Here is a 104,720-nt window from a genome sequence, read left to right as displayed (position 1 = left end):
GCTGCGACACCCTCTACGCCATGCTCCGCGACGGCACCCTCTACCAACCCCCAACACCCGCAACCGCTTGACGAAAAACATAGGGGCACTCTCACCTGCCCTAGAGTCGAGGGAAGTACATGCAACCCGGAGGCGGAACGATGAGGCTCGAGGCCTGGCACGTAGTGGTTTTACTCATACTGCTGGTAGCGGCCGCCGTGGTGATCGTGGCGGTGACCCTGCTCGTCCGCTGGGTCACCCGAGCGGCAGATCACCGCGATCGGGGCAATCGACCCGAGCGGGACTGAGAGAGCGCTGGGCTCAAACCCGAGGGACCTGAGCGAGCGCTGGGCTCAAACCCGAGGGACCTGAGCGAGCGTCGGGCTCAAACCCGAGGGACCTGAGCGAGCGCTGGGCTCAAACCCGAGGGACCTGAGCGAGCGCTGGGCTCAAACCCGAGGGACCTGAGCGAGCGCTGGGCTCAAACCCGAGGGATGTGAGAGAAGGATCGGCGTTCAAGGCGCCCGCAACGCAAAACGCCCGCCCACGAAAGTGAGCGGGCGTTTCTGGTGTGAAGACTAGACGGTGCGGACAACGTCGTCATAAGCGAACTTCGGCTTGGCTTCGCCCCAGGCGTCCGGGCCGGGCTGGCCGATGTTGACGACGAGGAAGCTCTTCTGGTCGCCGGCCGGGAAGAATTCGGCGTCGATGGCGGAGAAGTCGGCACCGGTCATGGGACCGGCGGCGAAACCGAGGGAGCGCACAGCCAGGATGAAGTAGCCGGCCTGCAAATGAGCGTTGTTGTTGCCCGTAGCAGCGGCGAAAGCGGGATCGGCGTCGTACATTGCCTTGGGTGCGCCGTAGGCGGGCAGGAACTTGTCCCACTGGCCCTGCCAGTCGGTGTCGTAAGAGAGGATGGCGACCAGCGGGGCGGAGGCGGTCTTGGCCTTGTTGCCGTTGGAAAGGGTGTCCACCAGCTTGGCGCGGGCCTCGTCCGAGCGGACATAAGTCACGCGAAGTGGCTGGGAGTTGAAGGCGGTGGGGCCGAACTTGGTGAGCTCGTAGATGGCACGGGCCTGCTCGTCGGTGACCTCACCGGCGAAGCTGTTGGCGGTACGGGCTTCGGCAAAAATGGCGTCGACTGCTGCGGCGTCAATGACTGCTTCTTCGTGGGCGATCGTCATTTGGTGAACCTTTCGCTGGGCCTGACCCTGAGCCGGCCGGGCACTTCTGCTTTCCATGGTTGCAACTTCAAGTTCCGTTGTCCTCTTCCCATGACGGTCCGTGACGTTGGGCACACAGCGTGACTCCGCGTGTCGTTTCCTTGCGTTGTGAGGCCCGCTTTGCGCCTCATTCGGCGCGCGAGGCGCGTAGAGCGGGCCCCGCAATGGCGGTAATGTTGCACCGAATCCCAACACTCTTCTGAGGAAGGCCCGCCATGAGCATGCTCGGCATCAAATGGAAGCTCCACGGCAACGGCAAGTCCATCCGTCCCGGCCACGTGGTGGCGCCCGACGAGCGACTGGCCTGGCCCCTGACCATCGGCATCGGCATGCAGCACGTGGTGGCCATGTTCGGTGCAACGTTCCTGGTGCCCATCATCACCGGCATGCCGCCTGCCACCACCCTGCTCTTCTCGGGCATCGGCACCCTGTTGTTCCTGGTGATCACCAAGGGCCGTGTGCCCAGCTACCTGGGCTCGAGCTTCGCGTTCATCGCCCCGATCATGGCGTCCCAGCAGCAGTACGGAGTCAGTGGCGCCTTGGGCGGCGTGGTGCTGGCCGGCGTCGTACTGGCGCTTATTGGTGCGGTGGTCCAGAAGTTTGGCGCCGAATGGATCAACCGGCTGATGCCGCCGATCGTCACCGGTGCCATTGTGGCGCTGATCGGCCTCAACCTGGCGCCGGCTGCAAAGGCGAACTTCGACCTCGCGCCGGTTACCGCCCTCATCACGCTTGTCACGATCATCCTGGTTTCCGTTCTATTCCGCGGAATTCTGGGGCGGCTGAGCATCCTGGTGGGCGTCGTGGTGGGGTATCTCGTGGCGATGATGCGCGGCGAGGTCAACTACGAAAAGATGGACGCCGCTGCGTGGATTGGCCTTCCTCTGTTCCAGACGCCCGAGTTCCACATCGGTGTGGTGGGTCTGTTCGTGCCGGTGGTGCTGGTGCTCGTGGCTGAGAACGTGGGGCACGTGAAGTCGGTGGCCGCGATGACCGGCCAGAACCTCGACGGCGTCTCCGGCCGCGCGCTGATGGCCGACGGCGCCGCGACGGTACTTGCCGGGTTCGGCGGCGGTTCCGGTACCACGACGTATGCGGAGAACATCGGCGTCATGGCCGCCACGAAGGTCTATTCGACGGCGGCGTACTGGGTGGCCGGTGTCTTCGCCATCCTGCTGAGCTTCTCCCCGAAATTCGGCGAACTGATCGCGACCGTGCCGGCTGGTGTGCTGGGCGGTGCTGCGACCATGCTGTACGGCATGATCGGCGTGCTCGGCGTGAAGATCTGGGTGCAAAACAAGGTCAACTTCTCCAACCCGATCAACCTGACGACCGCAGCTGTGGCTTTGATTATTGGCATCGCCGACTACACATGGACGATTGGCGAACTGAAGTTCACGGGCATTGCCCTGGGCTCGGCTGCTGCACTGGTGATCTACCACGGCATGAAGGGTCTGGCTCGTTGGCGCGGGACTGTGGCCGAGCCGGAGACCGAGACGGCGGGGCTGCCGCCTGCGGTGAAGTCTGCGATGAATGCGGCGGCTAAGCGGACGGGGAAGAAGGGGAAGTAGGGGTTAGCTATAAATCGCGCATGAGTTGCCGCTTCGAACGGACCGGCCGGGATTCGTGCGAGGCTGAGGCATGCGACATGGGAGCAAGACACAAGGCGCTGACAGTCATCGCTTTCGCAGTCCCACTTTCCGCCAGACAATCGCTCCTCTGCTGCTGAACGGTCTGGTCGGCCTCATAGTGGTGGCCGGGCTTTGGATCACCGTGCCTCCGCCGGAATCACCAGGACGGCTGTTCCAGCTGGCGCTCGGAGCGCTGGTTGTTATGGGCCTCTGCCTTCGGTCCCGGTTTCCGTGGCTAGCTGCCGCGTGGACCGGCGTTGTGACGGCCGCGGGCTGGAGCTTGGGACTGACGGAGGACCCCTTCCTGGCGACAGGGCTCTGTCTCTACGTCGCCGCTGAGCGATTCGGTACCCGGCTGTTTCCTGCATGGTTGATCGCGATGGAAGCCCTTTTGTTCGCGTCGTTGCTTCTGGTGTCCGCCGAGGGCGCTGAGGCGCGCGTTCGGGGAATTATCCTGGGCGCCGTCATCATCGGGGCAGCATGGGTCCTGGGAATCCGCACCCAGCGCATGCGGTACGAAACCGAGCGCAATGCCCGGGCGCAGGAACGGCTTCGCCTGGCCCGGGACGTTCACGATGTCCTCTCACATACGTTGGGAGGGATCGGAGTGCGGGCAGGCGTCGTCGCCCATGTAAAGTCGTCCACCGCCGACGATCTACGATCTGCGCTGCAGGGCATCGAGTCCGATGCCCGTGATGCGTTGGGCCAACTCCAAGTCTTGATGCGCCAGGAACGCAGTGAAGTGGATGATGACGCTCCTCCGGGAACTCTTCCGGAACTGGTGCAGGAGCTGTCGCAGCCGGCCATACGAGCCGGGATATCTGTTGTGATCGACGCCGATGAAAGCCCCAACCACCTTCCGGCCGCGCAGCGAACCACCGCGTATCGAATCATTCAGGAGGCCCTGACAAACGTGATCCGTCATTCCGGAGCAAAAACCTGCCGGATCACCATCAGGACCGAAGGCGACGACCTGCGAATCAGCGTCCTCGACGACGGTCCGGGGGCAGCATTGGCTTCCAAGAACGGTCACGGACTCACAGGAATGCGTGAACGGGCCCAACTAATGGGCGGAACCTTTGAAGCAGGACGGGATGCCAGTGGATACCGCGTGGCTGTTTCATTACCGGGAACTGCAGCGAGGGTGGAAACCCGATGAATGAGATCAGCGTCCTCATCGCAGACGACGATGCTCACATCAGGACGTCACTGCGTCTTTTGATCGAGGATGAGCCGGGCATGAGAGTGGCTGCCGTGGTTGTGGACGGAGCAGAGGCCGTGGAAGCCACCATGAAGCATCAACCGGACGTGGCCCTGATGGATGTTCGAATGCCCCGGATGACCGGCCTTGAAGCTGCGGGGATTCTGGCATCACGAAAGTCCCGCACCCGGCTGGTCATGCTGACCACGTTCGATATGGACGACTACGTCTACCAGGCACTCCGCCAGGGCGCCTCCGGCTTTCTCCTTAAGAACGCGCCGCTGCCTGACATCCTCAAGGCAATCCGTACCGCATATGAAGGTAACGCCCTCCTGGCTCCGGAAATCACCCGTCGACTCATTGACCGCTTCACCCTGCATCCGGCCGCACACGACCGCATCAGCGAGCTGACAGTCCGCGAACGCGAAACCTTGACCCTCATCGGACAAGGTGCCTCCAATAACGAGATAGCAGCCGCCCTGTTTCTCACGCGAACCACTGTGCGGACTTACGTGAGCCGAATCCTGACCAAACTGGGCGCACGGGACAGAGCCCAACTCGTTGTCATCGCCTACGAAGCCGGCCTGGTGGGCCCTTCGACCGTCTAAGTGGGTGCCACGACTGTCGACACCTGCAGACAGACAAGAGGTGCCGGGCCGGATTGACTTGAGTCATGCCACCATCTTCCAGCGCGATCTTCGACGTGCGGACGGGATCGCGAACCACCATGATCCGCGCTGTCAGGGCCGAAACCACCAAACTTCTGACACTGCGTCTTTGCCTTAACACCATGGCAGGAACGGTGCTGCTCACAGCACTTCTCTCCTGGATACTGACCAGTCTGATCGACGCTGCCCACCAAGCAGGGAGACCGGAGGAGGCAGCTGGCCTTGAGGGCGGCACAGCCTTTTTGATCATCCTCCACTATGGACAAATAGGGGTCATCCTTCTTGCGGCATGGTCGATGCACCAGGAATCGGACAATGGCTCTCTTCGGAGCACCTTGATCAGCCTCCCGCAGCGCAGTTTTGTGTTGGCGGCCAAAGCGATCGTGATTGTCGTTGCCGTTTTCATCACGGCTGTTCTGAGCGTGTTTGGGTCGGCAGGGATTCGTTGCGTGGTCATCGACTGCACCGCCGGAAGCAGCCAGATAGCAGCGACTCCACAAGCGGCATCAGGCATCCTCTGGGGCGTGGTCCTTTACTGGATACTCATCGCCCTGTTCACCTACGCCTTGTCGGTGGTCCTGCGCAGTGGGCTGGCGGCCATGGGCACGGTCTTGGCGATGGCCCTCATTGTCTCCACCTACCTGGTGAACATCACACCCCTTGCCAAGTTTCTGCCGGATCAGGCGGGAGCCCAGCTCTACCAGCTTCCGCCTCCTACGCCGGGCGACTTAGGGCCTGCGACGGGTGGGGTGGTCCTCGCGGTTTGGGTGGCCGCAGCGCTGATCACCGCGCATCTTCTGTTTCGCCGCCAGCCGGTCCGCCGCTAAGTGACATCGACTACCCAAGGAGACCAGACAATGATCGAGATCAAGAATTTGAGCAAGAAATACGGGCAGTCGGACGGAATCATCGACGTCTCGCTGACGGCCGAGCCCGGGAAAGTCACCGCCTTCCTCGGTCCGAACGGCGCCGGCAAGTCCACAACTTTTCGGCTGCTTCTAGGGCTCGATCGGGCGGACAGCGGGTCCGCTCTCATTGAAGGAAAGCCTTACCAGGACCTCACCGCTCCCATGTGGACTGTGGGAGCCCAATTCGATGGCTCAGGAGCCCACAAGGGCCGCACGGCAAAGGCTCATCTCACCTGGCTGGCGCAATCCAACGGCATTCCGCGATCCAGGATCGGTGAAGTTCTGGAAGTCGTTGGGCTTTCAGACGCCGCTCGGAAGCGCGTGGGAGCGTACTCACTGGGTATGGGTCAGCGACTAGGGATCGCTGCGGCCCTCCTCGGCGATCCACGCATTGTTGTTCTCGATGAGCCGACCAACGGCTTGGATCCCGAAGGCATTCGCTGGATCCGGGGACTCCTGGGGACCCTCGCATCCAACGGCAAGACTGTTCTTATTTCCAGTCATCTCATTAATGAGGTCCAGCACGTCGCTGACCACATCGTGGTCATTTCCGGTGGCCGCATTGTTCAGTCCGGAAACGTCGATGATCTGGTATCCGGTCACCATGACCTGGAAGCCGCCTACTTCGATTGGACCGGCAGTGCGGCTAAAGGAAACGCCGTATGACTCCGCTGGTGGACACTACCCGGAAGTCCAGCCTAGTCCGCGCCGAACTCACCAAACTCATCACGTTGAGGTCCGTATGGATCACTGCAGCCCTGACGTGGCTCATCGTTGTTCTCATCGGGTGGTCCCAGGCGGCTCCAGTGGGAGACGCACTCCGAACCAACGACCCCGGGCTTGCACCAGGAGCGAGCCCGGAGACGGTGGGTTTTGACTGGGTTGCGCTGGGACTGATCGGAATCATTGTTATCGGCGTCATAGCCGCATCGAGTGAATACGTGTCGGGCCAACTGCGGAGCAGCCTGGTGGCCGCACCGAACCGCGAGCGCCTGTATTTGGCGAAATGTGCTGCGTTGACAGTGTTCGTCACACTGCTGGGGCTCGTGACCATTCCGCTGTTGAGCTTGCTATCCCAGTCTGGTCTCGGCGAACTTTCCGTCATCAACGGGACCGTTCCGGCAGGCCTCCTTCTCCGCTGGGTTGGTGCGATAGCTTTCTGGGATGCCATAGCCCTCATTGGGTTCGCACTGGGCATCCTGCTCAAACAGACGCTGATACCGCTGTTTACGCTCATTGTGGTGTCGCAATTGTCGTTGATGTTGCTGCTGCTGACTCCAGCTTTTGCCTATCTACCCACTGTGGCCGGGGTCCTGCTGTTCGACCCAGGCCTGGTTACAGGGTCCTATCCGGATGCAGATCTGGGTTCTCTCACCGCCGCGATAGTAACTTTCACCTGGACAGCCGGCCTCGTGGCCTTTGCAGGGTTCAGGTTCAGCACGCGTGACGTCCGGGGCTAGCTGAACCACGACGGCGGTCCTCACCGAAGGCTCGGGCGGGGACCGCCGTCGTGCTACTCGATAGAACGTGCGGCGACGCCGCGATCTTTCCAGTCCCTGACCCGCTCCAACCACTCCCCAAGGAGGGCAGCCGTTAGCTCCGGCTGGTCCAGATGCGCGTTATGCCCGGCCCGATCCAAGACGGCGGTGGTGGACTGTGCGTAGCTGCGCGCCAGCGCAGTCTGATCCTCAAACCCCACCACATGGTCCTGGCGCCCGGCGAGAATCAGCGTGGGTCCCTGAAAGTTGGCGAAGCGATTTTCCGGCTCGGTACGGAGTGCGTAGCTGCTGGAAATCCGCTGGACTGCTGCCTGATCAAAGACTCGAAACCCCGGCAGAGCCGCGTCTCGGAAACGAAGCCAATTCTCGGGGGATTGGACCACGGCCATGGCCTCATAGTCGGCCGCATCCGCGGGTTCCAAGGCCGCTAATAGGGTCGGGTCTGTTTGGAGCACTGTCTTGGCAGGCAGGGTTCGGGACCCGTGATCCGCAACGACCACTGGGCAAAGGAGCGCCAGGCCAAGAACCTGCTCCCCGAATTCGGCGACCATGTGACGGGCGATCATGCCGCCGAAGGAGTTTCCGAGGACTGCGAACTTTTCGGCACCGAAGGCCTGCCGGGCAAAGGAGACCACTGTTTCGGCTACGGCATCCGCGCTATCGATCTCAGGTCCTGCCGCGGATTGACCCATGCCCGGCAAGTCCACGTAGACCCGCCGCCACTGACCGTGAGCTTCGAACAAGGGGTCGAGCCCTAGCAGTAGGCGATGATCGACACAGAATCCGTGGATGATCAGGATTGGGGTCCCCGCCCCGCAGTCAACAGAATGCACCCTCGAACGCTAACACCGGCGGCATGTGATCGCGGGTCGAACGTGACGAGTCGAGGACTCTGGGCAGTAACAACGGCAGGTGAGTGAGAGGCCCACCGAGGGGCGGGTTCTCGGCAGAATGAGCCCTCCATACCCCCGAAAACTAACCCCTCACCAACTTGAGAGCTAACCCCTCATCAACATGAGAGCCAACCCCTCACCGGCGGAGAGGAACGTACTCACCGAGGGGTGAGCTTTCGGTAATAAGAACCCTCCATAACCCCGAGAGCTCACCCCTCGGCAGCATGAGAGCTCACCCCTCGGCGGAACCGACGCACGAAGACACAGAACCGACTCCAGAGAGCGCTCTCTTGACGTACGTGACTTGCAGCACATACATTGGTCCCACATCCCAGAGAGCGCTCTCTCGCCATAGGCGTACGGTCGCTCGAACACACAAAGGAGTGATCGTGGAGTTTTCGCGACTAAGGAAATTCACTGCCCTGGCGGGCGTAGCCTCTCTTGCCCTCGTGGCGGCCGGCTGCAGCGGCGGAGGCGACAAAGCGGCGAGCGCAGACAACCCCGTCACGCTGACCGTGACCACCTTCGGCACTTTCGGATACGACGACCTGTATGCCGAATATGAGAAGCAGAACCCCGGCGTCACCATCGAGGCCACCAACATTGACCGTGGTTCCAATGCCAGGACTGACGCGTTCACCAAACTGGCCGCCGGTTCCGGACTCAGCGACGTGACGGCTATCGAGGAAGGCTGGCTCGGCTCCATCATGGAGGTCTCGGACCAGTTCGTGGACCTCAAGGAGCACGGCGCCGAGGACATCAAGGGCAACTGGGTGGACTGGAAGTTCAAGCAGGGTACCGATCCCAATGGCCGCGTGATCGGTTACGGCACGGACATCGGACCGCAGGCCCTGTGCTTTAACGGCAAGCTCTTCGAGGCAGCCGGCCTGCCGAGCGATCGTGAGAAAGTCGCGGAATTGTTCGGCGGTAAAGACGCAAGCTGGGACACGTACTTCAAGCTCGGGCGCCAGTACAAAGAGGCTACGGGCAAGGCCTGGTATGACCAGTCCGGCTTCGTATGGAACTCCATGGTCAACCAAATGGACGAGGGTTACTACACCAAGGACGGCAAGCTGAACGTCGAGGGCAATAAGGAAATGCGGGCAAAATTCGACATGCTCGCTGCCGGCACTGCCGATGGCCTGTCCTCCAACCAGACCCAGTTCGACTGGGGTAACGGCAAGGCATTCGTGGACGGCTCCTTCGCCACGCACGTTTGCCCGGCGTGGATGCTCGGCACCATCAAGGGCCAGCTCGAGTCAGCAGGCGGCGGAGCAGCAAGTGGCTGGGACGTAGCCGACGTCTTCCCCGGCGGTGCTTCCAATTGGGGCGGCGCATTCCTCTCGGTTCCCAAGAGCTCCAAGCACCCCGCTGAAGCAGCAAAGCTGGCAGCATGGCTGACTGCACCTGAGCAGCAGATCAAGCAGTCCGCTGCTGCCAACAACTTCCCGAGCACCCTCGAAGCACAGGCAAAGATCGTGGAAGCAGCAAAGCCGAACGAACTGTTCAACAACGCTCCCTACGGCGCCATCTTTGAATCCCGCGCCGAGGGTGTCATCGCCCAGTTCAAGGGTCCGGATGACTCTGTGATTCAGGAGAACGTCTTCGGGCCGGCCCTCAAGATGCTCGACTCGGGCAAGGGCACCGCCGATGAAGCCTGGAATGAAGCCGTCAAGCTCCTCAACGACCTCGTGGTCAACAACTAGCAGCACCCGGCCGTGGGGCCTCCGGGAAACCGGAGGCCCCCTCACAGAGTCTGAGACCCGACCATGACCACCACATTGAACCGCCCAGCGGCCGGTAGAACGGCTGCCACCAAACCGAAACCGACGTTCCGCCAACGCCTCAACGTCTTCGACATGAAGGCGTCCCCGTACTTCTACATCGCCCCGTTCTTCATCCTGTTCGCCTTGGTGGGCCTCTTTCCCCTGGGCTACACCTTCTTCGTCTCCCTCTTCGACTGGCACCTGCTCAAAGGCCAGGGAGAGTTTGTTGGATTCCAGAACTTCGCTGAGGTTCTTCAGGACAGGTTCTTCTGGAATTCCCTGTTCAACACCGTCAGCATCTTCCTGATTTCCACCATCCCGCAGCTGATCATGGCCACCATCATCGCCGCGGTGCTGGACCAGAACCTCCGCGCCAAGACCTTCTGGCGCATGAGCATCCTGCTCCCCTACGTCGTGACTCCCGTGGCTGTCGCCATGATCTTCACCAACATGTTCGGGGAGCAGTACGGGCTCATCAACAACATCCTGTCCAGCTTCGGCATCGATCCCATCATGTGGAAGAACGACACCCTTCCCAGCCACATCGCCATCGCCACCATGGTGAACTGGCGCTGGACCGGCTACAACGCGCTCATCCTCCTGGCCGCCATGCAGTCGGTGCCGCGCGATATCTACGAGTCCGCAGCAATCGACGGCGCCGGCTCCGTCCGCCGCTTCTTCAGCATCACGCTGCCGAGCATCCGGCCCACCATGGTGTTCGTTATTGTCACGGCCACCATCGGCGGGCTGCAGATCTTCACCGAGCCAAGGCTCTTCGATCCCGTGGCAGCCGGCGGAACGGCACGCCAGTTCCAGACCACCGTGTTGTACCTGTGGGAGATGGCGTTCCAGCGCCAGAACTTCGGCAAGGCCTCTACAATCGCCTGGCTCCTGTTCCTGATCATCCTGCTTTTCGGCATCGTGAACTGGCTGATCTCACGCCGTATCGCCACTAACGGCGACGATCGCGGTGCAGCCAGCCGCCGCCGTCGTCAGCGTTCTTCCGCTGCGAAAACAAAAGCGGACGACGCCGGCCTCGCCGCCCAGGCGGTAACCGCACCGGCAGCGGCACCAGACTCGACCCCGAGGAGCGGGAAATGACCCTCACGCAAAACCGGCCACAAGCACCGGCCCCTCAGCGAACGTCCCGAGCCCTGGCCACCCGGAAAGCACTCTTTGGCAACGGCCGGCGGCCCGGCTTCCTCACCTATGGGTTGCTGCTGGCGTTCTTCCTGGCCTCGGCCTACCCGCTGTGGTGGTCCGTGATCATCGGCAGCCGCTCCAACGAAGCCCTCGGGGAGACCTGGCCGCCGCTGTTCCCTGGTGGCAACTTCTGGACCAACGTTGGGGAGGTCTTCGACACCGTCCCATTCTGGCTCGCGCTCGGCAACAGCGTCCTGATCTCGGGCATCATCACCGTCTCGGTGGTGGGCTTCTCAACCCTTGCCGGATACGCGTTCGCCAAGCTGCGCTTCCGCGGCCGGAACTGGCTGATGGTTGCGGTGATCGCCACCATGGCCATCCCTACGCAGCTCGGCATCATCCCGCTGTTCATGCTGATGCGCACGCTGGGCTGGACAGGTGAGATCGGCGCCGTCGTGATCCCTACCCTGGTCACAGCGTTCGGTGTCTTCTTCATGCGGCAGTACTTGGTGGACGTGATCCCGGACGAGCTCATCGAGTCGGCACGTATGGATGGTGCGTCCATGATCTCCACCTTTTGGCATGTTGCACTGCCGGCCGCGCGTCCGGCCATGGCAATCCTGGGCCTCTTCACGTTCATGACGGCATGGACTGATTTCCTCTGGCCCCTGCTGGTGCTCGACGCCGGCAACCCCACCTTGCAGACGGCGCTCAGCCAACTGCAGTCGGCCCGGTACGTGGACTATTCGATCGTCCTGGCCGGCGCCGTCATGGCAACACTTCCGCTGCTGGCACTCTTCGTCCTGGCGGGCCGTCAACTTATTTCCGGAATCATGCAAGGAGCAGTGAAGGGCTAATGCCATTCGAAGCAACAAACCACCCAGCGGTCACCCCCTTTAACAGGGAGTGGCCCAAGGGCTTCCTCTGGGGCTCGGCCACCGCCGCAGCTCAAGTGGAAGGCGCCAGCCACGAGGGCGGCAAGGAAGATTCCGTGTGGGATGCTTTCGCCCGTATTCCGGGTGCCATTGCCAACGGCGAGACGCTGAAGGACGCGGTGCAGCACTACCACCGCATGCCCCAAGACGTCAGGATCATGAAGGAGCTGGGCCTGGATTCCTACCGGTTCTCCACCAGCTGGTCCCGTGTCCGGCCTGGCGGCCGTACCGCGAACGCCGTCGGCCTGGACTTTTACTCCCGCTTGGTGGATGAGCTGCTCGACGCCGGCATCCTCCCTTGGTTGACCCTTTACCACTGGGACCTCCCGCAGGCGCTGGAGGAGAAGGGCGGCTGGGCCAACCGCGACACCGCCTACCGCTTCGTCGACTATGCGAACGATGTCTATTCAGCACTGGGTGACCGTGTTCAGCACTGGACTACGTTCAACGAACCGTTCTGCTCCTCACTCCTGGGCTATGCGGCCGGCGTGCACGCTCCCGGCCGTCAAGAGCCGGAAGCAGCCGTCGCAGCGATCCACCACCAGCACCTCGCCCACGGCCTGGCGGTCAACGAGCTGCGGAGCCGCGGCGCCCAGCAGCTGGGGATCACGCTCAACCTCAGCAACTCCATCCCACGGGATCCTTCCGATCCCGTAGACCTCGATGCCGCGCGCCGGTTCGATTCGCTGCAGAACAGGATCTTCCTCGATCCGATCCTCCGTGGCGTTTACCCGGAGGACACGCTCAACGACCTTGAGCAGTTCGGCATCCGGGACGTCATCAAGCCCGGCGACCTGGAGATCATCGGCGCTCCCATCGATTTCCTGGGCGTCAACCACTACCACGATGACCTCATCAGTGGTCACCCCACTGATGAACACGGCGACGGCCACTCGGGCGGCGCAACCCGCCCCACGTCGTCGTGCTGGATCGGTTCGGAGGACATCGCATTCCCCAGCCGCGGCCTGCCGCGCACTGCCATGAACTGGGAGGTCAACCCGGACGGGCTTCGGAAGCTCCTGGTGCGTCTTGGCGAGGAATACCCCACGCTGCCCCCGCTGTACATCACCGAAAACGGTGCCGCTTACGACGACGTCGTCAGTCCTGACGGGGCGGTCCATGATGCCGAGCGGACCCAGTTCGTGCTGGATCACATCACGGCCGTGGGCGAGGCACTGGACCAGGGCGCCGATGTGCGCGGCTACTTTGTGTGGTCACTCCTGGACAACTTTGAGTGGTCCTGGGGTTACGGCAAGCGCTTCGGTGTGGTTCGCGTGGATTACGACACCTTTGAGCGCACGGTGAAGGACAGCGGACTGGCTTATTCCCGGGTCATCGCCTCAGCCAAGGCTTCTGCCACGGCCACAGTGAACGCCTAAAGTAGCCTTCAGAGGCATACTTTTTCTTACGTTCCGGAGATGACCATGACGCAGGACACCAGCGGCCCCCGGCCGGTACCCACCCTTGAAATGGTGGCTGCCTTGGCCGGGGTGTCGCGGGCCACCGTGTCCCGCGTGGTCAACGACAGCCCCAGTGTGGACCCGGAAATGGCGCAGTCCGTGAGGAAAGCCATCCTCGCACTCGACTACACGCCCAACCGTGCTGCCCGTTCCTTGGCCAAACGGAGGGCAAACGCGGTCACGCTCATCGTTCCGGAGTCGACATCCAAGGTCTTCGCGGATCCGTTCTTCGCCTCGGTGGTGCAGGGCATCGCCTTGTATCTCACCGACACGGAGTACACCCTGAACATGGTGATCTCCTCGGAGTCGAAGCCGGAGAAGACCCGCAGCTTCCTGCTCGGAGGCAACGTGGACGGCGTCCTGGTGGTGTCGCACCACAGCGGCGACAACTCCTGGACACACCTCTCGGGGTCCCTTCCCATGGTGTTCGCAGGACGCCCCTTGGTAGGTGGCAAGGAGAGCTACTACGTGGATGTGGCCAATGAACAAGCGGCCTACGAGGTCACCAGGCTATTGACCCAGAGCGGCCGAAAGAACGTGGCAACCATTGCCGGTCCGCAAGATATGCCCCCGGGCCTGGATCGCCTGGCCGGGTGGAGGACCGCCGTGCGGGAGGCCGGTCTTGGGGACGGCTTGATGGAGGAGGGTGACTTCACCTTGGCCTCCGGAGCCAAAGCGATGCACCGTTTGCTGGATCGCGGTGTTCCCGTTGACGCCGTTTTTGCAGCGAATGACCAGATGGCTGCCGGCGCCTACACCGCTATTCAAGGGCGGGGTTTGCGCATTCCGGAGGACATCGCCGTCGTGGGTTTTGATGACGATTCCTTTGCCACCTCCGTCACCCCCGCCCTCACCACCGTGCATCACCCGATTGTTGAACTCGGCAAGAAAATGGCCGAGACCTTGGTGAACCTGATCGAGGGTAAGCCGGCGGAACGCGTCAACAGAATGCCTACCTCGATCGTGATCCGCGATTCCGTTTAGCCCCATGCCTTGAAAGGCCCGTCCATGCTTCCTGCCCCTGTCAGCACTGTCGCGCCTTCCATCGCAACCGGCCGCCCGATCCGTTGGGGAGTAGTGGCCACTGGCTCCATTGCCTTGCGCGTGGTGGCGGACCTTGCGCTCCTTGAGGATTGCGTCCTGCAGGCCGTCAGCTCCCGCACGGAAGCATCGGCGCGGGCTTTTGCCGGAAAGTTCGGCTTTGCTGCGTCCTATTCGGATGTTGGAGCGACGCCGGGCTACGAGCGGCTGCTGGCCGACCCCGCCGTCGACGTCGTCTACATCGCCACGCCGCACGCGCAGCATCACGCCGTCGCACTGGCCGCGCTGACTGCGGGAAAGCATGTCCTCTGCGAAAAGCCCATCGCCATGGATGCCGCACAAGCACGGGAGTTGGCGGGTCTCGCCCGGGAGAAGGGGCTTTTCCTGATGGAAGCCGTGTGGACCCGATTCCTGCCCAGCTTCTGCCGCGCCGTTGAGATTTTGCGGTCAGGGGAGATCGGGGAGCCGCGCTGGCTTCAGGCCGACCTGGGTTTCGTGCCCGCCTATGACCCCTCAGCTCGTATCTGGGACCCGGCCGCTGGCGGAGGGGCATTGCTGGACCTCGCCGTGTATCCGCTGACATGGGCGGATGGAGTCTTCGGCGAGCCAGGCAGCATGCTTGCCAGTGGGGTCCTGACTCCCGAGGGCGTGGACCTGCAGAATTCGCTGGCCCTGAGCTACCCCAGCGGGGCATATGCCCAGCTCATCACCTCAATCGGCGCGGAGTGCCCCAGCGTAGTGACGGTCGGTGGCTCCGAGGGTTGGCTGCGTTCCTCTGCTCCCCTTTTCAACCCGACCGAGCTCATCATCCAGCCACGCAGCGGCACGCCTCGGACGGAGAAATTTGAGGTGCTCGGGCATGGGTTCAGCTACGAGCTGCGCGAGGTGACGCGTTGCCTGCAGGCCGGGCTGACCGAGAGCCCGTTCATGACCCCTGAGGAGTCGGTTGGGATGATGGAGCTGCTGGATGAGGCTCGTCGGCAGATGGGTCTGCGGTATGCGAGCGATGATCAGACTCCCACCGCAGCAAATCCCCCGGCTGACACTCCAGCACCTCGCACAGCGCTTCGAGCGTACTAAACCGCACGGCTTTCGCACGACCGTTCTTGAGCACGGCCAGGTTGGCCGGCGTAATTCCCACGCGTTCGGCGAGCACCCCCACGGGCATTTTGCGCTTGGCAAGCATGACGTCGATATCCACGATGATCGCCATCAGATCACCTCATCCAGCTCAGCCCGCAGGCCGGCGGCTTCGACGTCCCGGGCTACGGCTTGGGCAAGCAGGGTCCGCAGCACCAGCACCAACAGCGCCACTCCCCCGATCATCAACGCTGCGCCACAGATCAGCATGACGACTCCCGGCGCGATATCGCCGGGCGCCAGGATCACTGCAATGCCGAACATCAGTACTGCCGCGGCAGCGATGGCACCGAAAATCACGTCCACAAAACGGAACGCTCCATGGGAAAAGACAGTCCCCCGCCGCACCATCGTCAGCAGCCGCCACACACAGACAGCAACAACCTGCACACAGAGGATCCCCAGGACCACGATCACCAGCAACGCAATGCGGGGACCGTCGGGCGCCCCGGCTTCAACCAGGTCAGTTGAGAGCAGCGGCACCATCCACAACTGCACGAACAGTGAACCCGCCAGCACCATCGCGATCACTATCCGCAGTGCGAGGATCGTCAGCTTTCCCATGGAATCTCCTTTATCGAACAACAACCTGATTCTATCGATATTCGATACTTAAGCAAGCAGCGGACTCAGTGGCAGAATTAGTCAGCTTGCTTAGTAAAGCGGCATTCCCTAGGCTTGAGCAGGTCAGACAAACAACTCTCACAGTGGCGGCTTACGCTCAAAAAAGCACTCCGCCGCGCAATGGAGGAGGAACAATGTCAGAACACAACATTGCAGGCAAGAAGGTCGCATTCCTGCTGACGGACGGCGTGGAGCAGGTGGAACTCACCAGCCCGTGGCAGGCGGTTAGGGATGCCGGTGGAGAGCCAACTCTTGTGGCTCCCTCCAAGGGAAAGCTCCAGGGTTTCAACGGCGTGGAGAAGGGTGACACCTTCGACGTCGACCTCGCAGTGGCGGATGCCAACGCATCCGATTTCGACGCGCTGGTTCTCCCCGGCGGCGTCGTGAACGCCGATCATCTCCGCGTCGACAAAGATGCGCAGAACTTCACTCGAGCCTTCTTTGAGCAGCACAAGCCGGTTGCCTCCATCTGCCACGGACCGTGGATCCTCATCGACTCCGGCGTGATCAACGGCCGCAACGTCACGTCGTACCACACCCTCCAGACGGACCTGAAGAACGCGGGTGCCAACTGGACCGACGAGGAAGTGGTGGTGGACCAGGGCCTGGTCACCAGCCGCACCCCGGATGACCTCCCCGCCTTCAACGCCAAGGTGGTCGAGGAGATCTCCGAGGGCCAGCACGCCGGGCAGACCGCTTAGCGGTCACCGACCCGCATACGGCAAGTGCCGCCGTCGTACTTTCACAAGAAGTACGACGGCGGCACTTGGCGTTTCACGAAAACTGGCTTCTTGAGAGTTTGCAAAATATGTAGACCAGTCTATTATTTTTTCATGGCCTTAAAAGGAAACCTGACAAAAGCACGGCTGGCAGAGTCCATGCTCCAGCTCATCCAGACCAGCGGTTACAGCGGCACGGGGCTGAATGCTGTGATCGAACACGCCGCAGCTCCCAAGGGATCGATCTATTTCCACTTCCCCGACGGGAAGGAGGGCCTGGGCATTGCAGCCGTCGAGCTCGCCGCGAAGCAGTTCGAAACGCTCATTGCGGAGGCGGCAACTTCCGCGGGCAGTGCGGCTGAGGCTGCCCGGGTTGCGATTGAGGCCTTGGCCACCATCGTCAGCGAGAGCAACTTCCGGCTGGGTTGTCCGGTTTCCGTAGTCACCCTGGAGATGGGCGCAGAGAGTGAGCGGCTCAGACAGGCGTGTGCCGCTGCCTTCGAGGCGTGGATCGCCCCGACGTCCGCGCTCCTCGAGGCCAGCGGCGTTGAAGCCAAGGAAGCCCGGTCCCTGGCAACCGTTGTTGTATCGACGATTGAGGGGGCGGTGATCGTCTCCCGCGCCATGCAGAGCACCCAACCCCTGCAATCGGCCGCTGACGTCGTGGCTGAGCTCATCAACCAGCGCTGCAAGACCGTTGGGGGGACGCGATGACGCCGCACGAAGACTCCCGTCACGCCCTTGTCTTCGGGGCTTCAGGAATGGTCGGCCGACACCTCATTCTGTCCCTTGCCAAAGCTGGCGCGAACGTCACAGCGGCAGTTCGGACCGCCGAGTCGGGAGCGAGCGTAGAGCAATGGGTCAGGGAGCATGGACTAAAACGGAGCATCAGAACGACCATCGTCGACTTCGATGCACCCGGGATCATCGCGGGCGGGCCCTCGGCATTCCCGTCCATCACCGAGATCCACAACTGCGCCGGGTCCTACCGATTCGGAATGACCGCCCAAGAGGCACGCAGCGCGAATGTCGGCATCGTCGAGAAGCTGATCGACTTCGCCGAGGACCTCCCCAACCTGCAGCGCGTCGTCCATGTGTCGGGCTACCGCGTCGGCGGACAGGACCCCAAAACCGTTCCATGGCCAGAGGACCACCGCGCCGCGGTCTACAAGGAACTTGGTGCCTACGAAGCCTCAAAGGTGGAATCCGACGCCATCTTCCAGTCCCGGGCCCTGAAGCGAGGAGTCCCCTGGACCATCGTCAATCCCTCCAGCCTGATCGGCGACAGCGCGACCGGGGAGTCCGACCAGCTCATCGGGCTGGCCACCACCATCGAGCAGATTTGGAACGGCACCGTAGCCGCACTGCCCGGAAACGGCTCGACGTTCCTCCCGGTGGTCACGGTCGACTATCTGGCAGCCTTCATGACGGCAGCAGCGGTCGATCCTGCTGCTGCCGGCAAGGCGTATTGGATTCTCGACGACGCCACCCCGCCGCTGGCAGACCTCCTGACCCATGTCGGCCGGCACCTCGGCGTCAACGTCCCACGGCTAAGGATGCCGATCGGGATCATCAAGCGGCTCCCGCAGCGGATCACCAAAGCGGATCCCGAGACGCTCACCTTCATGTCAGCCGACCGCTATCCGACAGAGTCCGCCGTCGAGTTCGCCCACAAACACGGGATTCAGATGCCGGATGTTCTGGTGTCCGTGGAGCGGTGGGCCGACCATCTGGCCGCACATCGGTTTGGCGCCGACATGTCTGACGGTCGTCGATTCGTCGACGTCGGCGGTCTGCGCACATTCGAGCTCGGCGTACCCGGATCCGGCCATATTGTCCTTCCCGGTTTGCCGGTCAACGCAGACACGTGGGCCGACGTGGCGTCGGGCATCGGAGCGCGCGTCGTCGACCTTCCCGGACTCGGCCTCAGCAGTGGAACAGGCGTTCAGGACTGGGAACAGTGGCTGCCAGCCCTACTGGACGGCGAACCCGCTGACCTCATCGGCCACTCCATTGGTGCGGCTGCAGCAGTAATGGCGGCTGACCAACGCCCGGCGCAGGTCAAGTCGCTCACGCTGATCGCACCGTTCTTCCTCCAAGCCCCGATGGGTGTTTCGGCCAAACTATGGCCGGTGGCATCCACCTACTTGCGACACATTAACGCCGCACGGCTGTCACGCCAGCTGACCGGATCAGAAGCCAGCGCCGCTGCTCTCACATCCAGCCTCAGTGACCTCAAGCGAAGCAGCGCCAAGAGAGTGGCCAAGCATCTCGCCCTTGCGGGCTCCCAGCAATGGCGTGCTGAACTGCGGGAAGCGCTGGGGCGTTTCAGCGGCCCGATCCGCATCATCGTGGGAAGCGAGGACCCCATCACCCCAGAAGCGGTTGAGCAGCTCGAGTCACTTCCAAATGTTGAGCTGATCATGGTGACGGGTGCCGGGCACCATCCTCAACTGACGCATGGCGACGCCCTGATGGGCCTGATCAAGGGGATGTCCCACGCGAACACGGCTCCCGGGGCCGTATGAGATCCACAACTGGGGCGTGCACCTAAAGGTAGCCAGTGGTCCAAACTGGCTACATATTTCAGAGCCAGTTTGCGGGAGGCTGATGTGATGTTGGTACGCAGAATCATTCAATTGCTCGCAGGCCTTTCGCTCTTCGGCTTTTCCATCGCCGTCCTCATCAAGGCTGGGCTTGGAATCTCACCTTGGGATATCTTTCATCAAGGCCTGGGCCGGCTGACGGGAATCAGCACCGGAATGGTCATCATCGCGATCAGCTTTCTCGTGCTCCTCCTATGGATCCCCCTGAGGATGCGCCCGGGTTGGGGCACTCTGGCGAACGCCGTGCTGATCGGCGCCTTCGTCGACTTGTCGATACCTTTGATTCCTCAAGCCAACGGACTACTCTGGCAAGTCGCCTACCTTGCCGGGGGGCTGGTGCTCCTGGCCGTCGCCAGCGCCTGCTACCTTGGGGCCTCCTTCGGCCCAGGTGCACGGGACGGGCTGATGACCGGCCTGGCGCAGCGGACCGGCTGGTCAATCCGCACTTGCCGCACATTGATCGAGGTAACAGTTGCCGCAGCCGGCTGGTTGCTGGGCGGGACCCTGGGGATCGGTACCGTGGCCGAAGCGTTTCTGATCGGACCGTTGATCCAGTGGCTCATGCCCTTGTTCCGTGTTCCTTCAGGCCCTCGAGAACCCTCGCCCGAAAACCCACTGAGCAAGTCGCCCGCCGCCTGAGCAGCAGCGACCCGGCGCAGCCTGAGCAACCGCAGATGCCGGTGCCGGCGCTTCGGTTATTGAGGCAGGCGCAGTCCACGCACTTTCAACCGTCTGAGCAGGCGTTCCACTTCCTTGGAAGTGGAACCGTGGCTGGGACGATCCTGGGGAAGCCGGCACATTCACGGGTTACCGGAGTTCTTCAGAGTGGTGGCGGGCTGGCTTCACGGCCTTGCTGCACCCCGGCGGTCTGGACTGGCCGCGCGGCGTCTGGCCGTGTCGCTTGTTAGGCCCCGATGGCGGTGATGGCGTAGTGGGCGATGCGGAGGAGGTCCTCTTTGCTTGCGCCGTCGCGGGCCTGCTGGCTCATACCTTGTAGCGTCGCTCCGACGAAGGCTGCCATTGCATGGGTGTCGGTGGATTTGGAGATCCGGCCTGCTTCGCGATCCCGAGTCAGTGCTTCTGCCATGGCCAGGATGTTGTCGTTGCGCATTTTGGACAGCCGTTCTGCGACGTGGCGGTTCGCGGAGGTGACCGCGACGGCGGAGCTGATCACCAGACAGCCTCCCGGGAACGTTGTTGACGGGTAGTGGTCGGCGGCTTCTATCAGCAGCCGACGCATGAGTTTCAGTCCGGATTCTTCTTCTGTGAAGGCGACGGACATGAAGCTTCCGTGGGTTGCGTTGTAGTGGTCCACAACGGAGAAGAAGAGGTCCTCCTTGGAACCGAAGGCCTTATACAGGCTGGGCGGATTGATGCCCATGGCTTTTGTGAGCTCCGCCAAGGAGGTGCCCTCGTATCCGCTGTCCCAAAAGACCAAAGTGGCTGCTTCCAGGGCGTCGTCGATATTAAATTTCCGGCCTTGGCCTGCTTTTCCTGACATCGTCGTCCTCTCGTCGTTCCTCTCAAGAAGAGCCCCCAGCAGCCGGCATCTATTCCGGCTGCCTCCACGAGAGTGGTTTTTCATGCTGTGGCCAGCGCCACATTTAAGTTTCGACATCTTTCTTGTAGTGATCGCTAAACGTATGTAAGTATCTCATTCATGAGCGAAACACACAAAGACCACATCGCCGTTGTGACTGGAGCCAGCCGAGGGATCGGCGCGGCAATCTCCTCCCAACTTGCCACCGCAGGCTTGACTGTTGCTGTCCACTACGGACACGACGGGAAGGCGGCCGCCGAGGTGGTGGCCTCAATCGAAGCTGCGGGAGGAAAGGCTTTCCCTTTCCAGGCAGACCTTGGAGCCGATACCGCAGCACAGGATTTTTGGGCCGCCTACGACAAAGCCGCTGCCGAAGCCGGAGTCTTGAACCAGCCAATTCACGTCCTCGTGAACAATGCCGGGGTCACCCTGCGGGGGGCCATTGAAGACTTCAGCCGGGAAGATTTCCTAACCCAGCAGGCTATCAACGTCAACGCACCCTACTTCATCGTCAAGGAAGGGCTGACCCGAATCGCTAACGGGGGCCGCATCATCAACATCTCCTCCGGCGTCACCCGCATAGCATTCCCGGAAATCATCGGCTACGCCCTCACCAAGGGCGCGATTGAGGCCTTTACCCTGACTCTCGCCAAACACCTTGGGCCCAGGGAAATCACCGTAAACTCGGTCGCCCCAGGCGTCGTGGACACCGACATCAACGCTGGCTGGCTCCGCGGAAACGAAGAAGCCCAAGCCGGGGTAGCTGCCAGCAGCGCCCTGGGTCGCGTTGGCCAGCCCGACGATATCGCAAGCATCGTAGGTTTCCTTGCCTCCGACGAAGCGCGCTGGATCACCGGGCAGAAGATCGACGCCACCGGCGGCACCAACCTCTAACCCACCAGCACCATCTGGACGCGTACCGCGTCCGCGTTCTAACGCGTCCGCGTTCTAACGCGTCACATCCGCACAGGGCCCAACCTAGGCCTGACTCGCATCACATCCAGGGGGAATCATGAACCGTGCCCGAATTCGTGGCATTGACCATTTCGGTCTCACTATCAGATCACTTCGCCAAGCGACCCACGACCTTAAGAACGCCCTTGGCGCTGAGGTCTGCTACGTAGAAGGACCGATCACTGATCGGGAACCCGGATGGATGGCGGCGAAACTGGGGGCTCGGGGAACCTGCTCATTGACGGTGACCGCAATGAACGTTCGCGGTATCAACCTCGAACTTTTCGAATACGACGGCGCCGAACGCCGCTCCTGGGACACTCCCCCGGGAGCGGCGGGCAGTTTCTTCCTCATCTTCCAGACCCCGGACCCTGACCGCGTGATCGCCAGGCTTTACAACGAAAACGCGACAGTCCGCCCCATCGAACACCCGATCAACGGGTATGAGGTAGCACTGCCTTCCGGGATCAATCTGGCAATCCAGCACAGACCAGTGCAGCGTCTCCTCGGAGCAGTTGCGCTGAGCAGATACGACTTCGCAACCGCCCAACAGCAACTGACATCCACGCTCGGCTTCAGCCAACAAGAGGCCATCACAGCATTCGGGGCCACTGGCTACCTCTTCAGCAGTGACCAAGGACTTCCGGTAGCAGTACTCCATGGGAGCTCCCCCTCACCCCGGCCAGCCAACAGCGACCTGGGCGGCCATCACGTCGCGTTCCACGCCGACGACGTGGACCAGACGGTCGGCTCCTTCCGGACCATCAACGGCTACACCACCTTGGGTGAACCCGAGACCATCACAGATGGACCCATCGCCGGGGACAGGTGGGTGTACGTCAACTCACCATTCGGGCTCCAGCTCGAGATCATCAACATGCCCGACGGTACCCTGCCCTACGAAAAGGACGCCGCTGCGCTCCGAACCCCCATCGCGATCGGAGCGTTCTCTTGAGCCTCACCGCCTCGCGCCGGTCAATGCTCAGCGCCAGTGGTGCACTGCTGGGCGCCATCGCCCTGACCAGTGCGCCCGCCCGCGCCCAAGCGACCGAGAAGACCCCAGCCCGAACCGGAGGCTATCAAGTCATCACCTCACTCTCCGAACAGTTCGATGACCTGCAACAAGGCACGAACCTGCGGTGGAAAGGTGAGGCCAAGCGCATCGCATTCCCCCGCACAGCAGCCGAGGTCGCCGAGGAACTTCGCACCGTCCTGCGATTGGGACTGAAACCATCTGCCCGCAGCGGAGGGCACTGCTACGAAGGATTCGTCGCCAACCCCGCCGTAAAATCCATCATCGACCTCTCCGCCATTGACCAAGTCCGCTGGGACCCCGAGATGAATGCCTTTGAGGTAGGCGCCGGCGCGCAGCTCGGGCTGGTCTACCAACTGCTCTACAAGCAATGGGGCGTCTATGTCCCCGCCGGGAACTGCCCCACCGTAGCTGCCGGCGGCCACATCGCCGGCGGCGGCTACGGATCAATGAACCGCCGCGACGGCCTCGTCGTCGACCACCTCCTCGCCGTCGAAGCCGTCCACGTCCGCCAGGACGGTTCGGTCACCACCAGCCGCGGCACCCGTGACCCGCAGGACCGGCACCACGATCTGTGGTGGGCCTACACCGGCGGCGGGGGCGGAAATTTTGGCATCGCGACCCGCTACTGGCTCCGCAGCCCCTCAGCCACGGAAAACCGGCCAGAAAAGGCCTTGCCCTCACCGCCACGTCACGTCTGGCTCAGCACCGTCTCCTGGTCCTGGGATGACATCGATGAAGCATCATTTACTCGCCTGTTGAACAACCACGGTCAGTGGCACGAAACCCACGCCGCCCCCGGGACCCCGGAAGCGAACCTTTTTGCCCAGCTCAAAACCTGGCACCGCTCCAACGGTTTCATCACCATGGACACCATCGTTGACGCAGCGACCCCTGATGCTGAAGGCGTCCTGGACCGCTACCTGGCGGCCATCTCGGAGGGAGTTCCTGCGGGCAAGGTAACCCAGCGCCGGACCGTGCCGTGGATGCAGGCCACGCAATGGACCGGGTTCACCGGGCCCGATTCCACCCGCCGGTTCAAAGGCAAGTCAGCGTACCTGCGTCGTACGTACACACCCGAGGCGGTCGCCGCTGCGTACCGCGGCCTGAACGATCCAACGATCACCAACCCCGGAGCACTGCTGATGATCGCCTCCTACGGAGGTGCTGTGAACTCCGTCGCCCCGGACGCGACAGCCGTCCCCCAACGGGACTCCATCATCAAATTCCAAGTGGTCTCCATCTGGGACAACTCCGAAGATGACCAAACCAACGTCGCCTGGACCCGCAGCACCTACCAGGGCATGTTCGCCTCCACCGGCGGCGTCCCTCCGCTGAACTCAACGGCAGATGGCGCTTTCGTCAACTACGCAGACACGGACCTTGACGACGGCACCTGGAACACCTCCGGACTCACATCGTTCGACCTCTACTACAAGGGCAACCTGCCCCGCCTCAAACGCGCACGTGCCACCTACGACCCGAAGGGAGTGTTCTCCCATGCCCAAAGCATCCCTCTTGCCTGAACCGACCGGCACACTTCCGGTAACTGCCCGCCGCCTTGACGCCCTGACGGGGCTCCGCTTCTACGCTGCGCTGCTTGTTTTCGCTTTCCACATCAGCCTGAGCCGTTTCTACCTCGGCGATTCGGGCCTAGTTGAACCCCTGCAGTTCATCCTCAAAAATGGCGGATGGTTCGGCGTCACGTTCTTCTTCATCCTCTCCGGATTCGTCCTCATGTGGTCAGCCCGCGCCGGTGACACCCCCGGAAGATTCATCTGGCGACGAATCGCCAAAATCGTCCCCAACCATGCCGTGACCTTTTTCATCGCCCTGGCCATCGGCGGGATCGGGGCCTCCACAATCGGTGAAGCGGTCGCCAACCTGTTACTGATCCACGCCTGGATACCGGCCGACACCGCTTTCTTCAGCATCAACCACCCCAGCTGGTCGCTCTCAGCCGAACTCTTCTTCTACCTCGCGTTCCCGTTCGTGCTGCCACTGGTGAACCGCATCCCACGCCACCGGCTACTTCTCATCGGCGCTGCACTGATCGGACTGATCACTCTGGCACCGTTGGCCGCCGGGTTGCTCCCCGCCGGGGAACTCTTCGGCCCCAACCACGCCCAATCACCGCTGTTCGGCGCCTCCATCCCGCAAATCTGGGCAGTCTACGCACTCCCCCCGGTCAGGCTCCTCGAGTTCGCCCTGGGCATGCTCGCAGCCCGGGCGGTGCGTGAGAGAACCCTGCCGACCATCCCGCTCGGCCCGGCCCTCCTGCTCGCGGCCCTCGGCTACGGAGGGTCCCTCTTTCTCCCCATCACCTGGCAAATGGACGCCGCCTACGTCATCCCCGTGCTGCTGCTTGTCATCGCCGCAGCGCAAGATACTTCCCCGCCGGGAATCTTCGCCTCCCACACAGCGGTCCGCCTGGGCGAACTGTCCTTCGCGTTCTACATGGTCCACGACATCATCCTGACCCTGACCCGCACCATCGTCGGACAGGCCACGCTGCAGCCCTTGCCCGCAGCCATCACCATTCTGGCCGCCTTCGTGCTCAGCCTCGGCTGCGCCTACCTGCTCTGGCGGCTGGTCGAAGTCCCCTCCAACAACGCACTGCGTTCCCGCAACCCCTTCCCCGCACGACCCACCATCTCCCGAGAGGCCTGAAATGACTACCATCAACCGCGCATGGACCGTCTCCGCCCAGCAGGATGTGCAATACAGCGTCGAAACCACCTTTGACATCCTTGACCCAGCCAACCCGACATTGGTCGATGGAGAACACGGCGCACGACGACTCATCGTCACCGACACCACCGTCAACGACCTCTACGGCGAGAAAATCCGCGCCTACGCCGCAGCGAACCTCTCCGAATACAAGATCCTGGTATTGCCCCACGGCGAAACGAATAAACGCTGGACGGCCGTGGAAACTGTCCTCGAAGCCATCGAAACCTTCAAACTCGACCGTCGGCGTGAACCCGTGATCGCCATCGGCGGCGGAGTCCTCACAGACATCGTTGGTTTCGCCTGCAGCATCTACCGCCGCAACACACCCTTCGTCAGAGTTCCCACCACCCTGATCGGAATCGTTGACGCGAGCGTCGGAGTCAAGACCGGAGTGAACTTCCAGACCGGCAAAAACAAAATCGGCACCTACTTCGCCGCATCCCGCAACCTCCTCGACACCTCCTTCCTCAGCTCCCTGGACCCACGCCATGTCTCCAACGGACTCGCGGAGATTCTCAAAATCGCTCTAGTCAAGGACGAAGAACTGTTCGCCCTGCTCGAAGAGCACGGCGCGGCTGCACTGTCCGGACGTTTCCAACAGCACACCGAGGCCGAACAACAGATCATCGACAAAGCCATCACCGGGATGCTCGAAGAGCTGGAACCCAACCTCTGGGAACAGACCCTGGAACGTTTGGTCGACTACGGCCACACCTTCTCCCCCACCGTGGAAATGACCGCCTTACCTGAACTGCTCCACGGCGAAGCCGTCTGCCTGGACATGGCGCTCACCACCGCCATCAGCGTCCACCGGGGCCTGGTAACCGTAGACGAAGCCTCCCGGATCTTTAGCGTCATGCGTGCACTGGGTTTGCCTGTCACCCACCCCTCCATGAACGTCGATGTCCTGGTTACGGCACTCATCGACACCACCCGCCACCGCAATGGACTCCAGCGCCTGCCTCTGCCCACCGGAATCGGCGCGGCAACCTTCATCAACGACCTCACACCCGGTGACATCGAAGCAGCACTGAACATCCTCACCGGCGCCGTGAACCGGGAACTGGAAAGGTCTGCCGCATGAACATCCTCACCAAAGTGCCACCCCGGCCCCGCACCCCCACCGGACACGCCACCGTCCTGGGCGTCCACGGAGCAGCAGGCACCACCGGCTGGAAGGCGTTCTACACTCGGCGGGAGCTCGAATCCGCGACAGAAGCCGTGGAATGGGCGACCCTCCCGCCAGGGGGTGTCAGCGGTGAACACCGCCACACCCGCACCGAGGAAATCTACCTGATCCTGGATGGAGCGGGGGAGTTCTTCCTCAACGGAACAGCGCACCAGGTCAGCCCAGGGACCCTCGCTTTGACGACACCAGGGAACACTCACGGCCTGCGTAACACCGGCTCGACGACGCTGAACTGGTGGGTCATTGAGACCCTCACACCACACACCCAGAGCCACCTCGAAGGCACCGTTCACACAGAAAGGCCGCCCATGCCTGCCCGGATCCATGATCTCCACGCAACCCCCCGAGTCGAGACACAAGGGACCTTTGACGGGCCACTGGCCGCCATCGAACGGCACACCCTCGCCGCAGGAAATAGCCTGAACCTCGGGAAGCCCGGCGCGGAAATCGCAGGTTTCCTCAACACCGGCAGCGCTACCCTTTCATTTGCCGACACCACCGCCACCATCGATGCGCCCACTTCATTCCTGGTGCCCAACGGGTCTCCTGCCGCGCTGGCAGCAACCTCCGATGTGGAATTGTTTGCCGTAGAGCTCAGGACCCCCGGCTCATGATCATCAACACACCGGACCCGGCAGATTACTGGAGCTGCCTGATCCGCCGCGGAATGCTGCACAGCGAAACAGAAGCCATCGAGCACTGGAGGCTGGCACCTCAGCAAAGTATGGCCCTCGGCGACCAAGGCGTGCACGAAGCGTTCATCATTCTTTCCGGTGAGGTCTACATCGAAGGCCGGAAGCTGTCAGCGGGCTCCGTGCTGTTGGCACCAGCCCAAGACCAGGGAACCCTGCGGGCCGAGACGGAAACCATCCTGCTAAGCGTCAGGACGTACCCTGAGACGGTCACCAGCAACCTCCCGCCCAGGGTCCCCGAGCTGCCCGAAAGTGAACGTGCCATCTGAAACGCGAAGGGCAGGGCAGCTCACAGCCTGGGCCCTGCCCTTCGCCCTCTTTTTCGCCGTCACAGTCGAGATGGCCCCCACCGGTGCGCTGGAACACATCGCCAAGGCCTTCGGTTCAGACATTGGAACCGCCGCCGCCGGTTCCAGCCTCTACGCACTCAGCACAGCGGTACTTGCGCTTCCGCTTTCAGCCCTGGCCCAACGATTCAATCTCCGAAAAACAGCCATCCTCACCGCCGGCATCTTCACAGTTCTCGGCCTCGCCACCAGCGCTGCCCCGGACATGTCGACCTATCTGATCCTTCGAACAATCCAAGGAGCCGCCCACGGCGCGTTCTTCCCCCTGGTCCTGGCTCTGGCGGCCGCGGCCGCGCCCAACAACACCGGCAAAGCAACAGCCAGGGTTCTCCTGGGGAACGGCTGCGCCCTCGCCCTCGGCGTACCCGCGGCCGAAGCGCTAAGCTCCCTCGACTGGCGGATCCCCCTTGCCCTGGCATCCTGCGGCGTCCTCGCAGCCATGATCTGCGCACCGCAACCGCAAGCACGGACCACACTCACTGAGATGACAACCACGGCCGGTTCCAGCGGAAGTTTCGTGCCCATAGCCCTCATCCTTGCCGTGAGCCTGGCCGGACACTTTTCCTACTACACGTTCCTCGCACCCCTGGCCACCCACGCAGGAACCCAGCCGTCCATTGTCTTGGCGGTTTACGGAGGAGCCGTCATCATCGCCACAGCACTCTCCGGACGTCTGGCCGGCAAAAGACGCCTGCAACGTGCGCTTATCGTCTTAATTGCCGAAGCTGTCATCCTCGCTGGCGCCGCCCTGCTCGCAGGACCCTTAGTAGTGTTCGCAACTGCAGCGCTGGCAGGAACCTGCTTCGGCCTGCTACCTACCCTCATGCAAACAGAAATCCTCGACCGATCCCTCGGAAACCAGACCATAGCCTCCGGGGCGGCAGTAGTCGCGTTCAACGCAGGAATCGCAGCAGGATCCGCAGGCGGAGCAACACTCGTGGGAGTCTCGATCCAGACACCCGCACTCATCGGCGCATGCCTCCTCGGCTTCGCCGCCATCATGCTGGCCTTCGCGGGAAGAAACACAAACGCACAAGAGCCAGCAATGACAAGCAGCGCTGCAAGTCACTGATCCGATCGCTTATCCAACTTCCTTGGAACTGGGATGGCCCGAGATGTGGGCGGAGCTGCGGATTATGGCGTCACTGTTTGCTTCTTCCACCGCGGAGGGATCCACATGTGCGTTGCGAAGAATGAGAGCATGAACCAGCCGGGCAGAGAGTAGGCCCACGCGGGTTGGTACAGAGTGATGGGAATGGAAAGCTCTGGATCCAAAACGGTTACATCGTGCCCGGTGGCATGGCCGTAGGCGGTCAGTCCGAGACTGAGGACTACACCGACCATGGCGATCTCGCCATGACGTATCCACCAACGCCGGATCCTAGGGATGCGGCGCACGGGCAGCCCAGCCAAGGACGTGAGCATCATTGTCAGCGCGGGGACGAAACCCAAAGCAAGCAGGAACCCCACGGGTGAACCTCCGCCGCCGGAAAGCAGCATGACCAAAACGGGGGTAAGTACGGCGTAACCGATAGCAGCCCGCCGGCTCCCCACCATCCAGCCGACTTTGGCCTCGTTCGGCTTTCTGAAAGTAAGCCGGTCCGATCCCGCCGACATACCAGGCACAGTTGTCCGTTCTCGGAAGAGTCCCATCACCATAGAGAAGCACACTGGTTGCTTCGTCAGTGCATGAGCCAATCGAAAATGTTCCAACGACCTGCGCGTCCCACTTCCTTGGAAGGGGGACATCCGGCTGGGACAACCCGGTGCGGATGACGGACGGGCGGGGCCGCCGTCGGTAGCTGCTGAGGGCCTAACTCAGTGGGCTGGGCTGCCCGAGCTCGCGGGGGGGAACGAATCTAGATTGCTCAGGAACAGCCACTATTGATTCAATCTGCCTTTGGCGCCCAGCGGCAGTGACGCCACCTGAACGGTAGTGCGGGCCGGATACGGTTCATACAGGCGCTCCGCGAATACGTCATTGATGGCTGCGAAGTCCCGGTAGTCAGTCAGGTAAACAGTGGTACGCAGCAAGTCCCTCAAGGTCAGGCCCTGTTCGTGAAGCAGGATCTGCAAATTGCTCAGCATTGCATCGCACTGCTGGGAGACATCGTCGGAAACCAGCTCCCCTGTACTGGGGCGTTGGCCAATGATGCCGGCGGTGTACCCGATGTTTCCGTGTTCAACGTAATGGGAAAATGGCGCTGCAGACTGGTAGAGCTGGCGGCTGAAGTAGTGACGGGACATAGGTTCCTTCCGGCGACCTCGCTTTAGATTTGAGGACGTAGATGTTCGTCAGGTGGTCGCGGCAGCGACTGCGACTTCTCGTGGTGGGTTTCGATGTGATCGGCGATAAGTCTCGGCTTTCCACGGCGCCATTTTGGCGCCTGTGCAGCCCTCAAGGGGATCCTTTAGCGGCCTCGATGGGCGTCGGTGGTGAAGCCCTTCCTCCTGGTGCGTTCTTGCAAAGTTTCGAGTTCTTGGAAGAAGGTCAATTGCCAGCCGTCAGGACCTTGGACTCTTCCGTTGATGGTCTCGAATGGGGTTCTGATTGGTGGCGCGAGCACCGTCAGCCCAGCCTCTTCAGCGCAGGTCATCGCAGCTTCGGTGTTGTCCACCTCTAGGGCGATGCGAAGCGTGGGACCTTCGGCAGATGGTGCATTTTCGATCGCGTCGATGTTGCGAACGTGTGTGTGCGTGGCAAGTTCAATTGTCGCCGTCCCAATGTTCAGTATTGACACTCGATCCTCACCCTCAGTTGCGAAAGCGGGCTGTTCTTCAAGACCCAGGACATCACGGTAGAAACGCAGGGCGCTATCGAAGTCGTCTGTTTCGATGATCAAACGCAATTGCTTGGGCTGTTGTGGAGGAGTCATGTCCATCATTTTGGAGGGTGACATGGGTGTCAGGTACAAGCCCGTACTGATCGCCAAGCCGTTTCAGTTTCCTAAGTTCAGCTGCGATGGATTCCTTCTCGCTCTCGAGCCGCGCCTGTGCAGCAGTCAAGGCCGCCTGGAGCATTTCGCGATTTTCTACGGGATTGCTTAGAGCAGGAAGCAATGTTCGTATTACGGAGCTGCAAAAGCCAGCTTCAAGCAGGTCCTGGATTTGACGTACTAGAAGTTCATCCTGGGGCGAGTAGAAACGATGACCTGCCGACGTGCGCTGCGGCTGAAGCAGGTCCTGCTGCTCGTAGTAGCGTAACGACCTGACGCTAACGCCAGTGTTAGTGGATAGTTCTCCAATCCTCATGCCCCCATCTTCGTTGATTCGTGCTGCCCTTGGGCGAATCGGACTGTTGATACATCGAAGGAACTCCCTGGACTGGGTGTTGCTTCGATCAACAGAATCCGGGGTGCCCTAAACGCTACACGCCTAGCCGTCTCATTTCTTTGGAAGTGGGACGGTGGCAGTTTCGGTATCTCCCCCGCTGCCCGGGGCTCCGCGTAGAGTCTGAGAATGAGTCCTCTGGAGCAGCCTGTACTCGTTGCGCCCCCTTACAGGCTCCGCCCATTTACGGCAGCTGATGTTCCTGTGGTCCAGGAAGCCTCGAGCGATCCACTAATTCCTGCCATCACGACGGTTCCCGCCAGCGGTTCGCGCCAGGCAGCTCTGGCCTTCATCGAAAGACAGCACCAACGCTTAGTTATTGGCACCGGGTACTCCTTCGCTATTGCTGATTCCTCCTCTGATCAGGCGGTGGGCCAAATCGGACTGTGGCTAAAGAACCTCAGCCAAGGCCGAGCGAGCATTGGCTACTGGGTGGCACCAGCCCATCGAGGGAAGGGAGCTGCCTCCTCTGCTTTAGGTGCCCTCGCCGCCTGGGGTCTTGCGCAACCCGGGATTCATCGATTGGAACTCTACGTCGAGCCTTGGAATGAGGGCTCCTGGCGCGCAGCCGAGCGCAGCGGGTTCGTACGGGAAGGGACATTGAGGAGCTGGCTAGAGATTGGCGGCCAGCGCAAGGACATGTACATGTACTCGCGCCTTCCTGCTCGCTAGGAATCATGCTACGCAGACCTCGCTGCTCTGCCGCGGTTTCGGTGTTCCACTTCCTTGGAAATGGGACCTCATTGGCAGGCACACTCCCCCACCTCGGATTTGATTGTCAACCAAGAATTCTCTGCTACCGTTCGATGCCGCGCGGGTGCCCGTAAGGGGATCCCCTTACGTGGCTGAGTCGTGCACCAAATAGCGCTGCGAAAGACCGCTATTTACGGCCGAAACACACATCTCTAAAGGATCTGCTGGACGACACCGTGCCCGATGTGCCTTCCATACCAAAGCTCAAAGGATTGCCCCTCACTGGCGCATATGCGTGCTTCATCTGCCCAGAAGTCGACTCTTGCTCCCAGGATTTCTTCCCCTGGGCAGCGGAGACCGCGGGCGGGATCGCCTATCGGATCAGCTGGTCACTTGAAGGACCTGAACACGATCGAGTCGAAAACGGCGCGCGCCTCTCTCATCAGCTCCGGATTGATCGATTCGTCGATATAGCCCACCGCAACGACAGCCCGCCGGCCCTCCACGTCGACCACCCGGTAGGTCTCGTGTTCATTCTGAGTCGAGTACCAGTGTGTGCAGTGGTACATCATTTCTGAGTGGATGCAGAACTTGCCGCTGTCGCAGGCCGGGATGTCCACGTCGCCCTCGACGGAGTGGTCGAACTCGAAGCCGGGGTAATCGCCCACCATGATCTTGACAGGAGGAGTGCTTGCCGTTGTTGACTGCGCCGCCATCGCCCTAGTGAAGGCCCAGTCCGCAGGACCGACATCGGCAAGGGCACCCCTCCAGTTGCATGGGTCCATCGACACATAGAACGCGGACCCAAGGGTCAGGTGGACGGCCCATTCAGCCGGGTGATCCGGGTCATCCTTGCCCAGGCTATTGCCGTCGAGAGCAGACCAGCCGCCTGGAACGGTGATCTCGAAAGGCTCCTTGTAGCCGTCGACGGGGACTAGATATGTGCCGGCGTCGATATCGCCACTCTTCGGCAGCGGCGGGACCGTGCGAGGGTCGCGACTCTCAGGCAGCGGTGGGACCGTGCGAGCCTCCGTCATCGGAGAACTGGCAGACGGCAGGGATGCGTCGTCGGACTCATACTCGCACCCGCCGAGACTTCCAATCAGTGCGATAGTCAGCAAGGGCAAGAGATGGCGTGACCGCTGAGCGGCCTTTTCGATGGGTGTCATGGAACTCATTGATCCACCAGGCCACTACAAGCTACTGTGAGGCCCCGCAGCCGGGTGGCCTCGCAGGCGGTCCGAGATGGGATGCCGTCGCCCCAGTCTCCTCCGGTAGAGAACCCGTGACAATGAGAGTTGGATGGAAATGAGTTTCGACTCATGCAACCCCCGCAATGACAGGAGCGCCCAGAAGCAGCGGCGAGGAAACGCCAAAATTGCGGCAGCTTTCACCGCCCGAGTCTAACCAGCCAATGAGACCTGGCGGTAGCTCACGTCTCGTAACCCTTGGGATGCAACTATGCCTCGCAACTAGGTGTTTCGAGATCGGTGATCATCGTTAGTTACAAGACAGGCACGTCACCCGATATTGGCGGTGCGGTCGGATGTTCCACTTCCTTGGAATTGGGATCCTCAGTGGCGGGACACACTCCCCCATCGTGGATTTGATTGTTGGCTGGCGGCTTTCTTGCTGTCCTTCGATGCCGCGCAGGTGCCCGTAAGGGGATACCCAGCCGGGCACCTGCCCGACAGGGTATTGCACCGCCCGCCATGCCCGGTGTGAATCTTTCAACGACGTGAGTATAGGACCCTCCCCGTCGAGGCATCCCGGACCTGGATGACGCGGTCCGTGAAGAAGAAATCGATCGGTAGACCAGCCACGAACGGGCTCGCATTAGTTGTCATATGCGCGTATTCATCGCCGAGGTCGTATCCCCAGGCAATGTTGAAAACTGTGAAAGTAGGCCCGTCCCGTACATCCACCAGGGTTGCGATGCCGTCACGAGCATTCAAGAGATCGACTAAATCCGCATCTCGAGGCTCAGGCTGTGACACTTCCATGAAAACAGACTATCGGCACCAGTTCCCCGTCTTTTCAGTGGTGCCGTGACTCCAGGCCGAGCTGTCCAAGCTCCTTGCTCAAACAGAAACATATTCAGGTGGCCAACCACGTCCGAATGAGGATCCCTATCCGGGCGCCATACCGTTCCATACCGGCTGTCTTGTACGGCTTTTGTTCGAAGCGCAGAGGTTGCGCAAGTAAGTCAATCGAAGTTGTGGAGGTACCTGTCTACGTCCGCCCAGATTTCAGCTTCGGTCCTTGGAGGGATGTAGTTGCTGGTGAGCTCGTCCCAAAGCTGCCATAGGGCATACGCTTCCTCGGCGTCTCGGTCGGCATAGTCGACTGCTCGAAGGTATTGAACGGCGTCTCGGAGGACTTGCCCCCTGGTTCGCTGCCAGCTTTCCATGTGGCTAATTCGTATGTCCAGATCAGTGGCCACCGGTTTTCGAGTGGAATGGCCTGGATCTCTAGGTCCTTCAGGGTTGCCGTCCATAGGTCGCGGATGTCGTTTGGATCCTCGTTGTCGGCGCCGGCAAGCATGCGAAGGTTCGCCGAATCCATGCCATCTGCCAGCCACTGGGCAGCAATGTCAGGGAATTCACTGACGTCCAACAGCCCGGAGGTCAACAGGGCCATGGCCTGGGTAGGGGTCGGCTGAAGCTCCATTTGACCAGCCTTGCATACGTACCGGATGATTCGAGCGCATCACGCGATAGGGTCGCCCGGTTGAGGATCCTCCACCGGACAACCGTGTGGTCCGGCTCCTCTAGAGCCGAAGCTGACCAGAACTTGGCTAGGGCAGTCGCTAATGGGTCACTAGGAGTTTGCGGATGCAGTTTCGTAGATCTGTGAGAGGTTTGGTCTCGGGATTACTGCGGGCGAGAGCTGCCAGGCCGCGGCAGGCAAGGCCAGCGTCGGTGAGTTCACCGCTGACCAGAAAATCCATGAGTTCCGAGATGGGAAGAAATCGGACCTCGCCGGATTCAGACTCGTCCCAGGCCGCGTCAAATCTTTCCGATGCGTTGGCCGCAATGACAAGATGCTTGCGTCGGGACGAGTTCGCGGCCCACCACTCCGAGCCAGCGTAGAAAGTTGATTCTGAGTGGTAGCCGGTTTCTTCTCGTAGCTCTCGAAGGGCTGCATCCGAGGGTTGCTCGTCAGCATTGAGGTATCCGCCGGGGAGTTCCAGTAATGCCTTCTCGGGCCCCACGCGGAACTGTTCAAATAGGACGACGTGACTTGCTGCAGGCGTGAAGGCAAGGGTTGCCGCAGAGTCACGGCCGGCAATGACATCCCAGTCGGTCACCACTCCATTTGGTTCTTCGTAGCTTTCACGGTTGATCGTCACGAAGCCCTTGTAGGCGGTGGTCGTTCGGACCTTTTTCCAAGTGTCGGTGACAGGCACAGTTCTCCTTCTCTGCGGGGCGATCAATCCAATTACCACCCCACGATAAGCGGTCTCAACGCGTCGCTGCCTTTCCGGGACAGCGCCCGTTAGCCGGTCCCCCGACGGCCACATCTAAACGTATATCGCCGACCCCGCGGTTTCAGGGACACGGCGTTCCCGTAAGACCCGCCCGCAAAACTGCCCGGTGAAGGTGCCCTAAACGCTACACACAGTTAGCTGTCCCACTTCCTTGGGATTGGGACACCTAGGAGACCCTATGTAGTGCGTTCCAAGAGTCGGTCGATGGACCTTTCCTGTTGTTCCGCGGAATAGCTTTGGGTGTCGAGCAGCGACACTGCGTTGAGTCCCTCACTCAACGCCGAGACGTCCACTGCAAAAGATGTGACGTCCTCGTGAGTCCAGTCCGGTCGTGCTGCCGCGGCCAGCCGTTCAATGCGGCGCAGCAGCATTCGGTTACCTTGACGGTGATGTTCCGCGATGTCTTCATCAGCAACGGCTGCAGCGAGGAAACTGACCCAGACCCGCGCTTCGTCGGTTGCCCCGCGACGATATACCGGCAGCGCACGAACGACATCCTGGAGCGCACTGAGCGGGTCCGATGCTTTGGCCTCCACCTCTTCGAGACGGGCAACAGCGCGTTCGGTCAACGTCCTGCGCGCGTGCACCAGGAGGTCACGCTTCGTAGGGAATGTATGGAACACAAGTCCGGTGGTGCATCCGGCTTCCTTCGCTACGGCGCTGGCCGTCAGCCCCGTCAGTCCGGCGCGAGTGAGCACAGCCCATGTGGCCTCTGTCAGGGCGCGTTTTTGTTTCTCTACGTCACGTGTTCTCGGCATGCCACTTCCCATTCGATAAGCAATAAGATATCGTAGCGCACAATACGGTAGTGGTGACTACGGAATAAATGCGAAAATGGAGAGTTGTGAGCATGACTGATCGTGAGGCGGCAGCGGATGTGCTGCGAGCTTGGGCGCTGGATGAAATCCTCAAAGAAAAGGTGATGTCCTCCCCCTCGTTGGCACCCGTGGCAAGGAGGATCGCCCGGCAGTATTCGGCAGGTGACACGGTCGATGATGCTTTGACGGCAGCCCAGCGCACCATGGCGCGCGGGCACCTGGTGAGCATTGAATACGCAGGAGAAAGCGTCCGCGATGCTGAGCTGGCGCGTAAGGAAGCGAATGTCTTTTTGGAGCTGATCACCGCACTCCGGGCGGCAAGGATTGCCAGCACCGTTTCCTTCGACCTCTCTCACGTTGGACTCCTCGTAGACCCCGGACTCGCAGCAGAGAACGTCCGCGCGATGGCCAAAGCCCTAGCGCCGCTGGGTACTTCGCTCATGATCTCCGCGGAAGGTTCAGACCGCACGGACCTGGTCCTGGACACCTACGACAAGCTGAGCGCTGAGGGACTACCCGTGGGGATCACCGTCCAGGCACGCCTACACCGCAGCGCAGCCGACCTGGAACGGGTGCTGGAACGCCCGGGCGTAATCCGTTTGGTCAAGGGAGCGTTCCTCGAACCGGCCGACACGGCCTTCCCTCGCGGCAGCGGCGAACTTCGGGAGACATACCTCCGTCTAGCGGGACGCATCCTGGAGACCGGACACCCGCTGTCCATCGCCACGCACGACGCAACACTGATCGAGGACCTCATCTCAGAACACCCGGATCTAGTCAGCCGGCCTGAAGTGGAATTCGAAATGCTGCTCGGGCTGGGCACCTCCACCTTGGACCGATTGCACAAGGACGGCTATACCACCCGTGAATACTCGATCTTCGGGGACCAATGGTGGTTATACGTCTTGAACCGCATTGCAGAAGCACCCGAACGGGTCTTCACCGCACTCGTAGCCGCCGCCAAATAGACTGAGCATCCCCCCGGGTCGCCCCGCCCGGGCCCGATAAGTGAGACCGCCGCGAAGCCCCTGTTCAAGCGTGAAGAAGGGTGCCCCACTTCCTTAGTACTGGAACACTCTCGTTGGGACGGTCCCATTGGGCCGATTTAGGCCGCGACGGCACCCCGACACCGCGCCGTGCCGCAAAACGGACTAAAGGGCATACATCCCGGGGCATCTTGCAAACGGCTTTAGGCCATTCATCAAGGCACTTTTGAGCACTGGTGGAATGCCGAATCAGCCTCGACGTAACATTTCAGTCCCGTATGTTGTCCCAAGACATCCCCTGCAACCAGCTGTTACAAAGACAACTTCCGGGACAGTTGGGTTTGTGACTCGGGAGCCCATATCCATGCGTGGGTACACAGCGGCCTGCCTGACGCCGACGATCTTCAGCCGCAACTGAAATGCCGGCCACCGCCGTCGTAATGTTGCGCAGGTCACACATGGCACATACGCTGGGGGCGCTGCAGCGTGGCAGCAAGGATGAAAGGCAGTGCATTGGCCAGCGACAAGCTCTCCGTTGTTGTTCGCGTCGACGTAGACGGCGAACAGATCCAGATCGAAGCGACCGGTCGCGTGACCGCTCTGAGCCTTCAGGGTCTCTACCCAGTGGTCCAACGCACCAAGGGCCTTGGCGGCGGTCTCGGAGTGGAGATGGACCTGTCCCAAGCGACCATTGATGAGGATGCACTGAAACAGCTGCAGGTCTACGCCGAACTCCACGAAGTGCCCGTGCGCCTCAACCCGGACCACAACAATGTGACCGCCCTTCCGTCCCGCAGCCCCCAAACCACCAGCCGCGCCGCCTAGCAGCGTCGCTCCAAACCACCGCCTACCAGGAGAAACAATTGCGCAAAGTCACCGCCGGCCTGTTCCACTCCGTTGATGGCGTGGTTCAGGACCCATTCAAGTTCCAATTCGACAGCTTCGACGACGAACTCGGCAAAGGACTGACCAAGATGATCACCACGGTGGACACCGTGGTCCTGGGGCGGGTCAGTTACCAGGAGTGGGCCGGATATTGGCCCAACGCTTCGCAGGATGATGATTTTGCCGCCTTCATCAATCCCGTGGAGAAGTTCGTCGCGTCGCGCACCCTTACAGAACCGTTGGAGTGGGAAAACTCGCACCTGATCGAAGGCGACGTGCAGCAGTTTGTCACCGACCTGAAGAGCCGCGACGGAGGCGAAATTGCCGTCTGCGGCAGCATTTCACTGGTTCGCCAACTCTTTTTCGCGGGCATCCTGGACGAACTGACCCTCATGACGCATCCCGTGGTGGCCGGCAGCGGGCGGCGGCTCTTTGAGGACGGCGACCCGTTGCACCGGCTCGTGTTGGAGGACCAGTACGCCACCAGCAGGGGCAACGTGGTCAGCACGTACAGCCTCCGCAAAGACTAAAACGTACGACGACGACACTCACCTGTCGCCGTCAGCCCGCCTGTGAAGTCACCCCAGCAGCAACGCCGCGCCCAGTTCGCTCCGGAAGTAGAGCACACTGCGGCCGTAGCGGGTTGACGTCACGAGTCCTGCGTCCCGGAGTGCCCTGAGGTGCTGGTTCACGGCCGACGTCGTGACGCCAAAGCGCAGGCCCAACTCTGTGGACGAGGCCGGGGCTGCCAAGGCGGTGAGCAGGCTGGTCCGGACCTCACCCAACACGGCCACAATCGCGGCCGGGTTGGTGATCCGTTCCGTTTCCCACATGGCGCCCTGGCCCCTGGCCGGGTACATCAGCATCGGCGGATCGCCGTGGTTCACGGGAGCAGAAGCCCTGCGGGTGAACATGGTGGGAACAAGCGTCAGCCCCAGACCGTCCGTCTTCTCGGTCCGCGACGCCGGATTCTTCAGCCGCACGGAGATGACGCGGCCATCGAATTCCACAGCACCGGACAAATCGTTCAGCATCGTGAACAGGCCGCCCTGCGCAATCTGCCGGCCTCGATAGACAATGTCCGCTTCCAGGATGGTTCGCATGCGCAGCCAGTGCGGCTCGAAGCAGGTTTCCCAGAAGTCCCGGAGGATACGAACCATGCGCCGGATCGCCGGCCCAACCGGACCGGAAAAAACATTCGGGACAGCGCCGTGCACCCTGACCAGGTCTCCGTGAAACCGCTCGGCCGAAAGCTGCTCCAATGCTGCGAACTCGTCATCGATCCTGGTGAGTGGCGACTGGGGCCGGGGGTTCAGGAAGTCCGGTGTCCACAGCCGGTCATCCACCAAGGACAGCAATCCATCGAGGTCCAAGCGTGAGCGGGCTTCTTCTGTTCGCCGCAACCAAGGCAGCTGGAGTGGATACTGGCTGGGATCGCGAACAGCCCTGAGGGAGAGTCCCAGTTCGCAGAGGGGCGAGATGCCAAAGCGCACGCCGCCCAGATCTGCCTCTGACAACTCGTACTTCAACATGAAGCACTACGCTACATCAATACCGCCCGCCGCCAGTGGGTGACAGAACTAGGGGTGTGACTAAATCCCTGGCCAATACCGCCCCCGCTCCGCAGCACACCCTCCGCGTCGCGCTCTCTGATCCCGCCCTCAAGATCCTCGCCTCCGCCATCCTGGTGTCCACAGTGGGCCGCGGAATCTTCCTCACCCTGACGGTCCTGTACTTCAGCCGCTTCGTCGGGCTGAGCGCCCTCGAAATCGCCGTGATACTCACGGTTTCGAGCGGGGTCGGCGTCGCCACCTCCTATATCGGCGGCCGACTCGCCGACCGCTTTTCCGCACGTCGACTCCTTGTGGGCATGGTCGCCGTCCAGGGGCTCGCGATCGCAAGCTACACGTTCGCCGGGAACTTCAGCACCGCCGTCGTGATCGCCTGCATAGCAGTAGGCGTGGACCGGGGCGCGAATGCCACGCGATCCGCCATCATTGCCCGGGCCTTCGACGGTCCGAACCGCGTGAATGCGCGCGCAGTCCTCCGCACCATCACCAACCTGGGCATCGCCGTGGGAGGCATGATCGCCGGGCTCGCGTTGCTGGCCGGTACCGCGGGCGCGTTCAGGGGGATGATGATCGGCGCCGGCGTGGCCTACATCCTGAGCGCGATGGCCCTCCGCCGCCTCCCCGCCAGGGTAGACGCACCCCGCCACGATCCCGTCAAACCTGCCCCGACGCGGGGTATCTCCCCCTTCAAGGACCGCCGCTACGTACTGCTGACCGTGCTGTCCGGCATCTTCGGCATGCAGTTCGGGCTCGCCGAGATGGGCGTCCCGTTGTGGATTTCGCAGGACACCAGTGCCCCGGATGTCTTGATATCGGCAATCCTTGTCATCAACACTCTGTGTGTCGTTCTGCTGCAAGTGCCGCTCTCCCGCGGCACCGAGCACCCCCGGCGCGCAGGGAAGATAGTGCTGATTGGTGGTGTGCTCATGGCGATGGCTTGCGCGCTCTACGCCGCGGCGGGCGGGGTGCCGGTCATCGCCGCCATCACGCTCCTCTGCGGCGCAGCACTTCTTCACTCGTTCGCGGAAATCCTCTCGCAAGCGGGAGCCTGGGGACTCAGCTTCGAACTCGCCAACCCCCTCCAAGCAGGCGCTTACCAAGGGATGTTCGGCATGGGATCTGCCCTGGGGGCCATGCTCGCACCGCTCGTGGTGACCGCCACCGTCGTCGAACATGGCACGCTGGGTTGGGCCATCCTGGGTGCCATTTTCCTTGCCTCGGCCGTGGGAATCGCGCTGATAGCGCGGAAGGCGTCGACGACGGCGGCACTCACCTGAGGGGGTGGCCTGAGAACAGCCGCCTCCCGCCGAATTTGGCCTGTGGGAGGCAGCTGTCGCTTATCGGGCGGAAAGTCAGTGACTTCCGGTAACTTCCTGCCAGGGAAGCCGGTGTCCGTTGCAGAGAAGGCTGGGCGATTCGCCCTGCTCAGCCAATTCGGCCTTGAGCCCCTGCCTCACGGCCTGACCGTAGGACTGAACCCGGCCACCTTCTGGGTATGCCGCATCAGGGTGGTCATTCAGGCCCGAGTACGAGCAGATGGAGTTGGAATTCTCCGGGCCCTTTTCCACTTGCCCTGCGGCGAAAGCCGGCGTCGCCGACAACGCCGTCAGCGCACCTACACAGAGGGCAGCGGAGAGAATTTTGATTCGCATTGTTTTACCTCGCTTTGTTGTGACGTGGCGCGCGCTCCCCAGCCAGCCCGACGCAGGTGGGAATAAGATAGCGCAAGTCCATGCCGAGGGTAAGGGCCCTTCGGTAGCGTCCTCGAACCGGGCTACTGACGGCTACCCAGCTCCAGCAGATTCACGTCGACGTTTCCCGTGCCAGGCTTCGGAGATCCCCGTTCTTTGCGCAATTGTGTAGCCCGATATTCGTCCTTGGACAAGCCGAATCCATACCAGGCCAAGAAGCCCGCTATGCCCATGGGCCACAGGGCACCCCAAGAGGGCCCGCCTCCTTGGAACACAGGCATGATGAACAGCACCACCGTGGCAACGAATCCCACCACCCCGAAAGCAGCCAATATTGCCATGCCCCACCACGTACTGACCTGCGCCTGCCCCCGCCCCGGCGTAAACCCGATCTCCTCTTTGGGATAGCTGTGCAACTCGCCTGTACTGGTCCGTCGAAGGACACGCTTTTCGCCCCGTGCGACAGCTTCCTTATGTTCCGCATACGCAGCGTCGTCGCGCCGCTCACGTTCCCGGTCGTAGACCACAGTCAGTCCCCCTCCAAGGTCGAAAAAGCCAGCCTACGGTCAACCGACCTACTTCTTTCCCGCCTTCAAATCCGAGACCACCTTCGCGATCCGCCGCGCACGGGTTTCCTCGGTCTTGGCATCGCCGATCGGCTCAACATAGCGTCGCTGGCTGCTGTAGTTCAGGGTCCCGTAGAAGGCCTTTGCCTCAGGCTCGGCATCCAGCGCCGCGGCCAAGTCCTCGGGCACCTCGACAACCCTCGGTTTGGTGTCCACTTCAAGGCCCACCTCAACCGTATCTCCAGCCGACGCGCCCGTCAGTTCACGGTTCGCCGAGCTGACCCCCACCATGAACTTCCCGCCCATCACCGCGATGCTGCTGCGGTAGCTCTGCCCGTTGATGGTCACCACCACCGGGGGCCGTTTGCCGGCGCCAAGCCCGTCAACGATCTCGTCGGGAACTTCGATGCCGGCCTTGTTGCCATCGCCAACGATGGTGGTTGTGAATTTCATGTCCCAAGTATGCCGTGGGCCATTGGTAGACGCACCGCACCTACAGGACTAGTTTCTAGGTAACCGCGCGAACCACATCGAGGAGTCTTAGACATGGACAACCAGGACCTGCTGGAACGCATCCAGTCGCTGGTCGAAGAGGAGCACCGCTTGCGTGACTCCGAAGGATCGGAAAACGACACCGCCCGCTTGGCCCAACTGGAGGCCCAGTTGGACCAATGTTGGGACCTGCTGCGCCAACGCCGCGCCAAGAAGGACGCAGGCGCGAACCCCGACGACGCCGAACCGCGGCCCGTCAGCGAAGTCGAAGGCTACCGGCAGTAATCAGGCTCCCTCGAGCACCTGGCTGGTAGCCCACGCGAGGTATTTGGCTGCATTGGCCACGGCGTCGGCGACGTCGGGAACGCCATCTTTGCGCTGCGCTACGTCCAGCAACTGGGCTGCGGCCACAATGCCGTGCTTCGCCAGGTCCTCGGGCGTGACCGTAATGCGCCCCGCGACGGCGATGACGGGAATTCCGTGCACGCTCGCGGCATCAGCCAGGGCGATCGGCGCCTTGCCTGTGAGCGACTGCTCATCCATGGAACCCTCGCCGGTGATCACCAGATCGGCCTCGCCCAAATGCTGCGCGAGGCCTGTGAGACCGGCGACCAGCGCGAAGCCGCCTTCCAGCGCAGCATCGGTGAAAGCCAGGAACGACGCCGGGAACCCGCCAGCCGCTCCAGCTCCCGGAACGTTCACGTCGCGGCCCGTAGCTTCCCGAAGGAGCGACGCCCAGTTGCGGAGGCCGGCGTCGAGCCTTTCAACGGCGTCCTCATCGGCACCCTTCTGCGGACCGAAAACGTGAGCGGCACCTTCCGGCCCGTACAGCGGGTTTTGGACGTCGACGGCGATGCGGAACTTCACGGTGGACAGCCGCGGATCCAGCTCGGAGACATCGACGGCGACGACGTCGGCCAGGGAACCTCCACCGAGCGGCACTACATTCCCGGCCGTATCGAGCGGCTTGAGCCCCAAGGCACGCAGGGCGCCGCTGCCGGCGTCGGACATTGCCGAACCACCCAGGCCGAGCACGATCTCGGTGGCACCGGCGTCGAGGGCAGCGGCGATCAACTGGCCGCAGCCGTAGCTGTGGGCTCGCAGCGAATTCTCCGGCGTCGGCTCCATGTGGGCCAGGCCGGAAGCCATCGCGGTTTCGATAACAACACTGGCCCCGCCGAAAGCGTCTTTCCGGATCGCCCAAGAGGCTCCCACGGGCTTGAGGATGGGGCCGACTACGGCGTTGTTTCGCTCTTCGTAGCCGGCGGCGATGGCGGCATCCAGTGTGCCTTCGCCGCCATCGGCCACAGGGAACTGGGTGGTCACGGCATCCGGGTAAACACGGAGGGCGCCTTCGGCCATGGCTGACGCGGCTTCTGCGGCGGTCAGTGATCCCTTGAACTTGTCCGGGGCGATGAGGATACGCATGGGTCCATCTTGCCAGCTCCACTCGGAAAGCGCTTGCCCGAGCGTAACCTAGCGGTGAGTTACGCGTTGATCACCCGAACAGGAGTCCCGCTGAGCCACCCCTTGACGTCCTCGAAAGCCCCGCCATAGAACTGCCGGTAGCTCTCGTGGGTCACGTAGCCGATATGCGGTGAGAGCACTGTCCGCGAAGAGTGGAGCAGTGCGTGCCCGGACGGAAGGGGTTCCTCGTCGAACACGTCCAATGCGGCGCCGCGGATCCACCCCTCCTCCAGTGCCTGGATCAGTGCAGCCTCATCCACCAAGGGCCCCCGCGCGGTGTTGACCAGCACACCTTCCGGACCGAGAAGGCGCAGTTCCCTGGAACCGACAATCCCTTCTGTCCGCTCTGACAGCCGAAGGTGCAGCGTCACGACGTCGGACTCACGGAACAGCTCCTCTTTGCTGACCTTCCGGGCACCGGCAGCCTCTGCGGCGTCGGCCGTCAGATTTTGGCTCCACGCCAGGACGTCCATACCAAACGCTTTGGCGTAGCCAGCCATTCGCTTGCCGATCTTGCCCAGGCCAACGATTCCCAGCGTCTTGCCTTCAAGTTCAAACCCGACGCCGGTCTGCCAGTCGCCCGCGCGCAAGGAGTTCTCCTCCACGGTCAGATTCCGGGCAAAGGCCATGAGCAAAGCCCACGTCAGCTCGGGCGCCGCGGCAGGTGAGCCACCCGTTCCGCACACCACAATGCCCCGCTCTGCCGCTGCTCCCAGATCAATGGCTGCGTTCGCCATGCCAGTGGTCACCAACAGCTTCAGGTTGGGCAGGGATTCAAGGACATCCTGGGGAAAACGGGTGCGTTCGCGCATCGCCACAATGATGTCGAACGGCGCCAAGGCGGCCACGGCCTGCTCTTCCGACACAAAAGGTGCGCTGAAAACGCTCACTTTAACGCCGTCGTCGAGCAGTGAGTCCCACGGGGCGTAATCGCCGGAGACCTGCTGGTAATCGTCAAGGATGGCTAAACGGAATCGGGTCACGTTCCTTATCCTCGCGTGGTGGCCGGTGGTACTCAACCCCATCTCGCGTTAGGTTTTTGAGTGTGAGCCAAAATGTGACCTCCGCCATGCCCAAGCCCGAGCACCCCCGCCCACAACTGGTCCGCCGGAAGTGGATGAACCTCAACGGACCCTGGGGTTTTGAGATCGACGCCGGTGACTCCGGTTTGGAACGCGGACTCACCACCCGCGAACTCAACAGCCGGATCGTGGTGCCGTTCGCACCGGAATCTGCACTATCCGGGATTGAACACGTGGACTTCATGGAAGCCGTGTGGTACCGGCGAACCGTGACCATTCCCAGTGGGTGGGCTGGCCAGACCGTCCTGCTTCATTTTGGCGCCGTGGATCACGATGCCACCGTGTGGGTGAACGGTGTGGAAGTTGCCCGGCACCGGGGCGGTTTCACACCCTTCACGGCAAATCTCGGGGGTGTCGCGGAGCCCGGCACGGATGCAGTGATTGTGGTGCGGGCCAGGGATTCGCGGCACGAAATGCAGGCCCGCGGAAAGCAGGCCACTTGGTACAACAACACCCACTGCCAGTACACGCGAACCACTGGCATTTGGCAGACAGTGTGGATGGAAGCTGTCCCCGAAGTGCACATCAAACGGCTCCGGATGACCCCCAACCTGGCCGACTCCAGCATCACACTTGAGGTGCCTGTCAGCCAGAACCGGAGCGGGCACACCATCACCGCGGTCCTCAGCGACAAGGGTGACATGCGGGTTGAAGCTACGGTCAAAGCCGATCTGGACCTTACTCCCTCCCTTAGGCTGGAAATCCCCAGCGAGTCCCTGCACCCATGGTCCATTGAAGATCCCTTCTTGTATGACCTTGAGGTCAGCGTGATGGACTCCGCCGGCAATACCGTTGACCACATCAGCAGCTACGCGGCCGTCCGCTCAGTTGCCCTGGACGGAAAGGTGGTCCGCCTCAACGGCAAGCCCGTTTTCCAGCGGCTGGTCCTGGACCAGGGCTATTGGCCGGACTCCCTCATGACGTCGCCGGACGAGGCAGCGCTGATCATGGACATCGAACTGTCCATGGCCGCAGGCTTCAATGGCGCCCGCCTGCACCAAAAGGTCTTCGAGGAGCGTTTCCTCTACCATGCCGACCGGCTCGGGTACCTGGTGTGGGGCGAGTTCGGCGATTGGGGCGTCTCGGGCGGCGGCACCATAGGACACAACCAGCAGCCCACCGCGAGTTTCGTCGCCCAGTGGCTGGAAGTTTTGAAGAGGGACTACAACCACCCGTCCATCATCGGCTGGTGCCCGCTCAACGAGACGCACCAGGTTCTCCACGATCGGCTGACAGTTTTGGACGACGTCACAGAGGCCATGTTCCAAGCCACCAAACTGGCTGATCCAACACGTCCGGTCATCGACGCCTCCGGCTACGCGCACCGGATCCGCGATACGGACATCTACGATTCCCACTCCTACGAGCAGGACCCGGACCGCTTCCGCATAGAGCAGCAGGGTCTGGCAGAGGGGAAGCCATACATCAACCGCAAGGGCGACGGCGAGGAATACTCGGTGCCGTATGCCGGCCAGCCCTACTTCGTTTCCGAGTTCGGTGGAATCTGGTGGAACGAGGTGGAGGCCCGCCAAGCTGTGGACGGAAGCGACGTCGCCTCGTCATGGGGCTATGGCCAGCGCGTCAGGAGCGAGGAAGAGTTCTACGCCCGGTTCGACGGACTCTGCTCGGTCCTGCTGGAGAACCCGGACATGTTCGGGTACTGCTACACCCAACTGACGGACGTCTTCCAGGAGAAAAACGGCATCTTCACCTTCGACCGCAGCAACAAGTTTGACCTGGCAAGGATCCGCGCAAGCCAAATCCGGCCTGCAGCGATCGAAACCCAGGAGTAGGCGACGGTTTTAGACCCACTCGCCCCTGCGCACCAGAACTTCCTTGAGGAGGTCGAGCCGGTCGGACACGATCCCGTCCACGCCAAGGTCCAGCAGCCGCTCCATCTCGACGGGATCGTTGATGGTCCACACATGCACCTGCCTGCCAAGCCGATGCGCGCGGCGGATGAATCCCGGCGTCACCACCGGCAAGCGCCCATAGCGGACAGGAACCTGGAAGACGTCGACGCCGGAGAGCAGCTTGCGTGCCAAAGGAGCCGGCAGCACGGGGCCAAGAAGAACGAAGAGCGCGGTCAGGGAGCTGCCTGCCGAGGACGCCGCCCGGCGGGAGAGCTTGGAAAGGACTGCGCGGCGCCGCCTGTCAGAGAAGCTGGTGACCAGGACGCGGTCATGGATGCGGTGCTTCTCAATGGCAGCAGCCATCGGACCCACGGAGTTCCAGTCCTTGACGTCCAGGTTCAGCCGGGCGCAGGGCAACGACGAGACGAGTTCATCAAAGGTTGGCACCGGTTCCACGCCCCCGATCCTCGCCAGAGCTACTTCCGCCGCCGTCAGCTCGGACACTTTGCCCACGGAATCCGTCACGCGATCCAAGGAAGAGTCGTGGAAAACCAGCAGTACGCCGTCGGACGTCGTGTGGACGTCCGTCTCGAGGTGCACCGTACCCAGATCCACCGCGGCCCTGAAGGCTGCCATGGAATTCTCCAGGCCGTCCAAGGAGAATCCCCGGTGGGCGAGGGCAAGAGGGCCTGCTGAACCATCCTTGCGGAGGAAATAGGGCAGCGTCACACCCGTAGCGTAGCCCATCGCCAAGGTGCGGCTAGGACTCCTGCGGGAGTGCCGCCGCCGTCCTTTGCGGAACGATCGCCACGCCGTCGCTGACGTGCACCAGCGTCCGGCCGCGACCGCCGTCGAGCTCCACCCACACCGCGGTGGCATCGCCGGTGACGGCGTCCACAATCCCGGACGATTCGTAACCCGGCGTCAAGGTGACGCTGACCCGATCGCCCTGGCGCAGCGACCGCCAGTGATGGTCCGGTTCGATCCGCCGCAAAGGCGCAGTGTTGACGTTGTTGATCCGACGCTTGGCCATAATTCCCCCTACACATTCAACGAGACGATTTCACCGTGCGAATTTCACCGTGCGAACGGGTCCTTGGCTGGAAGCCTACGGAGCCAAGTTGAACGCCGGTTGTATGGAAGCTGGGAACTGGGTGACACCGCGGGACTGGCAAACTGGGGGCATGACTGTGTTGATTGCCGGATGCGGCGACCTTGGGACCGAAGCCGGACTCCGCTTCGCCGCTGCGGGCCATGACGTGGTGGGCTTGCGCCGGTCCCCCGGGAAGTTGCCTGCCGAAATCCGCGGCGTGTACGCGGACCTCTCCACTGAGCTGCCTGACCTGCCGCCGGACGTGGACATTGTGGTGGTGGCCATCGCTGCCGACGCGTCCACCGAGGAGGCTTATCGCGCGGCCTACCTGGATGGTGTCAGGAACGTCCTTGACGCGTTGGAACGGCAGTCCCTTCAACCGCGGCGCGTTCTGTTCGTCTCTTCCACGGCCGTGTACAAAGATTCCGGCGGGGCTGTGGTGGACGAGTCCACCCCGACGGAGCCCACGCGGTTCAGCGGCAAAGTCCTGGTGGAGGCAGAAAAACTGCTGTTCGCCCGGACACACGGGACCACCACTCAGCCCGTTTCGCTGCGGCTCGGCGGCATTTACGGGCCGGGTCGCACCCGGTTGATCGATCAAGTCCGCAGCGGCAAGGCCGTCATTCCTGCCCAACCGCGGCACACCAACCGTGTCCACAGGGACGACGCCGCCGCGATGATCGTCCACCTCACCACCATGGAAGCCGCTCCCGATTCCGTCTACGTTGGCGTCGATGACGTCGCTGCGGAGATGGGCGACGTCCTGCGGTTCCTCGCCGCAGAACTTGGGTGCCCGGAACCCACGACGGCGGCACCCGGGGACGCGTCCGGCGCCGGCCCCGGCGACAAGCGCTGCAGCAACGCACGGCTCCGGGCCACAGGTTTTGAATTCACCTTCCCCACGTACAAAGAGGGCTACCGCGCACTGCTGGCCGGCGAGGGCGTACGGCACCCGTGAGCTCGGAGGGCCCTGCCCCTTCGCGGGCACACGGGTGGGGCCGGATCTACTTCGCTGTCCAAGCTGTGGCTGGGCTCGCGTGGTGGGTTGGAGTTTTCCTGTCACCGGCCATACGCGCAGCCACTCTTGGCCGCCTGGATCCCGTCTCTGTAGCCGCCTTCGACATTCCCTTGTTCGTCATCGCCTCGGGTGTCGCGGCCTTCGGCGTCAGGGCAGCAGCAGTGGTGGCCACTGGTTGGACTGGAATCGTTGCAGTTGCCTTGGCTGTCTACGCAACCATCACTACCGAGGCGGGGTGGGGCGTCCTGATCATGTTCGCCGCCGTCGCATGCTCAGTGGTTGCGCTGTTCTTTGTGGCGCAGGGACGGGTGCCCACGGAGTTGATCGTGCGGGGACCGTTCGCGTTCCGTCCGGCATCCACGCTGCGCGGCAATGCAACCAACGTGGGGTCAACCATGGGTCAGTTGATTCTCTTCTGGGGTTTCTTCCTGGTGGTGCTGCCGTCCGTCATGTGGTGGTTAGAGCAGCGGTGGGGCGTCTCCCTGCTGTTCCCCTCGGCGGCCGCACCCGTCGGCTTCGTGGTGCTGTTATTGGCCAGTTCCCTAGGTATCGCTTCCGCGGTGACTATGTCCTCAACCGGAGGTGGCACTCCTCTGCCTTCTTCCATGCCCAACCGCCTGGTCATCGCCGGTCCATATAGGTGGGTTCGGAATCCCATGGCCGTGGCAGGAATTTCCCAAGGCGCTGCTGTGGGCCTTTTGCTGGGTTCGTGGCTGGTGATCGCCTACGCCGTCATCGGCTCGCTCCTGTGGAATTACGCTGTTCGACCACATGAAGAAGCTGATCTGGAACGCCGGTTTGGAGCCGAGTTCCAGCAATACCGTGGCTCAGTGCGCTGCTGGATTCCGCACTGGTGAAAGGACCTCCCTCGAAGCAACGGGAGGCCCCTCCACCCTCAGTTCCTTTTCGACGAGTCCAACAGCCCATTGAGGAATCCGTAGTCCACGGCCTCCGCTACCGCCGTGTAGGTGCCCGTCGTGTTTAACTCTTCGGCTGCCCGCTGAGCGACGGCGTAGGCGGCTTGGGCGGTGCTGGACCCGAGGCTGACACGGGAGACGCCAAGCCTTCCGAGCTCACCAACGCTCAGCGATCCCGCGCCCACCATGACGTTAACGGGAACAGATATCCCGGCGGTCAGTGCGGCAACAGTTTCCGCGTCCGCTGCTCCAGGCACAAAGATGCCGTCGGCCCCTGCTTCCACGTACGTCTGTGCCCTTGCGAGTACTTCGGCAACCTGCTGCTCCAGTGTTCCGACGCCCGCCAGAAATACGTCGGTCCGGGCGTTGATGAACAATTCCCGGTCCGCCTCGTGGGCTGCTTTGCGCGCGGCGGAAAGCCTCTCTGCGAATTCCGCCGGGTCCCGGGCCCCATCTTCCATGTTGATGCCCACCGCTCCGGCCTCAAGTATGTCGTGGACAGTTCTCCCGACGCCTTCCAGCGTGGTGGAGAAACCGCCCTCAATATCCGCTGTTACGGGAACCTTGACGGCTTTCACGATGTTGGCAACTACCGCTATAGCGCGATCCCGGTCCAATTGGTCTCCGTCGGGAATGCCCAGCGACCAAGCGACTCCCGCGCTGGTTGTTGCCACCGCAGGCGCACCCGCTGCTTCAGTAATGACGGCACTGGCGACGTCCCAGGCGTTGCTGAGCGCAAGTGGTTTCGTGCTGGTGTGGAGAGATTTGAAATGAGCAGCAGTCTGGTGGTGTTCGATGTTCATGACTACATTCCACCAGCCGGCGCGAACTCTGGCTGGCAGGAATCGGACATCACCAGCGCAGGACCAAACTAGACCCGCAGCTCCGTGAGCTTTGCCTCGAGAACTTGGGCCACGCCGTCGTCGTCGAAGTGCGGCGCCTGCTGACCGGCCGCCAGGATGGCTTCCGGGTGACCACTGGCCATCGCGTAGCCGTGGCCGGCCCAGCGAAGCATCTCGATGTCATTGGGCATGTCCCCGAACGCCACCACATCAGCGGCTTCGATTCCCAAGGACTCGGCGTACTTGGCCAGCGTGACGGCCTTGTTGATGCCCGGAACGGACATTTCCAACATCGCCGTCCGGGGTGCTGAGTGCGTGGTGCTCACCAGATGCGCGACGGCCGGCTGAACTTCGGCGAGGAATTCGTCCGGCGTACCTTTGCGGGTGATCGCCAGGAACTTCACGACGGCGTCATCCGCCGTGAGCGTCTCAGCCAGCGGTTTTGGGGTGAATTCGGCGAGAAGCTCGCTGGTTTCGTTCTCGATGAAGCCCGGCTCAAGCTGGAAACCCGTGAGGGTCTCAACGGCGAAGAGGGCGTCGGGCCGGAGTGACTTGATGATGCGGCGTGCCTCGAACACAGATTCCGCGTCCAGGGCAGTCGAGGATAGTGCTTTCTCGGTTTCGAGATCCCACACCACGGCGCCGTTGGAACAAATCACGATCCCGCTGTGTCCCAACTGCTCCTGCAGCGGGTACAACCAGCGCGGCGGGCGACCCGTGACGAAGACGAGTTCCACTCCTGCGTCGCGGCACGCCTGGAATGCCTGGATGGTCCGGCCACTGATTTTGCCGTCGTGACCGAGGATGGTGCCGTCAATATCGCTTGCTACGAGCCGCATCATGCCAGTCTACGTGGGTACGAACAGGCCTCGGCGCCTCGCTACAGCTGCTCTGGTTCATAGTCAAAGAAGGCTGCTCTTGGAAGCACCTGCTTTCCGTAGAGCTTGTGTTTGTCCGCTTGGCTCAGGCGCGCCACCTCGGCAGCTGTATCCCAGTTCTCGCGGATACTCGATACAAGGTGGTCGATGATGTCCCGCCCTTCTGCAGCGCGAAGCCCGTATATTTCGGACTCATCTACCAATGCCTTGAAGTTGGAGACCTTCGCACCGCTATCACCACGCCCGTATCGCATTGCCTGCTCAAAGGTGTCGCCGGACCTTTGCCCCGGAGCAAGATCGTAAACCGGCGTCAGTTCCAAATGCTCACCGTCCCAAAAAGCTGCGTGGTTCCGGGCATGGTCGTCGTTGTTGCTGATGGCAATGTTCAGGGCGATGCGCCGGAAGAGTTCCGGCCCGGGCTGTGTCGCGTCAACTGCGTACTCACGCAGCACATCTAGGATCTGGGGGTAGGACACATACCTGGCATACATTTCGTCGGTCTGAGCCATGGTAAGTCCGGACACCGCATGACGCCGCCCTCCGGCCCCATCGCGGTCGAAGCGCCTGACAAGGAGAACTTCCTTGCCCAGAGAAGAGACAACCTTGCTCTCCGGCACGTTCATGCCAGCCAAGCGAGCAAGCTCGAGCATGGCGCCCTCGGCGTTCACCACGGAGAAGATCCGGTCATCGGAGGACGAGAACTTTGCCAGCCACTCACCCCCGTCTTCGTCAGTCAGCGTCGCTTTGGGGCGGGCACCTCCCAGGCTGGTGCCATGCATAATGGCCGCATCCAGACTTGGTGAAAGCTCCCCGCCAACATCGAGGATCATTGCCGCCCGTTGTAACTCCTCAAGTGTCGCGGACTCATCCCGAGGCACGTATCTTTCACGGTCAGGTTGAAAATCCAAGGCACCGAATCGGTTTGAGCTGGAGGTCAGCATGTATTCGACTTCACTGAGGGAATTGGGTGGAACGTTCTGCCGTCTTTCGATGACACCACGACCCCACCTGTCGGGACTTCCGTCCCTGAGGACGCCAGCGATGTTCAGTCCAGCTGCAGGCTCCTGGACGCCAGGCAGCAGTGGCAGTTCCGGAGCGAACAGACTTATGGCGTCCGGCCTGGACCTGTAATTCTGTCCGTAGATGAAAGTGACGAGCGGGCCGATCTGCTCCACTCTGCCGGCTACCACTGGCTCAGTTTCACCCGGCAGCCACGTCCAGACGTAGAGCTCGTTAGAAATTGTCATCGGAATTGCCGCTCCTTGGTCGTCTCACGCGGCTTGGTAGAAGAGCCAGCATCTCCTCTCCTCGATGCCGACGAATCGCAAGTTCGGCTCGGTCCTCAATACCAAAGAGGGGAACTCCCACGAGGTCTGCAAGGTCCACCATAGTGCCGACCGCCGCCCCACGACTGCCGGCCTCGGCCGCAAGAACGGTCTGCTCCGAGACATTCGCGCGCGCAGCCAACTCCTTCGCCGTCCATTTCCGGTCAATTCGCCCTTGCCTGATGAGCTGCCCCCACACAGTAAGAGCATCCTGAATGTGCGGCCGTAAAGGAACACTGCGTTTTGCCAACTTAACCTTCTTAAAACATGCTCTAAATGGTCTTAGACATATTTTATCATTGCTGACTGCCACCAGAGAAGCTTGGTGTGGCACCGCGGTGGCACAAGGTCGAGCCTGGAGCTTAGGGTGAAGTCATGAGTGAGAAGACCAGCGAAGTCGAAGAACACAGCACCCGCGGTGCGTACGTCACTGGCAGTGAGTTCACCCGGGACACGAACTACATCGAGGACCGCATCACGCGCGAGGGCACTCCTGGGCCGGACGGCGAGCCCGGCTGGCCCGTGGAGCCGGGACGCTACCGGTTGATTGCGGCACGGGCCTGTCCGTGGGCCAACCGCGCCGTCATTGTGCGCCGGCTCTTGGGACTTGAGGACGTCATCAGCCTTGGCCAGCCCGGTCCCACGCACGACGCCCGGTCCTGGACCTTCGATCTGGATCCCGACGGCAAGGACCCGGTACTCGGCATCGAACGCCTGCAGCAAGCCTTCTTCCGACGCTTCCCGGACTACCCCCGCGGCATCACAGTTCCGGCTTTGGTGGACGTCCCCAGCGGCCAGGTGGTGACCAACAACTTCCCCCAGATCACGCTGGACTTCTCCACGGAATGGACGGAGTTCCATCGCCCAGGTGCGCCCCAACTGTATCCGGAGCACCTGCGCGAAGAAATCGACACCGTCAACAAGAGAGTTTTCACCGAGGTCAACAATGGCGTCTACAGGTGCGGCTTCGCCGGGTCCCAGGAAGCCTACGATTCCGCCTACACGCGGCTCTGGAACGCGTTGGACTGGCTTGAGGAACGGCTGACCGGTCAGCGGTACCTCGTGGGCGATTCCATCACCGAGGCCGACGTCAGGCTCTTCACCACCCTGGCCCGCTTCGACGCCGTCTATCACGGACACTTCAAGTGCAACCGCAACAAACTCAGCGAAATGCCGGCGCTGTGGGGCTACGCCCGGGACTTGTTCCAGACTCCGGGCTTCGGAGACACCACCGACTTCGTGCAGATCAAACAGCACTACTACATAGTGCACGAGGACATTAATCCCACGCAGATCGTTCCTGCCGGACCGGACCTATCCGGCTGGTTGACTCCCCATGGACGGGAATCCCTGGGCGGAAGTCCGTTCGGCGAGGGCACCCCGCCAGGACCAGTAAAGGCCGGAGAGGAAGTGGCCGCCGGGCACGGGGCTGGCTAGGCCCTTGGGCTTTCGGCCCGTGGTTACGCCACTCCGTGGTTGAGCTCAGCCCGCGTGGGCGGATTCGCGCCCGCCCGCGACACCGTCACGGCAGCCGCGCGTGTTGCGTGATCCATGATGGCTGCCAGGGTCTCAGCGGGCATTGCCCTTAACGCCCCACGGTTCTGCGCACCATCCAGTCCATGGTCCACAATGGCGGACAACAACCCCGCCATGAACGAATCGCCTGCGCCTACGGTGTCCACCACGTTGACGGATGGCGCCGGAATCTGGGTCTCGCCTGCCTTGTTGATGCCCCAGGGACCACGTGAACCACGCGTCACCACTACCAGCGCCGGGCCTTCGTCGCCGCCCAGCGTCAGCCAACGGCGCGCGGATTCCACCGGATCAATGCCGGGATACAGCCACTCAAGGTCCTCGTCGGAGGCCTTGACGACGTCGGACAACGCCACGAAACGTTCGGCTTGCGTCCGCGCATAGTCAACGTCCGCAATGATGCTCGGACGGCAGTTGGGATCGAAGCTGATGGTGCTGCTTGGGTGGGCATGTTCGACGGCGGCAAGCACCTCTGCGGCGCCGGGCTCCAGTGCGGTGGCTATGGAACCTGTGTGCAGCAAGGTGGCTCCCTGCAGCATCAGCGGCAACCTCGCGGCGAGTCCGGGCAATTCCCAGGCGAGGTCAAAGACGTAGGTGGCGGCGCCGTCGTCGTCGATTGTGGCCGTGGCCACGCTGGTGGGTTTCTCATCCGGCGGAAGCGGCACCATCACTGAGCTTGAGCGGAGGTGTGCCGCCACGGAGTCGCCATAGGCGTCGCGGCCGTAGCGCCCGATGAACTGCACCGGGTGGTCAAGGCGCGCCAGACCGACGGCAACGTTGAGCGGACTGCCGCCAACGTGCGCCTCGATTCCGGACGGGCGTTGGACCACATCAACAAGAGCTTCACCAATGACTGTCAGCATGGGACAACTCTGCCAGAGGCAAGCCCCCGCGAGGTACTGTTTACGAGAGCAGTCGCTGGACCAGTTCGCGGCACTTCTTATAAGCGACGGCTTTGGGGTCGATCAGGTCGAAGTGGTCCCCGGGGACGCGGAGCAATTGGGCGGCGCTTCCGGCCGCCGTGGCTGCAGCAACGTAGGCCTCGGACTGGCTGGCGGGAACGTCCTCGTCGTCCGTGGCGTGGACGGCATATACGGGGACGTCCAGCGGCAGCGAGCTCATGGGGTCAGCGTACTTATGCCGTTTGGGGAATCTATGGGAATCCCCGCCCATGAGGTTGCAGACGGCGCCGTTGCTGAGGTTCAGCTTCTCCGCCGCGGCCAGGTTCAGGAGGCCCGACTGACTGACGACGCCGGTCAGGTGCACGGCGTTGTCCTCCGGGCTGCGCTGGAGTTGGCGATCGGCGTCGGGCGTTCCGATGTCCGAGAGCCGCTGACGTCCAGCAGCCCAAACCGCCAAATGGCCGCCGGCTGAGTGGCCCAAGGCCACTACTTTGCCGAGTTGGAGATTGTGATCACCGGCGATGGTGGACAGGTGGTCGATGCCGGCCAGGATGTCCTCGAAAGTATGGGGCCAACCACCGCCGTTGCCGGCCCGCCGATACTCGAGGTTCCAGGCGGTGATGCCGTGCGCTGCGAGGTCCCGCGCAAGAGGCTCGCCAAGCTCCGCGCCGTACTGGGACCGCCAGTAACCGCCATGGATCACAACGGCGATTCCACCGGCCAGCGCAGACGCGCCGCGATGGTTTCCGTTGGACGGTTCAGGTATGAAGAGTTCGCCCCATTGGCTGGGGTGTTCGCCGTAGCTGTACTTGTGCCGCAACATTGCGCCCTCCTTTGTACTGAGCCTATCGTGACGGTTCACTAGTTTGGCTAGAGGCACCCCGACGGCGAGTGGCTCGGTTCAGTGTCGGACCCGCCCCGTAAGCTGGGGGCATGGCAAGCAATTGGGACAGCCTGGACCAGGACCAGCGCGACGCAGTAGAAGCGAACGTGGCGCTCTATGAGCGTGTCCGCCCTGCACTGAAGCGGGTCACGCGTGATGTCCTCCTCACCTTGAGGGACATGCTGAACGACGCCGAGGTCACTCCTTTGTTTGTCACCGGACGGACCAAAACAGTGGAGTCCTTCCGCGAAAAGATTTCCCGCACCGATGATCCCTTGGAGCCGGGTGGTCCGCGTGTCCTGAAGTTCCCTGACCCATTCCGCACGTTGAACGACATGGTGGGCATCCGTGTCATCACCAAGCTGCCCGCCGAGAACGCTGCGGTGGCCAACATCATTAAGCGCCAGCGGCAGCTCTTTGACTGCCGCGGCGACCGCGAGAAGGACATCGGCTCCATCGAGTCCGGAACCTACGGCTACTCCAGCCGGCACCTCATCCTGCGCACCATCCAGAACGAGGCCGTCAAGGAGTACCAGCACGTCTTCAACCCGGACATGCCAGCCAACGGCAGTTATTTCTTCGAGTGCCAGATCCGTACCGTCTTCGCCCACGCCTGGAGCGAAATCGAGCACGACATCCGGTTCAAGGCCGAAGACCCCCGGGCATGGACGCCCCACTTCGACCGTCAGTTCACTGCAACAGCAGCCATGCTGGAGACCGTTGAAAGTGCCTTCGCTGACCTTCACGAGCGGTACGAGGAAGTCCGCAGTTACTGGGACCTTGAGGGCGAGGGCGGCTCACCCCTGACCCCCAACCGGGTCCGGGATGTCTGGCGTACGCTCTTGCCGCACGTTGACCGTAAAGTGGATGACGACTGGGGATGGGCTGCCGAATTGCTCGCCGCCCACGGACTCACCAAGACCGTGGAGCTCGCGGGCCTGCTCAGCGCCAACCGGATCACCGAGGTCCGGAAAGCCTTGGACCACCGCTACTCCCCCGGCCCCGACCGCCTCCTGGATGACCTCCTGCTGTGGCAGTACGGAACCGAACACATCGATCTCACCGCTGAGGCGCCCGACGTCGTTCCGCATCCGCGGCGCGACAGCCTCCTGCGGCGTCTGAAGCAGATTGAGCGCTACCGCCAGACTGCGCTCTAGGACAACTGCACTGTAAGGACCCATGACTCCCGAGCAACTCATGTCACTGCGGGCGACCTTCCGCTCGCCCCGCCGCCTGCTGACGGAATCCCTCGCGGGGCTCGTGGTGGCGCTGGCTTTGATCCCCGAGGCCATCGCGTTCTCGGTGATTGCGGGGGTTGATCCGCGGATCGGGCTGTTCGCTTCCTTCACCATGGGCGTAGTGACGGCTTTGGTGGGTGGCCGGCCTGCCATGATTTCCGCAGCCACTGGTGCTGTTGCGTTGGTGATCGCCCCGGTAATGAAGGAGCACGGACTCGACTACCTGATCGCGACGATCATCCTGGCGGGTGTTTTCCAAATCATCCTGGCGGTACTCGGCGTCACCAAACTCATGCGTTTCATCCCACGGTCAGTGATGATCGGCTTCGTGAACGCACTGGCCATCCTGGTGTTTATGTCCCAGATGCCTGAGCTCTTCAACGTGCCGTGGATGGTTTACCCGATTGTCATTGTGGGTCTGGTCATTGTGTTCGGGCTGCCCCGCCTGACCACTGCCATTCCAGCCCCCCTGGTGGCTATTGGTGCCATCACCTTAGTCACCGTACTGGGCAACATCGATGTTCCGACAGTCAGCGACAAAGGCGAACTCCCGGACAGCCTGCCCGGATTCTTCCTCCCCAACGTTCCCCTGAACCTGGAAACGTTCCAGATCATTGCACCCTTCGCACTGTCCATGGCATTGGTGGGCCTGCTGGAATCCCTGATGACCGCCAAGCTGGTGGACGACATCACGGACACCCGGTCCAACAAGACCCGCGTCTCCTGGGGCCAAGGTGCGGCGAACATCGTCACCGGGTTCCTCGGGGGTCTGGGTGGTTGCGCCGTCATTGGGCAGACCATGATCAACGTCAAGGGCTCCGGCGCCCGGAGCCGGCTCTCGACGTTCCTGGCCGGTGTGTTCCTGCTGGTGCTGGTAGTGGTCCTCGGCGACGTCGTGGGCATGATCCCCATGGCTGCGTTGGTTGCCGTGATGATCTTCGTTTCGCTGATCACCTTCGACTGGCACTCGATCCAGCCCTCTACACTCAAGCGGCTGCCCAAGTCCGAGACCGCCGTCATGCTGATTACTGTGGCCGCTGTAGTGGCGACGCACAACCTCGCGGTGGGTGTCGGCGTCGGCGTTTTGACTGCCATGGTGCTGTTCGCACGGCGGGTGGCCCACTTTGCGACGGTGGAGCGGAGGGAGCTCGAGCTCAACGGCGAGAATGTGGCCACGTACACCGTGGACGGCGAGCTGTTCTTTGCTTCGTCCAACGATCTGTACACGCAGTTCGATTATGCGAAAGATGCCTCAGAAGGAATAGATCGGGTGATCATCGATCTGCACGGCTCCCACATCTGGGATGCCTCCACGGTGGCGGTGCTGGATTCAGTGACCGAAAAATATCGGAATCACGGGCGCGAGGTGGAGTTTATCGGGCTCAACGAGGCCAGCATCCGCATGCGCGAGCGGCTGGCCGGGAACCTCAATTCCTGACCCAACAGCGGTTGTCTGACATATACGATCCGGTGAATGTCACGAACTCGCGGGGCGGCCGGGGTGGGTGTGAGCATGGATGAATGCTTGAGGCAACCAATACCCCGTCGAAAACCGAAGAACCCGCTGCGCCCGTCAACGCCGCCCTTGCCGCCGAAACAAGGATTGCGCGCATCGCCGTTACCGTGTTCCCACTTCTGGTGGTTTTAGCGGGGGTCCTCGGCTTCCTGATTCCGGATCTCTTCAAACCGATGGGCGTCGCGGTTCCCTACCTGCTGGGCGTCATCATGTTCTGCATGGGCCTCACGCTCACCCCGCCGGACTTTGCCTCGGTGGCGCGCCGCCCCTGGGCCGTTGCCCTTGGCATTGTGGCGCACTACGTGATTATGCCCGGCGCCGGGTGGCTCATCGCTGTCCTCCTGCAGTTGCCGCCGGAGCTGGCCGTCGGACTGATTCTGGTGGGTTGCGCACCTTCGGGCACCGCCTCGAACGTCATGGCATTCCTGGCCAAGGGCGATGTGGCCCTGTCCGTGGCCGTCGCCTCGGTTTCCACGCTGATCGCACCCCTCGTGACCCCTGCCCTGACACTCTTCCTGGCCGGCTCTTTCCTGCACATCGAAGCCGGCGCCATGGTGATGGACATCGTGAAGACAGTGCTGCTGCCGGTGATCGCAGGACTGTTGGCCCGCCTCTTCCTCTCGAAGCTCGTCGCAAAGGTTCTTCCCGCACTGCCGTGGGCATCTGCCGTCGTGATTTCGCTGATCGTAGCTATCGTCGTTGCGGGAAGTGCCGGCAAGATCGTCGCGGCAGGCGCCATCGTTTTCCTGGCCGTCGTTCTCCACAACGGTTTCGGTCTGGGCTTGGGTTACCTCGCGGGCAAGCTCGGCCGACTGGACGACAAGGCACGCCGCGCCCTCGCGTTTGAGGTTGGCATGCAGAACTCCGGCCTGGCCGCCACGTTGGCTACAGCGCACTTCAGCCCCTTGGCCGCACTGCCGTCAGCCGTTTTCTCGGTGTGGCACAACATCTCGGGCGCGGTGGTGGCTGCCTGGCTGGCGCGCCGCCCGCTGAAGGACTAGCTCCTAGGGCTGCGTGGTGCCTCGGTGGTGCAACTTCCACGGCGAGGCAATCCGGATGCCCTCGGCCGGCGTGATTCCCGCCAAGCGATCGAGCAGCATCCTGACCACCTGCTCAAAAATTGGGTCCGGCCCAACAGTGGTCAGGGCCGGGTCATACTCCTGGCCCTCGGTGGAGTTTCCTACGCCGACAATCTGGATATCCTCAGGGACCCGCAGGCCCAGGCGGTACGCGGCACGGATGGCTTGCAACGCCTCCATGTCGTCCGTGCAGAAGATGGCCGTGGGCCGGTCCGGCAGTTGGAGCAACTCCAACGCCGACTGGTACGCGGTGGCAGGGTGGTGCTGCGACGTCCTGACCAAGGACTCATCCAGGGGTATGCCCGCCTTCTCCAACCCGGCAGCATAAGCGGCAAAGCGGCTCTTGGGCCGGCCGGCCGGGTCTGCCCTGCGGACGCACGCGATTCTGCGGTGGGACGTCGCCAGGAATTCCATGCACTCCGCGAGCCCTTCATCGGTTTCGGGAGCCAGGACATCAAATCCGGCGGGCACCATGGTCCCGGAGATCACCACTTGGGCGACGCCGCGGCGGGCCAGCTCGGTGACGGTTTCGTCGTCTGACTTGGCCTCGGGAAAGTAGCCGATGATGACGCCATCGGCACCCCCGGACATCATGAACTTCCGCCAGTCGTCGCCCAGCAGGATCACCGGCTGGTATCCGTGCTCCGGGAGGATCCGGGTCGCCGCCGTGGCGAGGGCGCGGTCCCAAGGCCAATCGAGGTTTCCGATAGCCACGGCAACCACGTCCGTCTTACCCCGACGCATGCCACGGGCCGCTTGGTTGGGCACGTAGCCGAGCTCCTTAACGGCCGCCAACACCCGGTCCTGCGTGGGTTGGCTGATCCGCGTGGTCCCGCCGTGGCGGCCGGACAGCACGTAGGACACAGTGGTCAGCGATACGTCAGCCGCCTTCGCAACGTCCCGGATGGTGGGCTTGGATCCCTGGCTCACGTGCAGCTCCTGGTAGACAGCGGGTTTCTTGAACTCTATCGGCAAGGATTGGACACCTCTTGACCCGGCTCTTTGTGAACGCTCACAATTTGTTGGGAGTCCGTAAAACGCCAGATGGGAAGATCATTCAATGAAGAACTGGGCAGGAAACCTCGAATACTCCTCCGCAGAAGTGCACCGCCCCGCCTCGGTGGCCGAACTGCAGGAGCTCGTGGCAAACGCAACCAAGATCAAGGCCCTCGGCTCCAGGCACTCCTTCAACACAGTGGCCGACACGGACGGGACCCACATCCTCCTCGACGCCCTTCCCCAGGAAGTTCTGTTGGACACCGCCAAGGGCACAGTCAAAGTCAGCGGCGGCATCAGCTACGGTGCCTTGGGACGCGCGCTCGAGGATCAGGGCTACGCCGTCCACAATCTTGCGTCGCTCCCCCACATCTCGGTTGCCGGCGCCATCCAAACCGGCACGCACGGCAGTGGGGTCAACAACCCCTCCCTCGCTGCCGCCGTCGTGGGTGTTGACCTGGTGCGCGCCTCCGGCGAGCTGGTGACACTGACCGCGGACGACGACGAATTCCTCGCCAGTGTGGTGGGCGTGGGAGCCCTTGGCATCGTCACGGGACTTGAGCTGGCAGTCCGTCCGAGCTACGAGGTGCGGCAGCGGGTGCTCACCGGGCTTTCATGGGAGGGCGCCTTGGCGAACTTCCACTCCATCGCCTCCAGCGCCTACAGCGTCAGCTTCTTCACGAATTACACCGGAGACACCATCCCGCAGGTCTGGTTCAAAGCACTCGACTCCGAGGCTCCCCTGCCGGACCTCTTTGGAGCAACCGCAGCGACCACGGCCATGCACCCGCTGCCGGACATGTCGGCCGAGAACTGCACCGAGCAGCTGGACGTCGCCGGGAAATGGCTGGACCGCCTGCCACACTTCCGCCACGAATTCACACCGAGCAACGGCGAGGAGCTGCAGAGCGAGTTCCTTCTGCCGCTGGACCAGGCGCCCGCTGCCTTGCAGGCAGTCCGCGCGCTTGCAGGCAAGCTGGCCCCGCTGTTGTTCATCTCGGAAATCCGCACCATTGCCGCTGACGAGTTCTGGCTCAGCCCGTTCCATCAGCGGCAAAGTGTGGCGCTGCACTTCACGTGGAAGCCCCTTCAGTCCGATGTGGAAGCAGTGCTCCCGGAGCTTGAGGAAGCTCTGCGTCCGTTCGGGGCACGCCCGCACTGGGGCAAACTCTTCACGCCCGGGCAGTACGACTTCGCCGCGCTCTACCCGCGGTTCGAGGATTTCCGCGCCTTGGTTCAGGCAAACGACCCCACAGGCAAGTTCCGCAACAGCTTGCTGGACAGCGTGCTGGGTATTTCAGCGGCGGCACACGCCTAGCGGAGCTAGTGGATGTGGGCGAGCACGGCGCCTGCGGTGACCACTCCGCCCGGTGCGGACAGGACTTCGGAAAGCGTGCCTGCCCGGTGGGCGGGAACCTGGGTTTCCATCTTCATGGCTTCAAGGACCACCAAGGGGTCACCCGCGGCGACTTCTTCACCGGGTTCCACCAGCCACTTCACTACTGTGCCGGCCATGCTGGAGACGAGCGCGGATTCGGCTGGGGAGCCGCTGCCTGAGACAGAACCCGGCAAACCCTTCACGTCTGACGCCGCAGGAAGGCCTTGCCCTGATCGGGCCCAGCCGTCCAGCAGGTCAGCGGGAAGTCCCACGGCGAGGCGTTTTCCGTCCACATCCACTGTGATGGTTCTGCGCTCACCTCCCGGGGCGGCCACGTTGTACTCGGGATCCACCGGGATCTGGTCCGCGAAGTCGGTTTCGATCCATCGGGTGTGGACCCGCATTCCGGCAATGGACGTGAAGTCTTCGGATTCCAGAACCGCGCGGTGGAACGGCAGAACGGTGGGGAGGCCGGTGATGTTGATTTCGGCAAGGGCCCGGCGCGCGCGGCGGAGTGCCTGCTGGCGGTCAGCTCCGCTCACGATCAACTTGGCCAGCAGGGAGTCGAACTGGGGCGCCACCAAGGAACCGGAACGGACGCCGGTATCCAATCGGATGCCGGGTCCCGTCGGTGCTTCGAACAACGCAACGGTGCCGGGCGAGGGAAGGAATCCACGGCCGACATCCTCTGCGTTGATGCGGAACTCGAAGGAGTGCCCACGTGCAGCGGGGTCCTCGGTGATGCTCAACGGCAGACCGGCAGCAATGCGGAATTGCTCCTGGACAAGGTCAATCCCCGCGGTTTCCTCCGTGATGGGGTGCTCAACCTGAAGCCGGGTGTTGACCTCCAGGAAAGCCACGGCACCGTCGGCTGACACCAGGAATTCCACTGTCCCGGCACCGTAATAGCCTGCTTCGCGGACAATGGCCTTGGAACCCTCGTAGATTTGCTGCCGCTGTTCGTCGCTCAAGAAAGGCGCCGGAGCCTCTTCCACGAGCTTTTGGTGGCGGCGCTGCAGGGAGCAGTCGCGGGTTCCCACCACCACCACGTTGCCGTGGATGTCCGCGATGACCTGCGCCTCCACATGCCGCGGCCGGTCGAGGTACTGCTCCACGAAGCACTCGCCGCGGCCGAACGCAGCCACAGCTTCACGCACTGCGGAGTCGAAGGCTTCCTCTACTTCGGCGAGCTCACGAACCACTTTCAAGCCGCGGCCACCGCCACCAAAGGCCGCCTTGATCGCAATGGGGAGGCCGTGTTCCTCGGCGAAAGCGCGGGCCTCCGCCGCAGAGGACACGGGACCGTCGCTGCCGGCCACCAAAGGTGCGCCGGCGCGGACGGCGATATCGCGCGCCGTGATCTTGTTGCCCAACTGGCGAATCGACTCCGGTGAGGGGCCGATCCACTTGAGTCCGGCGTCGAGCACTGCTTGTGCAAAGTCAGCGTTCTCGGACAGGAAACCGTAACCGGGATGGACGGCGTCAGCGCCGGATTCCTCGGCAACATGCAGTAGCTTCCCAATGTTCAGGTAGGTATCAGCCGGCGAGTTGCCGCGCAGGCTGTAGGCTTCGTCGGCAGCACCAACGTGCATGGCATCGGCGTCGATGTCTGCATAGACGGCGACTGACTGGATGCCGGCGTCGTCGCAGGCTCGGGCGACGCGGACTGCGATTTCGCCGCGGTTCGCGATCAGGACCTTGCGCATCACATACTCAATTCTCTGGGGTCTTGGTAAACGTCGTGGTGAAGTCCGGCGCATCCGGAACGAGGCGGAAACGGATCCGTCCGCCGATGGGAACCTGGGCAGCGAGGTCGAGGTGTTCGTCACGCACCACGCCAATCACCGGATAGCCGCCTGTGATGGGGTGGTCCGCCAGGAAGAGGACGGGCAGCCCCGCGGGTGGAATCTGCAGGGCGCCGGCCATGGTGCCCTCGCTGGGGAGCTCGCCCTCACGGGTGCGCCGCAACGGGGTTCCGTCCAGGCGCATGCCCACGCGGTTGGACTGCGGCGTGACCAGCCAGTCCTGGCCGCAGAGGGAATCAAGCGCTTCCTGGTCGAACCAGTCGGCACGTGGTCCGGGAACGACGTCAAGTACCGTGACGCCATGGCCGGGGAGTCCGGGGAAATCCGGTTGGAGTTCGGGGCTTTCCACTGCAGTGGATGCGGTGGCTTCACCGGCCGGGAGCTCCTGGCCAACTGCCAAAGGCGCGGGACCAATCCCGGACATCGTATCGGCGGACCGGCTTCCCAGAACTTCCGGGGCATCAACGCCGCCACGGATCGCTACATAGTTCCGGAATCCCGATTCGGGAGCCCCGATGGTGAGCACTTCGCCGTCGAGCAGCGCGAAGGGCGCGGCCATGGGGACCGTCCGCTGAGCGCCGGGTTGGACGTAGCCGTCGTCGTCGGATCCTTCAGAATCAACCCACGACGGCGACTCGACGGTCAGCGTCGTCGGCGCACCCGCCACAGCAATCACTTGGTCACCGATTGCTTCCACCGTGAGTCCGCCGTTGACGCTCTCGATGGCTGCAGCCGAAGAAGCGTTCCCCACCAGCCGGTTGGCCCGGCGCAGCGATGCCCGGTCCAACGCACCGGCAGCAGACACTCCCAGCGGACCGTAGCCCCGGCGGCCGAGGTCCTGGATGAGGCTTTGCGCCCCCGGATTCAGGACCCGAAGCCCGGACCCGGTGTGACGCTCCTTGTCGGAGTCCCCGGCCGGGGAGTCTCCGGCTGAGGTTTCCCCTGCCGAGTGGGCGCCGGCCGACACAACCTCGCGGACGGCCTTGTAATGCACACGGTCGCCGGGCCGAACCAAGGCAGGCTGGGCACGGTCAAGGTCCCACATCCGCGCCCCGGTCCGGCCAATCAGCTGCCAACCGCCTGGTGAACTGCGGGGATAAACGGCCGAGTACTGGCCGCCGAGGGCAACAGATCCAGCGGGAACAGCTGTCCGCGGGGAAGAGCGGCGCGGAACCGTGAGGACCTCATTTTCGCCCACCATGTAGCCGAAGCCGGGTGCGAAGCCCGCGAAGGCAACGGTCCAGATCTGGCTGGTATGGGCGGCTATGACGCCGTCCACGCTCAGGCCGGTGAGCTCCGCGACGTCGGCGAGGTCGTCGCTGTCGTATACGGTCTCGATGACCACCAGCCCGGAGTCGGTGATTTCGGGAGCGATGAGTTCCAGCTCGAGCAACCGGGCGCCGATGGCGCGGGTGGCGGCTGCGGACTCGCCCACCACCATGACAGTTTCGGCGGCGGCAAGAACGTCCACTTGTCCCGGCAGCGGGGACTTGTTGAGCATGTCCTGCAGGGCCAGGACGTCCTGCAACCCGTCCAGCTCAGCCAGCACGGCACGGGTGCCGACGGGCCTGACAGAGCGAACCCTTTTTGCGGTGGCTGCGTGCATCACGGTTTCCATTTTTCGCTACGCCGCCGGCTGAGCGTGCGTCCCCTGCATCAAACGGACGTCTTCTTCCGGTTTGGGGTCGCGACCGAGGAGCATTCCCACGATCGTCACAACAGAAGCGACGAGGATGTACACAGCGATCAGGTACCAGCCGCCACCTGCCGCGCCGTAGAGAGCGGTGAAGATGATGGGTGCCACTGCTCCACCGATCACACCTGCCAAGGTGTAGGCCAGCGAGCTGCCGGCGTAGCGGAGGCGTGCCGGGAACTGTTCGGTAATGAAGGCCGCCTGGGGTCCGTACATAAAGGCGTGCAGGGCCAGGCCGATGACGGTACCGACGGTCAGCATGGCGACGGACTTGCCCTGGATCATCAGGAAGAACAGCGGGATATAGGCGGCCGTAGCAGCTGCAGCAATGCCGTAGACCCAGCGACGGTTGAAGCGGTCCGTCAACGCACCGGCCAACGGGATCAGGAAGAGCTGGAAGGCGGAGCCGATCAGGATGGCGGACAGGACGTTGCCCGTTGTCATGCCCAGTTCCTTGGTGGCGTAAACGGCGACGAACACCGTGAACAGCGCGTAAAGGATGTCAGGGCAAACCCGGGACAGCGCTGCGGCGACCAGTGCCTTGGGCTGAGTGGTGAAGACTTCCTTGATGGGAGCCTTGGGACGATCACCGTGGGCTTGGATGGCCTTGAACACCGGGGTTTCTTCCAACTTGAGGCGGATGACCAGGCCGAACACCACCAGCAACGCGGAGGCCAGGAAGGCTACACGCCAGCCCCAGGAGAGGAAGGCCTCTTCGCTCAGCGAGGCGGCCAGGATGGCAAGGACACCATTGGCCATGAGGTTACCGGCGGGCGGGCCGATCTGTGCTGCGGAGGACCAGAAACCCCGCTTGTTGGGATCGCCGAATTCGCTGGACAGCAGTACTGCACCGCCCCATTCGCCGCCAACGCCGATGCCCTGCGCCAGGCGCAGCAAGACGAGGATGGTGGGAGCCGCAACGCCGATCACCGAGTAGTCGGGCAAAGCGCCGATCAGGACGGTGGCGACACCGATCAGGACAAGCGTGAAGACCAGGACGTACTTGCGGCCGATCTTGTCGCCCAATCGGCCGAAGATGACGCCGCCAATGGGACGGGCCAAGTAGCCAACCGCGAAGGCCGAGAAGGAGAGCAGCAACGCGACAAATTCGTCATTGCCGGGGAAGAAGATCTTGGGGAACACGAGGGCCGAAGCCACCGAGTAGATGGCGAAGTCGTAGTACTCAAGCGAGGTGCCGGTGAGGCTGGCGACGTACGCCTTGATGGCGCCGGCCGGTGGCTTCCTTGTCACGGCCTTGGCTGCCTTGTTGGTGCTGGTCATGGTTTCCTCCGGGGGTGAGGGATGTAGTGCTGGGCCTGAATGGAACGGGTTAGAGGAACGAGCCGACGGTGACGCCGGCCTCGCCCAAAGCGGACTTCACTGCGGTGGCCATTGCAACGGCCCCCGGTGAGTCACCATGCACGCAAATGCTCTCTGCGCGGATTTTCAGGATGGAACCATCAATGGTCTTGACGGATTGTTCGGTGGCCATGCGCAGGACGTGCTCTGCCACTTCAGCCGGATCATGGAGAACGGCGCCCGCCTGTGAGCGGGAAACCAGCGTTCCATCCGGGTTGTAGGCACGGTCCGCAAAAGCCTCGGCAATGCCTCGAAGACCTGCTGCTTCAGCGAGACGCAGTACTTCGGAGCCCGGGAGGCCGAGAATCGGGAGGTTGGGGTCCACCGACTTCACAGCTTCGACGACGGCACGGGCCTGCGCAGTGTGCTTCACGATCGCGTTGTAGAGGCCACCATGGGGCTTCACGTACTGGACGCGTGCACCGGCGGTGGCCGCCAGAGCCTGCAGGGCACCAATCTGGTAGACCACATCATCCGCCAGCTCCCTGGGGTCGATGTCCATGAAGCGGCGACCGAATCCAGCGAGGTCGCGGTAGCCAACATGGGCGCCAATAACGACGCCGGCCTTCGCCGCCTTTTCGCAGGTGTTGCGGATGACGCTGGGGTCGCCAGCATGGAATCCGCAGGCAACGTTTGCGCTGGAGACCGACTCGAACATGGCTGCATCATTGCCGAGTGTCCAGCGCCCGAAAGACTCTCCGACGTCGCTGTTCAGATCGATGATTGCCATGATGTGATCCCTGCCTCGTGATGTGCGTTACATCTAGGATGCCTCAATCTGCTGGATTGTTCAACAATCCAGCGATCCAAGTTTTCGGCAATCGTGTAATTTTGGTGTCATGGCCAGTGCAGATCAGGAAATAAACGAACCCGCTGGCCTCAATAGCGCGCGGGCCCGGGTCCGGATGAGAGTCCCGTCCGTTGCCGAGAGGGTCGCCGAAGAACTGCGCTACCAACTGGCCGAAGGTTTCCTGGTCCCGGGAGCCAAGTTGACCGAAGCCACCATTGCTGAGGATCTGGGCGTCTCCCGGAACACGGTCCGCGAAGCATTTGCTGAGCTGGCCGGTGAACGGCTGCTCCTCCGCCAGCCCAATAAGGGCGTTTTTGTTGCCACCCTTGAAGCAGGCGACATTCACGACGTTTACACGGTTCGCCGCGCGATCGAGGTCAGCTCCATCCGGGCGGGCGGTTCACCGGAACGCATTGCTGCCGTCAGGGCCGCCGTCGACGAGGGGAAGCGGGCCGCGGCAGCCAAGGACAACGAAGGTTTGGGAAGCGCCAACCAGCACTTCCACGGCGCGATTGTTGCCCTCGCCGAGAGCAATCGACTGAACACGATCATGGCCCAGATTCTGGCCGAGATGCGCCTCTACTTCCACAAGGCCACTTTGAATGCGCACTTCTACAGCGACTGGCTCACGGAAAACGAGCACATCTGTTCAGCGCTGGAGGCGGGTGAGCTGGAACGGGCCGGCGACCTTCTTTTGGCCTACCTCAACCGTTCAGAGCAGCAACAGACCGCAATTCACGGCGCGTAGCTAGCGCTTGCCCTTCTTGCGCGAACCTTTACCCCGGCCCTTGTCGGGATTCGGGGCGTATCGCTGCGCGACCGCAGGCTTCTTGGGGCCTCCCCCACGGCGATCAGGCTTGGGCTCCTTCTTGGGCTTCTCCTGCTGGGCCGAGGGTTGCCGAGAACTCTGCGCGGTCCGCCCACGCACAATTCCAATGAACTCCTCGATCACGGGGCTGTCGGTTCCAACCAGCCACGCCAGGCCGATCTGCGTCCCGGGAGCGCCGGTCAAGCGGCGCATGACGGTGTCTTTGGCGTTCAAGTGCCGTGCAACTGACATCGGCAGGATCGCCAGCCCAGCACCGGACGCGACAACTTGGAGGGCCATGTCCGGCCCGCCCATTTCCTCGATGTCGAGGAAGTTCTCCTCGGAAAGATCATCGAGGGCCACCTCTTCGAACACGGAGATCTCGTGCCCCTTTGGAGCAACCACCACGGGCTGCTCTTCATACAGGGGGATGACGTTCAGGCCCTCCCGGTCCACGGGCAACCGAACGAAGCTCAGGTCGGCGGAACCGTCATGCAACACCGAAACCTGGGCGTCGTCGTCGGACATGAACGAGTGCAACGGAAAGTTGGGCATGCGCTCTTCCCACCGCCGTATCCATTTCCCAGGGGTCACACCCGCAACATAGGCGAAGCGGAGGCCGGCAAGGGGCCCGGTTGTTTCGGCGGATTCTTCAGCGTCTGGCACACACTCACAGTACCGGCCAGATACCCTTGAAGCATGACGTCCTCGAACTCCCAGTCCATGAAGCCGGCAACAGTTGCCAAGAAACTCGGCATCTACCTGCCCGCTACACCCCAAGAGTTCCAGGATTCGTCCATTACCCGTGACGAATTCGCCGAACTCCAAGCCAATCCCCCGGAATGGCTCGCCGAACTTCGCCGCAACGGCCCGCACCCCCGCCCGGTTGTCGCGCAGAAGCTGAACGTCTCCATCAGCGGCCTCGCCCGCGGCGGCATTGAAGATGCACTCACGACGGCGGAAATCACCGAGCTGCTGCAGGCTCCGCCGCAGTGGCTGGTCACCGAGCGCGCCACCCACGCTGCTGTGCGCACCGAAGCCCAGCGGGTCAAGGATGAAGCCACCAAGAAGGCCGCCACCAAGGAAGCGCGGGACAACGCTGCCGCAAAGCGCGACGCCCCGAAGACCTCCAAGCGCGACCACGCTTAAGTCTGTGTAAGTTGTGGCCGGGACCAGTGGTCCCGGCCACAACTGTTTTAAGTTCAGTCCTGGTGAAGCTGAATGAAGTTGCCGCACCCGTCGTCGAAGACTGCGCTGACGCCTGAAGGATCCTCCGACGGTTCACCCTGGAACGTCACACCGGCGGCAAGCAAACGCTCATACTCAGCCTGCACATCGGGCACGCCGAAGGTGATCGCGGCCAGGCCGGACTCGTGGAGAGCGTTCATGTAATTCGAGGCGATGGGGTTGTCGCTGGGTTCCAGCAGCAGGCCGGGCGAAGTGCCGTTGTCCGCGCCGGGATCCTTGATGATGAAGAGGTTGTACTCGGGCATGGCCATCAAGGTCTCGAAACCCAGCGTCTCGGTATAGAAAACATGGGCCGCTGCAGGGTCTTTGACGTGGATGCTGCACATTTTCAGTCTCATGCTGCCTAGGCTACGCCCGGGGGCAACATGACCCCTCGCGCCCACGCAGCCACTGCCGCATACTGAATTCAAAGCAGCGAATTCGCCTGGAGGTGGTCCGATGCCCGCCATGATGCTCCTGTGGGGTGTTGCTCTGGTTCTTGCAACCGCAGCAACCACATATGTCCTGCACAGGAAACTGACCCAAGGCCGCGGCCCGGAGCCGGACGGCATCTTCTGGGACGTGTTCGGAGGGCTGGTGGTCATAGCGCCCGCCATCCTCGTCCCTGCCGTGCATTGGTCGCCGGCCGGGATGATCATGATTTTCGTCGGCATCGCTACTGCGGCCGGAACCCTGCTGAGCATCCGCAGAGTGAAGCGCCTCCACGCAGCTGAGCCCCGCCGTCGTGCTGGTTTCCCGGACGACGCAGCCCGCCACGAAAGCATTCTGGAGCAGTGGCGCCAATACGAGCTGGATCCTGCGCGGACCATCGACTTCCCGGCCATGACAGACGTGAGGGCTGCCGAAACAGCGGCGCTGACGCGGGCCATGCGGGAGGCCGAGTACTGCAAGGTGACAGCCGGGACTGACTACCGTGCCGCCGTCGAGCGTCTGGCCCAGGCCCTGGCAACAGCCGAACGGGCAGCGGGTGTCCCCGCCTTAACCTCCCCGAGATGGCGCAGCCCTACAGAACCTTGCCCTTGAAGAACCCGGGCCGCACCCTGTACATCACCAGCATGATCACTACGCCCAGCAGGATCACGCCCATTCCCAGGACGAACACCAGCCCAACGCCGCCCACGGATGAGCCCGAGCCGTACTCCGGATCCATCGAGTCCATGGCCGTCTTGACGAACATGACCAGCAGGATCACTCCGCCAACAAGAGGTGCCAGGAACTTGAAGAAGAACGAACGCGCACCGCGGAATGCCTCGGCCCGGAAGAACCAGACACAGGCCAGCGCTGTGATGCCGTAGTAGAAGCAGATCATCATGCCCAGAGCTGTGATGGTGTCCCACAGCGCATTCTCGGACACGGTCCGGGTGATCACGTAGAAACCGGCGGCGGCGATCGCAGCGGCGATGGTCGCGAAGCTGGGCGACTTGTACGTGGGGCTGATCTTGCCGAACTTCGGCGAGATGGCGCGGTAGTGGCCCATCGCCAGCATGGTGCGGGCCGGGGAAACGAACGTCGACTGCAAAGATGCCGCGGAGCTGCTCAGAATGGCCAGTGACATCAGGATCGCGAAGGGACCCATCACCGGACCGGCAAGCACGGCGAAGATGCTGGACTGGTTTTCCGGGTTTCCGGCACCCAATCCGGTCTCGCCGACGCCGGCGAAGGAGAGGGTAGCCAGGGCAACGGTCATGTAGATGATTACGATGACCAGCACCGTGATGGTCGCGGCGCGGCCTGGGGTTTTCTCCGGGTTTTTCGTTTCCTCGTTCATGGTGAGGGTGACGTCCCAGCCCCAGTAAATGAAGATCGAGAGCGACACACCTGCGGCGAATTGTGAGAACGAGTCCACGGCGAATGGGTTGAACCAGTCAGGTGAAATAGCGGTGGCGTCGAAGGCCGTGCCGTTTGCTACGTGGGCGAATGCGGAGACTGCGAACCAGCCCAAGACCAGCAGCTGGAAGGCCACCAGCACGTACTGAACGCCCTTGGTGGTCTCCATGCCGCGGTACGAAATCCAACAGGCCAAGGCGATGAACACCAGCGTGGTGGCGATGTTCAGCGGAAGGATCTTGCTGAGCTCACCCAGTTCCGGATTGCTGAAGATCTGGGCGAGCATCAGGTAGAAGAAGTCCACCGCGACGGCCGCCAGGTTCGACAACACGATGATTGTGGCTGCGATCAGCCCCCAGCCGCCCATCCAACCGATCCACGGACCAAAGGCGCGTGTCGCCCACGTGAAGGAGGTACCGGCGTCGGGCATTGCGTTGTTCAATTCCCGGTAGCCCAGCGCCACCAGCAACATGGGGATAAAGCCCACCAGGAAGATGGCGGGCAGGTGCACACCCACTTCAGACACGGTGGGGCCCAGGGCCGCAGTCAGCGTATAGGCGGGCGCGATGCAGGAAACACCGATCACGACGGCGCCGATGAGGCCCACCGATCCGGCCTTCAGCCCCTTTTCACTCAGGGCTGGCGATTCTTTCGACTGGACCGTCTTTGGTGCAGTTGACATGGGTTTTGCCTCTCAGGCGATGTCTAGGCGCTTCTTCGCGAGTAGTCGCGGGGAACCACGATCATGGGTACAGGGAGGGCACGCAGTATCCGGTTTGCGGTGGTGCCAAGGAAAGTTGCCCGCTGCTGGGCCAGGCGGCTGGAACCGATCAACAGGATTTCGCCGTCTTCCCAGTCGAGTCGGTCCACGGCTTCTTCGATGGTGCGGCCTTGGGCGACGACGATCTCGGGCTCCGGCAGCTGCGAACCTGCCGGGGAACCGTCGACGGCGGCAATCCGGTCGGCGGCATGCATCCACGCCGCGTCGAGCAGCTGAGGCGAGTCACCGCCGTCGAGCGCCAACAGGGAGACGAGCCGCAATGGAAGGCCACGGTCCCGCGCGGACTCCACTGCGACGTCGAGCAGTTCATCGGCGCCCGGGCGCGTTCCGAAACCGCAGCTCAGGCGCGTGATGGGCTCCGTGCGCCGGTATCCGTGAGGCGCCAGAGCCACCGGAACCGGCGACGAATGGAGCAGCGAACTGGCTACCGAGCCGATGGTGAACCGCTTGAGCAGGCCACCGTTGGTAGCGCCGATGACCAAGGCGGCCGCGTCCATCTCTACGGCAGCATCGATCAGCGTTTGCGCTTCGGAGTCGCCGCGGCGGATGTGCGCGCGGGCGGTGACGTCGGCTGGAACCAGCGCAAGGCCTTCGTCCAACCAGCGCTGCGCTTGCTCGTTGAGGATGTCGTTGTAGCCGGCCTCAGGCGGGTAGACGGCGTTGAACGGGGAATCTTCCGGGATCACCAGGACCAGATCCAGGCTGACATCGTGGTTCCGGGCCAGCGCAACGGCAAGGTGAACGGCGTCGTGCCCCCTCGCGTTGGCGGTGTAGCCCACTACGTAGCGCATGGTGGTCCTTTCAGTGCTTAAACAGTGGAGCCGGCAGGCCGGGGAATGGTGCTCCCCCGGCCTGCCGGTGCGGTTTCACAGCGGTTAGACAGCGACCGAAGCCAGCTTGTTGGCTTCCACAATGCGGGCGGCGGTTGCCTGGCCCATGCGGACTGCGCCATCAACGTGCTGGTAGCCTTCGGCTGCAAGGTCGGACGAGGACCAGTAGATCGGTCCAACGTTAGCGTGCTGGTCCTTGCCGTAGCGGTGCAGGCCACCGAGGTCGTAGCTGGAGGCGTACGCGCCGCGGGTCCACTCTTCGGAGCCCCAATCGGACTCGTAGTAGACCTCAGGGGTCAGTGCCTTGTCGCCCAGGAAGCCGGCGATTGATTCCAGGATCGCTTTCTTGCGGTCTTCAGCGCTGAGCTCGAACACGGCGTCGGCCTTTTCGTCGGACACGAAGCCCACCAGGGTGCCGCGGGTGTCGCCGTGGTTGGTGTTGTCGTAAACCTCCTGGACCAACGCGCCGGCGCTGAACCCCGTGCCGGAGAGTCCTTCTTCGCGCCAGAACGGGGTGTCGTACACGGCGTGGACCTTGATGACCAGGCCCAGGGACTGGTGCTGGTGCATCTGGTGCTGGCGGCGCGGCAGCGGGGGCTCGAACGAGACGCGGGAGTACAGGTTCGGCGGCACAGCCATGATCACGTACCGCGCATTGACGGTTGCCTGCTCGGAGACGACAGTCACGTTGTTGTCGTCCCACTTGATGGTGCGGACCGGGCTGTTGAGGACGACGTCGTTACCCAACTCGCCTGCCTGCAGCAAGGAAACCTGCTGCATACCGCCGATGACGCGCTTGTCCAGGATGAAATCTTCATCGGTCAGGTGGCTGAAGGACCCGGCGGAGGCGGCCATGAGCACTGCCTGCAGAGCGGAGAATGCGTGGGCAGGCTTGGTGAGCATGCCGCCGGCGATGAAGAGGCCAATGTTGTTGCAGGCCTCCTCGTCGTTGGAGTTCCGGCGGAGCCAGTGGTGGAAGGAGATGGTGTCCAGCTCGCGTGCCTTGGGGTGTGCCCAGGGCTCGGTGGGGCCGATCTCGGCGGCGAGGCCGTCCAGGATGGCAACGAGTTTGTCCATCTCGGCCTTGGTGGTTTCGTTCACCGGGAAAGTGTCACCGGTGTACTGCGTGCGCTTGCCGTCTGCGCCGATGTAGACGGACTCGCCGTCGCGGTAGCGTGAGTACATTTTCAGTCCGAGCTCGTCCAGCAGCTCCATCAGGACCGTCTGGTCCGGGGAAACCCACTGGCCGCCGATTTCCAGCATGGCGCCGTCGATGGTGTCGGTCCAGGTGCGGCCGCCCACGCGGTCGCGTGCTTCGAGCACTGCGACGCTGAGTCCGGCCTTTTTCAATTCGCGTGCGGCCGTCAACCCCGACGGTCCGGCGCCGACGATCACAACGTCGCGATCAAGATTCTGCATGTTGTCCTCTCCGTGGCCGTCCGTGGTGGCTGACCAGTAAATGAATGCCATTCATTTATGTCCATGGTAGCGCTGGAGTCAGCCGCTGTGAAGTCCCGGTGGAATAATGCTGGGGACACAGGCAGCAGAAAGGCTACCGATGCCCGCACCAACTCCCGCTCCTTCCGCCGGCCCTGCCGGTTCTGTGCGCCGCCGCGCCGGTCGACCGACGGCGGCGATCCTGGACCAAGACGGGATCACGACGGCGGCACTGGAGTTGATCAGCACCAAGGGTTACAACGGACTCACTATGGCGGCACTGGCCCGTTCCCTCGGCGTCGCGCCGTCTGCGTTGTACAACCATGTGGCCTCCAAGCACGACGTACTGCTGCTGGTGGAGGACCACCTGGCGGCAATGGTCGACGTCTCCGCTTTCGGGGTGGAGCCGTGGGACGCTGCCGTGCGCCGCTGGGCCTGGTCCTACCGCGACGTTTTCTCGGAGCATACGCCGCTGATCCCTGTTATTGCAGTACTGCCAGTGGCCAACGCCCCCAAGACGTTGGCGATGTACGAGGCCGTGACCGCCGGCTTCCGCGACGCCGGGTTCCCCGAGGAGAAGATCATCTCCGCGATCGTCGCCTTGGAAGCGTTTGTGTTCGGCGCCGCTTACGACGTCAATGCGCCTGAGGACATTTTCGACGCCGGCAGCCTGGCTGAGCAGGTCCCCAACCTCACCGCCGCGGTGGACCGGTTGGCCAAGGAAAGGCACGCGCTTCCCACTGACATTGCCTTCAGCCTGGGCCTTGAGGCGTTGATTACGGGGTTCGGGGCGCTGCGGGGGTAGGTGTTGCTTTGCTGTGGAGTCGCGGGCTAACGATTCGCGCCGTCGAGGCTGAGATAGCGGATTTCGGTGGCGTTGTCGGTGTAGGTGACTTCAATCGCCACGGGCTGGTCGGACGAGTTTGTCAGTTCGGTGCCGGGAAACCAGAAGGCGAACTGGCCTTTGGAGACCGTGGCTGTGATCCGTTCGCCAGCCGCTGCGGTGTAAGCGATAGCCGCAACGTCAGCGCCTACCTGCCCTGAAGCCATCGAGAGCGGGTTGTCGGCAATGACACCGGTTCCCAGCTGGGTGGCCCTGACTTCCCGGGACGAGAGCGGCTGACCGTCTCCAGGCTTTCCCACGGAACCGAAAGAGCCCTTCTTGAACCATGGGGCCGTGGAGTCGGTGGTGCAGGTGGCTTCGAAACCGCCGGCCCCGCTCAGGACAACCGTGGTCCAGGCTCCGCGCCTCTCGGCGATGGCAACTTCCGCGGCGTCCACATCGCCGGCGAACATGCCGTCTCCAGTACCTTTGCTGGATCGAAGGCAGTCGGAGACCGCGCTGTCACGCTCGGCACCTATCAGCGCACCCGGCGCCGCGGTCCATGTCGCAAAGGCAGGGTCGCCTCCGGACAATGCCGGCACCACGAGGAACCCCACTGTGGCGGCAAAAGCAGCGGCACCCAAAGCGAAGGTTCGACGACGACGGCGGCTTGGGCGCGGCGTCGACGTTTTGTCCTCCACGGGTCCAATGCCTCCGTCCGCAGAAGACGGGCGGGACCTGAGGATCTGTTCCAGATCGTTCTGCGAACGGCCCTGGTTGGGCACTGCGCCCTGCCCGGCTGCGTCCATGGAGCGCAGCAGCGTGTCGATGTTCCGGCTGTTTTTCATCGTGTTGAGGCCCTTTCGGGAAACGTCGCTGGCGTCGGCGACTCATTCTGGGGGACGTGGTCAAGGAGCAATCGCAGGGCCCGCCTTGCGCGGGTGAGCCGCAGCCGGAACGCGACCGGAGAGATGCCCACCACGTGCGCTGCCTGGGGAGCAGCCAGGTTCTCGAAGATTGCAAGCCCAAGGGCCTCTTGGTGGACTTCGGAGAGAAGTGCCCAGGCCCTGCCTAAGTCGACTCGGCTGCTGACCAGTTCAGCGTGGGAATCGACGTGGGATATGGCTGTCGCCTCAGCCAATCGGACGCCCAGGGCATGCCGCCGCTGTTCTCCGCGGCGGGCATTCATCATGAGATTCCGTGTGATGCCAAAGAGCCAGGCCCGGGCGTCCTCCTGATGCTGTGGCGCTTCCGAAAACCGCCGCCACACGATCAGAAATGCCTCAGCTACGATGTCCTCGGCATTCGCCGCATCCGTGCGCCGCCGCACGAACTTCAGCAGGTCGGCGTACGCGGATTCGTACAGCGCCCGAAAGGCCTCTTCCCGGTCAGGGGCTCTCGAAAGGTAGCTCATACCCGGTACTTGTCCGCCACATAGCCAAGTGTGTTGCAGTTGCTCGAGAAATTCGGAAGTACCCGCCGTGTCGCAGTCCGGGCTCCCTTCCCAGTCCGCCTTTCTCTAACGGACAAGCGAAACGCCCAGTGTGGCCAGGACGCCGAATGCTGTCCCCCAGACGATTATTGAAATGATCTGCCAGAGGATGACGGCGTTCCTGGAGGCTCCGAAGGAGATCATGGCAACGGATGTGATCTGGCTGGGCAGGATTGTTGGGCCGATCAGGCTTACTCCGGCGACGCCGAACTTATCGAAGGCAGCGCGCAATTTGGCGCGGCGCGGGGTGACTCCCTTGGACGGCCTGTTTGCCGCCACTGTGGTGCGGACGCGATGGGCGGCAAAGACAAAGATGAGCAACGAGATGACGTTTCCCACAACAGCCGCGGCTATGGCCACCGCAGGATGCAAACCCGTCAACACTCCCACCACAGCACCGAAGTAGGAATCAACAAACGGAATGGCCGCTATGAGCACCACCCCGAGCCACGTCAACATGGGCGGTAACGAGGACGTGAAATCTTGCAGGGACTCAATCATCAGGGGCTCTCTTCATGGGTGGGTGACGGTGACAATCCAATCTTTCAGCGCGCGAAGCGGTCCGTGTAGTGCGCTCTTGTCATTGCTTCATCAGCTGATTCGCAGTTAAATCCATGACAAATGTCATTGCCCTACACTGGCGTCATGTCCGCAGTCACGACCCTTGAGGGTCCGCAGCCCACCTCCCGCCCGGGTCGCAGCGTACGCACGACGTGGACCTACACACTCGGTTCCATGGTGTTCATCCTCGTGGTGCTCGATTTCATGTTGATCATTCTCGCCTTGGAAGCGTTCTCCTCACGTACCGACGGAGTTGCCGGGGTTCTCCTTCTTGCTCTTTTCTGCGCGGTGGCGGCCCAGATCCGCTACTGCTGGTTCCTGCGGGCAGGCCTGAACGGGGGCCTGCCGAGCACCCCTTGGACGCTGGCGCTGCTTGTTTCTTCCGTCGCCGTGTGGGTGTTGGGCCTGTTCTCTACCAGCAATGCGCTGATGTGGAGCCTGCCGCTGTGGCTTGCTGCCTGCCTGGTGGCTTGCTTGCTTCCTTCCCGGCAGCGGCTGGCCGTACTGGGCGCTGGCCTCGCGACGACGCTTCTGCATCCCACCATCTATTCGCTGCTCCATGGCCACGGCTACACATTCCCTGAAGAGCCCGGCCTGCGCATGCTCCTCAGCTATGCGGCATTGATGCCCGTGGTTTTGATCAGCAGCTTGTGGTGGTGGCGGATTGTTGTGGAGCTGGACAGGCACCGGCTCATGGCGGGGGAACTGGCGGTTGCCCAGGAGCGGCTGCGCTTTGCGGCGGACCTTCATGATATTCAGGGGCACCACCTCCAAGTCATTGCCCTGAAATCCGAACTTGCGGAACGACTGCTCACTGTCGATCTCGATGCTGCCCGCGGGCATATTCACGATGCACGGCTCATCGCAAAACAGGCGCTTGAGGAAACCCGCTCCTTGGTCTCCGGGTACCGGGGAACAGTTCTCGAGAACGAACTCGAGAACGCACGCGAAGTGCTGTCGGCCGCTGGAGCGCATTGCGAACTCACGATTGATGCAATTCCTGGAAACCCCGACGTTCATAAGGCGCTGGCCATGGCGGTTCGCGAAGCCACCACCAACATCCTCAGGCACAGCAACGCAACACTGGCTTCCATCACGCTGGAAGCTTCCACGGATGGCTGCAGCCTCACTATTCGAAACAACGGGGTGACAAACGATTCGCCCGTCAGCCAGTCACCCGGCAATGGCCTTGCCGGCCTTCGCGAACGGATCTCGGCGCTGGGTGGTCAGCTCGAAACCCTCCTGGACGCGGAACGCTTTGAACTTCAGGCGTCGGTCCCCTCCAAAGGAATTGCTTCGTGAACGATCTTGATGACCCGCGGCGCATCCGTTTGCTGATAGCCGACGACGAACATCTCATCCGGGGCGCCTTGGAGGCCCTTCTAGGGCTGGAGCCTGATATCGAGGTGGTTGCCAGTGCCGACAACGGTGCCACCGCCGCCGAGTTGGCACTGGAGTTTCAGCCGGACATCTGCCTCTTGGATTTGGAAATGCCCAAAATGGACGGAGTAGAGGCAGCAGCGCGCATCCTGTCCACCGTCAAAACACGAGTCATTATTGTCACGCGTCATGCCCGGCCCGGGGTGTTGCGCAGGGCATTGGCCTCGAAGGTTTCAGGTTTCGTCCCCAAATCCACCCCGGCTGAAGACCTGGCCCACGTTATCCGTGACGTCGCCGGCGGTAAGCGGTATATCGACCCTGAAATTGCAGCGACCGCCCTGGCCGCCGAGCGCTGCCCCCTCACCGACCGCGAACTTGACGCCTTAAGGTTCAGCCGATCGACATCCAGCGTGACGCAGGTTGCCGAGCGACTGCGGCTCGCCCCGGGCACCGTGCGCAATTACCTGTCCTCGGCGATGATGAAACTCGGGGCCGTTTCGCGCCACGATGCCGCCGAGAAAGCCTGGCAACAGGGCTGGATCTGATGATCCGGCGCCCCGTCGGGCACCACCCCATGGAACTCAATCAACTCTTGTAGTACAAGTTTATTACTTGTATCCTAAGTGGCAGGCAAGGATGCCGCACCCACTAGGAGAACCATGAGCACCGTAGATCTCATTCGCCACGTCAAGCTATCCACGGCACGTTTGCCCCTCACCGTACCCATCAGCGATGCCAAAGTTTTCACGGGCCGGCAAAAGCCGATGACCGAAGTGGTGTTCCTGTTCGCGGAGATCACTACGGAGCAGGGTCACAGCGGCATCGGCTTCAGCTACTCCAAGCGTGCAGGCGGCCCCGCCCAGTACGCCCATGCAAAAGAAGTCGCCGAAGGCATCATCGGCGAGGACCCCAACGACATCGGCAAGATCTACACCAAGCTCCTCTGGGCCGGCGCATCCGTGGGCCGTTCGGGTGTGGCAACGCAGGCACTTGCCGCGATCGACATCGCACTCTATGACCTCAAGGCAAAGCGCGCCGGACTCCCGCTGGCCAAGCTGCTGGGCTCCTACCGCGACTCCGTCCAGACCTACAACACCTCGGGCGGCTTCCTCAACGCAACGCTGGACGAGGTCAAGGAACGCGCCACCCGGTCCATCGATGAGGGCATCGGCGGCATCAAGATCAAGGTCGGCCTGCCCGATTCCAAGGAAGACCTGCGCCGCGTGGCCGGAGTCCGCGAGCACATCGGCTGGGACGTCCCGCTCATGGTGGACGCCAACCAGCAATGGGATCGTGCCACAGCACTGCGCATGGGCCGTCAGCTGGAGGAATTCAACCTCATCTGGATCGAAGAACCGCTGGATGCCTACGACTTCGAGGGCCACGCGCACCTCGCCCAGGTCCTGGACACCCCCATCGCCACAGGCGAGATGCTCGCATCCGTTGCTGAACACAAGGGCCTCATCAACGCCAACAGCTGCGACATCATCCAGCCAGACGCTCCCCGCGTCGGCGGCATCACCCAGTTCCTGCGCCTCGCCACACTGGCAGATGAACGCGGACTTGGCCTGGCACCGCACTTCGCCATGGAGATCCACCTCCACTTGGCCGCCGCCTACCCGCGCGAGCCGTGGGTTGAGCACTTCGACTGGCTGGACCCCCTGTTCGAGGAACGCCTGGAGACCAAGAACGGCCGCATGATCGTTCCCGACCGCCCCGGTTTGGGCGTCACACTCAGCGACCAAGCCCGCGCGTGGACCACGGAATCCGTAGAGTTCGGCGCGTAATCTTGAACCCATGAGCCGAAACCTGACCGCGGATCTCGCCGCCGACCTTCGCAACCGTATCGTCGACGGCGCCATCCAACCAGGTGAGAAGCTCCCCAGCGAAAACACCCTCATCAGTGAGTTCGGGGTGAGCAGGACCGTCGTCCGCTCCGCCCTGACCCGCTTGCAAGCAGAGGGATTGGTGGAAACCGAACGCGGGCGCGGCAGCTTCGCGCTGACCCCGCCCGCGGAAGGTCCCGCAGCAGCGCCGGGAACACGGCCCGTTTCCACCATGGAAGACCGGCTTCAGATGCTCGATTTCCGCATCGGCGTCGAGACCGAAGCCGCCGCATTGGCAGCGAAAAACCACACCGAACACCAACTCAAGGCCGTCCACGGCGCGTTGGAACAATTCACCGCGAGCTCAGGCCACCCGGCGCACTCCATGAAAGCGGACTTCGAGTTCCACCGGGCCGTTGCTGCGGCCACGGGCAATCCCTTCTATTCGGACTGCATCGCCGCCCTGGGCCAGACCATGATCACCATGCCCCGCCCGCGCCTCGTTGCCAGCGAAGACCGGGACTCCCCCGAGCGCTTCGCTCAGGTGGTCCACGAACACTCCTCTATATACGCAGCAATCGCCGAGGGCGACCAAGTGGCCGCCGCGGCAGCCATGCGACTGCACCTGAGCAACTCACGACGCCGGTTCACGGGTTCTGCGCGCAGCTGACGATTTCGCGCGCGTCACCCAACTAATTAACAGCAACTGCTCCTACGAAGCGCCAACGGAACGTTATCTGTCACCCAGTTGGGATCCCGGGCAAAACAAAAGAGCCCCGGTCCTAAGACCGGGGCTCTTTCAATTGCGTGCGCGAGGGGGGATTTGAACCCCCACACCCTTTCGGATACTGGCACCTGAAGCCAGCGCGTCTGCCGTTCCGCCACTCGCGCGCAACTTCTTTTTCCGGACTTCAGCGGGTTTCCCAGCTTCGTTTCCTTCAAAAGCAGCGAGATCAAGCATAACGGACATTCCCGGCAAAACACCAATCGGGAGGTGGCACCCCCTCTCCGAGACCCCGAAGCCCCCAAAAAATCCCGTACCAGCGGCGGAACTCCACGAAAATTTCAAGGCCCGCCTCCCGCGCCAGCAAGGGCCGGGAGCGAACTTTTCCGGGTCGCAAGGCGTTGTGGATTAAGGCCATTCCCAGTCAGTCCCAGTAGTATCGGGAAGTGGAAGGGCCGTCAGGCGCGTACTTCGTTGTGTGCGCAGACGGACTATCGGACCAGGCACAGCGGGTGCCGCGGCAAGGAAAGGAGAAGGACATGGGTTTGCTGGACAAAGTCGAGCGCGGCATTGAAAAAGCCGTTCGCAACGTCTTCTCCACAGGGTCGCGTGCACGTGTTGAGCCAGTGGAGATTGCGAGCAAGTTGAGGCGCGAGTTGGACAACAAGTCCATCACCATCGCTGCCGGCCGCACCCTCGCTCCCAATGTTTTCGATGTCCTCCTCAGTGACGAGGACTTTGCCAGGGCCCAGGAATGGGGAACTCCCTTGGCAGAGGAACTGTGCGACGTCGTCATCCAGCACGTCCGCAGCCAGGGCTACACACTTCAGGGTGCAGTCCGGATTTCGTTCCGCCGTAATGACGAAGAACGTGCCGGGCACTTTGAAATCACTTCCCGGACGGAGAAATCCTCCGGTGACGCCGCTCCCGGCCCCCAGGCGCCCCGGGCCAACGTTCCGGCAGCCCCGGTACGTCAGCCCACCCGCCTCCAGCCAGTTCTGGACATCGGTGGCCAGCGGTACTCCCTCAATGCCCAGTCCGTGGTGCTGGGACGCTCCTCGGAAGCCGACATCCTGGTGGATGACACCGGCGTCTCCCGGAAGCACCTTGAGGTCCGCACACAGAACGGCAGCACGTGGGCCGTTGACCTTGGCTCCACCAACGGCAGCTACGTCAACGGGCATAAAGTAAACGGCAGCGTGGAACTTACAGACGGCTCAACCATCACGATGGGACGTACCAAGATCATTTTCCGCCTTCTCCCCCAAACCCCGGGTGGCAACGCGTGAACGACATCAGCGAACTGACCATCACAGCTCTTCGCTTCGGGTTCCTCCTCCTGCTGTGGGTCTTGATCTTCAGCATTGTGTCCACCATGCGCCGCGACTTCCAGATCGGCCGCAAAGCCGTCACCGGAGTTCCCACGGCCCGCGAAGTCCGCAAGCATCCGGAACTGGCAGCGTCACCGCCGCCGGCCATCCAGCATGCACGCACGTTGGTTGTCACTGAGGGTCCGCTCAAGGGCACCACTGTTCCGTTGGCCGCCAGCCCCATCCTGTTGGGTCGCGCGCAGGAAGCCACCTTGGTCCTGGAAGACGACTACGCTTCCGGCCGTCACGCGCGCCTGTTCCCGCAGGGCAGCCGCTGGTTCATTGAGGATCTCGGTTCCACCAACGGCACCTACCTGGCCGATCAACAGCTCACCCGTGCTCTGCCGGTGGAGCTTGGCGTCCCCGTGAGAATCGGCAAGACGGTCATTGAATTGAGGCCATAGTCCATGGCCTCCCCCGAGACCCCCGAAGGCAAGGAAACGCCCGCGGAGCGCCCACTTATCATGCGCTACGCGGCCCGCTCCGACGTCGGACGGATCCGCTCCAAGAATGACGACTCCGCTTACGTGGGTCGCCATCTGGCAGTGGTGGCCGACGGTATGGGTGGCCATGCAGGCGGCGATGTCGCTTCGGCGTCAACGGTCCTGGACATGATCCATCTGGACCATGACGACTATCCCGAGGGCGCAGAGACAGTCCTCGCAGATGAAATCCAGACGGCAAATTCTCTGCTTTCCGAGCTTGTTCACCAGAATCCCAAGCTTTCCGGCATGGGAACTACCGTGACTGCCCTCCTCCTGGAAGACCGCAAGCTGCATTTCGCGCACATCGGTGACTCCCGCGCCTACCGCCTGCGTAATAAGAAGTTCGAGCAAATCAGCATCGATCACACGTTCGTGCAGCGGCTCATTGACGAAGGTCGCCTTCGTCCTGAGGAAGCCGAAACCCATCCCCACAAGAACGTCCTGATGCGCGTCCTTGGCGACGTCGATGCCAGCCCGGAACTGGACTTGGACGTTCTCGACGTCGAACCCGGCGAACGCTGGCTGCTCTGCTCCGACGGCCTCAACTATGTGGCCGGGCACGTGGTGGAGCGCATGGTGCGTGAGACCAAAGACCTTCGCGAATGCGCCGAGATCCTGGTTGACCTCACGCTGGAAGCCGGCGCCCCGGACAACGTCACCGTGGTGATGTTGGAGATCGTGGAAGAGACCGACGACGACGTCAACACGGCCGCCGTCGACGTCGTTCCGGCTGCGGCGCTTGCCGCGGTGGACGAGCCCGAAGCGGTCACCGCCGCCAAGCCCACTGAGGGTCCTTCCGCCACAAAGTCGGCCGAGGATGCGCCGGCCGAGCCCAAGGAAAAAGCCGCGAGGGAGGCCGAAACCGGGTCGTCGTTCAGCGCCGGCGACCCCGGCGCCACAGACGAGGAATCCGTTGAGGCTTCCACATCCGAGGATGGGTCCAAAGAACCTCCCATCACCACGGATCCGCATCTGGGCGAGCACCTGTCTGCCGAGGTCCTGCGCGAAGAGTTGGCCAGCCGCCCCCATGAGCTGGTTGGTGCTGCGGCAACAGCTGCGGAAACCGGCTCCATCCCTACTGTCGCAGGCCGGACGGTTGCCCGCAGGGCTGCCACCGTCCTGACCCACAAGGCCGAACAGGATCGACTGGACGTCGAGGAACCTGCACGGCGCCGCGTCCGCTGGCTCATGCCCGCCGTCGCAGCGGTTGTTGTAGTGGGCGTCGTGGTTGGCCTGTGGCTCGGCTACGCGTGGACCCAAACCCGTTACTACGTGGGCGAATACGATCAGCGCGTCGCCATCTTTAATGGCATTTCGCAGCGGCTCGGCCCCATTCAGCTCTCCCGGCTCGAAGCCGTAACCGATATCAAGGTGGATTCATTGCCGGAATACGGTCAGCAGAGCGTACGCCAAACGGTTCCCGCGGGTGACCTCGACGACGCACAGGCCATTGTGGAGAACCTCAAGAACACCGGCAGTGCCTCTGCCAACTGCCCCACCACTGCTCCAGCGACAGCAACAGCCACGCCGTCGCCCACCAGCACCGTGCCCGTACCGAGTACTGCGGCCGTTGCGACGCCTTCGCCCGTCCCGACTCCCTGTGAGGCGGCCAAGTGATACAGACTGAAACTGCTCCCAAACCACGCCGGAACGTTGAGCTCGTCCTCCTCGTGCTGGCCCTTGCCGTAGGCGTAGGCGCGAGTGCCTTGGTGAGCATCAATTCCGACGTCGGCCTGGACCGGGACTTCTGGTTCCAGTCGAGCCTGCTGGCTGTGGCGGCTTTTGCCTTCCATATGGTCCTCAGGCTCCGCGCAAAGTATGCCGATCCGGTAATACTTCCTATTGTCGTGGCCCTGAACGGTCTGGGGCTTGCCCTGATCCACCGCATGGACGGTCCAGGTGACGATACTGGCAACAACCAGCTCCGCTGGACCCTGATTGCCATGGCTGTATCGATTGCCGTGATCTGGTTCCTCAAGGACCACCGGATTCTGCGCCGCTTCACGTACATCTCGCTGGCAGCCAGTGCGTTCCTGCTGGTCCTCCCTTTGATACCGGGCATTTCAGCCGGTGAAATCCTCGGTGCCCGCGTCTGGATCCGTGTTGGCCCCATGACGTTCCAACCAGGTGAGATCGCCAAGATCACGCTGGCCATCTTCTTTGCCGGGTATCTTTCCTCCAACCGGGACCTCATCCTCCTGGCCGGCAGGAAGATCGGCCCCATGCAGTTCCCGCGGTTCAAGGACCTCGGGCCCATGATCACCGCCTGGCTGGTCAGTATCGGGGTTTTGGTCTTCCAGCGCGACCTCGGTTCCTCCATCCTCTTCTTCGGCCTGTTCATCGTGATGATCTACGTGGCCACCAGCCGCATCTCCTGGGTTGTCATTGGCCTGCTGCTGATTCTTGGTGGCGGCTTCATCGCCTCGCAGATCTTCTCGCACGTGGCTTTCCGCATCGACAGCTGGATCAACGCCTTCACCCCGGAGGTCTTCGGCAGGTCGCCCGGTGGCAGCGGACAGATTGTGCAGGGCTTGTTCGGCATGGCCGACGGCGGTCTGGTGGGTACCGGCCTTGGCCAAGGCCGCCCGGACCTGGTTCCGTTCGCCAACAGCGACATGATTGTTGCCCTCATCGGCGAGGAACTCGGCCTCATCGGCCTCTTCGCCGTCGTCATGCTCTACCTGCTGCTTTTTACGCGTGGCTTCCGCGCTGCACTCGGCACCCGCGATGCCTTCGGGAAGCTCCTGGCGTGCGGCCTGTCCTTCGCGATCGCCCTGCAGTGCTTCGTCGTCATCGGCGGTGTCACCCGGCTCATTCCGTTGACTGGCCTGACCACGCCGTTCCTGGCAGCCGGTGGTTCCTCGCTCCTGGCCAACTGGATCATCGTCGGCTTGCTGCTCATGATCTCCAACACGGCCCGCGGGCCGGTGGACACCACTCCCATGGTGGGCAAACCCCCTGCGAGCAGCAGCGCGCCCGCACGTAAACCGACCACAGGACAGACACCCAGCGCACCAACAGAGGCGGTGAAGCACCAATGAACCAGGCTATTCGCAGCTCCTGGATGGCCGCCGTCGCCATGTTTGCGTTGATCTTCGGCGCCATCAGCTACGTCCAGGTCATTGGCGCTGACGACCTCAACGCCAATCCCTGGAACCAGCGCGCCATCCTCGCCTCGTTCTGCAACGACCGCGGCGCCATCATCGTCGGCGGCAAGCCGGTCGCCGAGTCTGTTACCGGCACTGAGTCCTGCGCGTTCCAGCGCAAGTACACCGAACCCGAGCTGTACGCCGGTATTACCGGATACTTTTCCAAGGGCTTCGGCTCAACGGGCCTTGAACAGTCCATGGGCGACACCCTGGCCGGTAACTCCGACCAGCTCTTCCTTGACCGCATCAGCCAGATGTTCCTGGGCAACGAGCCCAAGGGTGCCTCGGTGGAGCTGACCTTGGATCCCGAGATCCAGAAGCTGGCCTTCGATCTCATTCCCGATGACCAGCGCGGATCCATCGTGGTGACCAACCCCAGGACAGGTGCCGTTCTGGCCATGGTGTCCAAGCCGTCCTACGACCCCAATTTGATCGCCACCCATGACACTGCAGCCGCAGCCGCCAGCTACGCCGAGCTGAACCAAGTCCCTGGCATCAACCTGAACCAGAACGTCAGCGGCCCCACGGGCAACCTGCTTTCGCCGGGTTCGGTCTTCAAGCTCATCGACACAGCTGCTGCGCTGAACTCAGGCAAGTACAACAAGGACAGCGAACTGCCGAACCCCAGCAGCCTGCCGTTGCCCGGTTCCAGTGCCAGCCTGCCGAACTACGCCGGCGGTAACTGCAACGTCCGGGAGACGGCGTCGTTCGCCTTTGCCCTGGAGCAGTCCTGCAATACTCCGTTCGCGAGCATTGCGCTGGACCTCGGCCAGGATGCCATCCGCGAACAGGCACAGAAGTTTGGCTTCGGCGAGACCTTCGGCGATCAGCTCAAGCTCCAGCAGGCGCCCAGTATTTTCCCTGAGGACCTGGATCAGGCCCAGCTCGCACAGTCTTCAGTTGGCCAGCGCGACGTGAAGGCCACCCCGTTGCAGATCAACATGATGACTGCCGCGATCGCCAATGGCGGTGTGCAGATGAAGCCGAACCTGATCAAGACGGTCCGCGCTCCTGACCTCCGCGTCATCAGCGAACTGAGGCCCGAGGCTCTCCGTACCAGCACCACCCAGCCCATCGCGGCCCAGGTCACTGAGTGGATGACCAGTGCGGTGGACAACGGCATTGCCAGGGGCGCGGCAGTGTCCGGCGTCAAGGTGGCCGGCAAGACCGGTACCGCGGAACTCGGCGATTCAGGTTTGAACAACTCATGGTTTACCGGGTTCGCCCCGGCAAACGACCCGCAAGTAGCCGTCACCATCGTCATGGAAGGTGTGGATGTGCTCAGCGGTGCCCAGCTAACCAGTCCGAACGCAAAGAAGATTTTTGAGGCGGTGTTGAATAAGTGAGGCCTACTTCGGGAATCACACTCGGCGGCAGGTTCCAACTGACCAGTCGCATTGCGATTGGCGGCATGGGCGAGGTCTGGAAGGCCAAGGACCAGATCCTCGGCCGGATCGTTGCCATCAAGGTGCTCAAAGAGGAATACACGGGTGACCCCGGGTTCCTCCAGAGGTTCCGTGCCGAGGCACGGCACACCGCCCTCCTCAACCACGTGGGCATCGCCAACGTCTTCGATTACGGCGAAGAAGCCGGTTCGGCCTATTTGGTCATGGAGCTCGTTCCGGGTCACCCCTTGAGCGGAATCCTCGAGCGGGAGCAGGTGCTGTCCCCGGACATGACGCTCTCCATCATTGCCCAGACAGCCCGCGCCCTCGCCGTGGCACACGCGCAGGGCCTGGTCCACCGCGACATCAAGCCTGGCAACCTGCTGATCACGCCGGACAACCGGGTCAAGGTCACTGACTTCGGCATCGCCCGCCTGGCAGACCAGGTACCGCTGACCCAGACCGGCCAGGTCATGGGCACTGCCCAGTACTTGGCCCCTGAGCAGGCAACCGGGCAGACCGCCACGGGTTCCTCGGACATCTACTCGCTGGGCGTTATCGGCTACGAGTGCCTCACGGGACACCGTCCGTTCTCCGGCGAATCGCAGATCGCCATTGCCTTGGCACAGGTCAATGACGCACCGCCGCCCCTGCCGGAGACTTTGCCGACACCCGTCCGCGCCCTCCTGATGTCCATGCTGGCCAAGGACCCCAAGAACCGTCCTGCCAACGCCATCAAGCTGGCCGAGGCCGCCGACGCCATCCGCAACGGCGACATCGCCACAGCCCATGCCGCTGTACCCGGCATGCTGCTGTTCGAATCCACCACCGGACCCATCACGGCGCCGGTAGACACCGCAACGGCCCCCACCGGCGTCGTCACCTCGCCTTACGGTAAGGAGCAGTCGTCGACGGCGACCTCCGCACTTCCGGTGCTGGGCGCCGGTGCAGCCGGAGCTGCTGTGGGAGCGGCGGCGGCCTCATCCGACAATCCGCTGTCACGCGCCAATGCCCTGGAGGCAGAGCGTCAGCTGAACGACGAAGAGGAGGTCGTCTACACCGACGACGAGAACTTCGACGATGTCGAGCCGGAACGCAAGAAGCGCAGCCCCTGGACCTGGCCGATGGTTGCCTTGATCCTGCTGGTGCTGTTCGCGCTGGTTGGTTTCCTGATTACCCAATCCGGGTTCTTCTCGCCTACCCCCAGCCCGAGCCAGTCCACCACCGCCAGCGCCAGCCGGAGTGCCAGCCCGACGTCGACCTCGGCTACGCCAACGGCGACGACACCTCCTCCTACGTCCGAAGCACCGTCGCCCACACAGTCCACGCCGCAGAAGATCAACGTGATCCCCGAGCAGTACCTGGGTCAACCGTTCCAAACCGTCAGCGCGGCACTCCGCGATCTGGGCCTCGGCGTCAACGGTGTGGAGGTCTTCAACCCGGCTGCTCCAGGGACCGTGGTAGACATCAACCCCACAGGACCTGTTGATCCGGGACAAACCATCACTGTCCAGTACTCCAAGGGGCCTGAGGCGGTGGCCGTCCCCACCATCAGCGTGGGAGCCAGCGAGGCACAAGTTCGTGCAGCTATTGAAGGTGCCGGATTGCGGTGGGTTGCAGGGGATCCCGTCAACGGAGCCGTAGGCCAACAGGCGGGCACGTTCGTAAGGTCGTCGCCAGCCGCTGGAGCCGAGGTTCCCGCGGGTTCTACAGTGACCTATTTCCTGTCCAAGGCCGTTGTACCCACCAACCCCGGTTCCTCGAGCGCCAGCCCCAGCGGCACCGGCAGCCCGGGCAACTAACTGAGTCCCATGTCCACACCACGCCAAGGTCCCGCGCATCGAGAGGAGAGCACACCTGTGTCTTCACAGCGCATCCTCAATGAACGCTACGAACTCGGTGATCTGATCGGTCGTGGTGGTATGGCGGACGTATACCGCGGAACGGATACTTTGCTGGGACGGACCATCGCGGTCAAGATCCTGCGTGCAGATCTGGCCCGCGATCCACAGTTCCAAGCCCGGTTCAAACGTGAGGCCCAGGCCGTTGCGGCGTTGAACCATCCGTCCATCGTGGCCATTTTCGATACCGGCGAGTACTCGGTCCCCGGAGGTCCCGGCGAGGACGTCCGGGTCCCATACATCGTGATGGAATACGTTGCCGGCCGTACCTTGCGGGACATGATCAAGGCGAACGAGCTGGGGGTGGAGAGTTCCATCGGCTTCACCCTCGGTGTCCTTGCGGCCCTGGAGTACAGCCACCGCGCGGGCATTGTCCACCGCGACATCAAGCCGGCCAATGTCATGGTTTGCGCTGACACCGGAGACGTCAAAGTCATGGACTTTGGCATTGCACGCGCCATGGCAGATTCCGCTGCCACCATGACCCAAACGCAGGCGGTCGTAGGCACGGCGCAGTATCTTTCACCGGAGCAGGCACGCGGCGAAACCGTGGACGCCCGCAGCGACCTCTACTCGGCCGGGTGCCTCCTCTATGAACTGTTGACCAGCCGGCCGCCGTTTGTCGGCGACAGCCCGGTCTCGGTGGCTTACCAGCACGTCCGCGAAATCCCGGACATGCCCAGCGCCCACAATCCCGACGTTTCCGAAGCCCTCGACTCGGTCCTTGCAAAGGCCCTGCAAAAGAGCCGGACAGACCGTTTCCAGGACGCTGCCTCCTTCCGCCGTGCCCTGCGCGCGGCAAGCAACGGCATTCCCGTCCCGGCTGTCCCGGCCAGCGAGGCGCCCACAGATCCGAACGACCTCGTGGACCAAGAGGACCCGGCCACCCAGCTCCTGAGCTCCACCGCTGTGGGCTTTCTTGCCACTGACCAGTTCAAGGAAGCAGAGTACAAGGACGAACCCGCGGAACGGCAGCCGGAAGAACCACTTCCCCTGGGCCTCCCACCGGAACGCGAGCGGACAGCGGTTCAGAACAAGCGGCGTCGTACCTGGATTGCCACCCTGGTGATCTTCACTGTCATTGTGCTGGCAGGCGGCGGTTTCTGGCTTTACAACCTCATGAACGCGCAACCGCCGGTCCCGGCCAAGATCGCCGTACCCGTGGTGGCCAACATGTCCGAGTCCCAGGCCATCCAGGAACTCTATTCAGCCAAGCTGGTGCCTAAAACGGTGCGCGAAGCCAGTGACACGGTGGCCAAGGACATGACCATCGGAACATCGCCCACCGCTGGTTCCATGCTCGACCAGGACACCGAAGTTGTCCTCAAGATTTCCAGCGGACCCAGCTCGGTGACCATTCCGGCCGACATCGTGGGCCGCACGGAGCCAGACGCCCGTGACGCCCTGCGCAGGCTGGGCATCACCGGCGATATCGTGACTGTCCGGACGCACAGTGCCACTGTGCCCGTGGGACTGGTGATCAACACCGGACCGGCCCCTGGCGGAGCAATCGCCATCAGCTCCAAGGTGGAGCTCCAGGTTTCCTCGGGCAAGGTACTCATGCCCCAGCTGATCGGACTGCCGCTGGCTGAAGCGGAAGCCTCGCTCAAGACCAATGGCTTGCCCATGGTGGTGGTTGAGCAGGAAAACTCAGAGGTCGCTGCAGGAACGGTAACTGCCCAGAGCGAGACGTTCAACACCGAAGTGGATCAGGGTAAGACCGTCACCATCACGGTGGCGAAAGCCCCCGTCACCCCGACGCCGACCCCCACTCCAACACCCACGGAGACGGACAAGCCGACCCCCAAACCGACGCCCACCAAGAAGTAGCGGGATGACCGCCAGCCGCGTCCGCCAACCTCCGCGTGCTGCTCCTTCGTCGCTTTGACGCACGCTTCCGGTCACCGGCCCGCGGCAGTGGGGTCTTCTGTTTCCCTACTGTTTGATCAGCGGGCTCAGTTTGGAGGCGCGTTCAGCCGCTCCGGTCATGCCCAATGACTCCAACCAGTTGCCGAGCATCTGGTAGCCGCCTTCCGTGAGGACCGATTCGGGGTGGAACTGGACACCGCAGAGGGGTGCGGTCTTGTGCTGCAAGCCCATCACTACGCCGTTGGTGGTTTCGGCGGTGATCTCCAGGACGTCCGGGATGGAATCGCGAACCGCAGCGAGTGAGTGGTAGCGCGTTGCCGTGACGGGCGAGGGGAGCCCGGCGAAAACACTCTTGCCTTCGTGCTGCACCGGGGACGTCTTGCCGTGCATGAGTTCAGGGGCATGGGTCACCACGCCGCCGTACGCTTCGGCCAGGGCCTGGTGGCCGAGGCAGACGCCGAACATCGGTTTGCTGTTGTCGCCGCACCACTTGATGAGCTCGATGCAGACGCCGGCTTCGGCCGGGGTGCCGGGACCCGGTGAGACGAGGACGCCGTCGCGCGTTGCCGCGAGCTCAGTGGCCTCGGCGAGTGTCACGTCGTCGTTGCGGACCACGGTGGTCTCCGCACCGAGCTCCTGGAGGTATCCCACCAGGGTGTAGACGAAGCTGTCGTAGTTATCTACTACAAGAATTTTTGTTGTGCTCATGGCTGCTGCACTAAACCAATCGTTGAGTCAGTCAAAGTGGTGAATTGGGAGAACCAGGGGAAGAGGAACTGGACCATCAGTACCAGGGCTGCTGCCACCAATACCAAACAGGTCAGGATCCGCACCCAGACGGGTCCCGGTAGATTGCGGAAAATCCACGCGTACATCCGCTACCCCTTTCCTTGGGCCTGGGCTACTTGGGCGGCAATGTCCGACGGCGGTCCCGCTGAGGCCGGTTGCCAGCCCTCCATGACGGAGTAGGCGATGATGCGTTCCTGCGAGCCGAAGCGCGGGTTGCAGCTGGTCATGGTCAGGATTCTCTCCTTCGGCGCGACGCCCGGCTGGGTGGGCACGGCCAGCAACACATCAGTGCGGTTGGGAAGCACGATCTGGTTGTTGCGGAAGACGTAGGTGTAGTACCCGTCAGCAGTCTGAACGTAGATCTTGTCCCCGGGAACCAGGGTGTGGATGCTGTCCAGGACCGCTCCGTGTGTCTGCCGATGGCCGGCCACCGCGAAGTTCCCGACTGCGCCGGGCATGCTGGTACTTCCATAGTGGCCCAGTCCCAGCGTATCCAGGACGTCGGCGCCGGTTCCTTCGATGATGGGACGGGTGTAGTCGGCACCGAAGCGCGGGATGTACATGATCCCGATCGTTTCCCCGTTGTCAGGGGCCGTTCCCACGACTGGATCCCCGTAGTCCGCCGGGTTCGCGGACTCTGCAGGAGTAACGGGCCCTGTGAGTTGCTGGGCAAAGTTCTGTATGGCTTCCGTCTGTTTGGCGTCTGCCTCAACGTTGGTCCACCAGAGTTGCCAGCCCACAAACAGCAACAGGACAACACCGCCCGTGATGAGGAGTTCACCCAGGATCTGGCTGAGTTTTCGGATGACGTCCGGAGCGCGGAGGCGCTTGCGGGGAGTTTGTTCCTGCCCCCGGCGCCCGGACGGCATGGCAGAAGCCGCCGTCATCTGCTGATGCGCCACAGCGTCTCCTCGGATCGGGCGCGGGCGCGGCGGGCGGACCCCGAGTTGCGGCTAGACTTGACAGCTAGAACCAACCCGGAACGCCGCGTGGCCGTTAACCGCTGGAATTTTCCTTCCTGCAGGATATCAAGGCTGGCTGGAACGGGTACCAACGTACAGCCAAGGAGGATCCGTGCCCGAGTCCAAGCCCCGCAAGCGGCCTGCCCGTCAGGACCAGCAGGCTTCCGCAGCGCAGCAGTACAAGCCGAACCCGGTTTGGTACAAAGCCGTCATGTTCGGACTGATGATCCTCGGCCTCCTCTGGATCATCACCTTTTACATCACTGAGGGACAATTCCCGGTCCGCGACTGGGCTTCATGGAACATCGTGGCCGGCTTCGGAATTGCCATTGTGGGCTTCCTGATGACCACGCGCTGGCGCTCCTAGGAAAGCCGCACCTCACATTTCCGTGCCCGTGGACGTCTACAAGATATGAGCATCCGGCACACCACCATGGATTCCCCGTTGGGGCAGTTGACGCTGACTGCCCGCGGGGAATTTTTGACGGGCATCTTCTACGAGGGCCACTGGCATATGCCTCCGCCCGACTACTTCGGGGTTCCTGTAGAGCTCGAGGATCCTGTGTTCGCCCGGACCAGGCAGGAACTGGACGAGTATTTGGGTGGCCACCGCACCGTTTTTGACATCCCGCATGAGGCACGCGGGAACCCCTTCCAGGAGAAGGTTTGGACGCGGCTCCAGGATATCCCTTTCGGAGAAACAGTCAGTTACGGCGAGTTGGCCGCTGAGTTGGGCGATCCCCATCTGGCCCAGGCCGTGGGCTCCGCGGTCGGTCGCAATCCCATCAGCATCATCATTCCCTGCCACCGCGTGGTGGGACGCAAAGGTCAACTGACCGGGTACGCCGGTGGCCTCCCGAACAAACGCTTCCTTCTTGAATTGGAAGAACCGGTGGTTGTGAAAGAAGGAAAGCTTTTCTGATGGAGCTTCGGCAAACGACCAGCAAAATACCCTTCGAATCTGTAGTGCAGGAACAGGGCGCCACCGTCCTTCGGGTGTGCCGTGCGGTCCTGGGCGTGCACGATGCTGATGATGCCTGGTCCGATACCTTCCTCGCGGCCCTCCAGGCTTATCCTGACCTCCCGCACGACGCCAACGTGCAGGCCTGGCTGGTCACCATAGCGCACCGAAAATGCGTCGACCACCTGCGGGCCGGCAACCGTCGGGCCGTTCCGGTGGATTCCCCGCCTGAGCACGCTTCGCGCCTGGGCATTCCCGGTGAGGACCACTCAGAGTTACTGGACGCGGTGACCCATCTTCCACCCAAACAACGGCAGGCCGTGGCGTATCACTACCTGGCTGGACTTCCCTATAAGGACGTAGCCGCACTTCTGGGAGGTACTCCTGAGGCTGCGAGACGCGCAGGGACGGACGGCGTCAAAGCACTCCGCAGCGTACTGGCTGACCTTCCGGTGCTGGCACATTCACTTCCGAAGGGAGAAATCCGATGACCCTTGAATCAAGCCCTGACCACGCGGACGTCCTGGCGCTCCTGGAACCCCTCGACGCCGGCCTGGAACCCGCGCTTGCGAGCCTGCGTGCCCGGCTTGCCCGCGATGCCCAACTGACGCACACCCTGGACGTGGCTTACAGAGTGGTGGATTCCCCCGTGGGAAGGCTCCTCTTGGCTGCCACTGACAGGGGAATCGTGCGGGTGGCCTTTGAGGCGGAAAACCACGCCGAAGTCCTGCAGCGCTTGTCCGACACCATCAGCCCCCGCATTCTTCAGGCACCGGCACGCTTGGACGGTGCTGCGCGGCAACTCGAGGAGTATTTCGGCGGCACCCGGACAGAGTTCGATCTCACCGTGGACTTCCGCCTGTCCCGTGGGTTCCGGCTGAACGTGCTGCAGCACCTACCCCGGATTGCCTATGGTCGCACGGAAAGCTACGCGGAGGTGGCATTGGCTGCGGGCAGTCCCAATGCGGTCCGGGCTGTCGGAACTGCCTGTGCCACCAATCCGCTCCCCGTCATCATCCCTTGCCATCGTGTAGTGAAATCGGATGGCAGCTTTGGCGGCTACCTCGGGGGACCGGAGGCAAAACGCGCGCTGCTCACTTTAGAGGCAGCGGCGTGAGCGATGACGCCTTGTTCCCGTTGGAGCTGGTTCAGCCGGAAGCGCACGACGCCGGACCCCGGCTGATTGCCCCGGGTGCGGTCCATGTTCCCGGCTGGCTCAGCGCCGAACAGCAGCGGTGGATCGTGGGGCGCTTTGGTGAATGGACCCAGGGTCCGGTGCCTTTGCGGGCGGCAACACTTCCGGGCGGCCGCCGGATGTCGGTACGCACCGTTTGCCTTGGGTGGCACTGGCAACCGTACAAGTACACGCGGGAAGCCACCGACGTCAACGGCCGTCCCGTGCTCGATTTCCCGGACTGGATGGTTCGTTTGGGCCGGAAGGCTGTTGCGGACGCCTATGCGTCCGGAGCCGACCCGGATGGGTCGCTGGCCGATCTTGCCTCGGACTACACGCCCGACGCCGCGCTGGTGAACTTCTACGACGACGGCGCTGCCATGGGCATGCATCAGGACAAAGACGAACGCTCCGGGGCTCCGGTAGTGTCCCTCAGCATCGGCGAGGCCTGCCTCTTCCGGTTCGGCAATACCAAGACCCGGACCAAGCCGTACACGGATGTGGAACTCCGCTCCGGGGACCTGTTCGTTTTCGGTGGGCCGTCCAGGTTCGCCTATCACGGCATTCCCAAGGTCTTTCCCGGAACGGCTCCCGAGGATTGCGGTCTGTCGCACGGACGGATCAACATCACCATGAGGGTTACTGGAATGTCCTGAGGCTATGAATGTCAGAGCCACCCGGCAGAATATCCCCAGACGCCACAACAACTGGCCGCGGGTTCCAGGAGCCCCGGCCGCGGAGGAGCATGCATGAGCCCGGACGACGGCACCGTCATCGGTGAGGACGGCCTTGCCCGCCCCCTGTGGGCTGCTTCGGACCCGCTCATGCAGGCTTACTACGATCACGAGTGGGGAATGCCTGTCCGCGATGAGCAGGGCATGTACGAACGCATCAGTCTGGAAGCCTTCCAAGCGGGCCTGTCATGGGCCACCATTCTCCGGAAAAGGGAAGCCTTCCGGAGTGCGTTCCTGGACTTCCATCCGGAGAGCGTTGCAGCCTTCACGGATGAGGACGTCAAACGGCTGATGCAGGATGCGGGGATTGTCCGAAACCGCCTCAAGATCCGTGCAGCCATCACCAATGCCAAGGCCACCATTGCCCTGCGCGGGGAAGGTGGGCTGGTGGACTTTGTGTGGTCCTTCCAGCCTCGGACCACCCCGGCACCCCGCACCTATGCGGACATCCCCACAACATCTCCGGAGTCAATCGCACTCTCCAAGGCTCTCCGGAAGAAGGGCTTCGCTTTTGTTGGGCCCACCACCATGTATGCCCTCATGGAAGCAATCGGCATCATTGACACCCATCTGGTGGACAGCCACCGCCGCGGGTCGTCGGGGGTATGGGCCTGAGCCATCGGCTCAGCGTTGGCGTTAACTCGTGGTGCGGCAATCCCCAGCCCTTGTCCACAGAAGTGTGCAACTTTATCCACAGCCGTGGATAAAGTCTGTGGACATCCACGTAAATTGGCCGCGGATCGTTGGGCTGGCGCCAATTTTGGCTACACATACCGGGTATGGACAGTTTTACCCACTGTGTACTGGGCTGTGGATAGTGCCCCAAGCTTCACCGAATGTTCAACCTCGTAGGATTGCCGGATTTGCCCTGGGTTACATCGAGGGCGTAGTGGCGGTCCTTCGGCCCCGGCCTTTCCACTGACACCCTCCGGTCTTCCACTGGCACATTGCCCCGTCGACCACAGGGCAGCCACCAAGGGGCCAGGAGGTTACCCACTTAATAACAACTTCCTACGCACAAGTTATCCACAGGTGGGGAAAACTTGTGGGTTTCTCGGTGGAAATCCCCACGATGCCGGGACCCAGAGCACGTGGGATGCCCTGAACTACACGAGTGTAAGTTATTAACAGTGTTGATAAGCCTGTTGATAGTCGTAGCTGTGGGACGTCATTAACAGGGTTGTCCACATGGGGCCCATAATCATCCCGTTTGTCCACATATATGGGACCAACGGGGACAAAGTTATCCACAGGTGTGGAGAAATTCATGCCTTTCGGGGGATATCTGCCGATCTGACGGCCCCAACGACCGGAAGCGGGTCTAACTACACGCATGTAAGTTACACACAGTGTGGATAACAGCTGTGGATAACACCTCGGATAACCACCATTGCCGCTGCGAGAAGGCGTACATCGATGCCGTCTGCCCAGGGGCGTACCGTGGTGGCATGAAGAGCGACTTCAAGAAACTGATCCACACCTACAGCGCCAAGCACGGCGAGTTTTCGGTAGTGACAGTCCCGCCGCTGCAGTTCCTGATGATTGACGGCCACGGAGACCCCAACAGCGCCCAGGCCTACAAGGACGCTGTGACCACTCTGTATCCGGTTGCCTACAAGCTGAAGTTCTTCAGTAAGAACCAGCTGGACAAGGATTACGGTGTAATGCCCTTGGAGGCCCTCTGGTGGGCCGATGACATGGAGTCCTTCACCAGCGCCAGGGATAAATCACAGTGGGACTGGACGCTGATGAACCTGATCCCGGAGTGGATCACCCATGAGCATTTTGATGCAGCACGCGAGATGGTGGCCAAAAAGGGGGAGGCTCCGGCCTTGGAGGGACTCCGATTGGAGCCGTTGGAGGAAGGCATGAGTGTACAGACGCTCCACCTTGGGTCCTACGATGACGAGGCACCCGTGCTTGAGGAGATGCACAACAGTTTCATTCCCGGTCGATCACTGGCTATGACCGGCAAGCACCACGAAATCTACCTCGGCGATCCGCGCCGCACGGCACCGGAGAAGCTCAAGACCATCCTGCGGCAGCCGGTGATGCAGGTTCCAGGCTAAAGAAGGGCAAGCGGGCCGCGGACAGGGAAACTATGCTGACGGGCGGCTATCCAGCAGTGACGCGGAACCACGTGACCACGGCCAACAGGCCAGCCACCAGGATCAGCCCGCCGGCCTGCAGCAGGGCTTGATTCTTGCCCTTTGGCGCGTAGGCGATAACGGCAGCTGCCAGGCCGCCGGTGATCAAGCCACCCAGGTGCGCTTGCCACGCGATGCTGGGAACGAAGAAACCGATGGCTCCATTGATGGCGATCAGGACCCAGAGTTGTTTGGTTTCACCGCCACGGTGACGTTGCACCACCAGCATGGCGCCAAAGAGGCCGAAGATGGCCCCGGACGCACCCACCACGGCAACGGGCGGAAGCATCGGGGTCAGGGCCAGGTAGCCCACTGATCCGCCGACGGCAGAGATCAAGTACAAAGCGAGGAACCGGATGCGCCCGAGCAAAGGCTCAAGGGCTTGTCCGAAGATCCACAGCGTGTACATGTTAAGGACGATATGAAGCAGGAAACCCTGCGAATGCAGGAAGGCCGCGGTGAGCATGCGCCACGGTTGGCTGTCGGCGAAGATATTCGCGAAAGCAAAGTTCTGGAAGACCGCATCCCGGGGCACGATCCACTGAAGGACAAAGATCAACAGGCACAGGCCAATGATCACGTACGTCACCAAGGGCTTGCCCACAGCCAAGGCGCCGCCGTACGGCGACCGGTAGACCGGCGTCGTACGTTTTTGTTCGTTGACGCAGTCAACGCATTGGAACCCGACGGCGGCCGCCCGCTGGCACTCGGGGCACGCAGGGCGCCCGCAGCGCTGGCACCGCACATAGGAGGGCCTGTCCGGGTGCCTCGGGCACACCGGAATATCAGCGGACGGCTCTGCCGACGGGATTCCGTAACTCATGAGCTCAGGTTCAGAGTCTGACTAGAGCTGTTCGATGTCGATGCTGTTGATGACGACGTCCTCAACGGGGCGGTCGCCCATGCCGGTGCGGACGGCCTCAATGGAATCCACAACCTTGCGGGATTCCTCATCCGTGACCTCGCCGAAGATGCTGTGCTTGCCGAACAGCCAGTCGGTGTTCACGGTGGTGATGAAGAACTGTGACCCGTTGGTGCCCTTGCCCATCTGGATACCCGCGTTGGCCATGGCCAGCTTGTACGGTGCGTTGAAGGTCAGTTCCGGGTGGATTTCGTCGTCGAACTGGTAGCCCGGTCCGCCAACGCCGCGGCCCAGGGGATCTCCACCCTGGATCATGAAGTCCTTGATGATGCGGTGGAAGATGGTGCCGTCGTACAGCGGCGTCCCGGTCTTGTCTTCGCCCGTTTCGGGGTGGTTCCAGGACTTTTCGCCCGTGGCCAAGCCAATGAAGTTGGCGACCGTCTTGGGCGCGTGGTTGCCGAAGAGGTCAACCTTGATGTCGCCGAGGGTCGTGTGGATCGTTGCTTTTGCGGTTGCGATGGTCATGGCCCCATTCTTCCATGCAGGGTCAACGCCGTTGCAGTTGTAAAGCCGGTTCCGCGCTCGGTGAAATCCGGGACGAATCGGGCAGATGAATAGCCGGTGTTCCCCAAGCGACGTAGGCTAGCAACAAACGAGCATGTGTATCGGGAGGTAGTTGTGAAGAAATCAGACCGTATTGCCCGCGACCTCGAACAATCAGTTGTGGCAGGTGTGGACAACGCCCGCGACTGGGCAGCACCCCGCGTGGAAGCCGCCGTCAACTGGGCTGTTCCGCGTATCCAGCACGGCATCGATACCGCTTCCCCCAAGATTCAAGAGGGGCTGAAGTCCGCTGCGCACAACCTCGCCGACGGCGTTGCTGTTGTTACGCCGCGGATTCAGGATGGATTGGCGCACCTCGCGCCGAAGATCCATGACGTAGTGGAGGACGCAACGCCCAGGATCCAGGAGACGCTCAACAAAGCCACTCCGGCTCTCGGCCATGCGCGGGACAAAGTGGTGGATGAGTACCTGCCCAAGCTGTCCGAGCAATTGGGCCAGGCTTCGGTAGCAGTTCACCACGCGTTGGAGAACGCCCCGGCCCAGGTTGACGCCGTGGCGCAGAAGCTGGTTGATTCCGGCGTTGTGCACAGCGTCCAGGAGCAGGCGCAGGCCACCGGCAAGCAGATCAAGGCAGTGACCGATCAGGCCACCAAGGCCGTTTCCACCGCTTTGGTGAAGGAACAGCCTAAGCCGAAGAAACGCGGCTGGCTGATCGTGACTGTCATCGCTGCGGCCGCTGCCGCCGGCGTTGCGGCATGGAAGGCCTCCAAGCCGGTGGAGGATCCGTGGAAGACACCTTCCCCGGTTACTCCGACGCCCGCTCCGGTTCCGGCTGCCCCGGCTTCGGCTGACGCCTCAGCATCAGCCACTGCTGCCGCGGTCACTCAATCCGGCACGAAGGACATCACGCCGGAGGAAGCCGCAGCTGAGGCAGAGCAGGCCACCAAGGATGCTTTCCAGAACGTGGAGGACTCCTCTGCGAAGGTGGCAACCGACGCCAAGACTGCAGTCAAGAACATCGCTGCCAGCTTGCACAAGGACACTGAGGGCTCGGACTCCGATGGCAAAGGTGTACAGAACTAAGCACTGACATATGGCCCCAAGCAGGGGCCGGCACGTCGAGCAACTGAAGGGATCCCGGTCATCGCCGGGATCCCTTCAGTGTTTGCCGGCTTGTAACCAAAGCCTCCGTACGACGCACAGCCTCGAGTGTTAGATTTGGAATGATGTCAGCCGATAGACCCTCTGCGGGTGCCCTTCAGGATGGTCCGGTGCCCCCGGGCGTGTCCATCGTCATCCCGGCGTATAACGAGGAAAGCGTCATTCGCCAGTGCCTTATCGCGGCCATCTACCAGTCCGTACCTGCTGACGAAATCATTGTGGTGGACAACCTGTCCACGGACCGCACAGCCAGGATCGTGCGCCAGATGCAGCAGGAATACCCGGAAAGCCCCATCATTCTCCTGCGCCAGGAAGCCTCGCAGGGCCTGATCCCCACCCGCAATCATGGCCTGAACAGTGCCACGGGCGAGGTCGTGGGACGCATCGATGCAGATTCCGTGCTGGAACCGGACTGGGTTGAACAAGTCCAAAAGGCGTTCACTGACCCGTCGATCGCTGCAGCAACGGGTCCCGTGGTCTATTACGACATGCCCATGCGCCGCTTCGGCCTCAAGGCGGACGACAAGATGCGACAGCTCATGTTGCGCCTGGCCAAACACCAATACCATTTCCTCTTCGGCTCCAACATGGCCCTTCGCCGCACTGCTTGGGAGACCATCCGCGACGAAGCGTGCCTGGATCCCAAGGATGAGATGCACGAGGACATCGATCTGTCCCTGCATCTCTTCGAGCACGACCTCAAAGTGCAGTACGTGCCGCAGATGGTGTCCGGCATGTCTGCGCGCCGGCTGGAGGATTCACCCCGCGATTACCGCTACTACGTGCAGCGCTTCGACCGGACGTACAAGGCCCACAACGTCAAGAAGATGGCCCTGAAAGCACCCATGGTGGTGTTCTTCTCGGTGTATTTCCCGGCCAAGATTCTCCGGGCCATCCACACGGCCAACGCCGCACAGGGCGCCCGCCGCGGTGGTGTCTAGGCGCGCAGCACCGACTACAAGCGCCCGGCGACGGATCCTCAGTCCGTGCCCAGCTCAGCTTCGCGTCGATCCGCTGCAGGGCGTGCGCGCCGCTGCCCGGCAACAACCACGGCCAGGCCAACCAGGATCAGTGCCAAGCCCGCGTAAGTCCCGGCAGGCAAGGTCTCAGACAGGAAGACGGCAGCCAGGATGGCAGCGCCCGGAATCTCCAGCAGGATGATCATGGACACCAGCAGCGGACTCATCGTGGCCAGCAAGTGGTTGAACGCCGTGTGCCCTACCAACTGCGCACAAACGGTGATGGCAATAATGCCAAGCCAGCCGCCGGCGTCGAACCCTGTCAGTGGCTGGGCGCTGAACAGGGCCATTACCGCCACGATCGCTGCGCACATGCCGTAGCAGAGCGTGGTGTAGGTGCCAGTTCCCATGGATTGGCGGGCCTTCCCGCCCGCAAGTGTGTACAGACCCGCCAGAGCGCCGCCGGCAATGGCCAGCACATCTCCGAGCAGGGCCTCCGGTGAGGAACCCAGATCGAACCCGGTAATGGCGACCACGCCGCCGAAAGCGATCCCCAGGCCCACCAGCACCGGCCAGCGGTGCCGTGTGCCCCGGAACAGCTGGAACACCGCGATCCACGCGGATTGCAGGCACACCAAGGCAGTTGCGGCCGCCACCGACGTCAGTTGAAGGGCGGTGATGAAGCAGGCGAAGTGGAACGCCAGAGCAACGGCGGCAACGGTGGACCAGCCGAATTCCCGCTGGGTGATCCGGCCGAACGCTTTCGGCTCGCGGATGGCCACCGGAGCGGCCATCACTACCGCACCGATCGCATTCCGCCAGAAAGCGATCGCCAGCGCCGTCACTGAGGTAGCTCCGAGGGTGCCCGCAATGAGCGGTCCGGAGGAGGCAACACCCAGAACACCCAGGGCGGCAATGAGAAAGGTCACGGATCAACACTAGTGGGGTGGGGGAGCGTTCCAGCCCTATCTGATGCCCCTACAGTGTGGTTGTCTTGACTCAGCATTCCCGTGAGCCGGTGACGGCATACCCAAGGGGTTACCTGATTGAGCGAAGCACCCGCCAAGCGTCGGCGATCTGTCCTGCTGCTCGTGGCTGCAGGGGTGCTCGCCGCTGCTCTGGTGGTCGCTGGATGGTTCGTTGTTTCCCGTGACCGTCCTGGCGGAACCGGCGGTCCTGGGGGAAACATGGCAGGCGTTCCAAGCATTTTCCCGGTACCGCAGCATGCCCGGGCCGCAACCGGCGCCGCTGTTCCGTTGACCGGTCACGTGTACGTTGTGGCACCTCCCGGGACCGATCAAGCCTCCATCGCCGCCGTGCAGGACCTCGTGACCGGCACTGGAGGAACCGCAGAAGTTGTGACGCAGCTTGCCAACCCCCGCGACGGGGCAGCTGCCGTCCATCTTGGCACCGGGTCCGCCATGCGCCCGGCGCTCAAGGCCCTGCGGGCGGACGGCGACTCCTCCGTCCGTGATGCCCTTGGACGCGCTGAAGGCTATGCGATTGCTACCGGACAGCCTGACGGTATTCCGACGGCGGTCCTCGCCGGACGCGACAACGACGGCGTCTTCCACGCCGTCCAGACCCTCCGGCAGTTGCTTCAGGCCGGCTCTGTGGCCCCGGTCCTGGTCAGTGACTGGCCGTTGATGCAAACCCGGGGCGTCATTGAGGGCTTCTATGGCACGCCGTGGTCCCACCAAGCCCGTCTGGATGTCATTGAATTTGCGGGCAGCCAGAAGATGAACACGTACATCTACTCGCCCAAGGACGATCCTTTGCTGCGCGACAAGTGGCGCGAGCTGTACACCGACCAGGAGCTCGAGGAGCTGCGGGAACTGATCGACGCTGCTGCCGCCAATCACGTCCGCTTCAGCTACGCCCTCTCGCCCGGGATCGACGTTTGTTATTCGCGCCAGGCCGACCTTGAGGACGCGGTGGCGAAACTTGAATCCCTGTATGCGCTGGGAGTGCGTTCCTACGTGATTCCCCTGGATGACATCGCCACCAAAGTCCAGTGCGCGGAAGACCTCCGGGAATTCGGCGCGGGGCAAGCAAACCTGGCGAAGGCACAAGCGTCCTTCCTTAACGACGTGAATGAAAAATTCATCTCGGCCAAGGACGGCGTCCTCCCCTTGGAAACAGTCCCCACCTTCTACAACGGCTCACCGAGCACTCCATACAAGCGCGAACTCGGTCAGGCACTGAACCCCGGAATTGTGGTGCAGTGGACGGGTGAAGACGTCGTCTCCCACCGGATTACCCGGAAGTCAGCTGAGATAGCCGGCCAGACCTACGGGACACCCGATGCCTCCCGCAGCATCGTCATCTGGGATAACTATCCGGTCAACGACTTCTCCCAGGACCATCTCTTCCTGGCACCCGTCATTGGCAGGGACGCAGATCTGCACCGGTCCATCC

The 104,720-nt window shown here is 62.5% G+C and carries 108 protein-coding genes, 1 tRNA gene and 2 pseudogenes (1 of these 111 cut by a window edge); 64 read left to right on the top strand and 47 right to left on the bottom strand.

The features are described from left to right. Positions 1–557 precede the first annotated feature (557 nt). A complete protein-coding gene (locus tag ACIQLI_RS14280) occupies positions 558–1,163 on the bottom strand; it encodes a malonic semialdehyde reductase (protein WP_091325629.1) in 606 nt (201 codons plus the stop codon). A 254-nt stretch (positions 1,164–1,417) separates the two neighbouring features. Here ACIQLI_RS14280 and ACIQLI_RS14275 point away from each other — a divergent pair, with 254 nt between their 5' ends. From ACIQLI_RS14275 to ACIQLI_RS14250, 6 genes are all read left to right on the top strand, one after another. Further along, entirely contained in the window at positions 1,418–2,773 is a 1,356-nt protein-coding gene (locus tag ACIQLI_RS14275) for a uracil-xanthine permease family protein (RefSeq protein WP_400389530.1), read from the top strand. 202 nt (positions 2,774–2,975) lie between these two features. Beyond that, the gene (locus ACIQLI_RS14270) at positions 2,976–3,992 is read left to right on the top strand and encodes a sensor histidine kinase (protein ID WP_400389527.1); all 1,017 of its coding nucleotides are present in this window, start codon (positions 2,976–2,978) and stop codon (positions 3,990–3,992) included. Then, complete coding sequence (locus ACIQLI_RS14265; RefSeq protein ID WP_400389524.1) at positions 3,989–4,642, top strand: response regulator; 654 nt, start codon at positions 3,989–3,991, stop codon at positions 4,640–4,642. The genes ACIQLI_RS14270 and ACIQLI_RS14265 overlap by 4 nt, the downstream gene beginning before the upstream one ends. Positions 4,643–4,707: 65 nt before the next feature. Continuing rightward, entirely contained in the window at positions 4,708–5,529 is an 822-nt protein-coding gene (locus ACIQLI_RS14260; RefSeq protein WP_400389521.1) for a hypothetical protein, read from the top strand. Between the two features lie 30 nt (positions 5,530–5,559). Next, positions 5,560–6,276: an ABC transporter ATP-binding protein gene (locus ACIQLI_RS14255; protein ID WP_400389518.1), complete on the top strand. Its 717-nt coding sequence runs from the start codon at positions 5,560–5,562 to the stop codon at positions 6,274–6,276. Further along, positions 6,273–7,070 carry a hypothetical protein gene (locus tag ACIQLI_RS14250; RefSeq protein ID WP_400389515.1) on the top strand — a complete coding sequence of 266 codons (798 nt, stop codon included), beginning with the start codon at positions 6,273–6,275 and terminating at the stop codon, positions 7,068–7,070. The genes ACIQLI_RS14255 and ACIQLI_RS14250 overlap by 4 nt, the downstream gene beginning before the upstream one ends. A gap of 53 nt (positions 7,071–7,123) precedes the next feature. Here the strand turns inward: ACIQLI_RS14250 and ACIQLI_RS14245 are convergent, their stop codons facing one another. Then, positions 7,124–7,942: an alpha/beta fold hydrolase gene (locus ACIQLI_RS14245; RefSeq protein WP_400389512.1), complete on the bottom strand. Its 819-nt coding sequence runs from the start codon at positions 7,940–7,942 to the stop codon at positions 7,124–7,126. A 449-nt stretch (positions 7,943–8,391) separates the two neighbouring features. Here ACIQLI_RS14245 and ACIQLI_RS14240 point away from each other — a divergent pair, with 449 nt between their 5' ends. The 6 genes and pseudogenes from ACIQLI_RS14240 to ACIQLI_RS14215 all read left to right on the top strand — a co-directional run. Next, positions 8,392–9,708, top strand: a complete 1,317-nt coding sequence (locus ACIQLI_RS14240; RefSeq protein WP_354232957.1) for an extracellular solute-binding protein — start codon at positions 8,392–8,394, stop codon at positions 9,706–9,708. A gap of 63 nt (positions 9,709–9,771) precedes the next feature. Next, positions 9,772–10,869 carry a carbohydrate ABC transporter permease gene (locus ACIQLI_RS14235; RefSeq protein ID WP_400389509.1) on the top strand — a complete coding sequence of 366 codons (1,098 nt, stop codon included), beginning with the start codon at positions 9,772–9,774 and terminating at the stop codon, positions 10,867–10,869. After that, complete coding sequence (locus ACIQLI_RS14230; protein ID WP_400389506.1) at positions 10,866–11,768, top strand: carbohydrate ABC transporter permease; 903 nt, start codon at positions 10,866–10,868, stop codon at positions 11,766–11,768. The genes ACIQLI_RS14235 and ACIQLI_RS14230 overlap by 4 nt, the downstream gene beginning before the upstream one ends. Then, positions 11,768–13,225 carry a GH1 family beta-glucosidase gene (locus ACIQLI_RS14225; RefSeq protein ID WP_207595673.1) on the top strand — a complete coding sequence of 486 codons (1,458 nt, stop codon included), beginning with the start codon at positions 11,768–11,770 and terminating at the stop codon, positions 13,223–13,225. The genes ACIQLI_RS14230 and ACIQLI_RS14225 overlap by 1 nt, the downstream gene beginning before the upstream one ends. 45 nt (positions 13,226–13,270) lie before the next feature. Further along, on the top strand, positions 13,271–14,290 hold the full coding sequence (locus ACIQLI_RS14220) for a LacI family DNA-binding transcriptional regulator (protein WP_400389556.1): 1,020 nt from the start codon (positions 13,271–13,273) through the stop codon (positions 14,288–14,290). Between the two features lie 24 nt (positions 14,291–14,314). Beyond that, positions 14,315–15,106, top strand: a pseudogene (locus ACIQLI_RS14215) (Gfo/Idh/MocA family protein); the annotation flags it as partial. A 166-nt stretch (positions 15,107–15,272) separates the two neighbouring features. Here ACIQLI_RS14215 and ACIQLI_RS14210 read toward each other — a convergent pair. Continuing rightward, positions 15,273–15,560 (bottom strand): helix-turn-helix domain-containing protein, encoded by a 288-nt coding sequence (locus ACIQLI_RS14210; protein ID WP_400389503.1) that lies wholly within the window; start codon positions 15,558–15,560, stop codon positions 15,273–15,275. Further along, positions 15,560–16,051 (bottom strand): DUF2975 domain-containing protein, encoded by a 492-nt coding sequence (locus ACIQLI_RS14205; protein WP_354232962.1) that lies wholly within the window; start codon positions 16,049–16,051, stop codon positions 15,560–15,562. Before ACIQLI_RS14205 ends, ACIQLI_RS14210 begins: the two co-directional genes overlap by 1 nt. Before the next feature lie 194 nt (positions 16,052–16,245). Between ACIQLI_RS14205 and ACIQLI_RS14200 the strand changes: the two genes are divergently transcribed. From ACIQLI_RS14200 to ACIQLI_RS14185, 4 genes are all read left to right on the top strand, one after another. Then, the gene (locus ACIQLI_RS14200; RefSeq protein WP_400389500.1) at positions 16,246–16,812 is read left to right on the top strand and encodes a type 1 glutamine amidotransferase domain-containing protein; all 567 of its coding nucleotides are present in this window, start codon (positions 16,246–16,248) and stop codon (positions 16,810–16,812) included. Positions 16,813–16,944: 132 nt separating this feature from the next. Continuing rightward, the gene (locus tag ACIQLI_RS14195; RefSeq protein WP_400389497.1) at positions 16,945–17,544 is read left to right on the top strand and encodes a TetR/AcrR family transcriptional regulator; all 600 of its coding nucleotides are present in this window, start codon (positions 16,945–16,947) and stop codon (positions 17,542–17,544) included. Next, positions 17,541–19,358, top strand: a complete 1,818-nt coding sequence (locus ACIQLI_RS14190; protein WP_400389494.1) for an alpha/beta fold hydrolase — start codon at positions 17,541–17,543, stop codon at positions 19,356–19,358. The genes ACIQLI_RS14195 and ACIQLI_RS14190 overlap by 4 nt, the downstream gene beginning before the upstream one ends. Before the next feature lie 87 nt (positions 19,359–19,445). After that, positions 19,446–20,075: a YitT family protein gene (locus tag ACIQLI_RS14185; RefSeq protein WP_400389491.1), complete on the top strand. Its 630-nt coding sequence runs from the start codon at positions 19,446–19,448 to the stop codon at positions 20,073–20,075. A gap of 265 nt (positions 20,076–20,340) precedes the next feature. Here the strand turns inward: ACIQLI_RS14185 and ACIQLI_RS14180 are convergent, their stop codons facing one another. Then, positions 20,341–20,937, bottom strand: a complete 597-nt coding sequence (locus ACIQLI_RS14180) for a TetR/AcrR family transcriptional regulator (RefSeq protein ID WP_400389488.1) — start codon at positions 20,935–20,937, stop codon at positions 20,341–20,343. Between the two features lie 159 nt (positions 20,938–21,096). On the opposite strand from ACIQLI_RS14180, the gene ACIQLI_RS14175 reads away from it, so the two are divergent. The 8 genes from ACIQLI_RS14175 to ACIQLI_RS14140 all read left to right on the top strand — a co-directional run bounded on the left by ACIQLI_RS14175 (position 21,097) and on the right by ACIQLI_RS14140 (position 28,996). After that, positions 21,097–21,870: an SDR family oxidoreductase gene (locus ACIQLI_RS14175; protein WP_400389485.1), complete on the top strand. Its 774-nt coding sequence runs from the start codon at positions 21,097–21,099 to the stop codon at positions 21,868–21,870. A 313-nt stretch (positions 21,871–22,183) separates the two neighbouring features. After that, a complete protein-coding gene (locus ACIQLI_RS14170) occupies positions 22,184–22,885 on the top strand; it encodes a hypothetical protein (protein WP_400389482.1) in 702 nt (233 codons plus the stop codon). Beyond that, positions 22,882–24,489 (top strand): FAD-dependent oxidoreductase, encoded by a 1,608-nt coding sequence (locus ACIQLI_RS14165; protein WP_400389479.1) that lies wholly within the window; start codon positions 22,882–22,884, stop codon positions 24,487–24,489. Before ACIQLI_RS14170 ends, ACIQLI_RS14165 begins: the two co-directional genes overlap by 4 nt. Continuing rightward, a complete protein-coding gene (locus ACIQLI_RS14160) occupies positions 24,464–25,633 on the top strand; it encodes an acyltransferase family protein (RefSeq protein WP_400389476.1) in 1,170 nt (389 codons plus the stop codon). The genes ACIQLI_RS14165 and ACIQLI_RS14160 overlap by 26 nt, the downstream gene beginning before the upstream one ends. Before the next feature lies 1 nt (position 25,634). After that, entirely contained in the window at positions 25,635–26,780 is a 1,146-nt protein-coding gene (locus ACIQLI_RS14155; RefSeq protein WP_400389473.1) for a sedoheptulose 7-phosphate cyclase, read from the top strand. Next, positions 26,777–27,499: a cupin domain-containing protein gene (locus ACIQLI_RS14150; RefSeq protein ID WP_400389470.1), complete on the top strand. Its 723-nt coding sequence runs from the start codon at positions 26,777–26,779 to the stop codon at positions 27,497–27,499. Before ACIQLI_RS14155 ends, ACIQLI_RS14150 begins: the two co-directional genes overlap by 4 nt. Continuing rightward, the gene (locus ACIQLI_RS14145; protein WP_400389467.1) at positions 27,496–27,846 is read left to right on the top strand and encodes a hypothetical protein; all 351 of its coding nucleotides are present in this window, start codon (positions 27,496–27,498) and stop codon (positions 27,844–27,846) included. Before ACIQLI_RS14150 ends, ACIQLI_RS14145 begins: the two co-directional genes overlap by 4 nt. Continuing rightward, positions 27,836–28,996: an MFS transporter gene (locus tag ACIQLI_RS14140; RefSeq protein ID WP_400389465.1), complete on the top strand. Its 1,161-nt coding sequence runs from the start codon at positions 27,836–27,838 to the stop codon at positions 28,994–28,996. The genes ACIQLI_RS14145 and ACIQLI_RS14140 overlap by 11 nt, the downstream gene beginning before the upstream one ends. Before the next feature lie 62 nt (positions 28,997–29,058). Here ACIQLI_RS14140 and ACIQLI_RS14135 read toward each other — a convergent pair whose 3' ends face one another. From ACIQLI_RS14135 to ACIQLI_RS14125, 3 genes are all read right to left on the bottom strand, one after another. Further along, positions 29,059–29,541 carry a hypothetical protein gene (locus tag ACIQLI_RS14135; protein WP_400389463.1) on the bottom strand — a complete coding sequence of 161 codons (483 nt, stop codon included), beginning with the start codon at positions 29,539–29,541 and terminating at the stop codon, positions 29,059–29,061. A 264-nt stretch (positions 29,542–29,805) separates the two neighbouring features. Next, positions 29,806–30,171 carry a RidA family protein gene (locus ACIQLI_RS14130; RefSeq protein WP_400389461.1) on the bottom strand — a complete coding sequence of 122 codons (366 nt, stop codon included), beginning with the start codon at positions 30,169–30,171 and terminating at the stop codon, positions 29,806–29,808. 164 nt (positions 30,172–30,335) lie between these two features. Next, complete coding sequence (locus tag ACIQLI_RS14125) at positions 30,336–30,800, bottom strand: VOC family protein (RefSeq protein WP_400389459.1); 465 nt, start codon at positions 30,798–30,800, stop codon at positions 30,336–30,338. On the opposite strand from ACIQLI_RS14125, the gene ACIQLI_RS14120 reads away from it, so the two are divergent. Next, positions 30,799–30,972: a hypothetical protein gene (locus tag ACIQLI_RS14120; protein WP_400389558.1), complete on the top strand. Its 174-nt coding sequence runs from the start codon at positions 30,799–30,801 to the stop codon at positions 30,970–30,972. The genes ACIQLI_RS14125 and ACIQLI_RS14120 overlap by 2 nt on opposite strands. A 12-nt stretch (positions 30,973–30,984) precedes the next feature. Here the strand turns inward: ACIQLI_RS14120 and ACIQLI_RS14115 are convergent. Beyond that, a pseudogene (locus ACIQLI_RS14115) lies at positions 30,985–31,176 on the bottom strand (MerR family transcriptional regulator); the annotation flags it as partial. 207 nt (positions 31,177–31,383) lie between these two features. Between ACIQLI_RS14115 and ACIQLI_RS14110 the strand changes: the two are divergent. Further along, entirely contained in the window at positions 31,384–31,926 is a 543-nt protein-coding gene (locus ACIQLI_RS14110; protein ID WP_400389457.1) for a GNAT family N-acetyltransferase, read from the top strand. A 410-nt stretch (positions 31,927–32,336) separates the two neighbouring features. Here the strand turns inward: ACIQLI_RS14110 and ACIQLI_RS14105 are convergent, their stop codons facing one another. The 5 genes from ACIQLI_RS14105 to ACIQLI_RS14085 all read right to left on the bottom strand — a co-directional run bounded on the left by ACIQLI_RS14105 (position 32,337) and on the right by ACIQLI_RS14085 (position 36,195). Continuing rightward, the gene (locus tag ACIQLI_RS14105; protein ID WP_400389454.1) at positions 32,337–33,125 is read right to left on the bottom strand and encodes a hypothetical protein; all 789 of its coding nucleotides are present in this window, start codon (positions 33,123–33,125) and stop codon (positions 32,337–32,339) included. Positions 33,126–33,677: 552 nt separating this feature from the next. After that, the gene (locus ACIQLI_RS14100; protein ID WP_400389451.1) at positions 33,678–33,902 is read right to left on the bottom strand and encodes a hypothetical protein; all 225 of its coding nucleotides are present in this window, start codon (positions 33,900–33,902) and stop codon (positions 33,678–33,680) included. 277 nt (positions 33,903–34,179) lie between these two features. Further along, entirely contained in the window at positions 34,180–34,617 is a 438-nt protein-coding gene (locus ACIQLI_RS14095) for a hypothetical protein (RefSeq protein ID WP_400389448.1), read from the bottom strand. A 139-nt stretch (positions 34,618–34,756) separates the two neighbouring features. After that, positions 34,757–35,356, bottom strand: a complete 600-nt coding sequence (locus ACIQLI_RS14090) for an NUDIX hydrolase (RefSeq protein WP_400389445.1) — start codon at positions 35,354–35,356, stop codon at positions 34,757–34,759. Positions 35,357–35,613: 257 nt separating this feature from the next. Further along, positions 35,614–36,195: a TetR/AcrR family transcriptional regulator gene (locus ACIQLI_RS14085; RefSeq protein WP_354231635.1), complete on the bottom strand. Its 582-nt coding sequence runs from the start codon at positions 36,193–36,195 to the stop codon at positions 35,614–35,616. Between the two features lie 92 nt (positions 36,196–36,287). Between ACIQLI_RS14085 and ACIQLI_RS14080 the strand changes: the two genes are divergently transcribed. The 3 genes from ACIQLI_RS14080 to ACIQLI_RS14070 all read left to right on the top strand — a co-directional run bounded on the left by ACIQLI_RS14080 (position 36,288) and on the right by ACIQLI_RS14070 (position 38,656). Then, positions 36,288–37,223, top strand: coding sequence for a proline dehydrogenase family protein (locus tag ACIQLI_RS14080; RefSeq protein ID WP_400389442.1), 936 nt, complete (start codon positions 36,288–36,290; stop codon positions 37,221–37,223). Positions 37,224–37,739: 516 nt separating this feature from the next. After that, entirely contained in the window at positions 37,740–38,066 is a 327-nt protein-coding gene (locus ACIQLI_RS14075; protein ID WP_400389439.1) for a hypothetical protein, read from the top strand. A gap of 38 nt (positions 38,067–38,104) precedes the next feature. After that, a complete protein-coding gene (locus ACIQLI_RS14070; RefSeq protein ID WP_400389436.1) occupies positions 38,105–38,656 on the top strand; it encodes a dihydrofolate reductase family protein in 552 nt (183 codons plus the stop codon). 48 nt (positions 38,657–38,704) lie between these two features. Here ACIQLI_RS14070 and ACIQLI_RS14065 read toward each other — a convergent pair whose 3' ends face one another. After that, entirely contained in the window at positions 38,705–39,658 is a 954-nt protein-coding gene (locus tag ACIQLI_RS14065) for a DUF5937 family protein (RefSeq protein WP_400389433.1), read from the bottom strand. A gap of 56 nt (positions 39,659–39,714) precedes the next feature. Between ACIQLI_RS14065 and ACIQLI_RS14060 the strand changes: the two genes are divergently transcribed. Further along, positions 39,715–40,974 (top strand): MFS transporter, encoded by a 1,260-nt coding sequence (locus ACIQLI_RS14060; RefSeq protein ID WP_400389430.1) that lies wholly within the window; start codon positions 39,715–39,717, stop codon positions 40,972–40,974. Positions 40,975–41,049: 75 nt separating this feature from the next. On the opposite strand, the gene ACIQLI_RS14055 is transcribed toward ACIQLI_RS14060, so the two are convergent. The 3 genes from ACIQLI_RS14055 to ACIQLI_RS14045 all read right to left on the bottom strand — a co-directional run bounded on the left by ACIQLI_RS14055 (position 41,050) and on the right by ACIQLI_RS14045 (position 42,407). Next, positions 41,050–41,349, bottom strand: coding sequence for a hypothetical protein (locus ACIQLI_RS14055; RefSeq protein WP_354231623.1), 300 nt, complete (start codon positions 41,347–41,349; stop codon positions 41,050–41,052). A gap of 122 nt (positions 41,350–41,471) precedes the next feature. Then, positions 41,472–41,915, bottom strand: coding sequence for a hypothetical protein (locus ACIQLI_RS14050; RefSeq protein WP_400389427.1), 444 nt, complete (start codon positions 41,913–41,915; stop codon positions 41,472–41,474). 48 nt (positions 41,916–41,963) lie between these two features. Next, positions 41,964–42,407 carry a YdeI/OmpD-associated family protein gene (locus ACIQLI_RS14045; RefSeq protein WP_400389424.1) on the bottom strand — a complete coding sequence of 148 codons (444 nt, stop codon included), beginning with the start codon at positions 42,405–42,407 and terminating at the stop codon, positions 41,964–41,966. 93 nt (positions 42,408–42,500) lie between these two features. Here ACIQLI_RS14045 and ACIQLI_RS14040 point away from each other — a divergent pair, with 93 nt between their 5' ends. Further along, positions 42,501–42,731: a DUF2630 family protein gene (locus ACIQLI_RS14040; RefSeq protein WP_400389421.1), complete on the top strand. Its 231-nt coding sequence runs from the start codon at positions 42,501–42,503 to the stop codon at positions 42,729–42,731. Here ACIQLI_RS14040 and ACIQLI_RS14035 read toward each other — a convergent pair whose 3' ends face one another. Both ACIQLI_RS14035 and ACIQLI_RS14030 read right to left on the bottom strand, forming a co-directional pair. Beyond that, positions 42,732–43,874 (bottom strand): glycerate kinase, encoded by a 1,143-nt coding sequence (locus ACIQLI_RS14035; RefSeq protein ID WP_400389418.1) that lies wholly within the window; start codon positions 43,872–43,874, stop codon positions 42,732–42,734. It abuts the gene before it with no gap. A gap of 59 nt (positions 43,875–43,933) precedes the next feature. Then, entirely contained in the window at positions 43,934–44,896 is a 963-nt protein-coding gene (locus ACIQLI_RS14030) for a D-2-hydroxyacid dehydrogenase family protein (RefSeq protein ID WP_354231613.1), read from the bottom strand. A gap of 74 nt (positions 44,897–44,970) precedes the next feature. Here ACIQLI_RS14030 and ACIQLI_RS14025 point away from each other — a divergent pair, with 74 nt between their 5' ends. Further along, the gene (locus tag ACIQLI_RS14025) at positions 44,971–46,788 is read left to right on the top strand and encodes a glycoside hydrolase family 2 protein (RefSeq protein WP_400389553.1); all 1,818 of its coding nucleotides are present in this window, start codon (positions 44,971–44,973) and stop codon (positions 46,786–46,788) included. Positions 46,789–46,797: 9 nt separating this feature from the next. On the opposite strand, the gene ACIQLI_RS14020 is transcribed toward ACIQLI_RS14025, so the two are convergent. Both ACIQLI_RS14020 and ACIQLI_RS14015 read right to left on the bottom strand, forming a co-directional pair. Continuing rightward, the gene (locus ACIQLI_RS14020) at positions 46,798–47,595 is read right to left on the bottom strand and encodes a glycerophosphodiester phosphodiesterase (protein WP_400389415.1); all 798 of its coding nucleotides are present in this window, start codon (positions 47,593–47,595) and stop codon (positions 46,798–46,800) included. Positions 47,596–47,608: 13 nt separating this feature from the next. Continuing rightward, the gene (locus tag ACIQLI_RS14015) at positions 47,609–47,881 is read right to left on the bottom strand and encodes a hypothetical protein (RefSeq protein ID WP_400389412.1); all 273 of its coding nucleotides are present in this window, start codon (positions 47,879–47,881) and stop codon (positions 47,609–47,611) included. A gap of 103 nt (positions 47,882–47,984) precedes the next feature. Here ACIQLI_RS14015 and ACIQLI_RS14010 point away from each other — a divergent pair, with 103 nt between their 5' ends. Next, positions 47,985–48,899: an SDR family oxidoreductase gene (locus ACIQLI_RS14010; protein WP_400389409.1), complete on the top strand. Its 915-nt coding sequence runs from the start codon at positions 47,985–47,987 to the stop codon at positions 48,897–48,899. Then, positions 48,896–49,816: a methyltransferase family protein gene (locus ACIQLI_RS14005; RefSeq protein WP_400389406.1), complete on the top strand. Its 921-nt coding sequence runs from the start codon at positions 48,896–48,898 to the stop codon at positions 49,814–49,816. The genes ACIQLI_RS14010 and ACIQLI_RS14005 overlap by 4 nt, the downstream gene beginning before the upstream one ends. A 38-nt stretch (positions 49,817–49,854) precedes the next feature. Here ACIQLI_RS14005 and ACIQLI_RS14000 read toward each other — a convergent pair whose 3' ends face one another. The 4 genes from ACIQLI_RS14000 to ACIQLI_RS13985 form a co-directional block, all read right to left on the bottom strand. After that, the gene (locus ACIQLI_RS14000) at positions 49,855–50,679 is read right to left on the bottom strand and encodes an isocitrate lyase/phosphoenolpyruvate mutase family protein (RefSeq protein WP_400389403.1); all 825 of its coding nucleotides are present in this window, start codon (positions 50,677–50,679) and stop codon (positions 49,855–49,857) included. A gap of 68 nt (positions 50,680–50,747) precedes the next feature. Beyond that, on the bottom strand, positions 50,748–51,557 hold the full coding sequence (locus tag ACIQLI_RS13995; RefSeq protein ID WP_400389400.1) for an HAD family hydrolase: 810 nt from the start codon (positions 51,555–51,557) through the stop codon (positions 50,748–50,750). Positions 51,558–51,598: 41 nt separating this feature from the next. Continuing rightward, positions 51,599–52,843 (bottom strand): type II toxin-antitoxin system HipA family toxin, encoded by a 1,245-nt coding sequence (locus ACIQLI_RS13990; protein ID WP_400389397.1) that lies wholly within the window; start codon positions 52,841–52,843, stop codon positions 51,599–51,601. Next, positions 52,830–53,120, bottom strand: a complete 291-nt coding sequence (locus tag ACIQLI_RS13985; protein ID WP_400389550.1) for a helix-turn-helix transcriptional regulator — start codon at positions 53,118–53,120, stop codon at positions 52,830–52,832. Before ACIQLI_RS13985 ends, ACIQLI_RS13990 begins: the two co-directional genes overlap by 14 nt. 176 nt (positions 53,121–53,296) lie before the next feature. On the opposite strand from ACIQLI_RS13985, the gene ACIQLI_RS13980 reads away from it, so the two are divergent. After that, the gene (locus ACIQLI_RS13980) at positions 53,297–54,358 is read left to right on the top strand and encodes a glutathione S-transferase family protein (RefSeq protein WP_354231604.1); all 1,062 of its coding nucleotides are present in this window, start codon (positions 53,297–53,299) and stop codon (positions 54,356–54,358) included. A gap of 23 nt (positions 54,359–54,381) precedes the next feature. Here the strand turns inward: ACIQLI_RS13980 and ACIQLI_RS13975 are convergent, their stop codons facing one another. Together ACIQLI_RS13975 and ACIQLI_RS13970 are read right to left on the bottom strand one after the other, a co-directional pair. Next, entirely contained in the window at positions 54,382–55,317 is a 936-nt protein-coding gene (locus ACIQLI_RS13975) for a carbohydrate kinase (RefSeq protein WP_400389394.1), read from the bottom strand. A 40-nt stretch (positions 55,318–55,357) separates the two neighbouring features. Beyond that, entirely contained in the window at positions 55,358–56,179 is an 822-nt protein-coding gene (locus ACIQLI_RS13970; protein WP_089593109.1) for an alpha/beta hydrolase, read from the bottom strand. 110 nt (positions 56,180–56,289) lie between these two features. On the opposite strand from ACIQLI_RS13970, the gene ACIQLI_RS13965 reads away from it, so the two are divergent. The 3 genes from ACIQLI_RS13965 to ACIQLI_RS13955 all read left to right on the top strand — a co-directional run bounded on the left by ACIQLI_RS13965 (position 56,290) and on the right by ACIQLI_RS13955 (position 59,994). Next, entirely contained in the window at positions 56,290–57,396 is a 1,107-nt protein-coding gene (locus ACIQLI_RS13965; protein WP_354515393.1) for a RelA/SpoT domain-containing protein, read from the top strand. Between the two features lie 22 nt (positions 57,397–57,418). Continuing rightward, on the top strand, positions 57,419–58,915 hold the full coding sequence (locus ACIQLI_RS13960) for a SulP family inorganic anion transporter (protein WP_400389390.1): 1,497 nt from the start codon (positions 57,419–57,421) through the stop codon (positions 58,913–58,915). A gap of 83 nt (positions 58,916–58,998) precedes the next feature. Next, entirely contained in the window at positions 58,999–59,994 is a 996-nt protein-coding gene (locus ACIQLI_RS13955; RefSeq protein WP_400389387.1) for a bile acid:sodium symporter family protein, read from the top strand. A gap of 3 nt (positions 59,995–59,997) precedes the next feature. Here ACIQLI_RS13955 and ACIQLI_RS13950 read toward each other — a convergent pair whose 3' ends face one another. Beyond that, the gene (locus ACIQLI_RS13950; protein WP_400389384.1) at positions 59,998–61,002 is read right to left on the bottom strand and encodes a LacI family DNA-binding transcriptional regulator; all 1,005 of its coding nucleotides are present in this window, start codon (positions 61,000–61,002) and stop codon (positions 59,998–60,000) included. A gap of 130 nt (positions 61,003–61,132) precedes the next feature. Here ACIQLI_RS13950 and ACIQLI_RS13945 point away from each other — a divergent pair, with 130 nt between their 5' ends. Beyond that, positions 61,133–62,386 carry a D-arabinono-1,4-lactone oxidase gene (locus tag ACIQLI_RS13945; protein WP_400389381.1) on the top strand — a complete coding sequence of 418 codons (1,254 nt, stop codon included), beginning with the start codon at positions 61,133–61,135 and terminating at the stop codon, positions 62,384–62,386. Positions 62,387–62,391: 5 nt separating this feature from the next. On the opposite strand, the gene ACIQLI_RS13940 is transcribed toward ACIQLI_RS13945, so the two are convergent. Genes ACIQLI_RS13940 through ACIQLI_RS13925 form a run of 4 tightly spaced genes read right to left on the bottom strand, consistent with a single transcriptional unit; the run spans position 62,392 to position 68,033 of the window. Continuing rightward, positions 62,392–64,152 (bottom strand): acetyl/propionyl/methylcrotonyl-CoA carboxylase subunit alpha, encoded by a 1,761-nt coding sequence (locus ACIQLI_RS13940; RefSeq protein ID WP_400389378.1) that lies wholly within the window; start codon positions 64,150–64,152, stop codon positions 62,392–62,394. Between the two features lie 7 nt (positions 64,153–64,159). After that, positions 64,160–65,869, bottom strand: coding sequence for a 5-oxoprolinase/urea amidolyase family protein (locus ACIQLI_RS13935; RefSeq protein WP_400389368.1), 1,710 nt, complete (start codon positions 65,867–65,869; stop codon positions 64,160–64,162). A 6-nt stretch (positions 65,870–65,875) separates the two neighbouring features. Continuing rightward, positions 65,876–67,225 carry an MFS transporter gene (locus ACIQLI_RS13930; protein ID WP_400389359.1) on the bottom strand — a complete coding sequence of 450 codons (1,350 nt, stop codon included), beginning with the start codon at positions 67,223–67,225 and terminating at the stop codon, positions 65,876–65,878. 49 nt (positions 67,226–67,274) lie between these two features. Continuing rightward, positions 67,275–68,033: a LamB/YcsF family protein gene (locus ACIQLI_RS13925; RefSeq protein WP_400389356.1), complete on the bottom strand. Its 759-nt coding sequence runs from the start codon at positions 68,031–68,033 to the stop codon at positions 67,275–67,277. A 109-nt stretch (positions 68,034–68,142) separates the two neighbouring features. Here ACIQLI_RS13925 and ACIQLI_RS13920 point away from each other — a divergent pair, with 109 nt between their 5' ends. Continuing rightward, the gene (locus tag ACIQLI_RS13920; protein WP_400389353.1) at positions 68,143–68,841 is read left to right on the top strand and encodes a GntR family transcriptional regulator; all 699 of its coding nucleotides are present in this window, start codon (positions 68,143–68,145) and stop codon (positions 68,839–68,841) included. Here the strand turns inward: ACIQLI_RS13920 and ACIQLI_RS13915 are convergent, their stop codons facing one another. Continuing rightward, positions 68,842–69,567 carry a LysR family transcriptional regulator substrate-binding protein gene (locus tag ACIQLI_RS13915; RefSeq protein WP_354231580.1) on the bottom strand — a complete coding sequence of 242 codons (726 nt, stop codon included), beginning with the start codon at positions 69,565–69,567 and terminating at the stop codon, positions 68,842–68,844. A gap of 33 nt (positions 69,568–69,600) precedes the next feature. Between ACIQLI_RS13915 and ACIQLI_RS13910 the strand changes: the two genes are divergently transcribed. Then, on the top strand, positions 69,601–70,050 hold the full coding sequence (locus ACIQLI_RS13910; protein ID WP_311212556.1) for a DUF5997 family protein: 450 nt from the start codon (positions 69,601–69,603) through the stop codon (positions 70,048–70,050). A 53-nt stretch (positions 70,051–70,103) separates the two neighbouring features. Here the strand turns inward: ACIQLI_RS13910 and ACIQLI_RS13905 are convergent, their stop codons facing one another. Further along, positions 70,104–70,487: a VOC family protein gene (locus tag ACIQLI_RS13905; RefSeq protein ID WP_400389348.1), complete on the bottom strand. Its 384-nt coding sequence runs from the start codon at positions 70,485–70,487 to the stop codon at positions 70,104–70,106. A 100-nt stretch (positions 70,488–70,587) separates the two neighbouring features. Between ACIQLI_RS13905 and ACIQLI_RS13900 the strand changes: the two genes are divergently transcribed. Next, positions 70,588–71,172 carry a hypothetical protein gene (locus ACIQLI_RS13900; RefSeq protein ID WP_400389345.1) on the top strand — a complete coding sequence of 195 codons (585 nt, stop codon included), beginning with the start codon at positions 70,588–70,590 and terminating at the stop codon, positions 71,170–71,172. Here ACIQLI_RS13900 and ACIQLI_RS13895 read toward each other — a convergent pair. The 3 genes from ACIQLI_RS13895 to ACIQLI_RS13885 form a co-directional block, all read right to left on the bottom strand. After that, positions 71,153–72,658: an APC family permease gene (locus ACIQLI_RS13895; protein ID WP_400389342.1), complete on the bottom strand. Its 1,506-nt coding sequence runs from the start codon at positions 72,656–72,658 to the stop codon at positions 71,153–71,155. The two genes, ACIQLI_RS13900 and ACIQLI_RS13895, sit on opposite strands and share 20 nt — an antisense overlap. A 23-nt stretch (positions 72,659–72,681) precedes the next feature. Beyond that, positions 72,682–73,548 (bottom strand): universal stress protein, encoded by an 867-nt coding sequence (locus tag ACIQLI_RS13890; protein ID WP_400389339.1) that lies wholly within the window; start codon positions 73,546–73,548, stop codon positions 72,682–72,684. An 84-nt stretch (positions 73,549–73,632) separates the two neighbouring features. Continuing rightward, entirely contained in the window at positions 73,633–75,006 is a 1,374-nt protein-coding gene (locus tag ACIQLI_RS13885; RefSeq protein WP_400389547.1) for a flavin monoamine oxidase family protein, read from the bottom strand. 106 nt (positions 75,007–75,112) lie between these two features. Between ACIQLI_RS13885 and ACIQLI_RS13880 the strand changes: the two genes are divergently transcribed. After that, entirely contained in the window at positions 75,113–75,829 is a 717-nt protein-coding gene (locus ACIQLI_RS13880; RefSeq protein ID WP_400389336.1) for a TetR/AcrR family transcriptional regulator, read from the top strand. 26 nt (positions 75,830–75,855) lie between these two features. Here ACIQLI_RS13880 and ACIQLI_RS13875 read toward each other — a convergent pair whose 3' ends face one another. From ACIQLI_RS13875 to ACIQLI_RS13865, 3 genes are all read right to left on the bottom strand, one after another. Then, positions 75,856–76,695: a hypothetical protein gene (locus ACIQLI_RS13875; RefSeq protein WP_400389333.1), complete on the bottom strand. Its 840-nt coding sequence runs from the start codon at positions 76,693–76,695 to the stop codon at positions 75,856–75,858. Next, the gene (locus ACIQLI_RS13870) at positions 76,692–77,261 is read right to left on the bottom strand and encodes an RNA polymerase sigma factor (RefSeq protein ID WP_400389330.1); all 570 of its coding nucleotides are present in this window, start codon (positions 77,259–77,261) and stop codon (positions 76,692–76,694) included. The genes ACIQLI_RS13875 and ACIQLI_RS13870 overlap by 4 nt, the downstream gene beginning before the upstream one ends. Before the next feature lie 105 nt (positions 77,262–77,366). Continuing rightward, positions 77,367–77,840 (bottom strand): hypothetical protein, encoded by a 474-nt coding sequence (locus ACIQLI_RS13865; protein ID WP_400389328.1) that lies wholly within the window; start codon positions 77,838–77,840, stop codon positions 77,367–77,369. Between the two features lie 144 nt (positions 77,841–77,984). Between ACIQLI_RS13865 and ACIQLI_RS13860 the strand changes: the two genes are divergently transcribed. From ACIQLI_RS13860 to ACIQLI_RS13845, 4 genes are all read left to right on the top strand, one after another. After that, positions 77,985–79,202 (top strand): sensor histidine kinase, encoded by a 1,218-nt coding sequence (locus ACIQLI_RS13860; RefSeq protein ID WP_400389325.1) that lies wholly within the window; start codon positions 77,985–77,987, stop codon positions 79,200–79,202. Beyond that, complete coding sequence (locus tag ACIQLI_RS13855; protein WP_400389322.1) at positions 79,199–79,825, top strand: DNA-binding response regulator; 627 nt, start codon at positions 79,199–79,201, stop codon at positions 79,823–79,825. The genes ACIQLI_RS13860 and ACIQLI_RS13855 overlap by 4 nt, the downstream gene beginning before the upstream one ends. A 114-nt stretch (positions 79,826–79,939) precedes the next feature. After that, on the top strand, positions 79,940–81,067 hold the full coding sequence (locus ACIQLI_RS13850) for a mandelate racemase/muconate lactonizing enzyme family protein (protein ID WP_400389319.1): 1,128 nt from the start codon (positions 79,940–79,942) through the stop codon (positions 81,065–81,067). Between the two features lie 10 nt (positions 81,068–81,077). Continuing rightward, a complete protein-coding gene (locus ACIQLI_RS13845) occupies positions 81,078–81,776 on the top strand; it encodes a FadR/GntR family transcriptional regulator (RefSeq protein WP_354231555.1) in 699 nt (232 codons plus the stop codon). A 138-nt stretch (positions 81,777–81,914) separates the two neighbouring features. Here ACIQLI_RS13845 and ACIQLI_RS13840 read toward each other — a convergent pair. Beyond that, positions 81,915–81,997 (bottom strand) — tRNA-Leu (locus ACIQLI_RS13840). A gap of 372 nt (positions 81,998–82,369) precedes the next feature. On the opposite strand from ACIQLI_RS13840, the gene ACIQLI_RS13835 reads away from it, so the two are divergent. Genes ACIQLI_RS13835 through pknB form a run of 7 tightly spaced genes read left to right on the top strand, consistent with a single transcriptional unit; the run spans position 82,370 to position 91,950 of the window. Beyond that, entirely contained in the window at positions 82,370–83,119 is a 750-nt protein-coding gene (locus ACIQLI_RS13835; protein ID WP_354231553.1) for a DUF3662 and FHA domain-containing protein, read from the top strand. Between the two features lie 5 nt (positions 83,120–83,124). Continuing rightward, complete coding sequence (locus ACIQLI_RS13830) at positions 83,125–83,604, top strand: FHA domain-containing protein (protein WP_089597073.1); 480 nt, start codon at positions 83,125–83,127, stop codon at positions 83,602–83,604. A gap of 3 nt (positions 83,605–83,607) precedes the next feature. After that, entirely contained in the window at positions 83,608–85,302 is a 1,695-nt protein-coding gene (locus ACIQLI_RS13825) for a PP2C family serine/threonine-protein phosphatase (protein WP_354231551.1), read from the top strand. Continuing rightward, positions 85,299–86,726: an FtsW/RodA/SpoVE family cell cycle protein gene (locus ACIQLI_RS13820; protein WP_354231549.1), complete on the top strand. Its 1,428-nt coding sequence runs from the start codon at positions 85,299–85,301 to the stop codon at positions 86,724–86,726. The genes ACIQLI_RS13825 and ACIQLI_RS13820 overlap by 4 nt, the downstream gene beginning before the upstream one ends. Continuing rightward, complete coding sequence (locus ACIQLI_RS13815) at positions 86,723–88,180, top strand: penicillin-binding transpeptidase domain-containing protein (protein ID WP_354231547.1); 1,458 nt, start codon at positions 86,723–86,725, stop codon at positions 88,178–88,180. The genes ACIQLI_RS13820 and ACIQLI_RS13815 overlap by 4 nt, the downstream gene beginning before the upstream one ends. Continuing rightward, positions 88,177–90,021, top strand: coding sequence for a protein kinase (locus tag ACIQLI_RS13810; protein ID WP_400389313.1), 1,845 nt, complete (start codon positions 88,177–88,179; stop codon positions 90,019–90,021). Before ACIQLI_RS13815 ends, ACIQLI_RS13810 begins: the two co-directional genes overlap by 4 nt. Before the next feature lie 9 nt (positions 90,022–90,030). Further along, positions 90,031–91,950 (top strand): Stk1 family PASTA domain-containing Ser/Thr kinase, encoded by a 1,920-nt coding sequence (gene pknB / locus ACIQLI_RS13805; RefSeq protein WP_400389310.1) that lies wholly within the window; start codon positions 90,031–90,033, stop codon positions 91,948–91,950. Positions 91,951–92,055: 105 nt separating this feature from the next. Here the strand turns inward: pknB and ACIQLI_RS13800 are convergent, their stop codons facing one another. After that, positions 92,056–92,697 (bottom strand): aminodeoxychorismate/anthranilate synthase component II, encoded by a 642-nt coding sequence (locus ACIQLI_RS13800; RefSeq protein WP_400389307.1) that lies wholly within the window; start codon positions 92,695–92,697, stop codon positions 92,056–92,058. A 170-nt stretch (positions 92,698–92,867) separates the two neighbouring features. Further along, entirely contained in the window at positions 92,868–93,695 is an 828-nt protein-coding gene (locus ACIQLI_RS13795) for a class E sortase (protein ID WP_400389544.1), read from the bottom strand. 157 nt (positions 93,696–93,852) lie between these two features. On the opposite strand from ACIQLI_RS13795, the gene ACIQLI_RS13790 reads away from it, so the two are divergent. The 7 genes from ACIQLI_RS13790 (at position 93,853) to ACIQLI_RS13760 (ending at position 98,678) form a co-directional block, all read left to right on the top strand. Next, positions 93,853–94,107, top strand: coding sequence for a cell division protein CrgA (locus ACIQLI_RS13790; RefSeq protein ID WP_089593065.1), 255 nt, complete (start codon positions 93,853–93,855; stop codon positions 94,105–94,107). A 45-nt stretch (positions 94,108–94,152) separates the two neighbouring features. Beyond that, positions 94,153–94,662: a methylated-DNA--[protein]-cysteine S-methyltransferase gene (locus ACIQLI_RS13785; protein ID WP_400389304.1), complete on the top strand. Its 510-nt coding sequence runs from the start codon at positions 94,153–94,155 to the stop codon at positions 94,660–94,662. Continuing rightward, positions 94,662–95,192, top strand: coding sequence for an RNA polymerase sigma factor (locus tag ACIQLI_RS13780; RefSeq protein WP_400389301.1), 531 nt, complete (start codon positions 94,662–94,664; stop codon positions 95,190–95,192). Before ACIQLI_RS13785 ends, ACIQLI_RS13780 begins: the two co-directional genes overlap by 1 nt. Next, entirely contained in the window at positions 95,189–95,818 is a 630-nt protein-coding gene (locus ACIQLI_RS13775) for a methylated-DNA--[protein]-cysteine S-methyltransferase (RefSeq protein ID WP_354231534.1), read from the top strand. The genes ACIQLI_RS13780 and ACIQLI_RS13775 overlap by 4 nt, the downstream gene beginning before the upstream one ends. Then, on the top strand, positions 95,815–96,531 hold the full coding sequence (locus ACIQLI_RS13770; protein ID WP_400389297.1) for an alpha-ketoglutarate-dependent dioxygenase AlkB family protein: 717 nt from the start codon (positions 95,815–95,817) through the stop codon (positions 96,529–96,531). The genes ACIQLI_RS13775 and ACIQLI_RS13770 overlap by 4 nt, the downstream gene beginning before the upstream one ends. A gap of 93 nt (positions 96,532–96,624) precedes the next feature. Then, positions 96,625–97,224, top strand: a complete 600-nt coding sequence (locus ACIQLI_RS13765) for a DNA-3-methyladenine glycosylase I (RefSeq protein ID WP_400389294.1) — start codon at positions 96,625–96,627, stop codon at positions 97,222–97,224. An 833-nt stretch (positions 97,225–98,057) separates the two neighbouring features. Continuing rightward, a complete protein-coding gene (locus ACIQLI_RS13760; RefSeq protein ID WP_400389291.1) occupies positions 98,058–98,678 on the top strand; it encodes a GyrI-like domain-containing protein in 621 nt (206 codons plus the stop codon). A gap of 46 nt (positions 98,679–98,724) precedes the next feature. Here ACIQLI_RS13760 and ACIQLI_RS13755 read toward each other — a convergent pair whose 3' ends face one another. After that, on the bottom strand, positions 98,725–99,579 hold the full coding sequence (locus ACIQLI_RS13755; RefSeq protein WP_089593058.1) for a rhomboid family intramembrane serine protease: 855 nt from the start codon (positions 99,577–99,579) through the stop codon (positions 98,725–98,727). A 21-nt stretch (positions 99,580–99,600) separates the two neighbouring features. After that, entirely contained in the window at positions 99,601–100,143 is a 543-nt protein-coding gene (locus ACIQLI_RS13750; protein ID WP_026541003.1) for a peptidylprolyl isomerase, read from the bottom strand. A 153-nt stretch (positions 100,144–100,296) separates the two neighbouring features. Between ACIQLI_RS13750 and ACIQLI_RS13745 the strand changes: the two genes are divergently transcribed. Continuing rightward, positions 100,297–101,265, top strand: a complete 969-nt coding sequence (locus ACIQLI_RS13745; protein ID WP_400389287.1) for a hypothetical protein — start codon at positions 100,297–100,299, stop codon at positions 101,263–101,265. 143 nt (positions 101,266–101,408) lie between these two features. Beyond that, positions 101,409–102,284, top strand: coding sequence for a glycosyltransferase family 2 protein (locus tag ACIQLI_RS13740; protein WP_354231522.1), 876 nt, complete (start codon positions 101,409–101,411; stop codon positions 102,282–102,284). A 38-nt stretch (positions 102,285–102,322) separates the two neighbouring features. On the opposite strand, the gene ACIQLI_RS13735 is transcribed toward ACIQLI_RS13740, so the two are convergent. After that, positions 102,323–103,231 carry a DMT family transporter gene (locus tag ACIQLI_RS13735; RefSeq protein ID WP_400389284.1) on the bottom strand — a complete coding sequence of 303 codons (909 nt, stop codon included), beginning with the start codon at positions 103,229–103,231 and terminating at the stop codon, positions 102,323–102,325. 117 nt (positions 103,232–103,348) lie between these two features. Between ACIQLI_RS13735 and ACIQLI_RS13730 the strand changes: the two genes are divergently transcribed. Then, positions 103,349–104,720 carry the 5' portion of a beta-N-acetylglucosaminidase domain-containing protein gene (locus ACIQLI_RS13730; protein ID WP_400389281.1) on the top strand. The gene runs 620 nt beyond the window's last position, so the window shows 1,372 of its 1,992 coding nt (coding positions 1–1,372); its start codon is at positions 103,349–103,351; the stop codon falls past the right edge of the window.

The organism is Paenarthrobacter sp. NPDC091669, assembly GCF_044756725.1.
Classification (GTDB): Bacteria; Actinomycetota; Actinomycetes; order Actinomycetales; family Micrococcaceae; genus Arthrobacter; species Arthrobacter bambusae_C.
The sequence above is the reverse complement of the archived record's forward strand: the minus strand, read 5'-3'. Positions and strand labels throughout refer to the sequence as shown.

Coding starts and splice junctions, on each gene's coding strand:
- ACIQLI_RS13880 (WP_400389336.1), top strand. CDS start 75,113: ATGCTGGGGACACAGGCAGCAGAAAGGCTACCGATGCCCGCACCAACT.
- ACIQLI_RS13850 (WP_400389319.1), top strand. CDS start 79,940: ATGAGCACCGTAGATCTCATTCGCCACGTCAAGCTATCCACGGCACGT.
- ACIQLI_RS13990 (WP_400389397.1), bottom strand. CDS start 52,843: ATGACAATTTCTAACGAGCTCTACGTCTGGACGTGGCTGCCGGGTGAA.
- ACIQLI_RS13885 (WP_400389547.1), bottom strand. CDS start 75,006: ATGCAGAATCTTGATCGCGACGTTGTGATCGTCGGCGCCGGACCGTCG.
- ACIQLI_RS13960 (WP_400389390.1), top strand. CDS start 57,419: ATGACTCCCGAGCAACTCATGTCACTGCGGGCGACCTTCCGCTCGCCC.
- ACIQLI_RS13975 (WP_400389394.1), bottom strand. CDS start 55,317: ATGCTGACAGTCATTGGTGAAGCTCTTGTTGATGTGGTCCAACGCCCG.
- ACIQLI_RS13835 (WP_354231553.1), top strand. CDS start 82,370: ATGGGTTTGCTGGACAAAGTCGAGCGCGGCATTGAAAAAGCCGTTCGC.
- ACIQLI_RS13865 (WP_400389328.1), bottom strand. CDS start 77,840: ATGATTGAGTCCCTGCAAGATTTCACGTCCTCGTTACCGCCCATGTTG.
- ACIQLI_RS13870 (WP_400389330.1), bottom strand. CDS start 77,261: ATGAGCTACCTTTCGAGAGCCCCTGACCGGGAAGAGGCCTTTCGGGCG.
- ACIQLI_RS14205 (WP_354232962.1), bottom strand. CDS start 16,051: ATGGGAAAGCTGACGATCCTCGCACTGCGGATAGTGATCGCGATGGTG.
- ACIQLI_RS13905 (WP_400389348.1), bottom strand. CDS start 70,487: ATGAGACTGAAAATGTGCAGCATCCACGTCAAAGACCCTGCAGCGGCC.
- ACIQLI_RS14020 (WP_400389415.1), bottom strand. CDS start 47,595: ATGGGCTACGCTACGGGTGTGACGCTGCCCTATTTCCTCCGCAAGGAT.
- ACIQLI_RS13965 (WP_354515393.1), top strand. CDS start 56,290: ATGGCAAGCAATTGGGACAGCCTGGACCAGGACCAGCGCGACGCAGTA.
- ACIQLI_RS13780 (WP_400389301.1), top strand. CDS start 94,662: ATGGAGCTTCGGCAAACGACCAGCAAAATACCCTTCGAATCTGTAGTG.
- ACIQLI_RS14175 (WP_400389485.1), top strand. CDS start 21,097: ATGAGCGAAACACACAAAGACCACATCGCCGTTGTGACTGGAGCCAGC.
- ACIQLI_RS13890 (WP_400389339.1), bottom strand. CDS start 73,548: ATGCGCTACGTAGTGGGCTACACCGCCAACGCGAGGGGGCACGACGCC.
- ACIQLI_RS13860 (WP_400389325.1), top strand. CDS start 77,985: ATGTCCGCAGTCACGACCCTTGAGGGTCCGCAGCCCACCTCCCGCCCG.
- ACIQLI_RS14185 (WP_400389491.1), top strand. CDS start 19,446: ATGTTGGTACGCAGAATCATTCAATTGCTCGCAGGCCTTTCGCTCTTC.
- ACIQLI_RS13740 (WP_354231522.1), top strand. CDS start 101,409: ATGTCAGCCGATAGACCCTCTGCGGGTGCCCTTCAGGATGGTCCGGTG.
- ACIQLI_RS14085 (WP_354231635.1), bottom strand. CDS start 36,195: ATGCCGAGAACACGTGACGTAGAGAAACAAAAACGCGCCCTGACAGAG.
- ACIQLI_RS13995 (WP_400389400.1), bottom strand. CDS start 51,557: ATGCGGCTCGTAGCAAGCGATATTGACGGCACCATCCTCGGTCACGAC.
- ACIQLI_RS14110 (WP_400389457.1), top strand. CDS start 31,384: ATGAGTCCTCTGGAGCAGCCTGTACTCGTTGCGCCCCCTTACAGGCTC.
- ACIQLI_RS13825 (WP_354231551.1), top strand. CDS start 83,608: ATGGCCTCCCCCGAGACCCCCGAAGGCAAGGAAACGCCCGCGGAGCGC.
- ACIQLI_RS14160 (WP_400389476.1), top strand. CDS start 24,464: ATGCCCAAAGCATCCCTCTTGCCTGAACCGACCGGCACACTTCCGGTA.
- ACIQLI_RS14105 (WP_400389454.1), bottom strand. CDS start 33,125: ATGAGTTCCATGACACCCATCGAAAAGGCCGCTCAGCGGTCACGCCAT.
- ACIQLI_RS13980 (WP_354231604.1), top strand. CDS start 53,297: ATGAGTGAGAAGACCAGCGAAGTCGAAGAACACAGCACCCGCGGTGCG.
- ACIQLI_RS14120 (WP_400389558.1), top strand. CDS start 30,799: ATGTCCATCATTTTGGAGGGTGACATGGGTGTCAGGTACAAGCCCGTA.
- ACIQLI_RS14145 (WP_400389467.1), top strand. CDS start 27,496: ATGATCATCAACACACCGGACCCGGCAGATTACTGGAGCTGCCTGATC.
- ACIQLI_RS14265 (WP_400389524.1), top strand. CDS start 3,989: ATGAATGAGATCAGCGTCCTCATCGCAGACGACGATGCTCACATCAGG.
- ACIQLI_RS14225 (WP_207595673.1), top strand. CDS start 11,768: ATGCCATTCGAAGCAACAAACCACCCAGCGGTCACCCCCTTTAACAGG.
- ACIQLI_RS14135 (WP_400389463.1), bottom strand. CDS start 29,541: ATGTCGGCGGGATCGGACCGGCTTACTTTCAGAAAGCCGAACGAGGCC.
- ACIQLI_RS14220 (WP_400389556.1), top strand. CDS start 13,271: ATGACGCAGGACACCAGCGGCCCCCGGCCGGTACCCACCCTTGAAATG.
- ACIQLI_RS13775 (WP_354231534.1), top strand. CDS start 95,189: ATGACCCTTGAATCAAGCCCTGACCACGCGGACGTCCTGGCGCTCCTG.
- ACIQLI_RS14155 (WP_400389473.1), top strand. CDS start 25,635: ATGACTACCATCAACCGCGCATGGACCGTCTCCGCCCAGCAGGATGTG.
- ACIQLI_RS13815 (WP_354231547.1), top strand. CDS start 86,723: ATGAACCAGGCTATTCGCAGCTCCTGGATGGCCGCCGTCGCCATGTTT.
- ACIQLI_RS14000 (WP_400389403.1), bottom strand. CDS start 50,679: ATGAACATCGAACACCACCAGACTGCTGCTCATTTCAAATCTCTCCAC.
- ACIQLI_RS14075 (WP_400389439.1), top strand. CDS start 37,740: ATGAAAGGCAGTGCATTGGCCAGCGACAAGCTCTCCGTTGTTGTTCGC.
- ACIQLI_RS13935 (WP_400389368.1), bottom strand. CDS start 65,869: ATGGAAACCGTGATGCACGCAGCCACCGCAAAAAGGGTTCGCTCTGTC.
- ACIQLI_RS14280 (WP_091325629.1), bottom strand. CDS start 1,163: ATGACGATCGCCCACGAAGAAGCAGTCATTGACGCCGCAGCAGTCGAC.
- ACIQLI_RS14250 (WP_400389515.1), top strand. CDS start 6,273: ATGACTCCGCTGGTGGACACTACCCGGAAGTCCAGCCTAGTCCGCGCC.
- ACIQLI_RS13910 (WP_311212556.1), top strand. CDS start 69,601: ATGACGTCCTCGAACTCCCAGTCCATGAAGCCGGCAACAGTTGCCAAG.
- ACIQLI_RS14200 (WP_400389500.1), top strand. CDS start 16,246: ATGTCAGAACACAACATTGCAGGCAAGAAGGTCGCATTCCTGCTGACG.
- ACIQLI_RS13800 (WP_400389307.1), bottom strand. CDS start 92,697: ATGAGCACAACAAAAATTCTTGTAGTAGATAACTACGACAGCTTCGTC.
- ACIQLI_RS14150 (WP_400389470.1), top strand. CDS start 26,777: ATGAACATCCTCACCAAAGTGCCACCCCGGCCCCGCACCCCCACCGGA.
- ACIQLI_RS14195 (WP_400389497.1), top strand. CDS start 16,945: ATGGCCTTAAAAGGAAACCTGACAAAAGCACGGCTGGCAGAGTCCATG.
- ACIQLI_RS13785 (WP_400389304.1), top strand. CDS start 94,153: ATGAGCATCCGGCACACCACCATGGATTCCCCGTTGGGGCAGTTGACG.
- ACIQLI_RS14210 (WP_400389503.1), bottom strand. CDS start 15,560: ATGGCGATCATCGTGGATATCGACGTCATGCTTGCCAAGCGCAAAATG.
- ACIQLI_RS13760 (WP_400389291.1), top strand. CDS start 98,058: ATGAAGAGCGACTTCAAGAAACTGATCCACACCTACAGCGCCAAGCAC.
- ACIQLI_RS13925 (WP_400389356.1), bottom strand. CDS start 68,033: ATGGCAATCATCGATCTGAACAGCGACGTCGGAGAGTCTTTCGGGCGC.
- ACIQLI_RS13765 (WP_400389294.1), top strand. CDS start 96,625: ATGAGCCCGGACGACGGCACCGTCATCGGTGAGGACGGCCTTGCCCGC.
- ACIQLI_RS14255 (WP_400389518.1), top strand. CDS start 5,560: ATGATCGAGATCAAGAATTTGAGCAAGAAATACGGGCAGTCGGACGGA.
- pknB (WP_400389310.1), top strand. CDS start 90,031: ATGTCCACACCACGCCAAGGTCCCGCGCATCGAGAGGAGAGCACACCT.
- ACIQLI_RS14095 (WP_400389448.1), bottom strand. CDS start 34,617: ATGGAGCTTCAGCCGACCCCTACCCAGGCCATGGCCCTGTTGACCTCC.
- ACIQLI_RS14040 (WP_400389421.1), top strand. CDS start 42,501: ATGGACAACCAGGACCTGCTGGAACGCATCCAGTCGCTGGTCGAAGAG.
- ACIQLI_RS13750 (WP_026541003.1), bottom strand. CDS start 100,143: ATGACCATCGCAACCGCAAAAGCAACGATCCACACGACCCTCGGCGAC.
- ACIQLI_RS14235 (WP_400389509.1), top strand. CDS start 9,772: ATGACCACCACATTGAACCGCCCAGCGGCCGGTAGAACGGCTGCCACC.
- ACIQLI_RS13940 (WP_400389378.1), bottom strand. CDS start 64,152: ATGCGCAAGGTCCTGATCGCGAACCGCGGCGAAATCGCAGTCCGCGTC.
- ACIQLI_RS14275 (WP_400389530.1), top strand. CDS start 1,418: ATGAGCATGCTCGGCATCAAATGGAAGCTCCACGGCAACGGCAAGTCC.
- ACIQLI_RS14125 (WP_400389459.1), bottom strand. CDS start 30,800: ATGACTCCTCCACAACAGCCCAAGCAATTGCGTTTGATCATCGAAACA.
- ACIQLI_RS13930 (WP_400389359.1), bottom strand. CDS start 67,225: ATGACCAGCACCAACAAGGCAGCCAAGGCCGTGACAAGGAAGCCACCG.
- ACIQLI_RS13875 (WP_400389333.1), bottom strand. CDS start 76,695: ATGAAAAACAGCCGGAACATCGACACGCTGCTGCGCTCCATGGACGCA.
- ACIQLI_RS13845 (WP_354231555.1), top strand. CDS start 81,078: ATGAGCCGAAACCTGACCGCGGATCTCGCCGCCGACCTTCGCAACCGT.
- ACIQLI_RS14045 (WP_400389424.1), bottom strand. CDS start 42,407: ATGAAATTCACAACCACCATCGTTGGCGATGGCAACAAGGCCGGCATC.
- ACIQLI_RS14190 (WP_400389494.1), top strand. CDS start 17,541: ATGACGCCGCACGAAGACTCCCGTCACGCCCTTGTCTTCGGGGCTTCA.
- ACIQLI_RS13755 (WP_089593058.1), bottom strand. CDS start 99,579: ATGAGTTACGGAATCCCGTCGGCAGAGCCGTCCGCTGATATTCCGGTG.
- ACIQLI_RS13895 (WP_400389342.1), bottom strand. CDS start 72,658: ATGTCAACTGCACCAAAGACGGTCCAGTCGAAAGAATCGCCAGCCCTG.
- ACIQLI_RS13900 (WP_400389345.1), top strand. CDS start 70,588: ATGCCCGCCATGATGCTCCTGTGGGGTGTTGCTCTGGTTCTTGCAACC.
- ACIQLI_RS13970 (WP_089593109.1), bottom strand. CDS start 56,179: ATGTTGCGGCACAAGTACAGCTACGGCGAACACCCCAGCCAATGGGGC.
- ACIQLI_RS14015 (WP_400389412.1), bottom strand. CDS start 47,881: ATGGCCAAGCGTCGGATCAACAACGTCAACACTGCGCCTTTGCGGCGG.
- ACIQLI_RS14010 (WP_400389409.1), top strand. CDS start 47,985: ATGGAAGCTGGGAACTGGGTGACACCGCGGGACTGGCAAACTGGGGGC.
- ACIQLI_RS14170 (WP_400389482.1), top strand. CDS start 22,184: ATGAACGTTCGCGGTATCAACCTCGAACTTTTCGAATACGACGGCGCC.
- ACIQLI_RS14260 (WP_400389521.1), top strand. CDS start 4,708: ATGCCACCATCTTCCAGCGCGATCTTCGACGTGCGGACGGGATCGCGA.
- ACIQLI_RS14035 (WP_400389418.1), bottom strand. CDS start 43,874: ATGCGTATCCTCATCGCCCCGGACAAGTTCAAGGGATCACTGACCGCC.
- ACIQLI_RS13945 (WP_400389381.1), top strand. CDS start 61,133: ATGAAGAACTGGGCAGGAAACCTCGAATACTCCTCCGCAGAAGTGCAC.
- ACIQLI_RS14130 (WP_400389461.1), bottom strand. CDS start 30,171: ATGTCCCGTCACTACTTCAGCCGCCAGCTCTACCAGTCTGCAGCGCCA.
- ACIQLI_RS14080 (WP_400389442.1), top strand. CDS start 36,288: ATGACTGATCGTGAGGCGGCAGCGGATGTGCTGCGAGCTTGGGCGCTG.
- ACIQLI_RS14055 (WP_354231623.1), bottom strand. CDS start 41,349: ATGCGAATCAAAATTCTCTCCGCTGCCCTCTGTGTAGGTGCGCTGACG.
- ACIQLI_RS13955 (WP_400389387.1), top strand. CDS start 58,999: ATGCTTGAGGCAACCAATACCCCGTCGAAAACCGAAGAACCCGCTGCG.
- ACIQLI_RS14180 (WP_400389488.1), bottom strand. CDS start 20,937: ATGTCAGGAAAAGCAGGCCAAGGCCGGAAATTTAATATCGACGACGCC.
- ACIQLI_RS13920 (WP_400389353.1), top strand. CDS start 68,143: ATGGCCAGTGCAGATCAGGAAATAAACGAACCCGCTGGCCTCAATAGC.
- ACIQLI_RS14230 (WP_400389506.1), top strand. CDS start 10,866: ATGACCCTCACGCAAAACCGGCCACAAGCACCGGCCCCTCAGCGAACG.
- ACIQLI_RS14065 (WP_400389433.1), bottom strand. CDS start 39,658: ATGTTGAAGTACGAGTTGTCAGAGGCAGATCTGGGCGGCGTGCGCTTT.